105 protein-coding genes and 1 tRNA gene (1 of these 106 only partly in view) are annotated in these 107,088 nt (G+C 65.3%); 48 read left to right on the top strand and 58 right to left on the bottom strand.

Features of this window, described 5'->3' with window-relative positions; all coding sequences use genetic code 11:
* Positions 1 to 545: 545 nt before the first annotated feature.
* The 6 genes from topA (at position 546) to rpmG (ending at position 8,193) form a co-directional block, all read left to right on the top strand.
* Positions 546 to 3,137, top strand: coding sequence for a type I DNA topoisomerase (topA, locus tag AmiPiv_RS19080; RefSeq protein ID WP_340039080.1), 2,592 nt, complete (start codon positions 546 to 548; stop codon positions 3,135 to 3,137).
* 6 nt (positions 3,138 to 3,143) lie between these two features.
* Complete coding sequence (rnr, locus tag AmiPiv_RS19075) at positions 3,144 to 5,459, top strand: ribonuclease R (RefSeq protein WP_340039079.1); 2,316 nt, start codon at positions 3,144 to 3,146, stop codon at positions 5,457 to 5,459.
* Between the two features lie 2 nt (positions 5,460 to 5,461).
* Positions 5,462 to 5,899, top strand: a complete 438-nt coding sequence (locus AmiPiv_RS19070) for a DUF983 domain-containing protein (RefSeq protein ID WP_340039078.1) — start codon at positions 5,462 to 5,464, stop codon at positions 5,897 to 5,899.
* Between the two features lie 74 nt (positions 5,900 to 5,973).
* The gene (locus AmiPiv_RS19065) at positions 5,974 to 6,714 is read left to right on the top strand and encodes an NUDIX hydrolase (protein WP_340039077.1); all 741 of its coding nucleotides are present in this window, start codon (positions 5,974 to 5,976) and stop codon (positions 6,712 to 6,714) included.
* Between the two features lie 50 nt (positions 6,715 to 6,764).
* On the top strand, positions 6,765 to 7,922 hold the full coding sequence (locus tag AmiPiv_RS19060; RefSeq protein WP_340039101.1) for an MFS transporter: 1,158 nt from the start codon (positions 6,765 to 6,767) through the stop codon (positions 7,920 to 7,922).
* Positions 7,923 to 8,025: 103 nt separating this feature from the next.
* On the top strand, positions 8,026 to 8,193 hold the full coding sequence (gene rpmG, locus AmiPiv_RS19055; protein WP_019173400.1) for a 50S ribosomal protein L33: 168 nt from the start codon (positions 8,026 to 8,028) through the stop codon (positions 8,191 to 8,193).
* A 414-nt stretch (positions 8,194 to 8,607) separates the two neighbouring features.
* Here the strand turns inward: rpmG and AmiPiv_RS19050 are convergent, their stop codons facing one another.
* Together AmiPiv_RS19050 and AmiPiv_RS19045 are read right to left on the bottom strand one after the other, a co-directional pair.
* On the bottom strand, positions 8,608 to 9,981 hold the full coding sequence (locus tag AmiPiv_RS19050) for a PleD family two-component system response regulator (protein ID WP_340039066.1): 1,374 nt from the start codon (positions 9,979 to 9,981) through the stop codon (positions 8,608 to 8,610).
* A gap of 30 nt (positions 9,982 to 10,011) precedes the next feature.
* Positions 10,012 to 10,383 (bottom strand): response regulator, encoded by a 372-nt coding sequence (locus AmiPiv_RS19045; protein ID WP_108607955.1) that lies wholly within the window; start codon positions 10,381 to 10,383, stop codon positions 10,012 to 10,014.
* A gap of 211 nt (positions 10,384 to 10,594) precedes the next feature.
* Here AmiPiv_RS19045 and AmiPiv_RS19040 point away from each other — a divergent pair, with 211 nt between their 5' ends.
* Entirely contained in the window at positions 10,595 to 10,894 is a 300-nt protein-coding gene (locus AmiPiv_RS19040; RefSeq protein ID WP_340039065.1) for a DUF3572 domain-containing protein, read from the top strand.
* The gene (locus AmiPiv_RS19035) at positions 10,891 to 11,544 is read left to right on the top strand and encodes a hypothetical protein (protein ID WP_340039064.1); all 654 of its coding nucleotides are present in this window, start codon (positions 10,891 to 10,893) and stop codon (positions 11,542 to 11,544) included. The genes AmiPiv_RS19040 and AmiPiv_RS19035 overlap by 4 nt, the downstream gene beginning before the upstream one ends.
* Before the next feature lie 95 nt (positions 11,545 to 11,639).
* Here the strand turns inward: AmiPiv_RS19035 and folK are convergent, their stop codons facing one another.
* From folK to folP, 3 genes are read right to left on the bottom strand one after another with little or no spacing between them, the layout of a single operon-like run.
* Positions 11,640 to 12,170, bottom strand: a complete 531-nt coding sequence (gene folK, locus AmiPiv_RS19030) for a 2-amino-4-hydroxy-6-hydroxymethyldihydropteridine diphosphokinase (RefSeq protein WP_340039063.1) — start codon at positions 12,168 to 12,170, stop codon at positions 11,640 to 11,642.
* Positions 12,154 to 12,513, bottom strand: coding sequence for a dihydroneopterin aldolase (folB, locus tag AmiPiv_RS19025; RefSeq protein WP_340039062.1), 360 nt, complete (start codon positions 12,511 to 12,513; stop codon positions 12,154 to 12,156). Before folB ends, folK begins: the two co-directional genes overlap by 17 nt.
* Before the next feature lie 6 nt (positions 12,514 to 12,519).
* On the bottom strand, positions 12,520 to 13,368 hold the full coding sequence (folP, locus tag AmiPiv_RS19020) for a dihydropteroate synthase (protein WP_340039099.1): 849 nt from the start codon (positions 13,366 to 13,368) through the stop codon (positions 12,520 to 12,522).
* 150 nt (positions 13,369 to 13,518) lie between these two features.
* On the opposite strand from folP, the gene AmiPiv_RS19015 reads away from it, so the two are divergent.
* Positions 13,519 to 14,133: a DUF922 domain-containing Zn-dependent protease gene (locus tag AmiPiv_RS19015; RefSeq protein ID WP_340039061.1), complete on the top strand. Its 615-nt coding sequence runs from the start codon at positions 13,519 to 13,521 to the stop codon at positions 14,131 to 14,133.
* A 3-nt stretch (positions 14,134 to 14,136) separates the two neighbouring features.
* Here the strand turns inward: AmiPiv_RS19015 and AmiPiv_RS19010 are convergent, their stop codons facing one another.
* The 3 genes from AmiPiv_RS19010 to AmiPiv_RS19000 all read right to left on the bottom strand — a co-directional run bounded on the left by AmiPiv_RS19010 (position 14,137) and on the right by AmiPiv_RS19000 (position 15,934).
* Positions 14,137 to 15,165, bottom strand: coding sequence for an NAD(P)/FAD-dependent oxidoreductase (locus AmiPiv_RS19010; RefSeq protein ID WP_340039060.1), 1,029 nt, complete (start codon positions 15,163 to 15,165; stop codon positions 14,137 to 14,139).
* Between the two features lie 84 nt (positions 15,166 to 15,249).
* The gene (locus tag AmiPiv_RS19005) at positions 15,250 to 15,570 is read right to left on the bottom strand and encodes a 2Fe-2S iron-sulfur cluster-binding protein (protein WP_340039059.1); all 321 of its coding nucleotides are present in this window, start codon (positions 15,568 to 15,570) and stop codon (positions 15,250 to 15,252) included.
* 97 nt (positions 15,571 to 15,667) lie between these two features.
* Complete coding sequence (locus tag AmiPiv_RS19000; RefSeq protein ID WP_340039058.1) at positions 15,668 to 15,934, bottom strand: Hpt domain-containing protein; 267 nt, start codon at positions 15,932 to 15,934, stop codon at positions 15,668 to 15,670.
* 387 nt (positions 15,935 to 16,321) lie between these two features.
* Between AmiPiv_RS19000 and AmiPiv_RS18995 the strand changes: the two genes are divergently transcribed.
* Positions 16,322 to 22,684 carry a kinesin gene (locus tag AmiPiv_RS18995; protein ID WP_340039057.1) on the top strand — a complete coding sequence of 2,121 codons (6,363 nt, stop codon included), beginning with the start codon at positions 16,322 to 16,324 and terminating at the stop codon, positions 22,682 to 22,684.
* A 250-nt stretch (positions 22,685 to 22,934) separates the two neighbouring features.
* Here AmiPiv_RS18995 and AmiPiv_RS18990 read toward each other — a convergent pair whose 3' ends face one another.
* The 4 genes from AmiPiv_RS18990 to AmiPiv_RS18975 all read right to left on the bottom strand — a co-directional run bounded on the left by AmiPiv_RS18990 (position 22,935) and on the right by AmiPiv_RS18975 (position 27,012).
* Positions 22,935 to 23,495: an ABC-type transport auxiliary lipoprotein family protein gene (locus tag AmiPiv_RS18990; protein ID WP_340039097.1), complete on the bottom strand. Its 561-nt coding sequence runs from the start codon at positions 23,493 to 23,495 to the stop codon at positions 22,935 to 22,937.
* Between the two features lie 119 nt (positions 23,496 to 23,614).
* Positions 23,615 to 24,988, bottom strand: a complete 1,374-nt coding sequence (locus AmiPiv_RS18985) for an MlaD family protein (RefSeq protein WP_340039056.1) — start codon at positions 24,986 to 24,988, stop codon at positions 23,615 to 23,617.
* Positions 24,989 to 24,992: 4 nt separating this feature from the next.
* Positions 24,993 to 25,823 (bottom strand): ABC transporter ATP-binding protein, encoded by an 831-nt coding sequence (locus tag AmiPiv_RS18980; protein ID WP_340039055.1) that lies wholly within the window; start codon positions 25,821 to 25,823, stop codon positions 24,993 to 24,995.
* 1 nt (position 25,824) lies between these two features.
* The gene (locus AmiPiv_RS18975; RefSeq protein WP_340039054.1) at positions 25,825 to 27,012 is read right to left on the bottom strand and encodes an MlaE family ABC transporter permease; all 1,188 of its coding nucleotides are present in this window, start codon (positions 27,010 to 27,012) and stop codon (positions 25,825 to 25,827) included.
* A gap of 78 nt (positions 27,013 to 27,090) precedes the next feature.
* Between AmiPiv_RS18975 and dgcA the strand changes: the two genes are divergently transcribed.
* Positions 27,091 to 28,074: an N-acetyl-D-Glu racemase DgcA gene (gene dgcA / locus AmiPiv_RS18970; protein ID WP_340039053.1), complete on the top strand. Its 984-nt coding sequence runs from the start codon at positions 27,091 to 27,093 to the stop codon at positions 28,072 to 28,074.
* Here the strand turns inward: dgcA and AmiPiv_RS18965 are convergent.
* Positions 28,036 to 29,259, bottom strand: a complete 1,224-nt coding sequence (locus AmiPiv_RS18965; protein ID WP_340039052.1) for an MFS transporter — start codon at positions 29,257 to 29,259, stop codon at positions 28,036 to 28,038. The genes dgcA and AmiPiv_RS18965 overlap by 39 nt on opposite strands.
* A 292-nt stretch (positions 29,260 to 29,551) precedes the next feature.
* On the bottom strand, positions 29,552 to 30,370 hold the full coding sequence (locus AmiPiv_RS18960) for a UDP-2,3-diacylglucosamine diphosphatase (protein WP_340039051.1): 819 nt from the start codon (positions 30,368 to 30,370) through the stop codon (positions 29,552 to 29,554).
* Positions 30,371 to 30,488: 118 nt separating this feature from the next.
* Here AmiPiv_RS18960 and AmiPiv_RS18955 point away from each other — a divergent pair, with 118 nt between their 5' ends.
* From AmiPiv_RS18955 to AmiPiv_RS18945, 3 genes are all read left to right on the top strand, one after another.
* Positions 30,489 to 31,268, top strand: a complete 780-nt coding sequence (locus AmiPiv_RS18955) for an SDR family oxidoreductase (protein ID WP_340039050.1) — start codon at positions 30,489 to 30,491, stop codon at positions 31,266 to 31,268.
* A gap of 240 nt (positions 31,269 to 31,508) precedes the next feature.
* Positions 31,509 to 33,821 carry an NADP-dependent malic enzyme gene (locus AmiPiv_RS18950; RefSeq protein WP_340039049.1) on the top strand — a complete coding sequence of 771 codons (2,313 nt, stop codon included), beginning with the start codon at positions 31,509 to 31,511 and terminating at the stop codon, positions 33,819 to 33,821.
* Between the two features lie 132 nt (positions 33,822 to 33,953).
* Positions 33,954 to 34,949: a DUF2865 domain-containing protein gene (locus tag AmiPiv_RS18945; RefSeq protein WP_340039048.1), complete on the top strand. Its 996-nt coding sequence runs from the start codon at positions 33,954 to 33,956 to the stop codon at positions 34,947 to 34,949.
* On the opposite strand, the gene gltX is transcribed toward AmiPiv_RS18945, so the two are convergent.
* Positions 34,867 to 36,240, bottom strand: coding sequence for a glutamate--tRNA ligase (gene gltX / locus AmiPiv_RS18940; protein WP_340039047.1), 1,374 nt, complete (start codon positions 36,238 to 36,240; stop codon positions 34,867 to 34,869). The two genes, AmiPiv_RS18945 and gltX, sit on opposite strands and share 83 nt — an antisense overlap.
* A gap of 161 nt (positions 36,241 to 36,401) precedes the next feature.
* Positions 36,402 to 38,204 carry an ABC transporter ATP-binding protein gene (locus AmiPiv_RS18935; protein ID WP_340039046.1) on the bottom strand — a complete coding sequence of 601 codons (1,803 nt, stop codon included), beginning with the start codon at positions 38,202 to 38,204 and terminating at the stop codon, positions 36,402 to 36,404.
* Between the two features lie 341 nt (positions 38,205 to 38,545).
* On the opposite strand from AmiPiv_RS18935, the gene AmiPiv_RS18930 reads away from it, so the two are divergent.
* From AmiPiv_RS18930 to AmiPiv_RS18920, 3 genes are read left to right on the top strand one after another with little or no spacing between them, the layout of a single operon-like run.
* Positions 38,546 to 38,860, top strand: a complete 315-nt coding sequence (locus AmiPiv_RS18930) for an ArsR/SmtB family transcription factor (protein ID WP_340039045.1) — start codon at positions 38,546 to 38,548, stop codon at positions 38,858 to 38,860.
* On the top strand, positions 38,857 to 39,237 hold the full coding sequence (locus AmiPiv_RS18925) for an SRPBCC family protein (protein ID WP_340039044.1): 381 nt from the start codon (positions 38,857 to 38,859) through the stop codon (positions 39,235 to 39,237). Before AmiPiv_RS18930 ends, AmiPiv_RS18925 begins: the two co-directional genes overlap by 4 nt.
* 36 nt (positions 39,238 to 39,273) lie before the next feature.
* Positions 39,274 to 39,894: an ATP-dependent Clp protease proteolytic subunit gene (locus tag AmiPiv_RS18920; RefSeq protein WP_340039043.1), complete on the top strand. Its 621-nt coding sequence runs from the start codon at positions 39,274 to 39,276 to the stop codon at positions 39,892 to 39,894.
* Positions 39,895 to 39,900: 6 nt separating this feature from the next.
* Here the strand turns inward: AmiPiv_RS18920 and AmiPiv_RS18915 are convergent, their stop codons facing one another.
* The 4 genes from AmiPiv_RS18915 to AmiPiv_RS18900 form a co-directional block, all read right to left on the bottom strand.
* Positions 39,901 to 41,136, bottom strand: a complete 1,236-nt coding sequence (locus AmiPiv_RS18915) for an MFS transporter (RefSeq protein ID WP_340039042.1) — start codon at positions 41,134 to 41,136, stop codon at positions 39,901 to 39,903.
* A gap of 1 nt (position 41,137) precedes the next feature.
* The gene (locus AmiPiv_RS18910; protein ID WP_340039041.1) at positions 41,138 to 41,386 is read right to left on the bottom strand and encodes a GNAT family N-acetyltransferase; all 249 of its coding nucleotides are present in this window, start codon (positions 41,384 to 41,386) and stop codon (positions 41,138 to 41,140) included.
* A 209-nt stretch (positions 41,387 to 41,595) separates the two neighbouring features.
* Positions 41,596 to 43,275 carry an NAD+ synthase gene (locus tag AmiPiv_RS18905; RefSeq protein ID WP_340039040.1) on the bottom strand — a complete coding sequence of 560 codons (1,680 nt, stop codon included), beginning with the start codon at positions 43,273 to 43,275 and terminating at the stop codon, positions 41,596 to 41,598.
* 53 nt (positions 43,276 to 43,328) lie between these two features.
* Positions 43,329 to 44,042, bottom strand: coding sequence for a DNA-3-methyladenine glycosylase I (locus AmiPiv_RS18900; protein ID WP_340039039.1), 714 nt, complete (start codon positions 44,040 to 44,042; stop codon positions 43,329 to 43,331).
* 95 nt (positions 44,043 to 44,137) lie between these two features.
* Between AmiPiv_RS18900 and AmiPiv_RS18895 the strand changes: the two genes are divergently transcribed.
* Together AmiPiv_RS18895 and AmiPiv_RS18890 are read left to right on the top strand one after the other, a co-directional pair.
* On the top strand, positions 44,138 to 44,359 hold the full coding sequence (locus AmiPiv_RS18895) for a hypothetical protein (RefSeq protein ID WP_340039038.1): 222 nt from the start codon (positions 44,138 to 44,140) through the stop codon (positions 44,357 to 44,359).
* A complete protein-coding gene (locus AmiPiv_RS18890) occupies positions 44,356 to 44,937 on the top strand; it encodes a DedA family protein (protein WP_340039037.1) in 582 nt (193 codons plus the stop codon). The genes AmiPiv_RS18895 and AmiPiv_RS18890 overlap by 4 nt, the downstream gene beginning before the upstream one ends.
* A 3-nt stretch (positions 44,938 to 44,940) precedes the next feature.
* On the opposite strand, the gene AmiPiv_RS18885 is transcribed toward AmiPiv_RS18890, so the two are convergent.
* The 4 genes from AmiPiv_RS18885 to AmiPiv_RS18870 all read right to left on the bottom strand — a co-directional run bounded on the left by AmiPiv_RS18885 (position 44,941) and on the right by AmiPiv_RS18870 (position 47,303).
* Positions 44,941 to 45,531 carry a hemerythrin domain-containing protein gene (locus AmiPiv_RS18885; protein ID WP_340039036.1) on the bottom strand — a complete coding sequence of 197 codons (591 nt, stop codon included), beginning with the start codon at positions 45,529 to 45,531 and terminating at the stop codon, positions 44,941 to 44,943.
* 40 nt (positions 45,532 to 45,571) lie between these two features.
* Positions 45,572 to 45,931 carry a diacylglycerol kinase gene (locus AmiPiv_RS18880; protein ID WP_340039035.1) on the bottom strand — a complete coding sequence of 120 codons (360 nt, stop codon included), beginning with the start codon at positions 45,929 to 45,931 and terminating at the stop codon, positions 45,572 to 45,574.
* A gap of 49 nt (positions 45,932 to 45,980) precedes the next feature.
* Complete coding sequence (locus AmiPiv_RS18875; RefSeq protein ID WP_340039034.1) at positions 45,981 to 46,778, bottom strand: DODA-type extradiol aromatic ring-opening family dioxygenase; 798 nt, start codon at positions 46,776 to 46,778, stop codon at positions 45,981 to 45,983.
* 105 nt (positions 46,779 to 46,883) lie between these two features.
* Positions 46,884 to 47,303, bottom strand: a complete 420-nt coding sequence (locus AmiPiv_RS18870; protein WP_340039033.1) for a GFA family protein — start codon at positions 47,301 to 47,303, stop codon at positions 46,884 to 46,886.
* Between the two features lie 329 nt (positions 47,304 to 47,632).
* Here AmiPiv_RS18870 and AmiPiv_RS18865 point away from each other — a divergent pair, with 329 nt between their 5' ends.
* From AmiPiv_RS18865 to AmiPiv_RS18855, 3 genes are all read left to right on the top strand, one after another.
* Positions 47,633 to 48,697, top strand: coding sequence for a GGDEF domain-containing protein (locus AmiPiv_RS18865; protein ID WP_340039032.1), 1,065 nt, complete (start codon positions 47,633 to 47,635; stop codon positions 48,695 to 48,697).
* An 80-nt stretch (positions 48,698 to 48,777) separates the two neighbouring features.
* Entirely contained in the window at positions 48,778 to 49,158 is a 381-nt protein-coding gene (locus AmiPiv_RS18860) for an MbcA/ParS/Xre antitoxin family protein (protein ID WP_340039031.1), read from the top strand.
* Positions 49,118 to 49,888, top strand: a complete 771-nt coding sequence (locus tag AmiPiv_RS18855; protein WP_340039030.1) for an RES family NAD+ phosphorylase — start codon at positions 49,118 to 49,120, stop codon at positions 49,886 to 49,888. Before AmiPiv_RS18860 ends, AmiPiv_RS18855 begins: the two co-directional genes overlap by 41 nt.
* Before the next feature lie 51 nt (positions 49,889 to 49,939).
* On the opposite strand, the gene AmiPiv_RS18850 is transcribed toward AmiPiv_RS18855, so the two are convergent.
* The 4 genes from AmiPiv_RS18850 to rpiA form a co-directional block, all read right to left on the bottom strand.
* Positions 49,940 to 51,313 carry a class II 3-deoxy-7-phosphoheptulonate synthase gene (locus AmiPiv_RS18850; protein ID WP_340039029.1) on the bottom strand — a complete coding sequence of 458 codons (1,374 nt, stop codon included), beginning with the start codon at positions 51,311 to 51,313 and terminating at the stop codon, positions 49,940 to 49,942.
* 236 nt (positions 51,314 to 51,549) lie between these two features.
* Entirely contained in the window at positions 51,550 to 52,944 is a 1,395-nt protein-coding gene (gene gor / locus AmiPiv_RS18845) for a glutathione-disulfide reductase (protein ID WP_340039028.1), read from the bottom strand.
* A gap of 157 nt (positions 52,945 to 53,101) precedes the next feature.
* Positions 53,102 to 53,659 (bottom strand): DUF2059 domain-containing protein, encoded by a 558-nt coding sequence (locus AmiPiv_RS18840; protein ID WP_340039027.1) that lies wholly within the window; start codon positions 53,657 to 53,659, stop codon positions 53,102 to 53,104.
* A gap of 18 nt (positions 53,660 to 53,677) precedes the next feature.
* Positions 53,678 to 54,376 (bottom strand): ribose-5-phosphate isomerase RpiA, encoded by a 699-nt coding sequence (gene rpiA, locus AmiPiv_RS18835; protein WP_340039026.1) that lies wholly within the window; start codon positions 54,374 to 54,376, stop codon positions 53,678 to 53,680.
* A 145-nt stretch (positions 54,377 to 54,521) separates the two neighbouring features.
* On the opposite strand from rpiA, the gene AmiPiv_RS18830 reads away from it, so the two are divergent.
* From AmiPiv_RS18830 to AmiPiv_RS18820, 3 genes are all read left to right on the top strand, one after another.
* The gene (locus tag AmiPiv_RS18830) at positions 54,522 to 55,205 is read left to right on the top strand and encodes a phosphoglycolate phosphatase (protein WP_340039025.1); all 684 of its coding nucleotides are present in this window, start codon (positions 54,522 to 54,524) and stop codon (positions 55,203 to 55,205) included.
* 67 nt (positions 55,206 to 55,272) lie between these two features.
* Positions 55,273 to 55,347: transfer RNA gene (locus AmiPiv_RS18825), tRNA-Val, on the top strand.
* A 179-nt stretch (positions 55,348 to 55,526) separates the two neighbouring features.
* Positions 55,527 to 55,778 carry a hypothetical protein gene (locus tag AmiPiv_RS18820; RefSeq protein WP_340039024.1) on the top strand — a complete coding sequence of 84 codons (252 nt, stop codon included), beginning with the start codon at positions 55,527 to 55,529 and terminating at the stop codon, positions 55,776 to 55,778.
* 42 nt (positions 55,779 to 55,820) lie between these two features.
* On the opposite strand, the gene AmiPiv_RS18815 is transcribed toward AmiPiv_RS18820, so the two are convergent.
* Positions 55,821 to 57,686 (bottom strand): L,D-transpeptidase family protein, encoded by a 1,866-nt coding sequence (locus AmiPiv_RS18815; RefSeq protein ID WP_340039023.1) that lies wholly within the window; start codon positions 57,684 to 57,686, stop codon positions 55,821 to 55,823.
* Between the two features lie 287 nt (positions 57,687 to 57,973).
* On the opposite strand from AmiPiv_RS18815, the gene AmiPiv_RS18810 reads away from it, so the two are divergent.
* Positions 57,974 to 58,369 carry a rhodanese-like domain-containing protein gene (locus AmiPiv_RS18810; protein ID WP_340039022.1) on the top strand — a complete coding sequence of 132 codons (396 nt, stop codon included), beginning with the start codon at positions 57,974 to 57,976 and terminating at the stop codon, positions 58,367 to 58,369.
* A 6-nt stretch (positions 58,370 to 58,375) separates the two neighbouring features.
* On the opposite strand, the gene AmiPiv_RS18805 is transcribed toward AmiPiv_RS18810, so the two are convergent.
* Complete coding sequence (locus AmiPiv_RS18805; RefSeq protein WP_340039021.1) at positions 58,376 to 59,284, bottom strand: alpha/beta fold hydrolase; 909 nt, start codon at positions 59,282 to 59,284, stop codon at positions 58,376 to 58,378.
* Between the two features lie 47 nt (positions 59,285 to 59,331).
* On the opposite strand from AmiPiv_RS18805, the gene AmiPiv_RS18800 reads away from it, so the two are divergent.
* A complete protein-coding gene (locus tag AmiPiv_RS18800; protein ID WP_340039020.1) occupies positions 59,332 to 59,781 on the top strand; it encodes a MarR family winged helix-turn-helix transcriptional regulator in 450 nt (149 codons plus the stop codon).
* Here the strand turns inward: AmiPiv_RS18800 and AmiPiv_RS18795 are convergent, their stop codons facing one another.
* The 3 genes from AmiPiv_RS18795 to AmiPiv_RS18785 form a co-directional block, all read right to left on the bottom strand.
* Positions 59,782 to 60,669 (bottom strand): sulfite oxidase heme-binding subunit YedZ, encoded by an 888-nt coding sequence (locus tag AmiPiv_RS18795; protein ID WP_340039019.1) that lies wholly within the window; start codon positions 60,667 to 60,669, stop codon positions 59,782 to 59,784.
* A gap of 110 nt (positions 60,670 to 60,779) precedes the next feature.
* Positions 60,780 to 61,391 carry a pyridoxamine 5'-phosphate oxidase family protein gene (locus AmiPiv_RS18790; protein WP_340039094.1) on the bottom strand — a complete coding sequence of 204 codons (612 nt, stop codon included), beginning with the start codon at positions 61,389 to 61,391 and terminating at the stop codon, positions 60,780 to 60,782.
* Positions 61,392 to 61,456: 65 nt separating this feature from the next.
* Positions 61,457 to 61,810, bottom strand: coding sequence for a DUF971 domain-containing protein (locus tag AmiPiv_RS18785; protein WP_340039018.1), 354 nt, complete (start codon positions 61,808 to 61,810; stop codon positions 61,457 to 61,459).
* An 87-nt stretch (positions 61,811 to 61,897) separates the two neighbouring features.
* On the opposite strand from AmiPiv_RS18785, the gene AmiPiv_RS18780 reads away from it, so the two are divergent.
* From AmiPiv_RS18780 to AmiPiv_RS18730, 11 genes are all read left to right on the top strand, one after another.
* On the top strand, positions 61,898 to 62,374 hold the full coding sequence (locus tag AmiPiv_RS18780; protein ID WP_445206977.1) for a lysozyme inhibitor LprI family protein: 477 nt from the start codon (positions 61,898 to 61,900) through the stop codon (positions 62,372 to 62,374).
* 173 nt (positions 62,375 to 62,547) lie between these two features.
* Positions 62,548 to 63,558 (top strand): GTP 3',8-cyclase MoaA, encoded by a 1,011-nt coding sequence (gene moaA / locus AmiPiv_RS18775; protein WP_340039017.1) that lies wholly within the window; start codon positions 62,548 to 62,550, stop codon positions 63,556 to 63,558.
* A gap of 45 nt (positions 63,559 to 63,603) precedes the next feature.
* A complete protein-coding gene (locus AmiPiv_RS18770; protein WP_340039016.1) occupies positions 63,604 to 64,074 on the top strand; it encodes a hypothetical protein in 471 nt (156 codons plus the stop codon).
* A gap of 85 nt (positions 64,075 to 64,159) precedes the next feature.
* Positions 64,160 to 65,080: a DMT family transporter gene (locus tag AmiPiv_RS18765; RefSeq protein WP_340039015.1), complete on the top strand. Its 921-nt coding sequence runs from the start codon at positions 64,160 to 64,162 to the stop codon at positions 65,078 to 65,080.
* 5 nt (positions 65,081 to 65,085) lie between these two features.
* Positions 65,086 to 65,703, top strand: a complete 618-nt coding sequence (gene mobA / locus AmiPiv_RS18760) for a molybdenum cofactor guanylyltransferase MobA (protein ID WP_340039014.1) — start codon at positions 65,086 to 65,088, stop codon at positions 65,701 to 65,703.
* Positions 65,703 to 66,215, top strand: coding sequence for a molybdopterin-guanine dinucleotide biosynthesis protein B (gene mobB / locus AmiPiv_RS18755; RefSeq protein ID WP_340039013.1), 513 nt, complete (start codon positions 65,703 to 65,705; stop codon positions 66,213 to 66,215). Before mobA ends, mobB begins: the two co-directional genes overlap by 1 nt.
* Before the next feature lie 161 nt (positions 66,216 to 66,376).
* Positions 66,377 to 67,153, top strand: coding sequence for an ABC transporter substrate-binding protein (locus AmiPiv_RS18750; protein ID WP_340039012.1), 777 nt, complete (start codon positions 66,377 to 66,379; stop codon positions 67,151 to 67,153).
* A 130-nt stretch (positions 67,154 to 67,283) separates the two neighbouring features.
* Positions 67,284 to 67,997, top strand: a complete 714-nt coding sequence (locus tag AmiPiv_RS18745; RefSeq protein WP_340039011.1) for an ABC transporter permease — start codon at positions 67,284 to 67,286, stop codon at positions 67,995 to 67,997.
* Positions 67,994 to 68,824 (top strand): ABC transporter permease, encoded by an 831-nt coding sequence (locus AmiPiv_RS18740; protein ID WP_340039010.1) that lies wholly within the window; start codon positions 67,994 to 67,996, stop codon positions 68,822 to 68,824. The genes AmiPiv_RS18745 and AmiPiv_RS18740 overlap by 4 nt, the downstream gene beginning before the upstream one ends.
* Before the next feature lie 85 nt (positions 68,825 to 68,909).
* Positions 68,910 to 69,779, top strand: a complete 870-nt coding sequence (locus AmiPiv_RS18735) for an NAD(P)-dependent oxidoreductase (protein WP_340039009.1) — start codon at positions 68,910 to 68,912, stop codon at positions 69,777 to 69,779.
* Between the two features lie 11 nt (positions 69,780 to 69,790).
* On the top strand, positions 69,791 to 70,492 hold the full coding sequence (locus AmiPiv_RS18730; RefSeq protein WP_340039008.1) for a DNA alkylation repair protein: 702 nt from the start codon (positions 69,791 to 69,793) through the stop codon (positions 70,490 to 70,492).
* Here AmiPiv_RS18730 and AmiPiv_RS18725 read toward each other — a convergent pair whose 3' ends face one another.
* The 4 genes from AmiPiv_RS18725 to AmiPiv_RS18710 all read right to left on the bottom strand — a co-directional run bounded on the left by AmiPiv_RS18725 (position 70,493) and on the right by AmiPiv_RS18710 (position 72,980).
* Positions 70,493 to 70,984 carry an Lrp/AsnC family transcriptional regulator gene (locus AmiPiv_RS18725; RefSeq protein WP_340039007.1) on the bottom strand — a complete coding sequence of 164 codons (492 nt, stop codon included), beginning with the start codon at positions 70,982 to 70,984 and terminating at the stop codon, positions 70,493 to 70,495.
* Positions 70,985 to 71,076: 92 nt separating this feature from the next.
* Positions 71,077 to 71,715: a uracil-DNA glycosylase family protein gene (locus AmiPiv_RS18720; protein WP_340039006.1), complete on the bottom strand. Its 639-nt coding sequence runs from the start codon at positions 71,713 to 71,715 to the stop codon at positions 71,077 to 71,079.
* A complete protein-coding gene (locus AmiPiv_RS18715) occupies positions 71,712 to 72,323 on the bottom strand; it encodes a glutathione S-transferase (RefSeq protein ID WP_340039005.1) in 612 nt (203 codons plus the stop codon). The genes AmiPiv_RS18720 and AmiPiv_RS18715 overlap by 4 nt, the downstream gene beginning before the upstream one ends.
* Before the next feature lie 39 nt (positions 72,324 to 72,362).
* Positions 72,363 to 72,980 carry a thermonuclease family protein gene (locus tag AmiPiv_RS18710; RefSeq protein WP_340039004.1) on the bottom strand — a complete coding sequence of 206 codons (618 nt, stop codon included), beginning with the start codon at positions 72,978 to 72,980 and terminating at the stop codon, positions 72,363 to 72,365.
* Positions 72,981 to 73,056: 76 nt separating this feature from the next.
* Between AmiPiv_RS18710 and AmiPiv_RS18705 the strand changes: the two genes are divergently transcribed.
* Positions 73,057 to 74,574: a sensor histidine kinase gene (locus AmiPiv_RS18705; protein ID WP_340039003.1), complete on the top strand. Its 1,518-nt coding sequence runs from the start codon at positions 73,057 to 73,059 to the stop codon at positions 74,572 to 74,574.
* An 18-nt stretch (positions 74,575 to 74,592) separates the two neighbouring features.
* On the opposite strand, the gene AmiPiv_RS18700 is transcribed toward AmiPiv_RS18705, so the two are convergent.
* A complete protein-coding gene (locus AmiPiv_RS18700) occupies positions 74,593 to 75,591 on the bottom strand; it encodes a nicotinate-nucleotide--dimethylbenzimidazole phosphoribosyltransferase (RefSeq protein WP_445206978.1) in 999 nt (332 codons plus the stop codon).
* A gap of 229 nt (positions 75,592 to 75,820) precedes the next feature.
* On the opposite strand from AmiPiv_RS18700, the gene AmiPiv_RS18695 reads away from it, so the two are divergent.
* Both AmiPiv_RS18695 and AmiPiv_RS18690 read left to right on the top strand, forming a co-directional pair.
* Positions 75,821 to 76,051 carry a DUF1289 domain-containing protein gene (locus tag AmiPiv_RS18695; protein WP_340039001.1) on the top strand — a complete coding sequence of 77 codons (231 nt, stop codon included), beginning with the start codon at positions 75,821 to 75,823 and terminating at the stop codon, positions 76,049 to 76,051.
* Between the two features lie 15 nt (positions 76,052 to 76,066).
* A complete protein-coding gene (locus AmiPiv_RS18690) occupies positions 76,067 to 76,768 on the top strand; it encodes a TIGR02281 family clan AA aspartic protease (protein ID WP_340039000.1) in 702 nt (233 codons plus the stop codon).
* On the opposite strand, the gene dusA is transcribed toward AmiPiv_RS18690, so the two are convergent.
* The 3 genes from dusA to AmiPiv_RS18675 form a co-directional block, all read right to left on the bottom strand.
* A complete protein-coding gene (dusA, locus tag AmiPiv_RS18685) occupies positions 76,765 to 77,769 on the bottom strand; it encodes a tRNA dihydrouridine(20/20a) synthase DusA (RefSeq protein WP_340038999.1) in 1,005 nt (334 codons plus the stop codon). The two genes, AmiPiv_RS18690 and dusA, sit on opposite strands and share 4 nt — an antisense overlap.
* A 131-nt stretch (positions 77,770 to 77,900) precedes the next feature.
* Positions 77,901 to 78,341 (bottom strand): YbaN family protein, encoded by a 441-nt coding sequence (locus AmiPiv_RS18680; RefSeq protein WP_340038998.1) that lies wholly within the window; start codon positions 78,339 to 78,341, stop codon positions 77,901 to 77,903.
* A gap of 97 nt (positions 78,342 to 78,438) precedes the next feature.
* Positions 78,439 to 79,581 (bottom strand): alpha-hydroxy acid oxidase, encoded by a 1,143-nt coding sequence (locus tag AmiPiv_RS18675; protein WP_340038997.1) that lies wholly within the window; start codon positions 79,579 to 79,581, stop codon positions 78,439 to 78,441.
* 307 nt (positions 79,582 to 79,888) lie between these two features.
* On the opposite strand from AmiPiv_RS18675, the gene AmiPiv_RS18670 reads away from it, so the two are divergent.
* Positions 79,889 to 80,419 (top strand): dihydrofolate reductase family protein, encoded by a 531-nt coding sequence (locus tag AmiPiv_RS18670; protein ID WP_340038996.1) that lies wholly within the window; start codon positions 79,889 to 79,891, stop codon positions 80,417 to 80,419.
* A gap of 132 nt (positions 80,420 to 80,551) precedes the next feature.
* Here the strand turns inward: AmiPiv_RS18670 and AmiPiv_RS18665 are convergent, their stop codons facing one another.
* The 3 genes from AmiPiv_RS18665 to AmiPiv_RS18655 all read right to left on the bottom strand — a co-directional run bounded on the left by AmiPiv_RS18665 (position 80,552) and on the right by AmiPiv_RS18655 (position 84,426).
* Entirely contained in the window at positions 80,552 to 81,349 is a 798-nt protein-coding gene (locus AmiPiv_RS18665) for an FAD binding domain-containing protein (protein ID WP_340038995.1), read from the bottom strand.
* 113 nt (positions 81,350 to 81,462) lie between these two features.
* On the bottom strand, positions 81,463 to 83,814 hold the full coding sequence (locus tag AmiPiv_RS18660; protein ID WP_340038994.1) for a xanthine dehydrogenase family protein molybdopterin-binding subunit: 2,352 nt from the start codon (positions 83,812 to 83,814) through the stop codon (positions 81,463 to 81,465).
* 111 nt (positions 83,815 to 83,925) lie between these two features.
* Complete coding sequence (locus tag AmiPiv_RS18655) at positions 83,926 to 84,426, bottom strand: (2Fe-2S)-binding protein (protein ID WP_340038993.1); 501 nt, start codon at positions 84,424 to 84,426, stop codon at positions 83,926 to 83,928.
* Positions 84,427 to 84,664: 238 nt separating this feature from the next.
* Between AmiPiv_RS18655 and AmiPiv_RS18650 the strand changes: the two genes are divergently transcribed.
* Positions 84,665 to 85,363 carry a fumarylacetoacetate hydrolase family protein gene (locus tag AmiPiv_RS18650; protein ID WP_340038992.1) on the top strand — a complete coding sequence of 233 codons (699 nt, stop codon included), beginning with the start codon at positions 84,665 to 84,667 and terminating at the stop codon, positions 85,361 to 85,363.
* Between the two features lie 22 nt (positions 85,364 to 85,385).
* Here the strand turns inward: AmiPiv_RS18650 and AmiPiv_RS18645 are convergent, their stop codons facing one another.
* The 5 genes from AmiPiv_RS18645 to AmiPiv_RS18625 all read right to left on the bottom strand — a co-directional run bounded on the left by AmiPiv_RS18645 (position 85,386) and on the right by AmiPiv_RS18625 (position 90,142).
* On the bottom strand, positions 85,386 to 85,877 hold the full coding sequence (locus AmiPiv_RS18645; protein ID WP_340038991.1) for a MaoC family dehydratase: 492 nt from the start codon (positions 85,875 to 85,877) through the stop codon (positions 85,386 to 85,388).
* A 78-nt stretch (positions 85,878 to 85,955) separates the two neighbouring features.
* Positions 85,956 to 87,458, bottom strand: a complete 1,503-nt coding sequence (locus tag AmiPiv_RS18640; RefSeq protein ID WP_340038990.1) for an ATP-binding protein — start codon at positions 87,456 to 87,458, stop codon at positions 85,956 to 85,958.
* Positions 87,459 to 87,688: 230 nt separating this feature from the next.
* Complete coding sequence (locus AmiPiv_RS18635) at positions 87,689 to 88,120, bottom strand: phasin family protein (protein ID WP_340038989.1); 432 nt, start codon at positions 88,118 to 88,120, stop codon at positions 87,689 to 87,691.
* Between the two features lie 71 nt (positions 88,121 to 88,191).
* Positions 88,192 to 89,499: a DUF445 domain-containing protein gene (locus AmiPiv_RS18630; protein WP_340038988.1), complete on the bottom strand. Its 1,308-nt coding sequence runs from the start codon at positions 89,497 to 89,499 to the stop codon at positions 88,192 to 88,194.
* 70 nt (positions 89,500 to 89,569) lie between these two features.
* Entirely contained in the window at positions 89,570 to 90,142 is a 573-nt protein-coding gene (locus tag AmiPiv_RS18625; RefSeq protein WP_340038987.1) for a GNAT family N-acetyltransferase, read from the bottom strand.
* A 221-nt stretch (positions 90,143 to 90,363) separates the two neighbouring features.
* Here AmiPiv_RS18625 and rirA point away from each other — a divergent pair, with 221 nt between their 5' ends.
* Positions 90,364 to 90,822 (top strand): iron-responsive transcriptional regulator RirA, encoded by a 459-nt coding sequence (gene rirA / locus AmiPiv_RS18620; RefSeq protein ID WP_340038986.1) that lies wholly within the window; start codon positions 90,364 to 90,366, stop codon positions 90,820 to 90,822.
* A 2-nt stretch (positions 90,823 to 90,824) separates the two neighbouring features.
* Here rirA and AmiPiv_RS18615 read toward each other — a convergent pair whose 3' ends face one another.
* From AmiPiv_RS18615 to hemP, 5 genes are read right to left on the bottom strand one after another with little or no spacing between them, the layout of a single operon-like run.
* Positions 90,825 to 91,616 carry a heme ABC transporter ATP-binding protein gene (locus AmiPiv_RS18615; RefSeq protein WP_340038985.1) on the bottom strand — a complete coding sequence of 264 codons (792 nt, stop codon included), beginning with the start codon at positions 91,614 to 91,616 and terminating at the stop codon, positions 90,825 to 90,827.
* Between the two features lie 19 nt (positions 91,617 to 91,635).
* The gene (locus tag AmiPiv_RS18610) at positions 91,636 to 92,745 is read right to left on the bottom strand and encodes a FecCD family ABC transporter permease (RefSeq protein ID WP_340038984.1); all 1,110 of its coding nucleotides are present in this window, start codon (positions 92,743 to 92,745) and stop codon (positions 91,636 to 91,638) included.
* A gap of 10 nt (positions 92,746 to 92,755) precedes the next feature.
* Positions 92,756 to 93,652, bottom strand: coding sequence for a heme/hemin ABC transporter substrate-binding protein (locus tag AmiPiv_RS18605; protein WP_340038983.1), 897 nt, complete (start codon positions 93,650 to 93,652; stop codon positions 92,756 to 92,758).
* A 5-nt stretch (positions 93,653 to 93,657) separates the two neighbouring features.
* Positions 93,658 to 94,713 carry a hemin-degrading factor gene (locus AmiPiv_RS18600; protein WP_340038982.1) on the bottom strand — a complete coding sequence of 352 codons (1,056 nt, stop codon included), beginning with the start codon at positions 94,711 to 94,713 and terminating at the stop codon, positions 93,658 to 93,660.
* Positions 94,714 to 94,724: 11 nt separating this feature from the next.
* Positions 94,725 to 94,949 carry a hemin uptake protein HemP gene (hemP, locus tag AmiPiv_RS18595; protein WP_340038981.1) on the bottom strand — a complete coding sequence of 75 codons (225 nt, stop codon included), beginning with the start codon at positions 94,947 to 94,949 and terminating at the stop codon, positions 94,725 to 94,727.
* A gap of 203 nt (positions 94,950 to 95,152) precedes the next feature.
* On the opposite strand from hemP, the gene AmiPiv_RS18590 reads away from it, so the two are divergent.
* Genes AmiPiv_RS18590 through AmiPiv_RS18580 form a run of 3 tightly spaced genes read left to right on the top strand, consistent with a single transcriptional unit; the run spans position 95,153 to position 98,957 of the window.
* A complete protein-coding gene (locus tag AmiPiv_RS18590; protein WP_340038980.1) occupies positions 95,153 to 97,207 on the top strand; it encodes a TonB-dependent receptor domain-containing protein in 2,055 nt (684 codons plus the stop codon).
* Positions 97,208 to 97,211: 4 nt separating this feature from the next.
* Positions 97,212 to 97,658 (top strand): hypothetical protein, encoded by a 447-nt coding sequence (locus tag AmiPiv_RS18585; RefSeq protein ID WP_340038979.1) that lies wholly within the window; start codon positions 97,212 to 97,214, stop codon positions 97,656 to 97,658.
* Positions 97,659 to 97,667: 9 nt separating this feature from the next.
* Positions 97,668 to 98,957, top strand: coding sequence for an energy transducer TonB (locus AmiPiv_RS18580; RefSeq protein WP_340038978.1), 1,290 nt, complete (start codon positions 97,668 to 97,670; stop codon positions 98,955 to 98,957).
* 132 nt (positions 98,958 to 99,089) lie between these two features.
* Here the strand turns inward: AmiPiv_RS18580 and putA are convergent, their stop codons facing one another.
* Positions 99,090 to 102,695, bottom strand: coding sequence for a bifunctional proline dehydrogenase/L-glutamate gamma-semialdehyde dehydrogenase PutA (putA, locus tag AmiPiv_RS18575; protein ID WP_340038977.1), 3,606 nt, complete (start codon positions 102,693 to 102,695; stop codon positions 99,090 to 99,092).
* Positions 102,696 to 102,866: 171 nt separating this feature from the next.
* Here putA and AmiPiv_RS18570 point away from each other — a divergent pair, with 171 nt between their 5' ends.
* Positions 102,867 to 103,319 (top strand): Lrp/AsnC ligand binding domain-containing protein, encoded by a 453-nt coding sequence (locus tag AmiPiv_RS18570; RefSeq protein ID WP_340038976.1) that lies wholly within the window; start codon positions 102,867 to 102,869, stop codon positions 103,317 to 103,319.
* Here AmiPiv_RS18570 and AmiPiv_RS18565 read toward each other — a convergent pair whose 3' ends face one another.
* The 3 genes from AmiPiv_RS18565 to AmiPiv_RS18555 all read right to left on the bottom strand — a co-directional run.
* A complete protein-coding gene (locus tag AmiPiv_RS18565) occupies positions 103,320 to 104,528 on the bottom strand; it encodes a cytochrome-c peroxidase (RefSeq protein WP_340039090.1) in 1,209 nt (402 codons plus the stop codon).
* Positions 104,529 to 104,862: 334 nt separating this feature from the next.
* Complete coding sequence (locus AmiPiv_RS18560; protein ID WP_340038975.1) at positions 104,863 to 106,320, bottom strand: NAD-dependent succinate-semialdehyde dehydrogenase; 1,458 nt, start codon at positions 106,318 to 106,320, stop codon at positions 104,863 to 104,865.
* A 154-nt stretch (positions 106,321 to 106,474) separates the two neighbouring features.
* Positions 106,475 to 107,088: the 3' portion of an AEC family transporter gene (locus AmiPiv_RS18555; RefSeq protein WP_340038974.1), read on the bottom strand. It continues 337 nt past the right edge of the window; 614 of the gene's 951 nt are visible here — the last part of the coding sequence; its start codon lies beyond the right edge, outside the window; it ends in the stop codon at positions 106,475 to 106,477.

Below are 107,088 nucleotides of genomic sequence, written 5' to 3'. Positions count from 1 at the left end.
GATAGGTCCTCATCAGGATCACGACGAACGAAACCGACACCCCAAAATGCGCCGCGGCCGCGCGGCGTGAACGGCCGGCCTCGACATAACCGACAACACGTTCCCGCAGATCCATCGAATAGGGCTTGGGCATCGCAAATCACCTCCTACCGGAAGTGAATCACCAAGTTTGCCTCAATGGAATCCCTCTTGATTCAATCTGAGCGTCCGCCGCTCTAGTCCAACGTTTCGGCCCGCCGTCGGACGGGCGCGCTCTGATGCATGGCATCACTGTCCTTCGAAAGTGCCTGACGGGTGTCAGCACCCGCCACGGCATCCGCCGGCGAGAGTTGCTCAACCGGCAATGGCGGAAATATAGCAAAACGACTACAGATTGCAACATTCTCAAAAGAATAACCACAGGTTGCATTACTCGACAGACTGCCCGTTTTTGCCCCCCTCCCCTTGACCGGACGAAAAAGGGCGGCCATTTGACGTGCGAATTGAAATCTGTCCGTCACGCGCCTTGGCCGTTGTCAGGCGCTTCAGTGGAAAATCAGCCGCATATGGACGTCGTCGTCGTCGAGTCACCCAACAAGGTGAAGAGCATCAACAAATACCTGGGCCGGAACTACAAGGTTCTGGCCTCGTTCGGTCACGTCCGCGACCTGCCAGCCAAGGACGGATCGGTGAAGCCGGATGACGACTTCGCCATGTCCTGGTCGGTCGACACGGCGTCGGCCAAGCGGCTTTCCGACATCGCCAAGGCGGTCAAGGACGCCGACGGGCTCATCCTCGCAACCGACCCGGATCGCGAGGGCGAGGCGATTGCCTGGCACGTGCTCGAAGTGCTGAAGCAGAAGCGCGTGCTGAAGGACAAGTCGATCAAGCGGGTTGCCTTCAACTCGATCACCAAGCAGGCGGTGCTCGACGCCATCGCCAATCCGCGCGAGATCGACCCACCGCTGGTGGACGCCTATCTGGCGCGACGCGCGCTCGACTACCTCGTCGGCTTCACGCTGTCTCCGGTCCTCTGGCGCAAGCTGCCCGGCGCACGCTCGGCCGGCCGCGTGCAATCGGTGGCGCTGCGCTTCGTCTGCGACCGCGAAGCGGAGATCGAACGCTTCGTGCGCGAGGAATACTGGCAGATCGCCGCGATCCTGGGCACGCCGCGCAGCGAGAGCTTCGAAGCCAAGCTCGTCGCCTACGACGGCAAGAAGCTGCAGAAGCTGGACATCTCCTCGCAGGGCCAGGCCGACGAGATCAAGGCCATGCTCGAAGGCGCATCGTTCAAGGCGCTTTCGGTCGAGGCGAAGCCGACCAAGCGCAACCCAGCGCCGCCCTTCACCACCTCGACGTTGCAGCAGGCGGCATCCTCGCGCCTCGGATTCTCGGCGACCCGGACCATGCAGGTTGCCCAGCGCCTCTACGAAGGCATGGACCTCGGCGGCGAGACCACCGGCCTGATCACCTATATGCGTACCGACGGCGTGCAGATGGCGCCCGAGGCGATCGATGCCGCCCGCGACGCCATCGGCAAGATGTTCGGCGCGAAGTACGTGCCCGAGAAGCCGCGCTTCTACACCACCAAGGCCAAGAACGCGCAGGAAGCCCACGAAGCGATCCGGCCGACGGACTTCAACCGCAGCCCGGCCGAGATGCGCAAGTATCTCGATGCCGACCAGGCACGGCTCTACGAGCTGATCTGGAAGCGTGCGATCGCCAGCCAGATGCAGCCGGCCGAGATCGAGCGCACCACCGTCGAGATCGAGGCGCGCAACGGCGCCAAGCTCGCGGGCCTGCGCGCCATCGGTTCGGTCACCCGCTTCGACGGCTTCATCGCGGCCTATACCGACCAGCGCGACGAGGATTCGGAGGACGAGGAAAACCGCCGGCTGCCCGAGATCCGCGCCGACGAGACGCTGAAGCGCGAGACCATCAACGCCACCCATCATACGACCGAGCCGCCGCCCCGCTACTCCGAGGCGAGCTTCATCAAGAAGATGGAGGAGCTCGGCATCGGCCGTCCGTCGACCTATGTCGCGACGCTGAAGACGCTCGAAGACCGCGACTACGTGAAGATCGAGAACCGCAAGCTGGTGCCCCAGCCCAAGGGGCGGCTGGTGACGGCCTTCATGGAGAGCTTCTTCGAGCACTATGTCGAGTACGACTTCACCGCCTCGCTGGAGGAGAAGCTCGACGAGGTCTCGGACGGCAAGCTCGCCTGGCGCGACGTGCTGCGCGACTTCTGGAAGGACTTTTCGGGCGCCGTCGACGAGATCAAGGAACTGCGCGTCACCGACGTGCTCGACGCGCTGAACGAGGAACTGGCGCCGCTGGTCTTCCCGGAGCGCGAGGACGGCTCCAATCCGCGCATCTGCCCGAAATGCGGCACCGGCAACCTGTCGCTCAAGCTCGGCAAGTTCGGCGCCTTCGTCGGCTGCTCGAACTACCCCGAATGCGGCTACACCCGCCAGCTCGACGGCCCGAACGGCAATGGCGAGAACGGCGGCCTGGAGGACGGCACCAAGGTTCTCGGCACCGACCCCTACACCAGCGAGGAGATCACGCTGCGCAGCGGCCGGTTCGGCCCCTACATCCAGCGCGGCGACGGCAAGGACGCCAAGCGTTCGAGCCTGCCCAAGGGGTGGACGCCGGCAACCATCGACCACGAGAAGGCGCTGGCACTGCTGGCACTGCCGCGTGACGTAGGCCAGCACCCCGAAACCGGCAAGATGATCTCGGCCGGTCTCGGCCGCTACGGCCCCTTCGTGCTGCACGACGGCACCTATGCCAATCTCGAGAGCATCGAGGACGTGTTCTCGATCGGCCTGAACCGGGCCGTGACCGTGCTTGCCGAGAAGCAGTCCAAGGGCAAGGGCGCGCGCGGCGGCGGCACGCCGGCTGCGCTCAAGGACCTTGGCGCGCACCCCGGCGGCGGCGGCAACGTCACCGTCCGCGACGGACGCTACGGACCCTATGTCAATTTCGGCAAGGTCAATGCTACCTTGCCGAAGGGCAAGGACCCGGCCTCGGTGACGCTGGAGGAAGCCCTCGTCCTGATCGCCGAGAGAGAGGCGAAAGGCGGGGGAGCCAAGAAGCCGGCGCGCGGCGGGGCCAAAAAGCCGGCCAGCAGCAAAGCCAAAAAGAAGGACTGACCCACCTTGGCGCGCAAGATTTCCGGACGAAACGCCGGCTCCAGACGCGCCGCAAGCGACGAGGTCAGGGGCAAGGACGTCTATCGCCCCTCGCGCGACGAGGTTCTCCGCTACATCGCGGAGAATCCGGATAGCAGCGGCAAGCGCGACATCGCCAAGGCTTTCGCGCTCAAGAACGACGACCGCATCTGGCTGAAGAGCCTGCTGCGCGACCTGCAGGACGAAGGGCTGCTCGAGAAGAGCCGCAAGCGCCTGCACCGGGTCGGACAGCTCGCGCATGTCGCGGTGCTCGACATTTTCGGCCGTGACGAGGAAGGCGCGCTTCTGGCCCGCCCGTCGGAGCAGCCGGACGGCCCCGTCGTCCAGATCAGGCTGCCGCGCGGCGGCAACGGGCCCACCCCCGGCGTCGGCGACCGCGTGCTCGCCAAGACCTTTCCTATCGAGGACCACATCGGGACCGAGAGCGAGCCGGCCTATACGGCGCGCGTGATGAAGGTCTTCGAGAAGCGCACCGACACGGTTCTCGGCATCTTCCGCATCCTCGCCGACGGCACCTTCCGCATCGAGCCGGTCGAGCGCCGCCAGCCCGAGCTGGTGGTCGACAAGGAATTCCAGAACGGCGCCAAGCCGGGCGACCTGGTCGAGGTCGAGCCGGCCCGCGCGAGCCGCTACGGCCTGCCGCGCGCCAAGGTGCTGTCGGTGCTGGGCTCGCTGACCAACGAGAAGGCGGTCTCGATGATCGCCATCCACGCCCACGAAATTCCGCACATCTTCCCGCAGGAGGTCATCGCCGAAGCCGAGGCCATCCGGCCGGCCACGCTCGACGGCCGCGAGGACTGGCGCGAACTGCCGCTCGTCACCATCGACCCGGCCGACGCCAAGGACCATGACGACGCCGTCTATGCCGAGCCGGACACTGACGAGAAGAATGTCGGCGGCGTGGTCGTCACCGTCGCCATCGCCGATGTTGCAGCCTATGTGCGGCCGGGCACCGCACTCGACCGCGAGGCCTTGAAGCGCGGCAACTCGGTCTATTTCCCGGACCGGGTCGTGCCGATGCTGCCGGAACGGATCTCGAACGACCTGTGCTCGCTGCGCGAAGGCGTCGACCGCCCGGCACTCGCCGTCCGCATGACATTCTCGGCCGAGGGCCGCAAGATCAGGCATTCCTTCCACCGCATCATGATGCGGTCGGCAGCCCGCCTCGCCTATCCGCAGGCCCAAGCCGCCGTCGACGGCACTCCGGACGACAAGACGACGCCGATCCTGGAAACCGTCCTCAAGCCGCTCTGGGCGGCATATGACGTGCTCAAGCGCGGCCGCGACGCACGCCAGCCGCTGGAGCTCGACCTGCCCGAGCGCAAGATACTGCTGAAGCCCGACGGCACGGTGGACAGCGTCGTCGTGCCCGACCGCCTCGACGCCCACAAGCTGATCGAGGAATTCATGATCCAGGCCAACGTCTCGGCCGCCGAGACGCTGGAAAACAAGAAGCAGAAGCTCGTCTACCGCATCCACGACGGCCCCTCGCTCGCCAAGCAGGAATCGCTGCGCGAATTCCTGCAGACGATCGGGCTGTCGCTGGCGCGCGGCGCCCAGATGCGGCCGAGCCAGTTCAACGGCATCCTCGAGCGCGTCCGCGGCGAAGACAACGAGCAGCTGGTCAACGAGGTGGTGCTGCGCTCGCAGAGCCAGGCCGAGTACAACCCCGACAATATCGGCCATTTCGGCCTCAACCTGCGCCGCTACGCGCATTTCACCTCGCCGATTCGCCGCTATGCCGACCTCATCGTCCACCGCGCCCTGATCGGCTCGCTCGGCCTCGGCGCCGGCGGGCTGACGCCCTCCGAAGAAGCGCGTCTGGAAGAAATCGCCGGGCTGATTTCGCAAACCGAACGCCGCGCCATGGCGGCCGAGCGCGACACCGTCGACCGGCTGATCGCCGGCTTCCTGGCCGAGCGTGTCGACGAGACCTTCGACGCCCGCATCTCCGGCGTCGTCAAGGCGGGACTATTTGTCCAATTGCCGCAATATGGCGCGGATGGTTTCATCCCCGTGTCATCCTTGGGTGACGATTATTATCACTTCGATGAAGCTGCCCGCTCGCTGTTCGGGGAGCGCACCGGCAAGGGATATCAGCTGGCCGACCGCGTTCAGGTCAGGCTGGTCGAAATCGCCCCGCTCGCCGGCGCCATGCGCTTCGAGATGCTAACCGAACCGAAGCCCCTGCCCGGCTCGAAACGGTCGTTCCACAAGGCGAAGGGGCAACGAACGCGTGCCCGCGCCTCTCAGCCGAGGCGAGGACCGCGCGGCAGGAGATGACTATGGAAGAACAGGTATTCGGCGGCGGTCACCAGCAGGTCGACCGGCAGGCGCGCCCGCTCTGGCCTGCGATCAAGCGGGGCCTGTTGGGCAAGTGCCCCAACTGCGGCGAGGGCAAGCTGTTTGCATCCTTCATCAAGACAGTCGACCGTTGCGATGTCTGCGGCGAAGATATCTTCCACCACCGCGCCGACGACCTACCCGCCTATCTCGTCGTGGTGATCGTCGGCCACATCGTCGTCGGGGCGTTCATGGCGGTGGAGGCGACGACCTCGCTCTCCACCTGGCAGCACCTGGCAATCTGGGTGCCGCTGACCATCATTTCGGCCCTCGCCCTGCTGCGCCCCGTCAAGGGAGGGGTCGTCGGCATGCAGTGGGCGCTCTACATGCACGGTTTCGGCGGCGAGGACGACGAGATCGAGGGTCATCCCGAGGCCTGAGCCTCCCGCTGGCGCAATGCCCGCATGCGGCCAAGCGCTTCCCTCCACCCCGACATTCCGTTAGGACAGCCGCGATGGATGGCATCAGCAAAGCAGAACTCGACCGGCTAGAGGCGCGCGAGATGGCGACCGGCCCCGCTCCGCTCAGGCCGCGCGACGCGGCGACCCTCATCCTCCTCGACCGCAAGGGCAGCGATGTGCTGGTGCTGATGGGGCGCCGTCACATGAAGCACGCCTTCATGCCCGGAAAATTCGTCTTCCCAGGCGGTCGAACCGACCCGGCCGACAGCCGCATCCGCGTCGCCGACGAACTGCATCCCGCCGAGTTGGAAAAACTGCGCGCCGGCATCGGGCTTGTCAGCGTGGCCCGCGCCCGCGCTATCGCCCTGTCGGCCATCCGCGAGACCTATGAGGAAGCCGGCCTGCTGATCGGACGGCGCAACACCTTCGCTACCACCAAGCCCGACTGGCAAGGGTTCGCCGAACAGGGGGTGGAGCCCGCCCTCGCTCCCTTGCGCTTCATCGCCCGCGCGATCACGCCTCCGGGACGTGTCAGGCGCTTCGACACGCGCTTCCTTTCGGCCTGGCGTAGCGACGTGGCGGTCGAACTGCCGGAAGGCGGGCCGACCAACGAACTCGAGGAACTGGTATGGCTGCCGCTCGAGCAGGCGATGCAGGCCGACATACCCGAGATCACGCGGTCGGTGCTCGGCGATCTCAGACAGCGGCTGGAGAGCGATCCGGACCTGAGCCCCGGCGGCCAGGTGCCCTTCTACCGCATGCTCAACAAGCGCTTCCGTCGCGTCATTCTTTAGGCCGCCCAGACATGAACGAGACCATCCGGGAGACCGAGAGCGACGAGCGTGTGCATTGGCGATCGATTTCGGCCGCCATCGGCTCCATCAGCGTCGTCGGCATAGCCATCGGGCTCGGCATTCCTTTGCTCAGCGTGATTCTCGAATCACGCGGCTATTCGTCGTCGATGATCGGGCTCAACACCGCCGTCGCCGGCATCGCCTCGATCGCCGCGGCACCTGTCGCCACGCCGATCGCCATGCGCTTCGGTGTGGTCTGGACCATGCTCGCAATGATCTTTGCGGGCGCCCTCGCCTTCGTCGGCTTCTACTTCGTCGACGCATTCTGGATGTGGTTTCCGCTCAGGGCCATCCTTCACTTCGCGCTCACCGTGCTGTTCATCCTGTCGGAGTTCTGGATCAGTGCCTGCGCGCCGCCCCACCGCCGCGGCCTCGTGCTCGGCATCTACGCCACCGTTCTGTCGCTCGGCTTCGCCGCCGGCCCTTGGATCTTTTCCCAGATCGGCAGCGACGGCTTCCTGCCCTTTGGATTGGCTTTCGGACTGGTGACGCTGGCTTCGATCCCGGTGCTGCTCGCGCGTGCCGAAAGCCCCCGGATCGTGGCCGAAGGCGGCAGCGGCGGCTTCTTCCGCTACATCTGGATCGTGCCCACCGCGACGGCGGCCGTGCTCGTGTTCGGCGCGGTGGAAACCGGCGGCTTCGCGCTGTTTCCGGTCTACGGCCAGCGCATCGGCTACAGCGAGGGCGACGCGGCGATGCTGCTCACCATGATCGGCCTCGGCAACGTTATCCTGCAGATTCCGATCGGCATGATCAGCGACCGCGTGCACGATCGCCGTACGCTGCTGCTCATCTGCGCCGCGACCGGCCTGGCCGGAACCCTCGCGATGCCCTGGATCGCCGGCAACTGGCACCTCATGGCCGGCATGCTGTTCGTGTGGGGCGGCGTGGTCGCCGCCCTCTACACGGTAGGCCTGGCCCATCTGGGCGCGCAGCTGTCCGGCCGCGACCTCGCCTCCGCCAATGCCGCCTTCATCTTCTGCTACGGCCTGGGCATGATCCTCGGCCCCCAGGCGATCGGCATCTTCATGGATGCATTCGGCCCCAACGGATTCGGCTGGGCCCTGGCCGTGTTCTTCGCTGGCTACATGGCTCTCGGATTGGGCCGGATCGCCGTGAAATCGAGGCTTTCGCGCTCTGAGGCTTGACTTTCCAGGCGCGATCTTTATGTGTCGCGCTAAGTTTTCCGCGTCCGGGGTCGTTTCCCGTCATGAGGCGGTTGCAACACCAGACATCTAACGGACGAGAATCATGGCCAAGGCTGCAAACATCAAGATCAAGCTTCTGTCGACCGCCGACACCGGTTTCTTCTACGTGACGAGCAAGAACAGCCGCACGAAGACGGAGAAGCTGTCGTTCCGCAAGTACGACCCGGTCGCCAAGAAGCACGTCGAGTTCAAGGAAACGAAGATCAAGTAATTCGGGTCCAGATCCGATTGCCAAACGCCGCCCTCCGGGCGGCGTTTTCGTTTGGCACTGCAGCCAGGCGATCTCGCGCGGCCAGACGGCCGCGGCCCCTCGCCTTCGACGATCGCGAAAGTTGGATGATAAAGGGGGCCGGTCGGCTATCTGGCAGCGGTACGAGGAGGCCACTATGTGCCAGTGCCGGCCGGCCGACCCCACGGACCCAGGAGATGCGGCGGACCTGAGCATCATGGGGTATCGAGCGAACTTGCCGGCCTAGCTCCTCGTGCCGACGTCCGTTCGTGTTCTCGTTTCCACAGTCGCGCAAGATTACTTGGAAATCAACACTTTCTTAACCACGGCTGCGAATCACGCGGAACAAGGTAAACAATTGAGCTTAGCTCTATTGGCCATTCGGAGGTTGCAGCCCTACGCAGCGCTTGCAACCACTCGATTTCGGCCAGCGGTCTTGGCGTCATAGAGTGCAAGGTCGGCTCGCTTCATCAGGCCGGCGACGCTGTCGCCCTCCTGCCGTAGCGACGACACACCTACACTGACGGTGACCGGTATCGGTTTGGCTGCGCCGCTGACTGCAAACGGCGTCTGGGCAACCTCCTTGCGGATCCGCTCGGCCACGACCTCGGCGAGAGCTCCGTCCGTGTCGGGCATCACGATCACGAACTCCTCGCCGCCAAATCGGCATGCAAGGTCAATGCCCCGGACGCTTTTCCTCATCCGGCGTGCAAATTCGCGAAGCACCTCGTCGCCGCCGTCGTGGCCATAGGTGTCGTTGACCTGCTTGAAGCGGTCGAGATCGGTGATCATCACCGAGAGCGGCCGACGCCTGGCGATGGCGCGCTCGAACAGCTTCGGCAAGTGGCCGTCGAGATAGCGGCGATTGTGCAGGCCGGTCAGCCCGTCGGTGACGGCCATCTCGATGGTCTGGCTGACGCTCTGACGCAGTTCGTCATTGTAGCGCTTGCGCCGCACCTGCGTGCGCAGGCGCGCAATCAGTTCCTGCGGATCGAGGGGGCGAACGACATAGTCGTTGATGCCCAGCTCCAGTCCCCTCAGGATGCGCTCGTCCTCCTTGGTGCCCGCCAAGAGCACGATCGGCAGCGAGCGCGTACGCTCGAGCGAGCGCAGTTGCGAGCACAGCCTCAGCGGGTCGAACGCGGCGAATCCGGTGGAGACCAGCACGCACTCATAGCTGCCCTCTGCGGCCTGAAACAGGCCGGACTGCGGGTCCAGGGCAAGGTCCACTTCGGCAGCCCCATCGAGCAAGGCGCAGATGTGGGCGGCGGACGAGGTCTGCTCATCGATCAAGAGCACCCGCGGCAACGAATTCTGCAGAAGGCCGGAATGCGACAGCAGACCTTCGACGCCGATCCTGTGGGTGGACGACGCGCGCAGGCGCAACTCGTCGGTCAGCACCTTGAGGCGCACCAGGCTCCTGACCCGCGTCACCAGTTGCAGGTCATTGACCGGCTTGGTGAGGAAATCGTCCGCGCCTGCGTCCAGCCCGCGCACCCGGTCCGCTGCCTGGTCGAGCGCCGTCACCATGACGACGGGGATGTGGGCGGTGGCCGGCTCGGCCTTCAGCCGGCGGCAAACCTCGAACCCGTCCATGCCTGGCATCATGACATCGAGAAGCACGACATCGACGTTGCCGTTTTCGCAGGCGGAAATGGCGTCAGATCCGTTCGACACCGTCGAGACCTCGAAATACTCGGCAAGCAGCCGTGCCTGAAGCAGCTTTGCGTTTGCCGGGATATCGTCGACAACGAGGATGCGAGCGGTCATGCCGGTACCCTGTGACAACCGGCGAGCATGTCAGGCGTCGCCGAGATAGGATTTTATAGTCTCGATGAAACGAGGCACCGAGATCGGCTTGGAGATGTAGGCCTCGCACCCGCCCTGGCGGATGCGCTCCTCGTCGCCCTTCATGGCAAAGGCGGTGACGGCGATCACCGGGATCGTGTGGAGGTCGTCGTCCTCCTTCAGCCACTTGGTGACCTCCAGCCCCGACACTTCGGGCAACTGGATATCCATCAGGATGAGGTCGGGCCGATGCTTGCGGGCGAGGTCGAGCGCCTCCAGTCCGTTGCGCGTGCGCACGGTCTCGTAGCCGCTTGCTTCGATGAGGTCGCGGAAGAGCTTCATGTTGAGCTCGTTGTCCTCGACGATCATCACCTTCTTAGCCATCGAATTTCCGTCCGGATTGCGCGCCGCGATTCGGCAGCAATCATCCTGCGCGGCGACCGCGCACACCAAGCCCGAATCCGACATTAACTCAAGAACATTACGAAACGTAAAACGCCGCTGCCAACCCACGGCTGGTTGAACCACGCTTTGCGGGTTGCCGTGCGACCGGCTTGCCGCTACTCCGTGAGGCGTAGCAACGATCGGAGCGCACATGCTCAAGGATGACAAGCAGCGCGAAAACGCCGAAGCCCTGGCGATCCGGGCGCTCGGCTTCGTCGCATCCGATGCCGAGCTGCTGCCGCGTTTTCTGGCAATCACCGGCATAGAGCCGCACCAGATCCGCCGCGTTGCGACCGAGCCGGGCTTCATGGCGGGCGTGCTGAACTTCGTCCTTGCGCATGAACCGACGCTGCTGCGCTTTGCGGAAGAGGCGGGCATCGCACCCGGCGACGTCGCCAAGGCCCTGCGCGCCCTGCCGCTTGGAAACGACGACTACGACCGATCGACATGAGCGACGATCCCGAGACCGCACGCCAGATCGCCGAACTCGCTCGAGACAGCCGCCCGCTGCTGGTGCTGGACGTGGACGAGGTGCTGCTCGAATTCACCGCACCCTTCATGCGCTTCCTCGAGGCACAGGGGTGCGAATTGTTGCTGAGGTCGTTCAGGCTGACCGGCAACATCGTCGACCGCCGGAGCGGCGGCGAACTGGACCAGGAGGCGGTCAGGTCGTTGATCGACGGCTTCTTCCACGCCCAGCGGGATTGGCAGACAGCGACGCGCGGCGCCCGCGAGGCGGTGGCGACGCTTTCGGCGGGGGCGGAGATCGTGATGCTCACGGCCATGCCGCACCGGCATCGCGACGTCCGGCGGCTCCACCTCGACGCGCTCGGATTCCCCTACCCGCTGCTGACCACCGAGACCGCCAAAGGTCCCGCGCTCAAGCTGCTGCGGGGCGATAGCAACCGTCCCGTTGCCTTTGTCGACGACATTCCCCACAACCTGGTGTCGGTGCGCGAGGCGGTCGCCGACGCGCATCTGTTCAACCTGATGGCCTTTCGGGACATGCGCCGGCTGCTGCCGCCGCTCCCCGAGGGCATCGTCGTGACCGACGACTGGGACGAGGCGGCCGTGAAGATAGCAACGGTGCTCGGCCTCTAGGGCGACCCGGCAAGCGTCGCGCTCCGATCACTCAACGCGAAGAAAATACAACCATTTGGAGCGGCAAATTGATGTCGTCTCCAAAGCGGCGAGCCTCACGGCTCGCGGCTCAAGGCCTGCCACCAGTCGCGTCCGCTGTCGAGCTTTTCGATGCCGGAACTGTCGAGCCCGAGCGCCCATTGGGCGGCAGTCTTGCCAGCCAGCGCCAGATCCGGCGCGATCTCGGCCAGCGGCACCATCACGAAGGCCCTGTCGAGCATCCGCGGGTGCGGAATCTCCAACCCGACGTCGCTGACATTCGTGTCGCCGTGCAGGAGCACGTCGATATCGATCAGGCGTGGGCCCCAGCGCTCGACACGGACCCGCTTGAGGCGGCGCTCGACGTCGAGGCAGAGCTCGAGCAGTTCGAGCGGCGCGAGCGAGGTCGCCACTTCCGCCGTCACGTTCAGGAAGTCGGGCTGGTCGACCTTGCCCCAGGGCGGCGTCCGGTGGAGCGACGAGACGGAGACCACCCGCGTGCTGCCGCTGGCGTCGAGCATGTGCAGTGCCGTGGCCATCGTCTTCGCCGGGTCGCCGAGATTGCCTCCCAGGCTGAGAAAGGCGCGCTCCTCAACGTGGCCAGACAACGGTCACCTCTACATGGTCCAGCACGCCGCGCACCGGCGCATTGGGCTTGCGAACGGTAATTTCCGCCCGCTTGATCTGCGCGAACCTGTCGCAGAGCGCCTTGCCGACCTCCTGCGCCAGCGCCTCGATGAGGAAGCGCCGCTGACCCGTGACGATCTTCTCGATCACCTCGAAGGCGATGCCGTAGTCGACGGTGCTCTGCATGGAATCCTCATCGAGAGGACGGTCCGGATCGACGGTCAGTTCGGCGTCGACATAAAAGCGCTGGCCGAGCGTCTCCTCCTCGTCCAGCACGCCGTGCCGGGCAAAGAAGGCGCAGTTCTTCATACGGATCAGATACATCGGCGGTCAGCTTCCCCGAGGGTTGTTCGCGCGCGCCAGCATAGCATCGGCAAAGGCGAGCGCGTCGACGTTGATTGCGACATTGTGGACGCGAAATATATGCGCCCCTTTCATGCGGAGTATGACACTGGTGGCCGCGGTTCCGGCATCCCGGTCGGCGGGCTCGCGCCCGGTGACGTGGCCAACGAAACGCTTACGCGAGGTGCCTGCGAGCAGCGGGTAGCCCAGTCGCGAAAGCTCCTCGAAACGCGCCATCAGGTCGAGGTTCTCGTCGGCCTCCTTGGCGAAGCCGAAGCCCGGATCGAGCACGATCTGCGCATCGCCTACGCCCGCCTGACTGGCGATTTCCAGTGAGCGCCGCAGAAACAGGAACTGGTCGTCGATCACGTCCGCCAGCTTCTCGCGTTCGCGGCCGGTATGCATGATGACCAGCCCCGCCCCGGTTTCCGCCGCGACCCGGGCTATCCCCGGCTCGCGCTGCAGGCCCCACACGTCGTTGACGATGTGCGCACCAGCCTGGACCGCGAGCCGCGCGGTCTCTTCGCGATAGGTGTCGATCGAGATCAGGATGTCGCCCGCCGTGGCCAGTGCCGCGATTACCGGCAGGACCCTGTCCTGCTCCTCGGCCGCGGATACGGAAGCTGCGCCGGGCCGCGTCGACTCGCCGCCGACATCGATGATCGACGCCCCTTCGTCGCCCATGCGGCGCGCCTGGTCGAGGGCGCGGTCGAGGCCTTCGAAGCGGCCGCCGTCGGAAAAGCTGTCCGGCGTGACATTGAGGATGCCCATGACGAGCGCCTTGTCGCCCAACTCGACGTGGCGCCCATGCGCCAGTTGCCATCGTATGCCGGTCATGTCGTCGCCACAAAAGAAATCCAAAGCATCGACCGCGTCACGAAATATCAACGCTTCGCACGTCAATTCGCTGACGGTCACTTTTTGCGGCGCCTTGAATTCCGTTGCGCCGCCACCGCCCCTAACGCAAGGTAGGCCAAGAGGCAACTAATGAAGCATCTCCTCCTCGCCGCGATCCTTGCCGCCGGCACCGGCCTTCCGGCCCAGGCTGCCAACGTGTCGAAATCCTACAGCTACTTTACCATCACCGGCAGAACGCTCGACGAGATCGAAAGCCAGCTCATGACCCGCGGGCCCGAGGTGAAAAGCACCGGAGGACGGCACCCCGGGGCGACGCAGATGGAGTTCACCACCCGCATCGGCTACTCCGAGGTCAAGGGTGGCTGCGCCATCGTGTCGGCCCACGTCACCGTCAAGGCCAAGGTCATCCTGCCGCGATGGCGGCAGAGCGGAAAGACGGCCCAGGAGGTCAGGCTTATCTGGGACACGCTGTCGGCCGACATCAAGCGCCACGAGGAAAGCCACGTGGTGATCGCCAAGAACCACGCGCGCGAGCTCGAACAGACGCTGCGGACGATCGGCAAGCAGAAGAATTGCCAGGTCGCGGCAGCCAAGGCCAAGGCGACGAGCGAACGCATCCTCGGCCGGCACGACCGCGCCCAGGCGGAATTCGACCGCATCGAAGGCATCAACTTCGAAAGCCGGATCATGCGGCTGCTGCGCTACAGGCTGGAGCGGATCGACGCGGGCAAGCTAAAGGGCTGAAGCTCAGTCCGGAACGCCGAGCTTCTTGTGCAGGCTCGTCGACGAGGTCGTGTACTGGAAGACGATGCGTTCCTTTGGGCTGACGATGTGCTTGGCCGCCTGGGCCATGAGCGCCGCCTCGTGAAAGCCCGACAGGATCAACTTCAACTTTCCCGGATACCAGTTGACATCTCCGATCGCGAAGATCCCGGGAACCGAGGTCTCGAACTTCTCGGTATCGACCGGAACCTGGTTTTCGTGAAGGTTGAGCCCCCAGTCGGCGACGGGGCCGAGCTTCATCGTCAGCCCGAAGAACGGCAGCAGCCGAGTGCATGCGACCTCGACCTCGCCGTCCGGTCCCTTGACCTGAATGGAGCGCAAATCACCGCCGTCGCCGTTCAGTCCTGAAACCTGGCCGATGACAAGGTCGATCGCGCCCGAGTCGGCAAGCGCATGCATCTTGTTGACGCTGTCGGGCGCGGCGCGGAATTCCGGCCGGCGGTGTATCAGCGTGACCCGCCTGGCGATGGGCTGGAGGTTGAGGGTCCAATCGAGCGCCGAGTCGCCGCCGCCCACCACCACCACGTCGTGGCCGCGCAACTCCTCCATGCGCCGCACCGAATACTGGACGCTTGCGCCTTCGAAGGCCTCGATGCCGGGGATCGGCGGCCGTTTCGGCTGGAACGAGCCGCCGCCCGCGGCGACCACCACCACCTTCGCCTCGAAGACCTCGCCCTCGTCGGTTGTCAGGCGGAAACCGCCGTCCTGCAGCCGCTCCAGGGCGCTGACCATGCGGTTGAAGGTGAAGTCCGGCTTGAACGGCGCGATCTGCAGCAGCAACTTGTCGACCAATTCCTGGGCATTGATCGCGGGGTAGCCGGGAATGTCGTAGATCGGCTTTTCCGGATAGAGCTCGGCGCACTGGCCGCCGGGCCGGTCGAGAATGTCGATCAGATGGCAGCGCATGTCGAACAGGCCGAGTTCGAACACGGCAAAGAGACCGACAGGTCCCGCACCGATGATGAGAACGTCGGTCCTGGTGATTTCGCTCACGGCCACCCTCGCCTCTCGCGCACGGAACGGGAACTGTGCATGACGTTACCGTTCATGCCAACCGAAGCCGATGTCGCCTCGCCTTCAGCCCTGGCGCTCGGGCACCGTGACGACCAGCCCGTCGAGTTCGTCCCGGACCTTGATCTGGCATGACAGACGCGAATTCGGCCGCACCTCGTAGGCGAAGTCGAGCATGTCCTCTTCCATGGCCTCTGGCTCGCCGACGACCGGCATCCACGCCTCGTCGACATAGACGTGGCAGGTCGCGCAGGCGCAGGCGCCGCCGCATTCGGCCTCGATGCCGGGCACGGCATTGCGGATCGCGTTTTCCATTACGGTCGAGCCGTTCTCCGCCTCGACGTCGAAACGCGTCCCGTCATGGGCAATGTAGCTAAGCTTGGTCATGCTCGTTCCTGAGAGAAGTCACCCGGCAGATAATCACTCCACCGAGCAAGTCAACAGCCGCGCGATTTCGCCGCGTCCTGTCGATTTGCGGACACCGCTAGCGATTGATGGCGGCGATGTAATCGCGGGCTTCGTCGATCAGTCGCGAAAGGCGCCGCACCGATGCCGGATCGTCCGGCCGGGTTTCGATCTCGGCGACGCAATCGGCGATGGCGAATGCGCCCACGCCGCGTGCCGACCCCTTCAGGGCATGAGCCAGCCTGAGCTTCTCGGCAAGGTCCGCCGAGGCCAGACCGTCGCGCACCGAAAGCGCGTGGTGAACGAACAGATCGAGCACTTCGCGCTCTATGTCGCGGTCGCCCATCGACTGCCGTCCGAGGTGATCGAGGTCGATCGGACGCCCGCCTGCACTGCCCGAAGATTCGCCGCCCGGTTTCCCGAAGGCCACAGAATCCGTTTCGCGCGCTGCCATTGAACCCCTGTCCGTCCACTCGCCCATGGGTTGGTAGACTAGGGGCCGCATGTGGATAACCCGTTAACCCCGCAAAGCCAGGAATCCCACGGAAACGGGGCTCATAATCACTCCAGTGTTAACCTTATATTTAAACTTTTACGTATCCGGGCGAATGCAGGTTTTCTTTACCGGTTTGTGTCACTACGATACGGGCGGTCCATAATGAGCCTCGTACGCGGACAAAAATAGGACAAAAAGTCCAGCAATTCCGCGTCGTTAGTACAGGGTAGCGAAGGCATGGCGAAAAAGTCCACTCCGACCAAGAACATCGATATTGACGTAGCCAAGGAGCTCGAAGAGGCTTTGGACTTCGACCTGACCGGTGCCGATGAAGGCGGGTTGGACATGGCTGCCTCCATGGAAGATCTGGAAGCGCAGATCTCGCAGGCGGCGGAAGAACTCGCGCGCGAGAGCAATATGCAGAAGCCCGCGCAGCCAAAGAGCGAACCGGCTCCGGCACGTGCGGCAAGCGTCGTCGCGGAGCCGCCGACCGTGTTGCGCCCCGTCGAGACGCGCAGCAGCCAACCGCTTCAGCCGGAAGGCTTCAAGCCCGCCAACGACGAACGCCAGAAGGATTACAAGAACCTGCTGCACAGCCTCAACCGGCGTGCGTCCAGCACCGTATACTGGGCGGTCGGGTTCGTTTCGGTCGCATGGGCGGCTGGCGGCGTTGCGCTGGCCGACCGCTTCGTCACGCCCAGCATCTGGGACATCAGGTCGCTCGACGACATCCTCGCGCGTCCCAGCCTGCTCGCATTCGCGACCGCGACGGCCGTGCCGATAGCGCTGTTCTGGGCCTTTGCCTCGATGGTCCGCCGCGCCCAGGAGATGCGCCTGGCGGCGCAGTCCATGACCGAGGTCGCCTTCCGGCTCACCGAGCCGGAGAACATGGCTCAGGACCGGGTCATGATGGTCAGCCAGGCGGTTCGCCGCGAAGTCGCGGCCATGGGCGAAGGCATCGAGCGCACGCTCGCGCGCGCCGTGGAACTCGAGACCCTCGTCCATACCGAAGTCAGCCAGATCGAACGCTCCTACTCGGAGAACGCCGCGCGCATCCGTTCGCTGGTCGACGGGCTCGGCAGCGAGCGCGAGGCCGTGGTCTCGCACGCAGAGCGCGTCCGCGCCTCGATCTCCGGCGCGCACGAGACACTGCGCGACGAACTCGGATCGGCCAGCGACATCATCCGCGACAGCATCATGAATGCGTCGACGAAACTGTCGATGACCATCACCAATTCCGGCGACGCGCTGATCGACCGCCTGAACGAAGGCGGCATGGGCCTGTTCGAGGCGATCGACGGCCGCCTGGATTCGATCAGCGACCGGCTGTCGACTTCCGGCGAAGCCTTCGCCAGCCTGCTCGACACGCGCATCGCCAAGCTGACACAGAGCACCGATCACGTAACCCGGTCGCTGACCGAACTGCTCGACGACCGCACCTCGGGCATGGTTTCGCTGCTCGGCGGCGCCGCCAGGACGATCAATTCGGAGTTCGAGACCAGCCTGCACAACATCGAGCGGACGCTGGCTGAACGCGGCCAGGCGCTCATCGGCGAGTTCCAGACCCGCGCCGAGGCACTCGACACCGGCACGGCCAAGCTGAACGCCGCACTTGAAGCGCGTGCCCGCCAGATCAACGAAACGCTGGTCGAGCGCGCCCGCGAGATCGCCACGACCTTCGTCGAGGGCCGCGACTCGCTGTCGGCGATGATCGACCAGGGCAAGACCCAGATCGGCACCGACCTCGCCGACATCATCACCTCGACCTCGACCATGCTGGAATCCCGCGCCAGCGACTTCGCCGGCCGCATGGAGGCCGCCCGCATGCATGTGTCGCGCGCCTTCGACGGCGACATCCAGCGCCTTTCGGACGCCCGCGTGGGCATCGAGCAGGCAGTCGAGGATCACACCCGCAAGCTGTCGGAAGCACGCGACCGCATGGCCTCGGCCCTCAAGGACGACCTCAGCAAGTTCGCCGAGGGCCGCGCCAGCATCGAGGCCGCCGTCGGCTTCCAGGTGCAGAAGCTGGCCGAAGGCCGCAGCCTGATCTCGCGTGCGCTCGACGACGACATGCGCAAGCTCGAGCAGTCGCGCCAATCCATCGACGACACCCTCAGCAGCCAGTTCAAGCAGCTCGCCCAGGGCCGCGAACAGCTCGCCCAGGCGCTCATGGAAGACTCTGAGCGGTTGGTCCAAGCCCGTACGAACATTGACGAAATGGTCGCCGGCCATGTCGGCAAGCTGGCCGAAGGACGCAACATCCTGTCGCGCGCCCTGGATGCCGATCTCACCAAGCTGGCCGACAGCCGCAGCAGCATTGACGGACTTGTCGCCGGCCAGGTCGAGAAGATCGCGGAAGGCCGCGCCGTCCTGGCCAAGGCGCTGGAGACCGATCTCGACGGCATCAAGGCCCTGGTCGATGGTCACTCCTCGAAGCTGGTTGCCGACCGCGCCGAGCTGACGCGCAGCCTCGAAGCCGACATTTCGGGCGTCCACAACCTGATCGAGGCTCATGCCGGCCGGCTGTCGGAAGAGCGTACGCTCTTGTCCAAGACGCTGGAATCCGATCTTGCCAAGCTGGCCGAGAGCCGCGCCGGCATCGACGGCCTCGTCGCCGGCCAGGTCGAGAAGCTTGCCGAGGGCCGCGACATCCTCAAGCGCGCGCTCGAATCCGACCTCAACACGATCCGCTCGACCATGTCGGCCCAGGCCGAGCAGCTCGGCGAGAATCGCGCCATGCTGTCCCGCACGCTCGAGGCCGATCTCGAGACGGTCCGCGGCCTGGTGTCGGCGCACGCCGAAAACCTGGCTTCGGAACGCGGCGCGCTGTCCAGGGCGCTGGAGGACGACCTCGCCAAGCTGGCCGAGAGCCGCGCCGGCATCGACGGCCTCGTCGCCGGCCAGGTCGAAAAGCTGGCCGAGGGCCGCGACATCCTCAAGCGCGCGCTCGAAGCCGACCTCAACGCCATCCGCGGCTCGATGTCTGCGCAGTCGGAGAAGCTCGCCGAAGACCGTACGGCGATGGCCCGCGCGCTCGAAGCCGACCTCGACAACGTCCGGGGCCTGATGTCGGGTCACGCCGATCGGCTGGTGGCCGAACGCGGCGCCCTCTCCAGGGCGCTGGAGGACGATCTCGCCAAGCTGGCCGAGAGCCGTTCGGGCATCGACGGCCTCGTCGCCGCCCAGGTCGAGAAGCTGGCCGAGGGCCGCGACATCCTGCGCCGCGCGCTCGAAGCCGATCTCGCCAAGATCGACGGCATGATGCTCGGCCAGGTCGACAAGCTGTCGGCCGGCCGCGACACGCTCACCAAGGCGCTCGAAGCCGACCTGGCCATGCTCAACGAGAGCCGCGCCAGCATCGACGGCATCGTCACCGGCCATGTCGGCAAGCTGGCCGAGGGCCGCGACATGCTGGCGCGCGCGCTGGACCAGGATCTCGGCAAGCTCGCCGATGCGCGGCGCGAAGTCGATCTGGCGATCGCCGGACATATCGACCAGATGGCCGCCCGCCGCTCCGACATCTCCGACGCGCTCGCCGGCGACATCGAGAAGATCGAGGACGCATTCCGGCGCCAGACCGGCGTCATCGAGGAACGCACGGGCACCATGGAGCGGGCGCTTTCGCTCGGCATCGACAATGTCCGCGGCGTGCTCGAAAAGAGCGCGGTCTTCGTGGCCGGCGCGCTGCGCGACAAGGTGATGGAAGTCACTGCCGCCCTCAACGAGGAGGCTGGCAGGGCCTTCACCGATGCCGACCGGGTGATCGCCGAGCGTGCCGAGCAGACGTCGAGCGCCCTGCTCTCCCGCGCCGAGGACATCGCCCGCGCCTTCGAGGACGCGGACCGCAGGCTTGCCGCCCGCGCCGAGGAGACGTCGAGCTCGCTGCTCGCCCGTGCCGAGGAAACCGCCGACACGCTGTCGGCCAAGGCCGGCGAAATCGCCCGGACCTTCGATTCGGCGGACCGCTCGCTCATCGCACGCGCCATCGAGACGGCGGAATCGCTGTCGTCACGTGCCGGCGACATCCTGCGCAACTTCGACTCCGCCGATGAACGGCTCGCCCTGCGCATCGGCGAATCGGCCGACGCGCTGGCGGCACGCGCCGCCGAACTCGGCCGCATCTTCGACACCGCCGACGAGAAGCTTGCGGCGCGCATCGCCGAAGGCGCGGATTCGCTCGGCGACCGTGCCGGCGAACTCAGCCGCATCTTCGATGCCGCCGACGAGCGCATCGCGGCCCGTGTCGCCGACAGCTCGGCGTCGCTCGGCAGCCGCGCCGGCGAAATCGTGCGCAACTTCGAGGAGGCCGACGAAAGGCTCGCCGCCCGCGTGTCGCAGACCGCCGACGTGCTGGCGACCCGCGCAGCCGAGATCGGAAGCGCCTTCGAGAACGCCGACAGCCGGATCGCCGCGCGCGTCGAACAGTCGGCCGACGCGCTGCTCGGACGCGCTGCCGAGATCAGCCGCGCCTTCGACGAGGCCGATGGCCGCATCGCCGCACGCATCGATGTGACCTCGCAGTCCCTGCTGGGGCGGGCGACGGAAGTCGGCCAGGCCTTCGACGAAGCCGGCCAGCAGCTTGCTGCCCGCATTGCCGAAAGCACCTCGGGCATCGGCGAGCACGCGGCGCAGATCGCCAACGCCTTCACCGAGACCGAGCAGCGCGTGGTGGCACGCGCCCACCGCACGGCAGCCGAACTCGACGCCCGCGCCAAGGCGATCGAGGAAACGCTCGTCAATGTCGACGAGCGCCTCGCCCGTGGTGCGGAAGGCGTCGGCGCGCGTATCGACGAGCACCTGTCGAGCGCGCAGAACCGCCTCGCCTACGGCGCAGAATCGATGGGCGAGAAGCTCGCAGAGCAGGTCGCCCAGGCGGAGGCTCAACTGGTCGCCCGCGCCAACGTGATCGCCGAGACCTTCACGGCCGTCGGCCAGCACATCGGCCAAAGCACCAACGAAGCCGCGCGCACGATCGGCACCAACACCCGCGAGCTCAACGCCATGCTGGCCGAGCGCTCGAACGACATCGCCAAGATCCTCGACGAGACCGCCCGTCCGCTGGTCGAGCGTTTCGCCGAGGGCGGCTCGGAGCTGCAGCGGAGCATGGAGGAAGCCACCGCCCGCGCCACCGAGAAGCTGCGCATCGAGAACGCGGCCCTGGTCGACGCCATTTCCAGCCGCACCGCCGAAACGCTGTCTGCGGTTGAGGGCGCTCGCTCGACGCTGGCCGAAAACGTCGCCGATCTCATCGGCCGCATGTCGACGTCGAGCAACCAGCTCGGCGAGCTGATCGAACGCGCGGCGCAGAACCTGGCGACCGTCGACGACCGCCTGACCAGCAGCACCACGGCCTTCTCGGCGACCACCGACAAGGCGGCGCAGACCTTCGCAAGCGCTGCCCGCCTCGTCGATTCGAACACGAACCGCCTGACCGACCTGTCGTCGAGCACGCTGCGCGAGGTGGCCTCCATCGCCACCAAGTTCGATGAGCACAGCCGCCTTTTGTCGAGCGCCTCCAACCTGCTCGCCTCGGCCCAGAGCAACCTCGAACACACGCTCGAGCGGCAGTCGTCGCTGGAGGACCTGGCCGTAGGCCTGGTCAAGAAGTCGGAAGAACTCGAGCGCGTCATGCAGTCGTTCGAGCGCCTCGTCGGCCAGACGCTGGAAAGCGCCGAGGGCAAGACGATGGAATCGGCCGAGAAGATCCGCAGCACCATCGCCGACGTCGTCGAAACCGCCACCAAGCGCTTCGCCGATGCGACCGACGACATGCGCCGCACCGCGGGCTCGATCAAGACCGAGCTCGAAAGCACCCGCGCCGAGCTCAAGAAGGGCGTGCTCGACATGCCGCAGGAGGCCAAGGAATCGACCACGGCCATCCGCCGTGCGGTCTCCGAGCAGATCAACGCGCTCAAGGAGCTCTCGGCCATCGTCGCCAAGTCGGGTCGCACGGTGGATGTGTCCGACGCATCGCTGCGCACGCCGCCGCAGGCGCCGCGCCGCCCTGCCCCCCAGCCGGAACGCGGCGAGCCGCATGTCCCGCTCAGCGGCGGCACCGGCCTACGCGGCACGCTCGACATCGAGCGCCCGACGGCTCCGGCCCAGCCGGCCCAGCCGGCGCGCGAGCCGGCCAGCCGCGCCCAGCAGGGCGGATGGGTGCGCGACCTCTTGACGGGAGCATCGCGCGAGCAGGAGCCCGCCCGTCAGGCGATGCAGCCGGAGCCGCGCGCGGTGCCGGCACAACGCTCGCCGCTGCATGTGGTCGAATCGCTCAATTCGCTGTCGGTCGACATCGCCCGCGCGATCGACCACGACGCCTCGATCGAGCTGTGGAACCGCTATCGTCGCGGCGAGCGTGACGTCTTCACCCGCAGGCTCTACACGCTGAAGGGCCAGCAGACCTTCGACGAGATCCGCCGCAAGTATCAGGGCGACGCCGAATTCCGTTCGGCCGTCGACCGCTACTGCGACGATTTCGAGAAGCTGCTCAAGGACGTGTCGCGCAACGACCGCGACAACATGATGACCCAGACCTATCTGACCTCGGATACGGGCAAGGTCTACACGATGCTCGCCCACGCGGCAGGCCGCCTGAAGTAAAGCGGCTGCCGGAAGGCAGTAGGGGCACCAAGGCGAAAGGGCAGCAGGTCCGGCACCTGCTGCCCTTTTTGCTGTCTGGAATTCGTGTTTTGCAGTGCCGACTTGTCTCGCCACGCGCACTTGCTGCCCCGTCCAGTCAGCTGGCATGGATCGAGCCGCGAGCAGGCGCGGTCAGCAGCGGCTTGATGCAAGGGAGCGGAATGCGGCGCCAGGCCTACCGCTCTACCGCCCTATCCCCTTGCTGACCTGTTCAGATCAGCGATTCCGTCCATTTGACGATTTGGCCGGCGGCCTGCCCGAAGGCGGCGTCGAGGGCGGCGACATAGGCGTCGTTGCCCGCCCCCGAAACCGGGACGCTGGCCGTGAACACGCGCGAGGCGCGCACCTGGCCGTTGCGGTCATTGAGCAACCGGACGAACAGGTCGACATCGGCGCGCTCTCCGCCCCCGACCCGTATTTCGAAGCTGCGGATCTCCACGATGACCTGGTAGTCGATGGCCAGCCCTTCGCCGGGCTTGCCGATGCCTATGAAACCGCCGGCCCGCTGGAACGTCTCCGCGAGCCGCGCCTGGACGATGCGCGGCAGCCGGTCGGACCACTGCGCGCCCTTGAGGAACTGGATGGAGCCGGGTGCCGGCTTGATGACGATGCGCTCGCCGTCGAGCGCCTTCAGCGCCGACGGTTCGGCAATGAGGATCTGGCGTCGGCTCTGGCCGTCGCGGCCGTCGACGGCCGGCGCGGAAAGCTCAAAGGTGTCGAGCGGCGGCGGCGTGCTGACGAGAAGCGAGGCGCAACCCGACAGCGCCAGCATGGCCGCAGCAAGCAGCGTTGAAGTTCCACCAGCTTTCACCTGTTGTCCCCGGACACGACTCACTCGCGTAATGCGCGAACCACCCTCCAGACGTGTCATGCTGCGACGGGCCGGCGATGTCAACGACGCACCCGTCCGTCGAACTCGCGTACGGTGCCTTCGCCTCCGGTGATGATGCGTTGCGGATTGCGCTGCAGGTCGGTGATCGCCTCTTCGATGCGGGTGACCGAACGCCGGCTGTCCTGGACCAGCGCCTCGACGTCGCGCAAGCCCTGCCCGGAGAAGCGGGCGAGGCCATCGGTGATCGTGCCGAGCCGGGCATTGAGCGTGTCTGCGACCTGCTTGAAGGCCTTGAGCGTTTCGCTCGCATCGGACATGACGCCTTCGGCCTCGCCGGTGCCGAGGAGCTTGTCGACCTTGGCCAGCACGCCGTCGACCCGCGTGGAGGCCTGGTTGAGCCGCGAGGCCAGTTCCTTGGCGTCGGTGACGATCTGGTCGATGTCTTCGGCGCGGTTGCCGAACTTGTCGGTGACCTTGGCGATGTCGGCCGCCACCTTGTTGGCGTTCTCGCTGGCCTTGCGGACATTTTCGAGCGACTCGCGCACGGTGGCCGCATCGACGCCTTCGAGCGCTCCGTCGAGCTTGGTCAGCGTCTGCTGGGTTTTCTGGGCGAAGTCGTTGATCGACGCGACGGCGGTGTTCACGCCCTTGACGACGTCGTCGATCTGGTCGCTCTGCTCGCCGAGCTTGGTGGTGAAGCTGTCGACGTTGGCGACGATGTTCTTGACCTTGTCCCGGTCGACCGACTTGAGGATGCCTTCGGCGGCCTCGATGGTGCCGTCGAGCTTGCCCGAAACGCCCGCCAGTTCCTCCGAGAGCGCGCTCACGCTCGCCAGGAACTTGTCGACGCCTTCCGAATTGCGCGCCAGCGACTGCGAAAATTTCTGCGCGTTGGTGACCGTCTCGGTCAGCGGGCCGCGGACGTCGTTGGTGAACCCTTCGAGATTGGTCAGCACCGTGTCCGCGCGCTTGAAGATGTCCTGTGCGGTCTGCAGCAGATTGGTCACGGCCGACGGGTTGGCGACGATCTCGGCTGTCTTGCCTTCGGCCTCCGCCTGGTCGAGCAGGTTAGCTTCGTTGACGTCGGCGCCCTTGAGTTCGATGTTCGCCTGGCCGGTGAGGCCGGCCAGGCCGATATCGGCCTGCGTCGACTGCGTGATCGGCGTCAGCCTGTCGATCTCGGCATCGGCGATCGCCACGCGCGGATTGGTGACGTCGAGATAGACCCGCCGGACGTCGCCGACCTTGACGCCGTTGAACAGCACGAAGCTGCCGCGGCTGAGGCCGGATGCCGAACCGGGAATGCGCACGCGCAGCATCGCCGTCTCGCCGCGCTCGCCAATCGCAGCCGTCCAGTAGACGAAGGCAAAGGCGGCCAGGATCGCGACCAGCGTGAAGATGCCGACGATGACGTAGTTGGCCCGAGTCTCCATCACATCATTCCATCTCTACCCTGGCCGCAAGATCAAGCTGGCGGGCACGCTTTCCACGGAAGTACGACTTAACCCACGGCTCGTCGCTCTTCAGCATGTCGTCGATCGTTCCTTCGACGAGCACCTTCTTGTTGCCGAGCACGGCAACGCGGTCGCACACCGAAAACAGGCTGTCGAGGTCGTGGGTGACCATGTAGACGGTAAGCCCCATGGTGTCGCGCATCTTGGCGACCAGTTCGTCGAACTCGGCTGCGCCGATCGGATCAAGGCCCGAAGTCGGCTCGTCGAGGAACACGATGTCGGGGTCGAGCGCCAGCGCCCGGGCGAGCGCGGCGCGCTTGATCATGCCGCCAGACAGTTCCGACGGGTATTTGTCCGCGGCATCCGGCGGCAACCCGACCAGGTCGATCTTGAGCCTTGCGAGTTCGTCCATGAGCTTTCGCGGCAGGTCGAGATACTCTCGCATCGGAACCTGCACGTTCTCGAGCACGGTCAGCGCCGAAAACAGCGCCCCGTGCTGGAACAGGACGCCGAGCCGCATGTCGATCCTCAGCCTTTCCAGCTCGTTGGCCTTCTCGAGATCGACGCCGAACAGCCTGATCGTTCCCGACTGCTTGCGGATCAAGCCGAGGATGGTGCGCAAAAGCACCGACTTGCCCGATCCGGAGGCACCTACGAAGCCGAGGATTTCGCCCCTCCGGATATCGAGCGACAGCTTGTCTAGGACAACGTTGTCGCCGAACGCGACCGTGAGGTCGCGCACCGAAAGCAGCGCCTCTCCCTTGCTCCCGGGATCCTGGATCTCGGCGTGGATGGTTCTGGTCCTGCTACCCATGTCAGAAGTCGATCGCTGCGTAGAACATGGCGAACAGGCCATCGAGGATGATGACGACGAAGATGGCCTTCACCACCGCGGCGGTGACGTGGCGCCCGAGCGATTCGGCGCTGCCGCCGACCTTCAGACCCTCGACCGAGGCGATCGTGCCGATGATCAGCGCCATGAACGGCGCCTTGATCAGGCCGGCGAAAATGGTGCTGAGGTCGATGGCGACGCGCAGACGTTCGATGAAGGCGGCCGGAGGAATGTCCGAATAGAACCAGGCCGTGGCCATGCCGCCGCCGAGCGCTGCAAAATTGGCGAGGATCGAAAGGCATGGCAGCGCGACGACGAGCGCGACCAGGCGCGGGAAGACCAGCACGCCGATGGGGTTTAGGCCGATGACGGTGAGCGCATCCACCTCCTCGCGCATCTTCATCGAGCCGATCTCGGCGGTGATCGCGCTGCCGGAACGGCCGGCGATCATGATGGCCGTCATCAGCACGCCGAGTTCGCGCAGCACCAGCACGCCGATCAGGTCGACGACGAAGATGTCGGCGCCGAAATAGCTGAGCTGGAATGCACCCTGCTGGGCGACGATGGCACCGACGATCGTCGACATCAGCAGGACAACGGGGATGGCGCCGACGCCCATGCGGTCGACCTGATGGAAGATCGCAGCGGGATTGACCGCATGGCCCCGGCCAAGCTTCATCTGGGCGCCGCGGATGGTTGCACCCAGGATGTTCATCGCAGCGAGAAAATCGTCCCGCATCTCGTAGACGCGTCGTCCGATGGTTTCCAGGAAGCGGATGACTATGTTGGGACTTTCCGCCTCGGCCCTGGCGGCCTCGCGGCGCGCCGCCTCGCCGACCGCGCCCAGAAGGATATCAGCCGCTTCGCTGCGCCCTTCGACGCTGATGCGTACACCCTTCCTTTCGTTGGCGCTGACCAGCCTGTCGATGATCCAGGCGCCTGCGGTATCCATCTTCTCGATACCGGCGAGATCGAGCGCCAGGGCCTGGAACCCCGTGCGTGCCTCGATCTTGCGCATCTCGGCGTCGACGAAGGCCACGGTACGGGTCGTCCAGATGCCCGTGAACACGCAAGCAAGCACGCCATTGCGCTCCGCCACCGCAACCTGCGGTCGGTGCTTGCTGTCGCCGGCCGCCCCGCCGCTTGCTTCCCGTTTGCCGATGGTCAACATGGCACACTACTTAACGCGTCGGCTGCGGCATGTCGATTTACGCACCTCAGAACCGGCGTCCTTGCGGAGCAGTTTTTCATGTCTCGTGTCCTTTCGGTCGTCGCGGAGAGCTTCCCTATTGCTGGGACCTTCACCATTTCCCGCGGATCGAAGACCGAGGCCGAAGTAATCACCTGCACGATCGCCGAATCAGGCCGCGTCGGCCGCGGCGAATGCGTGCCCTACAAACGCTATGGCGAGACGATGGAGAGCGTGCTCGCGGCGATCGAACTGGCCCGGCGGGCGATCGAGGCCGGCGCCTCCTGCGCCGATCTGCTCGAGCTCATGCCGGCCGGCGCAGCCCGCAACGCGGTCGACTGCGCGTTGTGGGACCTGGAGGCGAAGTCGAGCGGCGTCCGCGCCTACGCGAAGCTCGGTCGGGCCAAGCCGAAGGCACTGGAGACGGCCTACACGCTTTCGCTCGCCGAGCCGGAGGCGATGGCAGCGCAGGCACGCGCCAATGCAGCGAGGCCGCTGCTCAAGGTCAAGATCGGCGGCGACAACGATACCGCCCGCATCCGCGCGGTTACCCAGGCCGCGCCGAACAGCCGCATCATTCTCGACGCCAACGAGGGCTGGACCGCTGCCAACATCGCCGAGAACCTCGCGCTTGCCGCCGAACTGGGCATCGCCCTGATCGAGCAGCCCCTGCCCGCCGGCGCCGATCAGATTCTGGCCCGGATTCCCCATCCGGTGCCGATCTGCGCCGACGAAAGCGTGCACGTCGCAGCCGACCTGGAGGCGCTGCGAGACCGCTACGACGCCATCAACATCAAGCTCGACAAGGCAGGCGGGCTGACCGCGGCACTCGAATTGCGCGACCGTGCCCGCACGCTCGGCTTCCAGCTGATGGTCGGCTGCATGGTGGGCACGTCGCTCGCCATGGCGCCCGCGGTGCTGCTTGCCCAGGACGCGGAATTCGTCGACCTCGACGGGCCGCTGCTGCTGGCGCGGGACCGCCAGCCCGGGCTCACCTACGAGGGCTCAGTGGTAGCTCCGCCCTCGCCCGAGCTTTGGGGCTGAACGCGACCCGATCAGCACCAGGCCGATGGCGAAGGCGGCGACGCCGGCCATGAAGAAGAAACCGTTGGCGCCGAATCGGTCGTAGAGCGGTCCGGAAATCAAGGTCACCACCGCCATCGACATGCCGTTGGTGAAATAGGCGACGCCCTGCGCGGCACCGGTCTTCTCCTCGGGCACGGATTCGGCAATCAGCTTCTGCACGCCGATCAGCACCAGGGCGGTGGACAGCGCATGCAGGCTCTGCACGGCGAAGAAGCCTGCAACGCCAAGCCCCAGCGGCCAGATAAGCGGATAGGCGAGCCAGCGCAAAATCGCCCCCACGCCGGCCAGCACCAGCACGAATGCGGTCGAGCGCCCGCCGAACAGCCGAGCGAAGAGCATGAACATGACGATCTCGGCCGCGACGCCCCAGCTCCACAGCAGTCCCACGACGGTCTCGTTGATGCCGAGCGACTTCCAGTAGATCGAGACGAAGCCGTAGAGGAAGCCGTGGCTGGCGACGATGACCCCGGTACCACCCGCCATGAGCAGGAAATAGCGGTTGAACAAACTGGGCGCCTGCTGCTGCAGGTCGGTGGCCGACAGCGGCGAGGCGCGTCTCGGTCTGCCGAGGCGCGGCGTGACGAACGACATCAGGAAACAGCCGAGCAGTCCGATGGAGATGATCGCCGGGACGGCGTCGGCTCCGGTCAAAGACAGGATGAACCCCGCCCCGAGGCTGCCGCCGAGAAAGGCGATGGAGCCCCAGATGCGCATCGCCGCATAGTCCGAGCCGTAGCGGCGCACGCCCGACAGGGCCAGCGAATCGGCGATCGGCGCGTGCGGCGTCCAGACGACGGACAGTGCCAGCGACACCGCGAGCACGACGAAATAGGTCGGCTCGAGGAAATAGCCGAGCGACAGCAGCAGCGACGAGACGGCCAGGACCAGGAACACGTTGGCGCGGTCCTTCGCCCGATCGGCCATCGCGGCAATGAGCGGCGTGGTGATGACGCGCAGGAACATCGGCGCCGACAGGATGACGGCGATCTGCTCCGGGTCGAACCCCTTGGCCTCTAGCCAGAGCGGAAAATAGGGCAGATGCACGCCCATGGGGACGAAGAGCGCGGCGAAGAGCAGCGAGATGCGCAGGTCGAAGCTGCGCGGCTTGATCTGCTGTTCGGGCGTGAGCGGCGGAAGGGTCATGGCGGGCATTCGGTCCGGGTGCAGACCCGAACCATGCAAGCCTCACCGATTTGCCCGATCCATTATCACGGGTGCCCTTCGCGCGGAAGCTCTCGGCTGGGGCGCAAGGATTGGGCCAAGCGCCCTGCGCCGTGGGCTCGACATCTCGTCGGACGGCCGTTCGCAGGCGCCGAGGCGGGCCGAGCGCCGTCGTACCGTGCGGCCGACCGGTGCCACGTCGATAGCGGCATGGCCCGGCCCCTCGCGACAGCGACGCGACGTGTGGGTTGGATTGCACATGGAAGGGGTCCGATCAGGCCGCCTTGCCGACCGCCTGATCGATCGCGACCGGCACGAAGGGTTCGTTCACCAGCCTACCCGCCATCACATGCGGCCAGCGCAGGATGACGAAGCTGCCGTCGAAATTCTCGGCCACGGCAGTGCAGTTTTCCACCCAGTCGCCGGTGTTGATGTACTGGATGCCGTCGAAATCCTCGATCGCGGGATGGTGGATGTGGCCGCAGATGACGCCCTCCACTTCCGAGCGGCGGGCTTCCTCGGTCAGGACCTGCTGGAAGGCACCGATGAAGTTCACCGCCTTCTTCACCTTCACCTTGGCCCACGAAGAGAATGACCAGTAAGGCATGCCGAAGGTGCGGCGGAAGCGCGCCACCACGCGGTTCGTCGCCATCGCCGCGTCGTAGGCGAAGTCGCCGAGATAGGCGAGCCAGCGCGCATTCTGGACGACGGCGTCGAACTGGTCGCCATGGATGACGAGGAAGCGCTTGCCGTCGGCGGCCTCGTGGATGGCGCGGTCGGCAACGACGATGCCGCCGAAATGCACGCCCTGGAAATTGCGGGCGAATTCGTCGTGGTTGCCGGCGATGTAGGTGATCTCGGTTCCCTTGCGCGCCTGGCGCAGCAGCTTCTGGACAACGTCGTTGTGAAGTTGCGGCCAGTGCCACTGCCGGCGCAGGCGCCAGCCGTCGACGATGTCGCCGACCAGGAAGATCTTCTCGGCCTCGTGATGGCGCAGGAAGTCGATGAGGAATTCGGCCTTTGCCGCCTTCGACCCCAGATGCACGTCGGAGATGAACAGCGTGCGGAAATTGCGTGTGCTCGTGCCGGACATGGCATTCGACCCGTTGCTTTTGCCGTGGCTATGCCCAGATTCATGCAACAGGCGTATGACGGTTGCGGCTCGGGCCCGGCGGTTCTAGGCTGTGCCATCACCGACAGGAGAACGCATCATGGATCTCGGCATCCGCGGGAAGAAGGCAATCGTCTGCGCCTCGAGCAAGGGGCTCGGCAAGGGCTGCGCCATGGCGCTGGCGGAGGCCGGCTGCGAGCTTTTCCTCAACGGGCGCGACGCAGGCGTCCTGAGCCGCACCGCCACCGAAATCCGCCAACGCTACGGGGTACAGTTGACCGAGATCGTCGGAGATATCTCGGAGCCAGCGGTGCAGAAGGCACTGCTCGCCGCCTGCCCCGAGCCCGACATCCTGGTCAACAACAACGGCGGTCCGCCTTATCGCGATTTCCGCGAACTCGACCGCGAGAAGATCCTCGCCGGCGTCACCAACAACATGGTCACACCCATAGAACTGATCAAAGCGGTGATCGACGGCATGGCCACGCGCGGCTTCGGCCGCATCGTCAACATCACCTCGCTGTCGGTCTACACACCAATTCCGGGGCTCGACCTGTCGTCCGGCGCGCGTGCAGGCCTGACCGCCTTCCTCGCCGGGGTGGCGCGCACCGTCGCCGACCGGAACGTCACCATCAACAACATGCTGCCTGGCAAGCTCGACACCGACCGCCTGCGTGGCCCGCACGAGCCGGGAAGCATCGAGGACCCGGCGGAAGGTGCGGCGAGGCGCGCGCGCCTCAGCGCCGGCATCCCCGCCGGCCGGCTTGGCACGCCGGAAGAATTCGGCCAGGTCTGCGCCTTCCTGTGTTCCGTCCATGCAGGCTACATGACCGGGCAGAACATACCGGTCGACGGCGGGCTCTATGTGAGCTCCTTCTAGCCTTCTCGGCGCCTTGATCGCCCTGTGGATGGGTCAGCTTGCGCGTCCTAAGGACGCGCAGCGCCCGCCCAGCCTCACAAAAGACCGAATCGGCATTTCAACCGCTGCCTACAAGTGGCTGGAATGATTGCGTTTCCGGCAATTGAAAGTGATTCAACGTCCGTTTGGCCGTTGATGCCTCGAAAATTGCGCAGGCCGTGCTAATAACGGCCTTTGAAACTAATTTTGAAGGAGCGGGACATGGCAGGGGACGAAAAGAAGAAGGAGCCGCTGTCGGATCTCGACCAGGCCGCGCTCTTCTTCCACAAGAGCCCCGTCCCGGGAAAGCTGGAAATCCAGGCCACGAAGCCGCTCGGCAACCAGCGCGACCTGGCTCTCGCCTATTCGCCCGGCGTCGCCGCTCCCTGCCTCGCCATCAAGGACGATCCCGAGACGGCCGCCGACTATACCGGCCGTGCCAACCTGGTTGCCGTGATCTCCAACGGCACCGCAGTGCTCGGCCTCGGTAACATCGGGCCGCTAGCCTCCAAGCCGGTCATGGAAGGCAAGGCGGTCCTGTTCAAGAAGTTCGCCGGCATCGACGTCTTCGACATCGAGATCGATGCCCCCGAGATCGACCAGATGGTCAGCACCATCGCCGCGCTCGAACCGACCTTCGGCGGCATCAATCTCGAGGACATCAAGGCGCCTGAGTGCTTCGAGGTCGAGGCGCAGCTCAAGGCCAGGATGGACATCCCGGTCTTCCACGACGACCAGCACGGAACCGCCATCATCGTCGCAGCCGCGGTTCTCAACGGCCTCGAACTCGCCGGCAAAAAGATCGAGGACGTCAAGATCGTGACGTCGGGCGCGGGCGCGGCGGCGCTCGCCTGCCTCAATCTCCTGGTCTCGCTCGGCGCCAAGGTCGAGAACATCTGGGTCACCGACCGCTTCGGCGTCGCCTACAGGGGGCGCGTCGACGAGATGGACCGCTGGAAGGATCCCTACGTCAAGGACACCAACGCGCGCACCCTCGCCGACGTCATCGGCGGCGCCGACGTGTTCCTCGGCCTGTCCGCGGCGGGCGTGCTCAAGCCAGAGCTTCTCACCGAAATGGCCGAGAAGCCGCTGATCCTGGCGCTCGCCAACCCGAAGCCGGAGATCATGCCGGAAGAGGCGCGTGCCGCCCGGCCGGACGCCATGATCTGCACCGGCCGTTCGGATTTCCCGAACCAGGTCAACAACGTGCTCTGCTTCCCCTACATCTTCCGCGGCGCGCTCGACTGCGGCGCACGCGCGATCAACGAAGAAATGAAGATGGCGGCGGTTCGGGCAATCGCAGCCCTTGCCCGTGAAGAGCCGTCCGACGTCGCCGCCCGCGCCTATTCCGGCGAGACACCGATCTTCGGGCCTGATTTCCTCATCCCCTCGCCCTTCGACCCGAGGCTCATCCTGCGCATAGCGCCCGCCGTGGCCAAAGCCGCCTGCGACAGCGGCGTGGCCAGCCGGCCGATCACCGACTTCGCCGCCTATGTCGACAAGCTCAACCGCTTCGTCTTCCGCTCCGGCCTGGTGATGAAGCCGATCTTCTCGAACGCCAAGCAGGCGGCGGCCAAGCGGGTCATCTACGCCGATGGCGAGGACGAACGCGTGCTGCGCGCGGCCCAGGTCGTGATCGAGGAGAACCTGGCCAAGCCGATCCTCATCGGGCGTCCGCATGTCATCGAGGTGCGGTCCAAGCGCTACGGCCTGCGCATCCGCCCGGGCATCGACTTCGAGGTCATCAATCCCGAGGACGATCCGCGCTACCGCCACTATGTCGACCACCTGATCGAACTCGGCGGCCGGCGGGGCATCACGCCCGAGGCGGCCCGCACCATGGTGCGCACCAACAACACGGTGATCGCCGCGATTGCGCTCAAGCGCGGCGACGCCGACGCCATGATCTGCGGACTGGAGGGCCGTTTCGAGCGCCACCTGCGCAACGTCCAGCTGATCGTCGGCGCGCGCGACGGCGTCAAGGACCGCGACCTCTCGGCCCTGTCGATGCTGATCACCCAGCGCGGCGTGCTGTTCTTCACCGACACCTATGTGACGATCGATCCCACCGCGGAGGAGATCGCCGAAATGACAATGCTGGCGGCCGACGAGATCCGCCGCTTCGGCATCGAGCCCAAGGCCGCGCTGGTGTCGCATTCGAATTTCGGCTCGCGCGAGTCGGCCAGCGCGCTCAAGATGCGGGAGGCCGCGGCGATCCTGAAACGCATCGCCCCGGATCTCGCCAGCGATGGCGAAATGCACGGCGATTCGGCACTTTCCGAAGCGCTACGCCAGCGCGTCTACCCGCACTCGAGCCTGAAGGGCGAAGCCAACCTTTTAGTGTTCCCGAACCTCGACGCCGCCAACATCGCGCTCACCACCGTCAAGACTATGATGGACGCGCTCCATGTCGGGCCGATCCTGCTTGGAACGGCCCAGCCGGCGCACATCCTGACGCCTTCCGTCACTTCGCGCGGCATCGTCAACATGACTGCGCTGGCCGTCGTCGAGGCCTCGCAGCGGGCCCAGGCGTAGGACGTCGGCGGCACGAAGGAACGGTTAACGGGTCGAGGCTAGCCTTTCGCCGCAGGAGCGGCTGGTGGCATGTATTGGCGATGCGGCAATAAGGGACGCCCCGGCGGCCGCGCATTGGCGGCCTTCGCCGGCATGACAATGGCCCTTCTGGCGGCCGACGCCGCGGCTGCGGCGTCGCGTCTTTGCCGACAGTTGCAGGCGGAGTTGGCACGGCTGTCGGAGCAAGGTTCGCCGGAAGCGTTGCGATACCAGGAAGCGGCGGAAATCCAACGCAGCGAGATCGACGTGGCGCGCGGCGAGGCCGCAGATTTCGGCTGCGACAGGGCGATCGCCGGCGAGATGATCGCCGAATGCGTCGGCCTGAACGCCAAGATCGACGAGATGGCCCGCAATCTGGAAGACCTGGAGAACAGGCTGGCCGGGCTTTCCGAGACGCGCGAGCGGGCCAGGCTGCTGGACGCGCTCGCCGCCAGTGGCTGCCCCCGGCAGGAACCGGAGGCTGAGGCAGGTGCGGCCGACCAGGACCTGTTCGAGGAGGTTCTGGGCGGCACGATCATCCGCGGCGGGGCAAGCCAGGACGCGACGGACGACGGCCGCTATCCCAAGCGCATCGTCATCGGCAAGGGCGAAGGATCGGGCAGCGGCGAATTCCGCACACTCTGCGTCCGAACCTGCGACGGCTATTTTTTCCCGATGTCGAGCGGCGCTGCGCTTTCCGACTTCGAGCGCGACCAGAAGAACTGCGAGGCGGCTTGTCCGGGTACTGACGTCGAGCTGTTCTACCACCACGCCGACGGCGAACCACAGGAAGACATGGTATCGGCGCGGACGGCCGAACCTTATCGCGACCTGCCGTCGGCCTACAGGTACAAGCGGGCAAACCTGCCGCGCACGCCCGGTTGCGGCTGCAACGCCAGGCAGGACAGTGGCTTCTCGATCCTCGCGGGCGAAGGCCGGCCGATCCCGCAATCGAACAAGGAGCCAGCCGACGCAGAAAAGCCGATGCCGGCGACGCCGGCAGCCAGGCCCGATCCGAACCGCAAGGTCAGGGTCGTCGGGCCAAAGTTCCTTCCCGACCCACAAGGGGCAACAGATCTGCGAGTTCCGGGCCCGACTCCAGCCCGGTGAGCGCCAGCCGCAGCGGCATGAACAGGGCCTTGCCCTTGCGGCCGGTCGCCTTTCTCACCTTGGCGGTCCAGTCCTTCCAGACATCGCCGTCCCATGGCTCCTCGGGCAGCAGATCGAACGCCTGGCCAACGAATTCGCGGTCTTCCTCGGGCAGTTCCGCCGCCTGCTGCGGCCCCTCGCGGAGGATGCGCCACCATGCGCCCGCGTCGGTGAGCCTGTCGAGATTGCCGCGCACGGCCATCCAGAACGTCTCCGCATGCTCGCCGCTGATGCCAAGCAGCATCAGCCGGTCGCGCACCTCGGCGAACGGCATGTGATGCAGCAGCGACCGGTTGAGCACGACGAGTTCGTCGGGGTCGAACTTGGCGGCGGACTTGGAGGTCGATGCCGGATCGAACTTATCGGCGAGTTCCGAAAGGTTGGTGGCTGCCGCCACGTTTTCGGAGGTGCCCACCAGCACCGCGAGCGACGCCACAGACATCGGCTCGATGCCACCGTCGCGCAGGCTCTCGATCGACAGCGCGCCGGTGCGTTTGGACAGCCCCTCGCCCGACGCGGTCGTCAGCAGGTTGTGATGCCCGAAGACCGGGGGCTCGGCGCCGAGCGCCTTGAACAGCGCGATCTGGACGCCCGTGTTGGTGACGTGGTCGTCGCCCCGAATGATGTGCGTGACGCCCATCTCGATGTCGTCCACCACCGAGGGCAGCGTGTAGAGGTAGGTGCCGTCCTCGCGCACCAGCACGGGATCCGACAGCGACGCCAGGTCGACCGTCTCCTCGCCGCGCACGAGGTCATTCCAATGGACTTCCGTCCGCTCGGTCTCGAACGGATCCGAGACGAAGTTGGGCAGCAGGAAGCGCCAATGCGGCCTGCGGCCATCCTGCTCCAGCGCGGCGCGCTCGTCCTCGGTCAGTTTCAGCGCCTCGCGCCCGTAGACGGGCGGCAGGCCGCGCGTGCGCCGCACCTTGCGGCGCAGGTCGAGTTCCTCCGCCGTCTCGTAGCAGGGATAGAGCAACCCTACGGCTTTCAGCTTCTCGACGGCCGCATCGTAGCTCGCAAAGCGGCGCGACTGGTACTCGGTCTGGTCGGGGAAGATGCCGAGCCAGTGCAGGTCGTAGAGGATCGAGTCGGCGAACTCCTGGCGGGAGCGCTCCGTGTCGGTGTCGTCGAAGCGCTGGATGAAGCGGCCACGATTCCTGAGGGCGAACAGCCAGTTGAAAAGGGCCGTGCGCGCATTGCCGATATGGATGCGGCCGGTGGGCGAAGGAGCAAAGCGAACGGTGACTGTCATGTTCGGGGCGTAGCGGATGGCTCTCACGTTGACAAGGCAGCGCCCCCGCCGCTTGCGTTCAGAGATAAAGCAAGGCCTTACCGAATGGAAGCTGACCAAAGGGGCTAAATATAACCGGCGAAACAACAAATGGGCCGCGATCGCTCGCGGCCCACGAAGTTTCAGACAAGGCCCTTGGTGAGTTCCAGTGCCTGGCGCTCGAACAGGCGACGATAGATGCCGCCGTCGAGGCGGACGAGCGCCTCGTGCCGGCCTTCTTCCACGATCTTGCCGCGGTCGAAGACGAGCAGCCGGTCGAGCGCCCTGACGGTCGACAGCCGGTGGGCGATGATCAGCGTCGTGCGCCCCACCATCAGCCGCTCCATCGCCTCCTGGATCAGCACCTCCGATTCCGAATCGAGGCTCGAGGTCGCCTCGTCCAGGATCAGGATCGGCGCATCGGCCAGGAAAGCGCGTGCGATCGCCACGCGCTGACGTTCGCCGCCCGACAGCTTGACGCCGCGTTCGCCCACCAGCGTGCCATAGCCCTTGGGCAGCCGCTGGATGAAGTCGTGCGCACTGGCAAGCTTCGCCGCGTGCTCGATTTGAGCCTGGGTCGCGCCGGGCCGGCCATAGGCGATGTTCTCGGCCAGCGAGCGATGGAACAGGATCGGCTCCTGCTGCACGATCGCGATCTGCGACCGCAGCGATGACTGCGTCGCCTTGGCGGTGTCCTGGCCGTCGATCAGGATCTGGCCGTCACCGACGTCGTAGAGACGCTGGATCAGCTTGACGAAGGTCGTCTTGCCCGAGCCCGAGTGCCCCACCAAACCGACGCGCTCGCCCGGCCGGATCTTGACCGAGAAGTCGCGGTACAGCGGCTGCGCATGCGTCCCGTAGTGGAAGGTCACATGGTTGAACTCGATGCCGCCGTCGCGGATGTGGATCGGCTTGGCCTTCGGCAGGTCGGCGACGCCGAGCGGCTGGCCCTGGATGTCGACCAATTCCTCCATGTCGTTGACCGAACGCTGAAGGTTGCGGATGTGCATGCCGACATCGCGCAAGTAGCCCTGCAGCAGGAAGAACGAGGTCAGCACGAAGGCGAGATCCCCGGCGCTCGCCTGTCCGCTCGACCAGAGATAGAGCGCAAAGCCGATGATCGCGGCGCGAAGCACCGCCAGGGTGAAGTTCTGTGCCGTTCCGTTGAACGTGCCACGCATCCAGGTGCGGGCCGTCCGGTGCCGCCACTTGCCGACCACTCTGGCGAGCCGTGCCTCCTCGCGCTCTTCGGCGCCGAATGCCTTGACCACCGAGTTGCAGCTGACGGCATCCGCCAGCGAGCCGCCGAGCCGCGTGTCCCAGCTGTTGGCGAGGCTTGCAGCCGGCGCGACGAAGCCGAGCGACATCATCACCGTCTGGCCGATGAACAGCAGCGAGCCGACGGCGATGATGAACCCCATCATCGGCCAGTGCCATCCGAGCAGGACGGTCGAGCCGACCAGCATGACCACCGACGGCAGCAATGCCACCAGCAGCGTGTCGTTGAGCAGGTCGAGCGCCCACATGCCGCGCGTGACCTTGCGCACCGTCGAACCGGCGAAGCTGTTGGCATGCCAGTCGGTGGAAAAGCGCTGAACGCGGTGGAACGCATCGGACGCGATGTCCGACATCATCTTCAATGTGAGCTCTATGATGCAGCCGAAGGCGACGTGGCGGAACACCAGCGAGCCGCCGGCCAGCGCCAGAAGCGTGAAGAACGCAGCCATCGCGGCGTTCCAGGCGACCGCATCGCTGGCCGCGCCGCTGGCGACGGCATCAATCAGACGTCCCGAATAGAGCGGGGTCAGCACGTCGGCCATGGTCGAGACCAGCACAGCGGCCGAAATGATGGCGAGCCGCACCGGCTGGCGTTGCCAGTGCCGGAAGGTGAATCCGAGAACGCTGCGGAACGCCCCGCCGCGCAGGTCGATACAAAAACGAGTCATGATGTCATTGAGGCGTCGGAACCGACGCCATCCTCGAAGAAAGAATGTCCAAAGGCGCGACGAATAATTCTTGCGGAACCAGGAAGTCGCGATACGGCAGCGTCAGGAAAGGGAGACGCCGGAGGCGGTATGCCGGGTCAATGACCCAGGATCATACCTCGGGAGGACATGTCATATGCTGGCATCAAGACCTCCCTGTTAGTGGCCGCGAAAGATTTGCTTATAACCGAGCATTTCTTCTCCGCCAACCCCCGCGCTGGACCGAAGCAGGTTGTGCCAGAAACGCGGCTTTCCCGGCAGCCGGCTTGCACATCAGATAAGTGTATGCTTATCTCAATCGCATGAACGAATCCGATGTCTTCCGTGCCCTCTCGGACCCGACGCGCCGCGCCGTCCTCGACCGGCTGCTGGCCGGCGAGAAGAACGCGACCGAGCTGCGCGAAGGGCTCGAAATCTCCCAGCCGGCCGTCTCGCAGCACATCGCGGTGCTGCGCGGCGCCGGGCTGATCAGCGAAGAACGGGCGGGCCGACACGTGAACTACAGCGTCAACCCGGACGGGCTGAAACCGCTGTTCGACTGGCTCACCCGCTACCGCGCCTTCTGGCCGGATCGCGTCGAAAGGCTGAAGGCCCTGCTCAAGGAGATGGACCAATGACGGATAGTCTCGAAGCCGACGAGAAGAGCGACGCGATCGTGGTCGAATGCGAACTCGAGGCGGAACCCGAAAAGGTCTGGCGCGCGCTGACCGTGCCGGAACTGGTGTCGGCCTGGCTCGACGTGCCTGCGGCTGGCGATGCGGCCGCGAACGGCCCGACATACCGCATCGTCGAGGCCCTGCCCTTCTCGCGCGTCCGCTACGCCTGGAACGACGCCGCGGCGAACGCGCCTGAAACCTTCGTGACCTTCGATCTCGAAGCGCAGCCGGGCGGCGGGACATGGTTCCGCCTGACCCACAGCGGCGAAATCGGCCGAAGGACAGCGGTTGCCGCGGCCAATTCGAACAGCCCGCCGGTCATGGCGCGCGCCGCCTAACTCAAGCAAATCGCAACTATGGAAAGGAACTCGCGCATGCGCGACACGATGCAGCTCGTCCCTATCGTCGTTGAGCAATCGCCCCGCGGCGAACGTTCGTTCGACATCTTTTCACGTCTACTGCGCGAACGGATCGTCTTCCTCAACGGCGAGGTCAACGACCAGTCCGCTTCGCTGATCTGCGCGCAGTTGCTGTTTCTTGAATCGGAAAACCCGAACCGGGAGATCTCGTTCTACATCAACTCGCCCGGCGGCGTGGTCACCAGCGGCTTCGCCATCTACGACACCATGCGCTTCATCCGCTGCCCGGTGTCGACGCTGTGCATGGGCACGGCCGGCTCGATGGGCTCTTTCCTTCTGGCAGCTGGCGAGCCGGGCCGGCGCATCGCCCTGCCCAATTCGAGCGTGATCCTGCACCAGCCCTCGGGCGGTTTCCGCGGCCAGGCCTCCGACATCGAACGACACGCCGAGGACATCCTCAAGCTGAAGCGCCGGATGACACGCCTCTATGCCGAGCATTGCGGCCGCAGCGAGGAGGAAGTGGCGCGCGTGCTCGACCGCGACTTCTTCTTCACCGCGGAGGAAGCACGCGACTGGGGCATCGTCGACCACGTCTACGACAGGCGCGAAATCGTCGAGGGACTTCCGGCCAAGTAGCCCGCCTCAGGTGGTGGCCGGTTGCGGCGTCGGCTGGTTTCGGGCGCGTACTCGCCTGGAAGCCCCTTGGAGCAGCAGCGACACGGCAAAGCAGTAGGCGCCCATGGCGAGAATCTGGCTTGGAAAACCGATGCCACCGTCGATCAGATAGCCGGTGAGGCCCGGCCCGATCGCCGAAGCGAAGACACCGGCCGATACGATCAGCGCCCGGATCGAACCGAGGTGCTTCAGCCCGTAGACCTCGGGCCAGACGGCGCCGAACAGCGTCGTGGACAGGCCGTTGGACACGCCCAGCAGCGCCATGAAGCCGAAGGCGCTCCACTGCGCTTCGACGCTGCCGAGAAGCAGGCAGGCAAAGCCGAGCGGCACCAGCACGACCGGCAGCAGCGCCACGCCGGAATACCTGTCGATCAATTGCCCGACCGCGAGCGTGAAGGCGCTGTTGATCACCGCCGCCACGGCGAAGGAGGATGCGAACACGCCGAGCGACCAGCCACGCGTTTCCACCAGATGGACCTGGTGGAAGAACACCGACGTGACGATGAAGGCGGGCGCCATCACCCCGAGTATGAGCAGGTGGAAGACAGGATCACGGAGCACCTCGGCGCGGGTCCAGTCGCGGGCATCGACGATGCGCGGCGACGGATCGGAGGCGCGCGGATGCCTGTCGACGGCAACGAGCGCGGCGATGGCGGGCAGCGCCACGAACAGCAGCGCGAAGGCCGCGATCAGCCAGGCCTGGCGCCAGCCGAGCGCACCGGCGACCGCGACGAAGGCGACCGGCAGCACCGCATCGCCGGCGTTGTGCCCGAGAATGATCGTGGACAGCGCCCGCCCCCGCTGCGCCGAGAACCAGCGCGCGGCGGCCGTATAGGCAGCGTGAACCATCATGCCCTGCCCGAATAGCCTAAGCAGGTAGATGCTGACGAAAAGCAGCGCGAGATGGTGCGAAAACGCCATCCCCATCGCGGCAACGACAAGCATCGGCACGACGAAGAGGCTGACCTTGCGCGCACTGTGGCGATCGACGAGCTGGCCCAGTTGCGGCAGCGTGAACGCGCTCGCCAGCGTAGCGGCCATGTAGAGCGTGCCGAAGGAGCCGTGCGACAGCCCATATTCGGCACGGATGTGGCCCGCCGACAGCGAGATGAAGGACGTCTGGCCGAAGGTTGAGAAGCCCGTCAGCAGAAGTCCGCCTGCGAGCCAGCGCGCGTTGTCGCGCACGAAGATCGGGTAAGACATGCTATCCCGCCGGCAAGCGCTTACGGGAAAGCCGCATGTACAGGCCGTCCGTGGCCGTCACGAAGCCGAACTTCTCATAGAGGCTGTGTGCGTCGGCCGTTCGCAGCGACAAACCGGTCACGCTGGCAAGCTCGGGATGGTCGAGCAGCGCCTGGATCAGCTTCTTGCCGATGCCGTGGCCGCGTCGCTCCGGCCAGACGATGACGTCGGCGACATAGGCGAAACAGGCGTAGTCGGTGTACGCGGGCAAAGCCCACCTGGTCGCCGTCGAGATAGGCGCCGACGCATAGGGAATTGGCGAAGGCGCGGCGATGGATGTCGTCGCTGCGGTCGTCGCCCCAATAGCTCGCCTTGATGACCTCGGACGTCTTGTCGAAGTCGATCCGAGACACGTCGAAGCTGATCTCGACCTCGGCCATTGGCTTCTCCGATCGACAGATTTCATTTCGATTCAGGGATTTAATCCCGATCCCTGAATCTGTTCGTGATCGGGTATCGGCGATCGCGGCCAAAATTCTTCTTGGTGATCTTCACGCCCGGCGCTGCCTGCCGCCGCTTGTACTCGGCGATGTAGAGCAGGTGCTCGACCTTGTGCACGATCTCCCGGTCATGGCCGCGCGCGACGATCTCGTCGACGCCCAACTCGTTCTCGACCAGGCATTCGAGGATGTCGTCGAGCACCGGATAGGGCGGCAGCGAATCCTGGTCGGTCTGGTTGGGCCGAAGCTCCGCCGAAGGCGCCTTGTCGATGATGTTCTGCGGAATGACGATGCCGGAGGGGCCGAGCGCGCCCGGCGGCACATGCGTGTTGCGCCAGCGCGACAAGGCATAGACCTGCATCTTGTAGAGGTCCTTGATCGGGTTGAAGCCGCCGTTCATGTCGCCGTAGAGCGTGGCATAGCCGACCGACATCTCGCTCTTGTTGCCGGTGGTCACCACCATCGAGCCGAACTTGTTGGACACCGCCATCAGGATCGTGCCGCGGGCGCGGCTCTGCAGGTTCTCCTCGGTGATGCCCTCCTTGGTGCCCTCGAACAGTTGCGTCAGGGCATGCGAGAAGCCGTCGACCGGCTCGTGGATCGGCACGATGTCGTAGCGGCAGCCGAGCGCGCGGGCGCAATCCTCGGCGTCCTTCAGCGAGTCGGCGGAGGTGTAGCGATAGGGCATCATGATCGCCCTGAGGCGTTCCTCGCCCAGCGCGTCGACGGCGAGCGCGGCGCAGATCGCCGAATCGATGCCGCCGGAAAGGCCGAGCACGACATTCTTGAAGCCGTTCTTGTTGACGTAGTCACGCAGGCCGAGCAGGCAGGCGCGGTAGTCGGCCTCCTCCCGCTCGGGGATCTTGGACATCGGGCCTTCGACACAGGCCCAGCCCTCTTCGCCGCGCTTCCACGTCGTAATCGCCACCGTTTCCTCGAACTGGCTCATCTGGAAGGCCAGCGAGTGGTCGGCGTTGATGGCAAAGGAGGCGCCGTCGAAGACGAGTTCGTCCTGGCCGCCGAGTTGGTTGGCGTAGAGCAGCGGCAGGCCGCTCTCGATCACCTGGCGGATCGCCACCTGGTGGCGCACGTCCATCTTGGCGCGGTAGTAGGGCGAGCCGTTGGGCACCAGCAGGATTTCGGCGCCGCTCTCGGCCAGCGTCTCGCAGACGCCGAGGTCGCCCCAGATGTCCTCGCAGATCGGGATGCCGAGCCGTACGCCACGGAAATTGATCGGCCCGGGCATGTCGGGGCCGGCCTGGAAGACACGCTTCTCGTCGAACTCGCCATAGTTGGGCAGGTCCACCTTGAAGCGTTCGGCGATGACCTTGCCGCCGTCGGCGACGATGATCGAATTGTGCAGGCCGCTCTTGCGCTTAAGCGGCACGCCGATGATGACGCCAGGCCCGCCATCGCCGGTCTCGGCGGCGAACTCCTCGACCGCGCGCTCGCAGGCCGCGACGAAAGCCGGCTTCAGCACCAGGTCCTCAGGCGGATAGCCGGCGATGAACAACTCGGTGAACAGCACGAGGTCTGCGCCCTGGCGTGCGGCGTCGGCGCGTGCCTCGCGCGCCTTGGCGAGGTTGCCCTTGACGTCACCCACAGTGGGGTTGAGCTGGGCGACTGCGATGCGCAGGATGTCGGGAGATCTTTTCGTCATGTCAGCGATTTAGCCTGCGTTGTGAAGTCGGGCAATGCAGTTCGATTGGGCCATCACTCGCCCATGTAGCTGAGCAGTTCCTCGGCCGGGCGGTTGACGCCGATCGACATCGACAGGATGCGCGAAATGTGCGCCCGCGGCAGCTTGGTCGCGTCCGCCCACTCGTTGATCTGCATCTGGATCCTTGCAAGGTCCTTCTTCGAAGTTGCGGCCTCGCCGATGTCGAGGCCGGCATCGCGCAAGGCGAGGATCATGTCCTGCGACAGAATGAAGGTGTCCCAGCCGAGCCAGCGCAGCAGATATTGCCCGGTGTTGCCGCCGAGCCGGCTGCCATGCTTGCCGAGATACGCGGTCAGCCCGACCTGATCGTCCGCCGGCCATTCCGCCAGGAATTTGCCGAAGCTGCCATGCTCCTTCGACACGCGCTCCACGAAGGCGGCGTTGTCACGCACCGACCTGATCTTCTGCGGGTTGCGCACGATGCGCTTGTCCGAGGCGAGCTCGTGCCAGAAGTCGTCGGGTTGGAACAAAAGCCGCTTCGGCTCGAAATGAAGGAACGCCTCTTCGAAACCCGGCCACTTCTGCTCGATGACGCGCCAGACGAATCCGGCGGCGAAGACGCGTTCCGCCATGGTGGAGAGGATGCGGTCGTCCGGGACCTTGGCAAGCGCTGCATTGTCGGGCACCGGCCCAAGCAGCGACCGAAGCACGGCTTCGCCGCCCTTGCGCTCTGCCGCCCTCGCCCTGATCTTACCAAAATCCGGCATATGCCCTCCTGTTGCCGCCGCCGTGGCAAAGCCTTGCACTATCTTCGTATAAGGAACTTGCGCTGCCAAGACAGCGGCCCATTTCGGAGCAGGACATGAACAAGACCGTCGCAGAACTGGGCGGCCGCTGGATGACCCGCAAGGCCGACGCCCTGAGCGAACTCGAGCACAAGGTGCTGCAGAGTGCAATCGACCGGAAGCCCGTCGCCCGGAACGTCAACGACAGCATCGCGAACTGCAAGGACATCAATGCGCTTGCCGAGCGGATGACACAGGTTACCGATACAGGCGCCACCGGCCGCGCCTCCGCCAGATGACCGACACGATCCACTATCTCGTCGAACGCTACGGCCTGCTGGCCGTGTTCATCGGCTGCATGGCCGAAGGCGAGAGCGTGGCCATTCTCGGCGGCTTCTTCGCCCACCAGCAGGTTTTCGCGGCATGGCAGGCGTTTGCGGCGGCTTTCCTGGGCGCCTTCTCTGGCGACACGCTGTTCTTCGTTCTTGGACGACGCTTTTCCGGTAACAAATGGGTGCGGCTGATGCGTCGGAGACCTGGCTTCAGCCACGCCTACAAGATGGTGCAGGCGCACCCGAAACTTTTCGTGCTCGGCAACCGCTACATCTACGGCATGCGGCTTGCGGGCGGCATCGCGGCGGGCCTGTCGAACATACCCGTGGCTCTCTTCCTGGGGCTCAATGCGCTGTCGGCGCTCGTCTGGGCCGGCATTTTCGTAAGCCTCGGCTACATCTTCGGCGTCGGCGCTGAGCAGATACTGGGCGAGGCGCTTAAGGCGCACCAGCGCCTGTTCATCGGGCTCGGGATCGGCCTGGTGGTCGCGACCGGCGCATGGCTGCTTGCCCGCCACGTCGCCAAGAAAGAGCCGCGAGAGTAACTGTCAGCCGATACCCAGGTCCCGCTCGCCGCGATCGAGGATCAGCGGGATGATCAGATCCTCCTCGTCGGCGAGGTGCCTGCTCAGCATGGCGATCAGCCGCGCATTCTCGTCGGCATAGGTATCTGCCGCGAAGCGCTGCCTGTCGGCATCCTCGGCGAGTGCGCCGATGAAGGCGTTTGCAGCCTCCGCATTGCGCTGCAGGGCCTCGTGGATGAGGTGATGGTCGGCATCGAGGATTTCGAACCCGCGCTTGAGACGCTTCTCCGCATCGGCAAAGACCGGGAAATAATGCTGGTCCTCGACATTATGGTGGCCGTCGAGGTTGCCGAGGAAGAAGTTGAGGCGAGGCGCGAACCAGCGGGCGAAGCCCTGCGCATCCAGCCGCGCCTCGCGGTAGTCGCCGATGCCTTCGGTCAGCATGCCGCCGAGTTCGCGGAACATGTCGTGCCGCTTGAGCCACATCGACGCCATGCCGTGGACGTTGTCGTGGCCAAGCCAGTCCTCGCGCGGGTACTTTTCGACGAGCCAGCGCAGGTCGGCCGGCAACCCACTGCGGGTTTCAAGGTAATAAGGGTGGGCCTTGTCAGCCATGTCGGTCTCCTTTGGTAACCGACATATAGGTACGCTTCCTTCAGATCGGGAGACCGAAGAAGCGCTCGGCAATCGCGAAGCCCCAGACGCCGAGAACAATGACGATCGAGATCAGCACGGCGAGCGAGCCGCAATCCTTGGCAAGCTGGATGTCGATGTTGAATTCGCGGCTGACCGCGTCGCAGGCGGCCTCGATGCCGGTGTTGAGCACTTCCACGGTGATCAGGAATAGGATGGCGCCGATGAGCAAAGCGTAGCCGCTCCAGCTTTCGGCGACGAACCAGCCGATGGGGAGTGCCGCGACCAGCAGCATGACTTCCTGCTGGAATGCCGCCTCGGTGCGGATCAGCCTGGAGAAGGCGCGCACCGAGTTCTGGAAAGCCTTGACCAGCCGCTCCATGAAAATCCCCTTGAGTTCGATCGAGGGGCATCATGTAGCGGCTCGGCGGTCAATCGAACAGATAGGAATCGTTGGCGAAGAACCCGTAGTCGACTGAATTGTGGACGCGCCGGCCCCTCGCGCCCTCGCCGGCAGCGCCATAGGCGAAGAAGATCGGCATCAGATGCTCGTCGGTCGGGTGGTTCTCCGACGGGTAAGGCGCCCTCTCCTTCCAGTGCAGCAGCGCGTCGGCGTCGCCGGCGGCGAGCTTTTCCTCGAACCACTCCGTGAAGGCGCGCACCTTGCCTGCGAGCACGGGATCCAGTTCGGCGCCGCGCCTCACGGTCGTGAAGTAGGCCCGCAGATTGTGCGTGATATGGCCCGAGCCGATCAAAAGGATGCCTTCGTCGCGCAACGGCGCCAGCGCCTTGCCGATGGCGTAGTGCCAGGCTGCATCGCGGCCGGGGTCGATCGACACCTGCACGATCGGGATGCCGGCGTCCGGAAACGCCAGCTTGAGCGGCGTCCAGGTTCCGTGATCGTAGCCGCGCTTTTCATAGGTGTGCGGATTGAGCCCGGCTGCCTCGAGCATGGCGAAAACCCTGTCCGCCAGGGCCGGCTCGCCCTTGGCCGGGTAGACCATCTTGTAGAGCTCGGGTGCGAAGCCACCGAAATCGTAGATCATGCCGGGCTTAGGGTCGGTGACGACCGCGACGCCGTCGGTCTCGAAGTGAGCCGAGACGATGACGATCGCCTTCGGCCTGGGCATCAGTTCCGACACGGTTTCGAGATAGTGTCGCGCCGGCGTGTCGGCGATCACGATGTCGGGACCGCCATGGGAAACGAAGAGTGTGGGCAGCGAAGTCATGTTCTTTCTCCTTGCCCTGGAATATACGCCTGCGCCACTTGCCGCGGCAGTGCATCGCTTTGCGACGAAGCGTTCAACATAAATGAACGAGGCTCGGATATTCGTTCAACTTGCGAGCAAATCTGTCGAGGCAGAAGATCCCTCGAACTGCTGCAGATCGTCGTCGATGTCGTAGTAGGCGCCCTTCTCGGCCACGAAGATGTGGCACATGCCCGTCAGCGACGAAGAGTCCTCGAAGGCTCCGGCCATGATGGAGACATAGGGCTTGTCGTTCGGCTTCCAGAACATTACCGAGCCGCACCGGCTGCAGAAGCCACGGCGGGCGAGATCAGATGCGGCATACCAGGTGAGGTGCTCGGCGCCCTCGATCTCGATCCTGTCGTCGGCGACATTGGTGGCGGCATAGTAATGCCCGCTCTGCTTGCGGCACTGCGTGCAGTGGCAATAGATGACGCCTCGCAGTTCGCCATGCGCCTTGAAGCGTATGGCGCCGCAGAGACAGGCCCCCTGGTGCGATTGGCTCATCGGTCTCCTCCGTTGCTCGCCAGGCTGCAAGATAGACTGCGACCCCGCAAGATGAATGCTCGAATGCGACGTCCGATACACTGCTACATCCCCGACAGGCTTCCGTTGCGTCGGAGAATACACCCTCTGGTAGAAAAATCGGATGCACGACTGCGGAAATTAAGGAAACTTTAGCCTGCCTAAATTAAGTCGGGAAACAGGCGACGGATGCAGAGGGGACCTGCAGCGTTGCAAGCATTCACACTTTACCGCTCGCGCCCCCGAACGGTCGCCCGCCAGTACGATGCTGGCGTGCCGGCTGACGGCTGGCCAATCGAAACGGGACATAGATGCAAACCGCACAAGCCCCGACAGATCGGGGCAATGAGATTGCGAGCACCGTAGTGGCGACGATGGTCCAGATGGGCGTCATCGGCCTGCCGAGGAACTACGAGATCTTCTACGAGGCATTGACGGGCTCCAATCCGGCGCTCAGCCTGGAGGTCATCGCGCTCGGCAATCGCCCGACCCAGGAACAGCTGGACGAAATCGGCCGCAAGTTCTTTGCGCAGAACCACGAACAGGGCATCGTCGAACAGGCGCGCGAAATCATCGCCCGCGAACTGGAGGGTGTCGCGACCCTGCTGCGCAGCGAGCGCAACTACATCGAGCGCTACGGCAAGGTCCTCGACGAGACGTCGAGCGGCTTGAACAGCCGCACCGCAATGTCGCAGGAGCTGCTGCAGAAGATCGTCGGCGTCATGTCGGTCGCGACCGCTTCGACCATCGATCACGGCAAGCAGGTGGCGAGTACGCTCGGCGACAAGTCCGCCGAACTCGAGACCGTCAAGTCGAAGCTCGAGGAATACAAGAAGCTCGCCGACACCGATCCCCTCACCCATGTGTGGAACCGCCGCGCCTTCGACAGGCGGATCTCGAAAATCTACAACGACAACCGCGGTGTGCTGTTCAGCGCGCTGATCCTTGCCGACATCGACCGCTTCAAGGAGATCAACGATCGCCACGGCCATCCGGCCGGCGACCAGATCCTGCGCATCATTGCCGACATCTTCCAGAGCAGCGTGCATCAGGACATCTTCGTTGCCCGCACCGGCGGCGAAGAGTTCGCCCTCATCGTCGAGGGCACGACGGAAGAAGCAACCTTCGAGATCGCCGACCGCATCAGGATGCTGGTGGCGCAAACCTCGCTGAAGGACGTCCAGCCCGGCTGCGGCCAGGTCACCATCTCGATGGGCGTCTGCATGGCGGCCGACGCCGACAGCGCCGACGACCTCTACGCCAAGGCGGACCGGGCGCTCTACCGCTCCAAGCTGATCGGCCGCAACCGCGTCACGCGCTACTCGACCATCGCCGAGCGACAAGGCAAGAACTGGCTGCTCTACAAGAAGGACTGATCGCGTATCGCGCAAACTGCGGTCAAGGGTCTTTCCATGTAAATTTCTCTGACATATATTTGCCAGAGAAAGGAGCCGCTATGCAGAGTCGCTCTCATCCGGCCACGGCGGCGGAGCCGGGCGCCGTCATTACCAAGGCAACGCTGCGCGCCGCCGATCTGCTCGGTATCACCGCCAAGGTGCTTTCCGCTGTCATCGGCGTTTCGGAAGCGACCGTTTCGCGGATGCGCAAGCAGGAATTCGTGCTCGAGGCCGGCGGCAAGCCGTTCGAACTCGCCGTCCTATTCGTCCGCATGTTCCGTGCCCTTGACGCCATAGTGGGCGGCGAAGCGCCAGTCGCCCGAGCCTGGCTGCGAAACGACAACACCGCGCTCGGCGCGGCCCCCGTGGACAGGATCATCACCATAGCCGGGCTCATCGATGTCATCGCCTATTTGGACGCCCGCCGAGCTCTCGTCTGAGGCCCGCCCGCTCGAAGGGCGCTGCTGGCGGCTGGTGGAGGCCCAGCATCGCGTCTCGACGCTGAAGCTCGTCGACAGCCTCGACGAGCAGGCGCTGCTGGAGCAGCTGATCGAGACCACCAAGCCGCATATTCCGGTGGAGTGCAGCCATCTGCACTATCTCCTGGCGACGCCCTTTCGCTACGGCTCCAACTATCCGACCGGCTCTCGTTTCCGGCGCGCCGGAAGGTCGCCCGGCGTCTACTATGCGGCCCAGCGGGTGCAGACGGCGGTAGCCGAGATGGCCTTCTATCGGCTGCTGTTCTTTTCGGAATCGCCCCATACGCCATGGCCCGGCGACGCAGCCGAGTACACGGCATTCGCGGCGTCCTTCAAAGCGGCCCGCGCGATCGACCTGACCATGCCGCCATTGTCGAGCGATGTCGAAAGCTGGACGCATCCGACCGACTATGCCGCCTGCCAGCAGCTGACCGACGACGCGCGCGGCGGAGGCATCGAGGCTATCCGCTACCGTTCCGTGCGCGATCCGGCCGGCGGGGCCAATCTGGCGCTGCTGACCTGCACCGTCTTCGCCAAGCCGGCCCCCGTCGACCGCCAGACCTGGCGCATCCGCCTCGGCCCGTCGGGCGTTCAGGCCATCTGCGAATTCCCCGAGCTCCGCATCGGCTTCGACCGTGAAAGCTTCGCGGGCGATCCCCGCCTCCGAGACATGCGCTGGGTCCGGCAATGAAAAAGGCGCCGGTCGAAACCGGCGCCTTCGAATGAACATCCGACCTGCGGATCAGGCGTTGACGGCCTGCTTCTGCTCGGTCGCGGTGCCCTTGCGCAGCAGCTCCGAAACAAGGAATGCCAGCTCGATGGCCTGGTCGGCGTTGAGGCGCGGATCGCAATGCGTGTGATAGCGGTCCTGCAGCTCCTCAGCCGTGATGGCGCGGGCGCCGCCGGTGCATTCGGTGACGTTCTTGCCGGTCATCTCGACATGGATGCCGCCCGGGTGCGAGCCCTCGGAGCGGTGGATGTCGAAGAAGCTCTGCACTTCGCTGAGGATACGGTCGAATGGACGCGTCTTGTAGCCGGCAGCCGTGATCGTGTTGCCGTGCATCGGATCGCACGACCAGACGACCTTGCGGCCTTCCTTCTCGACGGCGCGGATCAGCTTCGGCAGATGCTCGCCGACCTTGTCGTGGCCGAAGCGCGCAATCAGGGTCAGGCGGCCCGCCTCGTTCTCCGGGTTGAGGAGGTCGATCAGCTTAAGCAAGCCGTCCGGCGTCAGCGACGGGCCGCACTTGAGGCCCAGCGGGTTCTTCACGCCACGGCAGTACTCGACGTGCGCATGATCGACCTGGCGCGTACGGTCGCCGATCCAGATCATGTGGCCCGAGGTCGCGTACCAGTCGCCCGAGGTCGAGTCGATGCGGGTCAGCGCCTGCTCGTAGCCGAGCAGCAGGGCTTCGTGGCTGGTGTAGAAGTCGGTCTCGCGCAGCGCGTAGTTGGTCTCCGAGGTGATGCCGACGGCCTTCATGAAGTCCATCGTCTCGGTGATGCGATTGGCCAGCGCCTCGTAGCGCTCGCCCTGCGGGCTGTTGGAGACGAAACCGAGCATCCACTTGTGCACGTTCTCCAGGCTGGCATAGCCACCCTGAGCGAAGGCGCGCAGAAGGTTCAGCGTCGCCGCTGACTGGCGGTAGGCCATCTCCTGGCGGGCCGGATCCGGCACGCGCGACTTCTCGTCGAAGGCCGGGCCGTTGATGATGTCGCCGCGGTAGCTCGGCAGTGTCACGTCGCCCTTGGTCTCGTTGTCGGCCGATCGCGGCTTGGCGAACTGGCCGGCGATGCGGCCGACCTTCACCACTGGCTGTGCGCCGGCGAAAGTCAGCACGACCGACATCTGCAGGAAGACGCGGAAGAAGTCGCGGATGTTGTCGGCGCCATGCTCGACGAAGCTTTCGGCGCAGTCGCCGCCCTGGAGCAGGAAGGCCTCGCCATTGGCGACCGCCGCCAGCTGCTTCTTCAGCTTTCGCGCCTCACCTGCAAAAACCAAGGGTGGAAAGGTGGCGAGACGGGCTTCCGTTTCTGCGAGAGCCGCAGCGTCCGGAAAAGCCGGCACCTGCTGGATCGGCATGCTTCTCCAGGAATTCGGTGACCATTTCGTCATGTTCGCACCCAAAAGTTTCGCCAGCGGGCACCTCACCCGCGCTATGACCCGCCTATTACGGGAACGGGGCTCCTTACACGAAGAAGGGCGTGCATTCTACCCCGGATCGCCAGCGAATCGAAGTTCGCCGGCTTCCCTGCCCCAACGGTTGCCGCAACGACAGCCGGGACACCGAAATCGCCCGACGAAGCCGCCGACGGACGGCGCTTGCCGTCCGCAGTCGTACGATCGCGCGGCTAAGCGTCCAGACGAATGCCGTCTTTCACGAGGTAGCTCGGCTTGTACATCGTCACCAGTTCTTCGGCCGCGGTCGGATGGACCGCCATGGTGCGGTCGAAATCCTCCTTGGTGAGCCGCGCCTTGAGCGCAATGCCGAGCAGCTGCGCCATCTCGCCGGCGTCCGGGCCGAGGATATGGGCGCCGACGACGATCCGCGTGTCGGCGTCGACCACGAGTTTCATCAGCATCTTTTCCTGGCGCCCCGACAGCGTATGCCGCATCGGACGGAAGCTGGCCCGGTAGATTTCGAGGTTCTTGTGGCGCTTGGCCGCCTCGTCCTCCGACAGGCCGACCGTGCCGATCTCGGGCTGCGAGAACACCGCAGTCGGGATCGTGTCGTGATCCGGCGTGGTCGGATTGCCCTTGAACGCCGTCTCGATGAAGCACATAGCCTCGTGGATGGCCACCGGCGTCAGCTGCACGCGATTGGTGACGTCGCCCACGGCCCAGATGTTGTCGGCGCTGGTGCGCGAATAGGCGTCGACGACGACGGCACCCGCCTTGTCCAGCTCGACGCCGGCCGCCTCGAGGCCGAGGTTTTCGGTGTTCGGCGTGCGGCCGATGGCGAGCAGCACCTGGTCGACGGTCAGCGACCGACCGGTGTTCAACTTGACCTCGAGCCGGCCGTCGTCGCGCTTGCTGACCTCCTGCGACACGGAATGCAGCAGGATCTTGATGCCTTTCTGCTCCATCGTCTCGTGAAGCGTGCGCCTGAGATCCATGTCGAAGCGGCTGAGGATTTCCTTGCCGCGGTAGACGAGCGTGGTTTCGACGCCGAGACCGTGGAAGATGTTGGCGAACTCCACGGCGATATAGCCGCCGCCCTCGATCATGATCGCCGTGGGCAGTTCGGGAAGGTCGAAGACCTCGTTGGAATAGATGCAATGCTCGTGCCCCGGCAGTGCCGGATGCGTGCTCGGCCGGCCGCCCGTCGCGATGAGAATCTGGTCGGCCGTCACGGTCCGCCCGTCCGCCTCGATGCGGATGGTATGGCGATCGACGAGGGTCGCGCGCGAATGGATGGTTTCGCCGCCCGAATTGTCGACGTTGCGCTTGTAGATGGCCTCGAGCCGCGAGATTTCACGCTCCTTGTTGGCGACGAGCGTCTTCCAGTCGAAGCTGCTCTCGCCGACCGTCCAGCCATAGCCGGCCGCATCCTCGAAATGCTCCGGGAACTGCGAGGCGTAGACATAGAGCTTCTTCGGCACGCAGCCGCGGATGACGCATGTGCCGCCGAACCGGAACTCCTCGGCCAGCACCACGCGCTTGCCCATCGCCGCCGCGACGCGCGCCGCCCTCACCCCGCCGGAGCCGCCACCGATGACAAAGAGATCGTAGTCGTACTGAGGCATTGTGTCGTTCCTGCATTGGACCGGCCGGCGGGACGGCATCGCGCCCGCTACTTGGCCGCTGGCGGCTGGGTGGTGGCCCACAGGTAGTGGCAGGCGTCCCAAAAGAAAAGCCCGGCGGATGCCGGGCTTGTCTCAAGTGACGTATGGTCGCGCCCGCTCAGTTCTTCGGCGCTTGCGCCGGTGCCGCGCCCTCGGCCGCGGTCGGAGCCTTAGTCCCGGCCACTGCCTTGAGCTTCTCGCCTACCTGCTGGGCGAGATCGCGGGCGATACCGTTCTGCCAGATATCGGCGGCCTTGACCAATTCGCGGGTCGCGATCGGGCCGCTCTCGATCAACTTCTTGCCGGCTTCCGAATTGTAGAAGGCCGCAATGTCGGTGAGCTCCTGCTCGGTGAACGCACGGGCATAGGCGAGCGCGGATTCCTTCTCCAGATCGGCGCGGCGCGAGGCGAGCTCAAGCGTCTTCTCGTCGACGGTCTGGGTGATCAGCTCCTGCATGTCGGGATTCTGCTGGATCAGCTGCTGCTTCAGCGCCGCAGCAGCCTGCGGCAGGATCGAATCGAAAGAATCCGTCGCATGGATCGCAGAGATAGCGGCATGCGCAGCCTTGAGGTGGGAAGCAGCGATCTCCTGGGCCTGCGCCGAAAATGCCGCGGCCATGAATGCCGAAGCCGCCACCATGACGGAGAAGCGGCGAAGCCGGTTTGTCAAAATCATGATGAGTAGAACTCCTGTTTAGCGGGCCGGGTGGACGGTTCTGACACCGTCGGCACCGGCAATGACGGCAACGGTAGCCAAACCCAGAAAGAGACCATGTTCCACGACGCCGGGTATGGCGTGCAGCACATCCGAGAGCGCTCTTGTATCCGGAATACGGCCAAAAGATGCATCGATGATGAAATGTCCACCGTCCGTCACGAAGGGCGCTTCGCCCGCCATCCGCAGGGTGAGCGGACCGTTGAGGCCGAGCTTTGCAGCGGCCTTGGCGATGGCGATTTCGGTGGTCTTGAGGCCGAACCGGTTGACCTCAATGGGCAGCGGAAAGCGCCCGAGTGTGTCGACGAGCTTCGACTGATCGGCGATGACGACCATGCGCGCGGAAGCTGACGCCACGATCTTTTCGCGCAGCAGCGCACCGCCGCCGCCCTTGACAAGGGACAGCGCCGGATCGATCTCGTCCGCGCCGTCGATCGTCAGATCGAGTTCCGGCGTATCGTCGAGCGTCGACAACGGCACCGACAATTCGCGGCACAATGCTGCCGTGCGTTCGGAGGTCGGCACGCCGACCACCTTCATGCCGCCGGCGACCTTTTCCGCCAGCAGCCGAACGAACTCCTCAGCCGTGGAACCGGTGCCGATGCCAAGTCGCATCCCGCTCTCGACATAACCAAGGGCGGCACGCGCCGCCTCGATCTTCAAAGCCCTGGCATCCATGATATGTTCGCAAAGTTCCCGAGTAACGGTCTGGCTCCTAGCATTTTTGCCCGATGGGTCAAAGGCTTTATGGAGCCCGCAGCTTGCACGGAACCCACCTGGGGGCTATCGCCTGCCGCGACGACAACCGACGAAAGCCGTGCCCATGTCCAGACCGATCATCGTTTTCGACCTCGACGGAACCCTGGTCGACACGGCCCCCGACCTGCTCGACAGCCTGAACCACACGCTGGTTTCCGGCGGGCTCAGCCAGGTCGACGACCGCGCTTTCCGCCGCTTCGTCGGCATGGGCGGCAAGATCATGATCGAACGGGCCTATGCCGCGCAGCAGAAGCCCCTGGCCGGCGAAGAGCACGAGCGGATGCACGACATCTTCCTCGATCACTACACGCTGAACATTCCCGGCCGCTCGCAGCCCTATCCGGGCGTGGTGGCGGCCATGAAGCGCTTCGCCGACGCCGGCTACCTGCTGGCCGTCTGTACCAACAAGTACGAGACCCTCGCACGCAACCTGATAAGCGGTCTCGGCCTTGCCGACAGCTTCGCCGCGATCACCGGGCCCGAAACCTTCGGCATCCGAAAACCCGACCCCAGGCACCTGACCGAAACCATCGCCATGGCCGGCGGCGACACGTCGCGGGCCGTCATGGTCGGTGATTCGGTCACCGACATCGACACCGCCAAGGCAGCCGGCATTCCGGTCGTCGCGGTCGATTTCGGCTACACCGATCGCCATGTCAGCGAATTCGAACCTTCGGCGATCATCTCGCATTATGACGAGCTGACGCTTGGTCTCGCCGAAAAGCTGATCAGTGCGGGAAGTCGCTAAAGCCGCCTTGACACGACTCCTGCCGCTCCCCTATATCGCCGTCACGTTCGGCCCCAGGGCCAAGGACGGGCGATTAGCTCAGCGGGAGAGCACACCCTTCACACGGGTGGGGTCGTAGGTTCAATCCCTACATCGCCCACCATTCTCTTCGCGCAAATTTTGCCAGACAGATCAAAGCGGTGAGACGTATCGGCATGTGCTGGCGGCGCGCGGCCTTGCAGACACCTGACGCCGCGCGCATCATGCCACGGCGGCCGGCATTCGCGATTGTCGAACCCACAGCTACCCGACCGGCCGCAGGCATTCCGACGGAGGCCGCGCATGCAGGATCCAGCCCAGCCAGCCAAGCCGGCCGTCGTCATGGCTTTCAATCGCGACGAACAAGGCGGCCTCACGCCAGCCTTCCCGCCCCGGGAAATGCAGAACCAGGACGCCGCCGTGCGGTTTGCCAAGATGATCGAGGACCACCACGCCGGTGTGGTCGTTTGGGTGGGCTCGACCGGCACGCCCGCTGACGATCGCTCCCCGGAAATCGTCCTATATCGTCACGGCGACGTGCCCGGGATGGGATGACCCGGATCGGCGCGAGTGCCTGTACTGCGCTCGGGTATCGGATCAGATGCTCGGCGCCCGCGCTGCCTCGGTCTTGGCGAACGCTTCCATCACCCGCGCGTCACGGTCGTAGACATCGCTGAAATAGTCGATCCTGCCGTCGGCTTCGGGCCAGGCGGTGAAGTAGGCCACGTAGACCGGAATCTTGCGGGTGACCTTTTCGAAGGAGTGCCCCTGCTTGAGCTTCGCCGCGACATGGTCGACCGTCGTCCCCAGCACGGCAGCCGCCATCCCGCGCGGGTCTGACAGGCGGATGCAACCATGGCTGAAGGCGCGGCTGTCGCGGTCGAACAACGCCTTCTGCGGCGTGTCGTGCATGTAGATCGCGTGCTTGTTGGGGAACAGGATCTTGAGTTCGCCAAGCGCATTGGCTTCGCTTGGCGCCTGACGGACGCTGTAGGGCACCTTGCCCCCGTATTGGCTCCAGTTGATCGCCGAGGATGGAATGCGCTGGCCGCTCGAATCGGTGACCTCGTAGCCGGCACGGTCCAGATAGCCGGGATCGTTGCGCAGCCGCGGCAGCATCTCGTTGACGATGATCGACTGCGGCACGCCCCAATAGGGGTTGTAGTCGACCTGCTCGATCTCGTCCTGGAAGAAGCTCGTCTGGTTGGTGGTCTTGCCGATCACCGTCTTCATCTTGAGCTTTTCGGCGCCGCCCTCGAAGTAGCTCGCGGTAAAGGCCGGCTGGTTGATGAACACCCGCGTGCTGCCGAGATCCGAGGGCAGCCAGCGCAATTGCTCCAGCGCCACGAGCACCTTGTCGAGGCGGTCGGCCTTCGACGTTCCGGCAAGTGAGGCCACCGTGCGCGGGCCGACGACGCCATCGGCCTTGAGCCCTGCCCGCTTCTGCACCGCCTCGAACACCGGCACGAGTTCGGGCACGTAGACTTCGCTGCTCGCCAGACGAGCCAGCGTTTCGCCGAACTCGCCGCCCATCTCGTCATCGAGATCGCGCGCGATCAGTTGCAGGAGCTTCGGCAGCTCCGGGCTGGTTTCGCCCGGCTTCAGCAGCAGCTTGGGGTCGACGACGATGTCGTTTTCCTCGCTTGCCCGCAGCGCCTCGAGCTCGACGCGCAGCGCCTGATACTCCGGGTTCTGCGGATGCTTCGATTCGAGGAAGGCACGCGCGTCCTGGGATTGGCTCAGCGACTTCAGGACACCGGCCATGTCGAGCGGCTTGGGCGCGAAATCGTGGTAGCCGGAGATGCGGTTGGGATCGATGCGCCCGCCCTGCGCGTCGTGCACGTAGCGCAGCACGCGCGCCGACGTTGCCATCTCGAAGCGCATCAGTTCCTTCAGCCGGTCGGCGGTATTGCCGAGCGCATAGGCCGCGGGCGGAACCGACACCGCGTAATCGGCCGGCAGGAGCCCGTGGCTCGCCGCGTCGCTCAGCACGCGGACGGTGTCCTCGGCACGGCTGTTGGCCGTGTAGCCAGTGACCCAGATGAAGTCGGGATTGGCCGAATAGTAGTCGATCAGCGCCTTGGCGATGTCCTTTTCGGCAACGAGATCGGAATCGGCGAGGCTCGGGATGGCCTCACGGAAGGAAGTGCCCGCGAGCGACGGCTCCAGCGACACCGACTGTCCGCCGGCCGCCAGCTTCGAGAAGTCCACCCGAACCATCGGATCGGTCTTGTAGGTGTAGTATGACGGCGCGCTGATCTTGGCGATCTTGGCCGGCGCCTTCTTCGGCCCGGCGTTGGGCGGCGGCGGATACTCGCCGCGAGGCTGGCGCTGCACACGACTGCCGTTGCCGAACAGGATGTCGAACAGATTTTGGGCGGACGCATGCGGCACGCCGAGCGCAACGCTGGCCGCCAGCGCTGCGGCAAGCGGCAACGGCAATTTGAGGAATGAACTTTTCATTGGTCACCCGTCCCCGCCCGTGACTGTATCGGAATCAGCGAATTCCGCCCGAAGAATTCGTGCTGCCGCATGGCCGATGTAAGGCGCGACAATATCGCTTCGTGCAGACAGCTCATACCGGCAGCGTTAATGTTTCATAAATTTGCACATCACTGTTGCCGAACAGTTTCACACTGCCGGCAGAGTTTGCGGTGGCCGCGCGCCGATGCCACGATGACAGACAGGGCCCACGGGTGCCATTACTTGGCGTGCCAAGGTGAACGGCACAGAGGTGACGCGAGGGAAAGATGAACAAGGGCTACAGGGACCTGCTGGACGAGGCCAATGCCGTGGTCGAGGTCGTCTCGCCGGGAGAGGCAGCCACGCTGCTCGACGACGACAACACGATCTTCGTCGACCTGCGGGACCCGCGCGAGGTCGAGCGCGAAGGGCGCATCCCCGGGGCGCGCCACTGCCCGCGCGGCATGCTCGAATTCTGGATCGACCCGGAAAGCCCGTATCACAAGCCTTTCTTCGCCAGCGGCAGGAACTTCGTCTTCTTCTGCGCCGGCGGCTGGCGCTCGGCACTTGCCGCCAAGACGGCGAAGGACATGGGCCTGGAACCGGTGCGGCACATTCTGGGCGGCTTCACCGCCTGGCGCGACGCCGGACTGCCCACCGAGACGGGCGACGGGAAGAGCTGACTGGGCTCAGTGCACCAGGACCGGGGCGGCCTCGGCACCCGCAAACTCGACGGCCTCGCGAACGACCGAGGCGTCGGACAAGATCCGGCGGTGCCCGAGCCCGTTGGCCCACAGCATCCTGACGTGGTCGCCGGCGCCCGCCATGGCGCGCGCATCCGCCTCCGGCACCTCGCGGTCGTCGCGGGCATGGACGACAAGCGTCGGGACGGGCAGCCGCGCCAGCATCCTTCCGTTGTCGAACTCGCGCAGCGGCGTTCCCGTAACCCGTTCGACCCGCGCTTCCATTGCACGATAGCCTGCCGGCCCGAGGCTGACATGGCGGCCGAACTCGCGGAACAGCCGCGGCATCGAGTTCGGTGCGGCGATGAGCACGAGCCGGCTCGTTTCGAGCGGCGCAAAGCGGGCGATCGAACCGGCCGTGGCATTGACCGCAACCGCGCCGCCGAACGAATGGCCGACAATCGCGGCGAACGGCCCGAACCACTGGCCGGCCAGATGGGCCGCCTCCACGGCCCTGGCCATGTCGAGGGCACGGCCAGGCGAACCGCCATGCCCGGGCAGGTCGAGCGACACCACCTTGAAACCGGCATCCCGGTAGCCGTCGATCAATGCCCGCATGTATTCGGTACGCGAGCGCCAGCCATGGATGACGAGCACCGTGCCCGCCGAGCGTCCCTGCCGCGGGCGAAATTCGTGCAGGGCCAGGCAACCGTAGCTGGCCCGGATGTGATGATGGCGGGCTTCCGTCATGAAGTCGGCCGCTCGTTCCACGGCGCGCCTTTCCCCGTCGGTCATGGACTTCGGGCTCGGCGTGCGCCGGAAAAGTTCGAACGCCGCGCGGCCGGCGAGTCGCGGCGAGACCAGTTCCGCAGCCGCAAGAATCCGGCGGATGACCTTCAGCCCGATTGATGCCATAGTGAGCGCCCATTCGTCCGTTCAATCATGAACATATTAGTTCAATCATGAACAATAAGCAAGATTTACCTTGGGACAATCCACGGTTCCGAAACTGGGTCGCAGTGGCAAAGGCATGCCACTCGATGGAGCGTGCGCTGGGTGCGGCGCTGCAGCCGCACGACCTGAAGCCGGCCCAGCTCGACGTGCTGATGAATCTCTATCGTCATCCCGGCATGTCGCAGCACGACCTCGCCCGCAAGCTGCTGGTCGGGCGCTCGAACATCACCATGCTCCTGCCGCAGCTCGAAAAGCGCGAACTCGTGCGCCGCGAGGCCGACGGCAAGGATCGGCGCATCATGCGGCTGACCTTGACGACTGATGGCGAGGCGTTGCTGTTGCGGGCGCTGAAGTCCTATAGCGCGCTGATCGAGAAGGCGATGAGCGCCTCGACCCCCGAGCAATGCGATCTGATCGGCATGCACATGCAGCGGGTAGCCGAAGCGCTGCGGGATTAGTCAGGCCGCGGCCTTGGCCGGCGCCCTTCGTCCTCGCTGAGCTTGGGCCTTGCCGGGAGCGCGCACGTAGCCGAGCAATGCGACGGCCGCGCCGGCACAGAGGATCCACCAGGCAGGCCGGACCGAATAGGAAAACTGCAGGTTGGCCGAGAGCACGCGCTCAGGCGGCACCCCGGTCGCGGTTCCGTACCAGGCGACTTCGACCGCGGCTGTGGCAAGTGCCGCGCCGATCGCGATCGCCAGAAGGACGAACGGTGAATTGAGGCTGAAGCCGCGCCAGTGCATCAGGCGGTAGGCCATGAGCAGCAGGAAGAACCCGGCGATCAGCGTCGGCTGATAGACGTCGGCCTTGGACTGCATGAAGAAGTGCAGTGCCGCCAATATGCCGATGCCGTAGACGATTCTGTGAAGGCGGTTCCAGTTGGCGCCGAGCTTGCGGATCGCCGCGTCCGTCGACGTCGACCCCAGCGCGACCAGGCCAAGCAGGGCGACGAAGCCGATGGTCAGGTAGATTCGCAGCGCGACTTCGCTGGCGACGCGCCACAGGTCCCAGTTCTGGTCGAAGAAATACAGGGTCAGGTGGCCGAGCGCATAGCCGAGCGCCGCCACGCCGAGCATCCGACGAACCAGGATGAGCCGCGGCCACTGGCCGATGCGGCGCAGCGGGGTAACAGCCAGCGACAGGACGAGGAAGCGAATGGCCCAGTCGCCGGTGTGCAGGATCGCGGCATTGAACGGTCGCGGTCCGAGCAGGCTGCTGGTCACCGCCCCTTTCGGAAATCCGGCCACTGCATAGTAGGCGAGCAGCAGCGCCGGCACGAGCGTGACGACGAAGGTCGCCGTCTTGAGCAGCGAGAGGTTTCCGGCGCGGTCCGTCCAAGGCATCATCAACTGAATTCCCAGCTATCTTGCCGGTATACGTACAGAAAACCGGCAAAGTTACGCGCGGGCAATCACTTTATGTTGAGTCCTGGCGCAGCGAGGCGCCGAGCCCTTCCCTACCACATGGTCTTGCTGGCTCGCGCCGGCCAGTCGCGGTCATAGGCCGCGCCGTCGATCTTCTCTGCACTGGTGACGGCAAGGATTTGTCCCGGCGTCGGCAGCGACTTGGGATCCACGTGCCGCTCGGAGTTCCACAGGTCGGAGCGGACGATCGCCCGTGCGCACTGGAAATAGACCGCCTCGACCTCGATCACGATCACCGACCGCGCCGGTTTGCCCTCGACGGCGAAGGACGTGCAGAGGTCGGGGTCGACGCTGAGCTGGGCGCGGCCGTTGACGCGCAAGGTCGTGCCCGAACCCGGCACCAGGAAGAGCAACCCGACCCGCGGGTCGCGAATGATGTTCTTGAGCGAGTCGGCGCGATTGTTGCCGCGCCGGTCGGGCATCATCAGCGTCTTCGCATCGTGGATGCGGACGAAACCGGCAAGGTCGCCGCGCGGCGAGCAGTCGAGCCCCTCCGGTCCGCTGGTTGCGAGCCCGACGAAGGGCGATGCCCCGATGAAGGCGGCATATTCCGGGATGATGTGGTCAAGCTCCTTCACCAGCGAGGCTTCGCCGGGAAGGCCGTAGAGCGCCTCGAGTGCCTCGATCGTGGTGATGACCGTCATCGTCCCGCCTCGCATCTGCATTTCGTCGCGTCCTGCCTCACCAACATGACGCCGCGACGACGACGTCATCTGTCGCGCGAAAGCCCCTTCTGCGCCAACTCGTCGACATAGGCCTGCCAGCGTGCGTCCTTCTCGTGGCCGAGCGTGTGCAGATAGTTCCAGGTGAAGATGCCGGTGTCGTGGAAATCGTCGAAGGTGATGCGGACCGCGTAGTTGCCGACCGGCTCGATCTTGAGGATCGCGACGTTCCTCTTGCCCGGCACGGTCACGCGCTGCTCCGGCGAGTGACCCTGCACCTCGGCGGAAGGCGAAAGCACGCGCAGCAATTCGGCCGAAAGCTCGAATGGAGCATGATCGGGAAAGGTGACCGTCAACAGCTTGCGGTCCTTGGAGACCCTGAGTTCCTTTGGCGCTGACATATCTGCTCCCTGCTTGTCACCTCCGGTTACGCCGAAACTGCCCGCGAAGGAAGCGGCAAACAGAATGGCACGGCGCTGGAATCCTGGTTGCATCTTGCTAACCTCGATACAGCCTTGCGAGAGGCCACCAACAAGGAGCAGGACATGCGGAATTCAGGTTTAACGCTTTGGTCGATTGCCGGGTTGGCGATCTTGGCGGCGACCGCGGCCCAAGCGGCCGACAATTGCGCCAATGCAAACGATCAGGCGACGATGAACGAATGCACCGACAAGGCCTTCAGGGCGTCGGATGCCGAACTCAACATGCTCTACAAGCAGATCCAGGGCCGGCTTAAAGACGATCCGGACACGGCCAAGCTGCTCGTCGCCGCGCAAAGAGCCTGGGTTGGCTTCCGCGACGCCGAGTGCGAATTTTCGAGTTCGGGTGTCGCCCGGGGGTCCATCTACCCGATGACCGTGCTGCAATGCAGTGATGGCATGACCCAGCAACGTATCAAGGACTTTCAGATCTATCTCAAATGCGACGAAGGCGACACCCGTTGCCCGGTACCGGCCGCAAACTGATAGGCGTTCCGCCGCTGGAAATGCAATATTGTTGTCGGTGCGGGGCATCGATTGCCCCGCCAATCGGCCAAATGTTATCTGTAAGGGTCCTTCGGACTTGAATGGTAAGGTTTTTTGAACGACATGAAAGGCAGCGGTCTGGGAAACCGCCTGAGGGAGTGAGCAGAGGCAAGATGGGAATACACGACACCGGCATGATCGATCCCTTCGGTCGCTCGATTACCTATCTGCGCGTGTCGGTGACCGACCGCTGCGATTTCCGCTGCACCTATTGCATGGCGGAAGACATGACCTTCCTGCCCAAGAAGGATCTCCTGTCGCTCGAGGAACTGGATCGCCTCTGCACCGTCTTCATCGACAAGGGCGTCAAGAAGCTGCGGCTGACCGGCGGCGAGCCGCTGGTGCGCAAGAACATCATGCACCTAATCCGGCAACTGTCGCGACATCTCGACAGCGGTGCCCTGGAAGAGCTGACGCTGACCACCAACGGCTCCCAGCTCTCCCGTTTCGCCCGCGAGCTCGCCGAATGCGGCGTGCGCCGCATCAATGTCTCGCTCGACACGCTCGACCCGGACAAGTTTCACGCAGTGACCCGCTGGGGCAACCTCGCCAAGGTGATGGAAGGCATCGACGCGGCCCAGGAGGCCGGCCTGCACGTCAAGCTCAATGCGGTGGCGCTCAAGGACTTCAACGACCAGGAAATCCCCGAGATGCTGCGCTGGGCGCACGGCCGCGGCATGGACCTGACCGTCATCGAGACGATGCCGATGGGCGAGATCGACGGAGACCGCACCGACCAGTACCTGCCCCTCTCGCTCTTGAGGGCAAGCCTCGAGCGCCAGTTCACGCTGAACGACATTCCCTTCAAGACCGGCGGCCCTGCGCGCTATGTCGAGGTCGCGGAGACTGGCGGCAGGCTCGGCTTCATCACGCCGATGACGCATAATTTCTGCGAAAGCTGCAACCGCGTGCGCCTGACCTGCACCGGGACGCTGTACATGTGCCTCGGACAGGACGACGACGCCGACCTGCGGTCGCCGCTGCGCGCTTCGGAAGGCAACGAACTGGTGTCGAACGCGATCGACGAGGCCATCGGCCGCAAGCCCAAGGGCCATGACTTCGTCATCGACCGTCGTACAAAGCGGCCGGCCGTGGCCCGTCACATGAGCGTGACCGGAGGCTGAGCGGTCAACCGACGAACACGGCCAGGCTGCCCGGGAGAGGAACGGATGGTTCGCAGTCTTGGAACGTCGCTTTCGGCAGCGCTTATTGCCTGCGCCCTCGCCTCACCTGCCATCGCGAAACCGTTCACCTACACCAACGCGCGTTTCGGCACGTCGGTTACCTTCCCGGACGATGTCTTCACCGGCCAGGCCGAACCGCCTGAAAATGGCGATGGCATGACCTTCCTGGCACAGGACGGCGCCAGCCTCGCGGTCTATGGCTCGAACAACGCCCTCGAGCAGTCGCCCAAGCAACTCGCAGACTTCGTCGCGGAGGGGCACGACGTCACCTATCGCAAGGTCGGCAGCAATTGGGTTGTGCTCTCGGGCCGCGATGGCGACGAGATTTTCTACCATCGCCTCGAACTCGGGCGCGGCGGGGTGATCCACGCGTTTCTGCTCAAATACCCGGCCTCCGCCAAGAGGAAGTACGACGCCCTGGTATCGCCCCTCGCATCCAGCCTCGAAGGGCCCTGAGAGCTCGTTGGTCCATGCGTTTGCCGTTGCTGTTTTGCGTGCCGGTGCGTAAGCCTTGATCAGCAAGCAGTAATGGAAGGCCGAATTGCCTCTTTCATCCAATTTACGCGGCGCCCTGTTCATGGTGATCGCGATGGCCGCCTTCACCTTCAACGACACGCTGACCAAGCTCGCGGCGCAGTCGGCCAACATCGGCCAGATCCTGCTGGTTCGGGGCCTGTTCGCCTCCGCCCTGATCGCGGTCCTCGCCTGGCACCAGGGTGCCCTGAAGGGCGTGCGCGACTATCTGCACCCCATGGTGTTGCTCCGCCTCTTCGCCGAGATCTTCGCGACGCTCAGCTTCCTGAGTGCCCTGCCGCATTTGCCGCTGGCCAACATCTCGGCCGTCCTGCAGGCGCTGCCCCTGGCGGTGACCATGGGCGCCGCACTGTTCCTCGGCGAAGGCGTCGGCTGGCGCCGTTGGCTGGCGATCGCCGTCGGTTTCAGTGGTGTGCTGATCATCGTCAGGCCGGGCTTCGAGGGCTTCAATGTCTTTTCGCTGCTGGCGCTGGTTTCGGTCGGCTTCTGCGCCCTGCGCGACCTTGCCACCCGACAAATACCGAGCCATGTGCCGTCGCTCTTCGTCTCGACCGCGACCTCGATCGCCGTCACGCTCACCGGTGCTGCGACGCTCGTCCCGTTCGGCGGCTGGGCACCGATGTCGGGCGACGTCGTTGGCTACGTTGCCGGCGCTGCCGTGCTGCTGCTGTTCGGCTATCAGTTCGTCATCATGGCGATGCGAGAAGGCGAAGTGTCCTTCATCGCGCCGTTCCGCTACACGGCGCTCATCTGGGCAATCTCGCTGAGCATCGTGGTTTTCGGGGACATTCCGGACCTGCCGATGATCGCCGGCGCCAGCCTCATCGTCGCCTCGGGCCTCTATTCGCTCTACCGCGAACGCGTCGTCGGCAAAGGCCGGCCGGCTGCCTCAAGCACCAGCCCGGCCATGTCTCCGGACGGGATGTGACGCCGATGCGGATCGCGGGGCTCATTCTCGCAGGCGGGCAATCGACCCGCATGGGCGGCACGGACAAGACGCTGCTTGGCCTCGGCGGGCGGCCGATGATCGCGCGCGTGCTCGACCGGCTGCAGCCGCAGGCGTCGCCCATAGCCATCAACACCAACGGCGACCCGTTCGCCTTCGCCGGGTTCGGCGTTGACGTCATCGCCGACACCATAGCCGGCCATCAGGGACCGCTCGCCGGCATACTGGCCGGCATGGAATGGGCTGCGGCCGGGTCGACGTCCACGCATCTGCTGAGCGTCGCCGGCGACACGCCCTTCTTCCCTGGCGATCTCGCCGCAAGGCTTGCACATCGTGGATCGGCCGACCGCATCGCCGCCGCGGCCTCGAATGGACGCGTGCATCCGACCTTCGCGCTCTGGCCCGTTTCATTGCGACGTCCGCTTGCGGACTTCCTGGAAAGCGGCAATACGCGCAGGGTGATGACCTTCATGGAACAGGCCGGGATGGACGTGGTGGAGTTTCAATCGGAAGAGCCCGGGATCGCGCCTCTCGACCCGTTCTTCAACATCAACACGCCCGAAGACCTCGCGGAAGCCGATCGCCTGCTGGCAGGAGCCAGGTGATGGCGCACCGCGTTTTCGGGATCACCGGCTGGAAGAATTCCGGCAAGACCACGCTGACCGAGCGGCTCGTCACGGAACTGACTAGCCGCGGCTGGAAGGTCTCCACCGTCAAGCATGCGCACCACGACTTCGACATCGACAAGGCGGGCACCGACAGCTTCCGTCACCGCCAAGCGGGCGCCAGCGAAGTCGCCATCGTCTCGGGCCGCCGCTGGGCGCTGATGCACGAACTGCGCGGCGAGGACGAACCGACGCTGGATGATGTTCTTGCCCGCCTGGCGCCCTGCGACCTGGTCCTCGTCGAGGGCTACAAGCGGGAGGGCCACATGAAGATCGAGGCGCGCCGCCTCGAGGCCAAGGACCGGTCGCCGCTGTCGGTGAGCGATCCGGCGATCGTGGCCATCGCCGCCGATCATCCCGTCGACGGCGAGCAGGTCCCGGCCTTCCGCATCGACGACATCAGCGCCATCGGCGACTTCATCGAGGCTCGATCCGGCCTGAAAAAGGCGTGACGCAGCGTAATCTCCAGGCCGGCGCAGTTCACGAGAAACACCCGATTCACGATTGATTTTTAACTGAAAACAGTGGGAGTATCGCCGCCAATGCGGAGGGAAACCTCCGTTGGGCCGACCGGATGAACACGGATCGGCCGAAAGAAATGGGAGAGGAACAAATGGGAACTTCGATGCGTATCGCCTTGGCCGCCACGGCGGCAATCGCGCTCCTGGCCGGAGCTGCGCAGGCGCAGGAGAAGACGATCAAGATCGCCACCGAGGGCGCATACCCTCCCTACAACAGCCTGACCTCCGACGGTAAGCTGGTCGGCTTCGACGTCGACATCGCCAACGCCCTCTGCGACGAGATGAAGGTCAAGTGCGAGATCGTCGCCCAGGAATGGGACGGCATGATTCCCGCCCTCCAGGCCGGCAAGTTCGACGCCATCATCGCCCAGATGTCGATCACGCCCGAGCGCAAGGAGAAGATCGACTTCTCGAAGAAGTACATCAACACTCCGGCCGTGATCGCCGCCGCCAAGGACAGCGACATCAAGGGCGTGACCAAGGAAGACCTGGCAGGTAAGAAGATCGGCGTGCAGGGGTCGACCATTCACTTCAACTACGCCGAGAAGGTCTACACCGACAGTGAGATCAAGTCGTACCCCACCGCTGACGAATACAAGCTCGACATGGCCAACGGCCGCCTCGACGCCGTCAGCGACGACGCTGTGACGCTGGGCGCCTGGTTGGAAACGGCTGACGGCGCATGTTGCAAGATCGTCGGCACAATTCCGAACATGCCCGAAATCCACGGTGACGGCGCCGGCGTCGGCGTCCGCAAGGGCGATCCGCTGGCCGGCGAGTTCACGGCAGCCATCGCCGCGATCCGCGCCAACGGCAAGTACAAGGAAATCAACGACAAGTACTTTAAGTTCGACGTCTACGGCGACTGAGCCGCGACCGTTCTGAAGAATACCGGATGGCGGGACAAACCCCCGCCATCCGGCTAGAATCGATAACAACAAGCCGCCATGAAAGGCGGGCCGCCTCTGGCAAGCAGAGGCAAAAGGGGACAGCCGGCCGATGCAGAGCATCTGGGCGCTTCTAAGTTTCGGGCCGGAAGGCTGGGGTGACGATCTCGCCTATGGTGTTTTCATCACCGTTTCCCTCGCCTTGGTGACGTTGCCGCTGGGACTCCTGATCGGCTTCCTGGTGGCACTCGCCAAGCAATCGAGCGAACCGTCGATGCGGCTCGCCGGCAACATTTACACAACCATCTTCCGCGGTCTGCCAGAACTGCTGACGCTGTTTCTGGTGTTCTACGGCGCGCAGATCGGCATCCAGCAGGTCGTCCGCCTCGTCAGCCCGGACACGACCGTCGACATCAACAGCTTCATCGCCGGCATGGTGGCGCTCGGCGTCGTCTTTTCCTCCTACGCCAGCGAGGTGTTCCTGTCCGCCTTTCGGGCCATCCCGCGCGGACAGTATGAGGGCGGTTATTCCGTGGGCCTGTCGCCGCGCCAGACGATGCGGCTGGTGATCCTGCCGCAACTCGTGCGCATCGCCCTGCCCGGCCTGTCGAACCTGTGGCTGATCCTGCTCAAGGATACCGCGCTGGTCTCAGCGATCGGCCTGACCGACATCCTGCGCCAGGCGAGCATCGCCTCGCGCGTCACCAAGCAGGCCTTCCTGTTCTACAGCGTCGCCTGTCTCATCTACCTGGTCCTCGCCATCATCTCGTCATTTGGTATCCGCGCCATCGAGCGCCGGGTCGGCAAGCGGGAGGCCGCACGGTGAACGCGACAAAGGAAGCGCTCGGCAATGTCCAGCGCCCGCCAGCCCCGCCGCGCGGCTGGCCGACAGTGCGCATCCTTGGCTGGATCTTCGTCGGCCTGTGGATCGCCCTTGGACTTGGCCTGGTCGCCTATCTGATCAGCGCCTGGAATCCAGAACTCTTCAACAAGTACGCGCCGAGCTATCTGTCCGGCGTTGGCGTGACACTGAAGCTCGTCGCGATCTCCATCATACTCGGCGCGCTGCTGTCGCTGCCGATCTGCTATGCCCGCATGTCCAGCAACCGCGTGCTGAACGCTATCTCCTACGGCTATGTCTATTTCTTCCGCGGCACGCCGCTTTTGGCCCAGACCTTCCTGATCTACTACGGCATCGGCTCGTTCCGCCCGCAACTGGAGGCCATCGGCCTCTGGGGGTTCTTCCGCGAGGCCTGGTATTGCGCGATCCTCGCGTTTTCGCTGAACACGGCCGCCTATCAGGCAGAAATCCTGCGCGGCGCCATCGAAAGTGTCGGCAAGGGACAGTGGGAGGCAGCCTCCGCGCTGGGATTGTCGAAACTGCAGACGCTCTACAAGGTGATCTTGCCCCAGGCGCTGATCGTCGGGCTGCGCCCCTACGGCAACGAGATCATCCTGATGGTCAAGGGCTCGGCCATCGTCGCCATCATCACTGTGTATGACCTGATGGGCGAAACGCGCCGTGCGTACTCGCGCAGCTTCGACTTCCAGACCTACCTGTGGGCGGCATTATTGTACCTGTCCCTGGTCGAAACCCTGCGCCACGCAGTCGACTGGATCGAAAGACGCATCACGCGCCACCTGCATCGATAGGCCTGGCCCAAGCTCCGTCATCTTGACGAATCCACCTCATGGCATAGACCACCGGGTGAACGAACACGCTTGGAAAGGGTCTCGCATGGCATCGGTCGCGTTCCTGGGTCTCGGGGTCATGGGCTATCCCATGGCCGGCCATCTCAAGAACAAGGGCGGGCACGACGTGACCGTCTACAACCGCACGACCGCAAAGGCCGAGCAGTGGGCAGCCCAGCATGGCGGTAGCCACGCGCCGACGCCGGCGGAAGCCGCCGGAGGCAAGGACTTCGTCTTCGCCTGTGTCGGCAATGACGACGACCTGCGCGCCGTCACCATCGGCGAAAACGGCGCCTTCCATGCGATGAAGAAGGGCTCCGTCTTCATCGACAACACCACGGCCTCCGCCGAGGTCGCCCGCGAGCTCGCCGCCGAAGCCGAGGCGCGCGGCTTCCATTTCCTCGACGCCCCTGTTTCCGGCGGCCAGGCCGGCGCCGAAAACGGCGTTCTGACCGTCATGGTCGGCGGCGAACAGGCCGCCTTCGACCGGGCCAAGCCGGTGATCGAGGCCTTTGCCCGAATGGTCGGCCTGATGGGACCGGCGGGCGCCGGCCAGCTCACCAAGATGATCAACCAGATCTGCATTGCCGGCCTCGTGCAGGGCCTCGCCGAAGGCATCCACTTCGGCAAGAAGGCCGGGCTCGACATCGAGAAGGTGATCGATGTCATCTCCAAGGGGGCCGCAGGCTCCTGGCAGATGGAGAACCGCCACAAGACGATGAATGCGGGAAAGTACGATTTCGGCTTCGCCATCGACTGGATGCGCAAGGACCTCGGCATCTGCCTCGCCGAGGCGGACCGCAACGGCGCAAGACTGCCCGTGACCGCGCTTGTCGACCAGTTCTACAAGGACGTGCAGGCGATGGGCGGCGGCCGCTGGGACACGTCCTCGCTTCTCGCCCGGCTCGAGAAATAGCGCGAGCCCCTATGTCGCTTTCGCCCGCATCGACCACGGACGAGATCGTCGCGCATCTGCGCACGCTCGGCTCCGAAGAGGATCGCGCCGGTATCGCCCGCTTCGGGATCGCCAACGACCGGGCACTCGGCATTTCCAATGCCGTGCTCAGGCCGATCGCCAAGCTGCTCGAGCAGGATCACATGCGTGCGCGGGCGCTGTGGGCCACCGGCATCCGCGAGGCGCGCATCCTCGCGATCTCGACCGACGAGCCGGCGAGGCTGACGCGCGCCGGGGCCGATGCGCTGGCCGCCGACTTCGACAGCTGGGAGATCGTCGACCACGCAGCCCACCTGTTCTGCGAGGCGAAGCTCGCCCCCGAGATCATTCCTGACTATGCCGCCGACGAGCGCGAGTTCGTCCGCCGCGCCGCCTTCTCGACCATTGCCACCGCAGCCGTGCATCTCAAGAAGGAGCCGGACGAAACCTTCGTGGCTTGGCTCGGTCTGGTCGAGGCACATGCCGGGGACAGCAGGAATTTCGTCAAGAAGGCGGTGAACTGGGCGCTCCGGCAGGTGGGCAAGCGGTCGCTTGCGCTGCACGCCCCGGCTCTGCATATGGCGGAGACACTCGCCGCCTCGCCCGACAGGACGGCCAGATGGATCGGCAAGGACGCCGTGCGCGAACTCACCGATCCGAAGCAGGTCGAACGGCTTAAGGCCAGGAACGCCTGATCAGGCGGCCGACGCGCCGCTTTCCTTGTCGAGGATCATGTAGTCGAGCGGCAGCTCGGTCGTGTACTTGATCTGCTCCATGGCAAACGACGACGAGACGTCGCGAATCTCGATCTTGGCGATCAGCCGCTTGTAGAAGGCGTCATAGGCGGCGATATCCGGCACGACCACGCGCAGCAGGTAATCGACGTCGCCGCTCATGCGGTAGAACTCGATGACCTCGGGGAAATCCTGTATCACCTCGGAGAAGCGGCGCAGCCATTCGTGGCTGTGCGAATTGGTGCGGATCGCCACGAAGACGGTGACGCGCGCATTGATCTTCTCGGGCTCGAGCAGCGCCACGCGCCGCTTGATGACGCCCTCCTCCTCGAGTTTCTGGATGCGGCGCCAGCAGGGCGTGGTGGACAGTCCGACTTTCTTGGCGACGTCGGCAACGGCCAGCGTTGCGTCCTCCTGGAGGAGGCGAAGAATTTTCCTGTCGAGGCGGTCCATTTGTGGCTCCGTTAGAAAAGGTTCGCCATAATCCTGATATTCAGGCGATCATACAAGAAAGGAATTCTCCACGCACCCCGAGAGTGCGGTAATTATTTGCGCTCGATCTGGCCGAGGCGATGCCGGATTTCCGCCCTGAGGAAAGGCAGCAATTCCATTTCGAACCACGGATTCCGCTTAATCCAGCCGGTGTTGCGCCACGATGGATGGGGCAGCGGCAAGACATGCGGCGCGGATGATTGCGCCCAGACCGAGCGCCAGTCGGCCACCGTCTCGGTGAGCGGATGGGCCCGCGCCGTCCCCATGTGCCAGCGCTGCGCATACTGGCCGATCGCCAACACCAGCTCGACCTGCGGCATGCCGGCCATCAGCCTGCCGCGCCACGCCGGGGCGCATTCGCGTCGAGGCGGCAGGTCGCCGCCCTTGGCGTCCTGTCCCGGGAAACAGAAGCCCATCGGCACGATGGCGAATCTCGAAGGGTCGTAGAACTCCTCCGGGGTGACGCCCAGCCAGTTGCGCAGCCTGTCGCCCGAGGCATCGGTGAATGGCGCGCCACTGAGATGCACCTTGGTGCCGGGCGCCTGCCCGGCGATCAGGATGCGCGCCGTGGCCGAGGGCACGACCACCGGTCGCGGCTCGTGCGGCAACGCCTTGCCGGACGGACGTTCCACGCAGGTGCGGCAGGCCTTGATTTCGGCAACCAGCCTGCCGAGGTCCGCAGCATTCGTCACGTGGCAGCACTCGGCCGAGCGGCAAGCGCAGCATGCCAGCGGCGGACGTTGGAGAATTCCTCCGGCACCGATATGCGCGCCGGCTTCATGAAGTCGATGGCGATCAGGCCGGTGATGTCGGCGACGGAGAACTGGTCGCCGGCGGCGAATTCGCGTGCAGCGAGTTCCCTGTCGAGCAGCGCCAGGAAGTCGATGACCTTCGGCTTGTTGACCTCGCCCCATTCGGGCACCTGCGGCACTTCCCATTCCTTCATCGCCGGATGGATGTGGCGGAAGGCAAAGCCTACGGGCAGGAACAGGTTGAGTTCGATCCGCCGCTGCCACATCTCGACCAGCGCCTTGCCGAGCGCGCCGCGGCCGAACAGCGCCGGCTCGGGATGAAGCTCCTCGAAGTAGCGACAGATAGCGACCGACTCGGTGAGGATCGTTCCATCGTCAAGTTCCAGCACCGGCAACCGCTGCAGCGGGTTGCGCGTGGACACATCCGCCTGCTTGTGTTCGAACGCCGCCATGTCGACGCGCACCATCGGCACTTCGAGGCCCTTTTCTGCGAGGAACACCCGCACGCGCCGCGGATTGGGCGCCTTGCCTCCGTCGAACAGCTTCATGATGCCTCCTTGCTTCACGTGCCAAGTATAGGTTGCAAGCTACGAGAATCGAAAGATTTCCCTAAGCCAGTTGAGGATGCGGCCATAGGTGCCGGGCTCGATGTCGGTCATGTCGCCATGCGTCGCGCGCCAGTCGCGCGGCCGATCGAACTCGCCGGCCCACATGCCCCTTTCGGCCCGGCGCGCGGCAAGCTCCTCCGACTGGTAGTCGCCATAGGCGACCGCCCATCCGGCCTCGACCTGCGCCCGGTTGAGATCGACCCCGCCCGCGCTGCATTCGCCGAGCAGCCGGTCGTATTTGTCACGTTCCCAGCCGGCGCAGGCGACACGGCGCCCAGCGACCAGCTTCGACAGTGCCTCCCGGGCACGCCTGCCACAGGCATATTCCTCGCCGTCCTTCCTGCAGACCTGCGCGAACTCGGGCGCATCTATGCCGCGCAAGCGGATGCGTTCGGCGCCGAGCGTGATCGAATCGCCGTCGTTGACGATGGCCACGCCTTCGGCCTTGCGCGTTTCGAAGCGGTCGAGGCGAGCCGAAACGAGCGCCAGAAGCGCAAGGATGGCAGCTGCCAGAGCATAGTCGGCGAGCTTGCGCCAACGGCTGCGCGGCCGCCGAAATTGCCGCTGCCCAGGTCTGCCGGACCACGAACGGCTCATATGGCAAACAATCCCTTAATCATTCGGATGTAGCGTGGAGGACCAAGGAAAGCGCGCGCGAAAATCGACTTAACACATGCCGTTGCAACGCTCGGACACGGCGGACAAGATCATTGTGGACCGCAGGAAACGCCATCGCAACAGCGATGTTGCGCGTACTGTGCGCAAGACACGTGATCGCCTTTCGCAACAGCCGGGCGGCCTGGCCTTCGATCGCGAACTGCTGAAACAGCACGCCGGCTCGATCGTCGCCAACTCGGCAACGCTTCCGCTCTTGGTCGCAATCCTCGCCACCACCGCCGTCGCATTCGGCGCCGGCTCCGAGATCCTTGTCTGGGCAGTCGTGGCCATCGCCGGCTATGTCGGCCTCGCCATCCTGGCCCGCCGCGTCGACAGCTGCCCCCAGGCCGAGATTTCGCCGACGTCCGCACGCCGCAACTTCCTCGCCGGCCATTTCATCACCGGCCTGGCCTGGGCCTATCTGGCGGCCATGACCTGCCCGGCCTGCGACCTGGCGCAACTGACGATGGTCAAGGGCGTGTCACTGCTGGTCGCCATGGCCGCCACCGCAATCGTCGCCTCATCACTGCGCGGCTCGCTGGTTGGCACCTTCGCCCTGCCGGTGGCCGCCTATGCCGCTTTCGGTGTCGATCTCTCCCAGCCGCTGGGCATCATGATGGTGGCCCTGCTCGTCGCGGCCCTGCCCTTCTTCGCCTATGTGGCCCGCATCATGAACCGCTCGGCCCTGATGCTGATGTCGTTCCGCTCCGAGATGGACGCGCTCGTTGCCGAGCTGGAAACGGCCAAGTCGATGTCCGACGAGGCAAGGCGGCGGGCCGAGGACGCCAATCTCGCAAAGTCGCGGTTCCTGGCGACGATGAGTCACGAACTGCGTACGCCGCTCAACGCGATCCTTGGCTTCTCCGAGGTCATGGCAGGCGAGGTGCTCGGGCCGATCAACAGCCCGACCTACCGCGAATATGCACGCGACATCCACGATTCGGGCCAGCATCTGCTCGACCTCATCAACGAAATCCTCGACCTCTCCCGTATCGAAGCCGGGCGCTACCGGCTCAACGAGGAGCCGCTCGCCCTGCTCTCCGTCGTCGAGGATTGCTGCCACATGATGGAACTCAAGGCCCGCAACAAGGACCTGCGCATCGTCCAGGACTTCGAGACGTCGCTGCCGCGCCTGCTCGGCGACGAGCGGGCGGTCCGCCAGATCACGCTCAATCTCCTGTCGAACGCGGTAAAATTCTCGCCCACCGGCGGCGAGATCCGCGTGCGCGTCGGCTGGACGGCGGGCGGCGGGCAATACATCTCGGTCAAGGACAATGGACCCGGCATCCCGCCCGAGGAGATACCGATCGTCCTCTCGGCCTTCGGCCAGGGCTCGATCGCCATCAAGAGCGCGGAACAGGGAACCGGCCTCGGCCTGCCCATCGTCCAGGGCCTGCTTGCCCTGCACGGCGGCGAGTTCGATCTCAAGTCGAAGCTGAGGGAAGGCACCGAGGCGGTCGCCATCTTTCCCCCGGCCAGGGTGATCGACGGCCTGCCCACGTCACTGCCGCGAAACCTGGCCGCCCGTCCCTAGGGCTCCTGCCCTTTCCGGTCAGCGTACGGCCGCCGCCATGCCCGAGCTGATCTGTGCTGCCGTCTTGACCAGCCCGGCGGCAAGCCCAGCGCCCACCGCCTCGCCATGATCGATGCCGAGGCCGAGCAGCGGCCGCGCGCCGAGCTTGGCGAGCAGACGGGCGTGGCCCGGTTCCGTAGAGACATGCGAGAACATGCAGTGGTCGAGGGCTCTCGGGTCGCAGGCGAAAAGCACGGCGGCCGCAGCCGTCGTGGCAAAGCCATCGAGCAGCACCGGGATCTTCTCCATGCGCGCCGCGAGAATGGCGCCGGCGATCGCCGCGAACTCGCGTCCGCCGACGCGGCGCAGCGCCTCGAAGGGATCCCTGAGGCGGTCGCCGTGCAAGGCGAGCGCCCGGTCGACGACCGCGGCCTTGCGGGCCTGCATCGCCGCGTCGGCGCCGGAGCCCGGCCCGACCCAGTCAGCGCCTCGGCCGCCGAACAGGGCGGCCGAAAGAGCCGCAGCCACGGTGGTATTGGCGACGCCGAGATCGCCGATGCAGAAAAGGTCGGTGCCGCCGGCGATCGCCTCCATGCCGAAGGCCATGGTGGCGGCGCAGGCGCGCTCATCGAGCGCCGGCTCGACCGTGATGTCGGCCGTCGGCAGGTGCAGGGCCAGGTCGAAGACCTTGAGGCCGAGATCGCCGGCAACGCAGATCTGATTGATCGCCGCACCGCCCGCCGCGCACAATTCGACGCGCTGTGCCGTCGCCTCCATCGCGCGCGGCGACACGCCGTGCACCGCGACGCCGTGGTTGCCTGCAAAGATCGCCACCATCGGCTTCAGCACCGAAGGCGGCGCGCGGCCGCTCCAGCGCGCCAGCCAGGCCGCGATGTCCTCGATGCGGCCGAGCGAACCCTGCGGCTTGTCAGCCTTGGCAAACAGCGACCACACCTTGCCGGCCTGCGCCACGTCGCCCTCGGGCATGTGCGCGAACAGGTTGCGGAAATCGTCAAAGGGTTGGGCGCTTGTCATGATCGCTGGGCCTGCCGTTCGGAAATCGTCGCCCGCCGAATAACCCTCCCCGCACGGGAAAACAATCGCGGCATGGCGTCCGATCTGTCGCGACGTCGCGCAGACGACGCGCCACGCCGCTGCGCTGCGGGCTTGCATCATGCGGCATGCTGCACCATCTGGCTGAGGCAGCCTGCATATTGCGGCGGCAAGCGGCAGCGGGCATAAGTCGGCCCATGCACCGGAATTCACGATGACGGCCATAGAATCGCCCTGCATCCTCGTCTGCTCCATCGACATGGCCACCGGCTATTGCTTCGGCTGCGGCCGCACGCGCGACGAAATTTCCGCCTGGATCGAGATGACGCCCGAGACAAGGCGCGCGGTGATGGCGCAATTGCCCGCCCGGCTCGAAACGGTCGAGCGCAAGCCACGCCGCGAGACGCGACGGGCGCGCATGGCCCGCGAACGCGGCGCAGTCTGAGGACCTTCGAAGCACATGAGCCGACTGTTCTGGATCGTCATCGTGGTGCTCGGCGGCGGATTGCTGCTGCAGATGCTCAACGATTCCGGCGGCAAGACGCTCGGCCTGGACAACGACAGCTTCGGCAGGCTGGTCTATCTCGGAGCGCTGGCTCTTGTGATCGGCGCGGGCATCCTCGGGCGCCGCGCGCATTTTGGCGCCAGCCTGCGCAGCTTCGCGCTGTGGCTGCTGATCGTCCTGGTCCTGGTGGCAGGCTACCAGTACCGGTATGAGCTGCAGGATGTCGCGAGCCGCGTGACCGCCGGGCTCGTGCCCGGCAGCCCGCTATCGGTGATCGACGGGGACGGCCGCGCCATCGTAACCCTCGACAAGCTTCCAAACGGCCATTTCGGCGCCCGCCTCCAGGTCAACGGCGCGACCATCCAGGCCATGGTGGACACGGGCGCCACCAGCACGGTGCTTACCGCCGCTGACGCCCGGCTCGTCGGCTTCGACCCCGAGAGCCTGAACTTCACCGTGCCGGTCTCGACCGCCAATGGCGTCGCCCGCGCCGCCCGCGTGACGGTCGAGAGCATCCGGCTCGGCGCAATCGAAAGGAAGAACCTGCCGGTGCTCGTGGCCGACCGTGGGCTCGACCAGAGCCTGCTCGGCATGAATTTCATCGGTTCGCTGTCGGGCTTCGACGTCCGCGGCGACCGGATGATCCTGAGGGATTAGGCTGCTTCGCTGGCACCACCGAGATCGACGGCGGCAAAGGCCCGGTGCAGCACCTCCGGGCCGGCGCCTGCCTTGGTCGCATCCGTCGACAGGATCTGGCGATAGCGGCGCGCACCGGCATGGCCGTGGAACAGCCCGACCATGTGGCGGGTGACGTGCCCGAGGCGTCCGCCGGCGGCGATGTGGCGGGCGGCATAGTCGGCCATGGCGTCGATCAGGGCCGCGTAATCGATGTCCTCCGGCTCTGCTCCGCACAGCAGCGCGTCGACGCCGCCAAGCACACTCGGCGTGTGATAGGCAGCGCGACCGAGCATGACGCCGTCGACCTTCTCGAGATGGGCGCGGCTTTCGTCAAGCGTCTGAATACCGCCGTTTATGCCGATGAACCGGTTGGGATATTTCCGCTTGAGGCGATAGACGCGATCATAGTCCAGCGGCGGGATTTCGCGGTTTTCCTTGGGGCTCAGACCCTCGAGCCAGGCCTTGCGGGCATGCACCCAGAGCGCGTCGGTGCCCGCTGCGAAGACCTGTGCGGCAAGCGTATCGAGCGCCGGCTCGGGATCCTGATGGTCGACGCCGATGCGGCATTTCACGGTGACGGGGATCTTCACCGCCGCCTTCATCGCCGACACGCAGTCCGCGACGAGTTCGGGCGCCTTCATCAGGCAGGCGCCGAAGGTGCCCGACTGCACACGATCGGACGGGCAGCCGACATTGAGGTTGATTTCGTCATAGCCGAAGCCCTCGCCGACGCGTGCCGCCTCGGCGAGCTTGGCCGGATCGGAGCCGCCCAATTGCAGCGCAATGGGATGTTCGACGGCATCGAAGCCGAGCAGGCGCTCGCGTGGACCATGGATGACCGCATCCGCCACAACCATCTCGGTGTAGAGCAGCGCATCCCTGGTGATCTGCCGGTGAAAACTGCGGCAGCACCTGTCGGTCCAGTCCATCATGGGTGCGACGGCGACTATTCTCGCGCCGTCGGCATAAAGCTTGGTCATGGCTTCTCGAATTTGCGCGGGGCTGCAATCGCAGATTATGCCGCTCCCTATCACAACAAGGCCTCGGGGCCAAATCGGCCGGGGCGCGCCCGTTGATTGCCCCCAAAGCAAAGGCCGTCGCCAGGCCCCCGCTAGTCGTCTCCACTGCCCGCAACGACATCCGGCTTCGGCTTTGGATCCGGCCGCGTCGCCACATAAACGGCACCTGCCGCGACGAAGGCCGTCGCCGCTGCTGCGACCAGCGCATCGGGTCTGCCGAGCCAGAACAGGGCATATCCCAGCGCCATGCCGATCCAGGCCGTGACCTTGGCCTTGCGCGGAATGGCGCCTTCTTCACGCCAGTCGCGCAGCGGCGGACCGAAGCGGGGATGGTCGAGCAGCCAGGCTTCGAAACGCGGCGACGAGCGCCCGAAGCACCACGCGGCGGCGATCAGGAAGATGGTCGTCGGCATCAGCGGCAGGAACGCGCCGACGATGCCAAGCACCAGCATGAGCAGGCCCAGGGCAAGGAAACCGGCGCGCCTGGTGTTGAGGGTCGCGATGCCGGCAATGCGGCACACGTGCCGTCTCACTGGAGCCGATCCGAGCCGGGGGCACCTGCGATCGGACGCTTTGCCCCAGATTCCCGCGAGCCTGGACGGACTGCAGCGCCCGATCGCCCCTCGCCGGTCATCGCCGCGCGATGATGCGGCCGTCGACGTCCCTGATGTCGCGCAGGCCGCAGAAGGCCATGGTGGTGTCGAGCTCCTTGCGGATGATGTCGAGACAACTGGTCACTCCCGCCTCGCCACCGGCACCGAGCCCGTAGAGGAAGGCGCGTCCGATGAACACGCCCTTGGCGCCCAGCGCCACCGCCTTGATGACGTCCTGGCCCGAGCGGATGCCGCCATCCATCAGCACCTCGATGCGGTCGCCGACCGCGTCGACGATCTCGGGCAGCGCCGAGATCGACGAAACCGCGCCGTCGAGCTGGCGCCCGCCATGGTTGGAAACGATCAGCGCGTCCGCACCGCTCGCCGCTGCCTTTTCGGCATCCTCCGAATCCATGATGCCCTTGAGGATCAGCTTGCCGCCCCACTGGTCCTTGATCCACTTGACGTCGTCCCAGCTCAGCGCCGGGTCGAACTGCTCGGCCGTCCAGGACGACAGCGAGCGCAGGTCGGTCACGCCCTTGGCGTGGCCGGCGATGTTGCGGAACGTGCGCCGGCTGGTGCGCAGCATGTTGAAGCACCAGCGCGGCTTGGTCGCGAGGTTGATGATGTTGGGGACGGTCATCCGCGGCGGCGTCGACAGCCCGTTGACGATGTCCTTGTGGCGCTGGCCGAGAATCTGCAGGTCGAGCGTCAGCACCAGCGCCGAGCAGTTCGCGGCCTTGGCGCGCTGGATGAGCCGCGAGACGAAATCGCGATCCTTCATCACATAAAGCTGAAACCAGAACGGCTTCGAGGTGTTCTCGGCCACGTCCTCGATCGAGCAGATGCTCATAGTCGAGAGCGTGAACGGAACGCCCGCCTTCTCGGCGGCGCGGGCCGCGTGAATCTCGCCGTCGGCATGCTGCATTCCGGTCAGGCCCGTCGGCGCGATCGCCACCGGCATCGACACCTTCTCGCCGGCCATCGTCGTCTCGAGCGTACGGTTGCGCATGTCTACGGCGACCCGCTGGCGCAGCTTGATCGGCACGAAGTCGGTCTCGTTCTCGCGATAGGTGCTTTCCGTCCAGGAGCCGGAATCGCAATAGTCGTAGAACATGCGCGGCACGCGGCGCTTGGCGATAGCGCGAAGATCGGCGATCGAAGTTATCGGGCGCGCCATTCCGTTTTGCTCCACGTCTCGGGACTGCGATGAAACCGTGCGCGGCATGTAAGCCGCCTTGGCGATCCATGCCAAGAGCCAGTCGCCAAGATGTTTGGCCCGCTGCCGCAGACTTTGGTTCTAGGCCATGGACCCATGAAATGACTGAGAGGGGTGTTTGGGAACGGTCTGCCTTGTCCCTACAGGCTGGAAAGCGGATCTCCGTTATGGTCTCACCATCGAAGCGACGGCCAGATTGTGACCAGCTTCGTTTCTGCGTAGCATCACTCAAGCCTTTTTGAGGAACTTGGCGAGGAGATCCTGCAGCATGGCGAAGCTCGTGTTCGCTTTGAACCAGTCCCTGGATGGGTTTGTCGACCACACGGAATTTGCTCCCGATCGCGCGCTCTTTCGCCATTTCATCGACGACGTGCGCGGCCTGGCCGGCAGCGTGTATGGTCGGCGCATGTACGAGGTGATGCGGTATTGGGACGAAGACCATTCCGAATGGGACGAGGACGAACGCGAGTACGCTGCGGCGTGGCGGAGCCAACCGAAATGGGTCGTGTCGCGCTCGCTGAAGTCCGTCGGCCCGAATGCCACTCTTGTCGCGGATGACATCGAGGCGGCGATACGCGGGTTGAAGGCTCGACTGGATGGGGAGATTGAAGTTTCCGGACCCGAGCTGGCGCGAAGTCTGACCGACCTTGGTCTCGTTGACGAGTATCGACTGTACCTCCACCCCGTCGTGCTTGGTCGCGGCAAGCCGTTCTTCGCCGGCCCGCGGCGGCCGCTGCACCTCGTGGCGAGCGATCGAATTGGCGGGGACGTGATCAGGTTGACATACGTTCCGGCATAGTCGCGCGGCCAGTCCGGCGGGACTCCAAGAGTGGCAATTTCGACGATGCATCGAATGGCCACTGCGGTCCCGCGCTATCGGAAAGTCAAAGGGGCCCTGAGGCCCCTTCGCTGATCCCAGTTCGGGGATCGGTCAGGCGTTTGCCGCGGCCACCGCGCGCCTGGCCATCACGACCACGAGATTGGCGCGATATTCGGCCGAGGCGTGGATGTCGCTCATCAGGTTCTTGGCCGGCACGGTGACGCCTTCGAGCGCCGTTGCCTCGAACTTCTTGGCAAGTGCGGCCTCGATCTCCTTGGAACGGAACACGCCGTCGTCGCCCGCCCCGGTCACGGCGACGCGCACGCCGTCCTTGCCCTTGGCCGCGAATACGCCGGTCATGGCGTAGCGCGAGGCCGGGTTGGGGAACTTCGCATAGCCCGCCTTGGCAGGCGCGGTGAAGGTGACGGCGGTGATCACCTCGTCATCCTTGAGCGCGGTCTCGAACAGGCCCTTGAAGAACTTGTCGGCCGGCAATTCCCGCTTGTTGGTGACGATGGTCGCTCCGAGCGCCAGCATCGCCGAGGGATAGTCCGCCGCCGGATCGTTGTTGGCGATCGATCCGCCGATGGTGCCACGGTGCCGCACGGCCGGGTCGCCGATATGGCTCGCCAGACCCGCCAGCGCCGGGCAGACCTTCTTGAGCTTCTCGTCGTTGGCGACCTCGGCATGGGTGGTCGTTGCGCCGATGGTGACGGTCTTACCCGAGACCTTGATGCCCTTGAGCTCGGCGATGTGGGTGAGGTCGACGACATCGGAAGGTGCCGCGAGCCGCGTCTTCATGGCCGGTATGAGCGTCATACCGCCGGCGAGGAACTTGCCGTCGCCGGCTTTCACCTTCTTGACGGCATCTGCGACCGAGGTGGCGCGATGGTAATTGACGGAATACATCGATCTTTCTCCCTTCGGGGAAAGAGCGAACAGGGAATGGCGAACAGCGATTGGTTCCGCATCCGCCTTCGTTTCTTCCCTATTCGCTACTCCCTATTCCCTATTCGCTTTTCTCAGTGCTTCGTGCCGGCGCGCAACGCTGCCCACACCCTGCCCGGCGTCGCCGGCATGTTCAGGTTGTCGTGCCCGAGCGCGTCGGTGATGGCGTTGATGACGGCAGGCGGCGAGCCGATGGCGCCGGCCTCGCCGCAACCCTTGATGCCGAGCGGATTGCCCGGGCACGGCGTGTTGGTGGTCGAGACCTGGAACGACGGCAGATCGTCGGCGCGCGGCATGGTGTAGTCCATGTAGCTTGCCGTCAGCAGTTGCCCGCCGGCGTCGTAGACGGCACCTTCGAGCAACGCCTGTCCGACGCCCTGGGCGATGCCGCCATGGACCTGGCCCTCGACGATCATCGGGTTGATGATGTTGCCGAAGTCGTCGGCCGCCACGAACTGCACGATGTCGGTGCTGCCCGTTTCCGGATCGACCTCGACCTCGCAGATGTAGCAGCCCGCCGGGAAGGTGAAGTTGGAGGGGTCGTAGAATGCCGTCTCCTTCAGCCCCGGTTCCATGCCCGCCGGCAGGTTGTGCGCCGTGTAGGCGGCGAGCGCCATCTGGAACCACGGCACGCTCTTGTCGGTGCCGGCCACCTTCAACGCGCCGTTCTCGATGACGATGTCGCCCTCGTCGGCCTCGAGCAGGTGGGCTGCGATCTTCTTGGCCTTGGCCTCGACCTTGTCGAGCGCCTTGACGATCGCCGACATGCCGACCGCGCCAGAGCGCGAGCCGTATGTGCCCATGCCCATCTGCACCTTGTCGGTGTCGCCATGGACGATGGAGACACTGTCGAGAGGCACGCCGAAGCGCTGGTTGACCAGCTGGGCAAAGGTCGTCTCGTGGCCTTGGCCGTGGCTGTGCGAGCCGGTCAGCACCTCGATGGTGCCTACGGCATTGACCCGCACCTCGGCAGACTCCCACAGGCCGACACCCGCTCCAAGGCTGCCCACCGCGGCAGACGGCGCGATGCCGCAGGCCTCGATATAGCAGCTCATGCCGATGCCGCGCAGCTTGCCCTTCTTGGCGGCTGCCGCCTTGCGCTTGGCAAAGCCGGCATAGTCGGCCTGCTTCATCGCCGCATCCAGCGAGGCGGCATAGTCGCCCGCGTCATAGTTCATGATGACGGGCGTCTGGTGCGGGAACTGGGTGATGAAGTTGGTGCGCCTGAGGTCTGCTGGCGAAACACTAAGCTCGCGCGCGGCGATCTCCATCGTCCGCTCCAACAGGTAGGTTGCCTCCGGACGGCCTGCCCCGCGATAGGCATCGACGGGCGCTGTGTTGGTGTAGACGGTCCTGACATTGGCGTGGATCGCCGGGATATCGTACTGGCCCGACAGCAGCGTTGCGTAGAGATAGGTCGGCACGCAGGACGAGAACAGCGACATGTAGGCGCCGAGATTGGCGATGGTGTCGACCTTGAGCCCGATGATCCGGTTGTTCTTGTCGAAGGCCATCTCGACTTCCGAGACATGGTCGCGGCCATGCGCGTCGGTGAGGAAGCTCTCGGTGCGGTCGGCCACCCACTTGACCGGCACGCCGGCACGCTTGGACGCCCACAGGCAGACGATCTCCTCGGGATAGATGTAGATCTTCGAGCCGAAGCCGCCGCCGACGTCAGGGGCGATGACGCGCAGCTTGTTCTCGGGCGCCACGTTGTAGAACGCGCTCATCACCAGGCGGGCCACATGCGGGTTCTGCGAAGTGGTCCAGCAAGTGTAGTGGTCCTCGGCCTTGTCATAGTGGCCGAGTGCCGCGCGCGGCTCCATCGCATTGGGCACAAGTCTGTTGTTATGGATGGTGACCTTGGTCACATGGGCGGCGTTCTTGATCGCCGCATCCACCGCCTTGCCGTCGCCGATCTCCCAGTCGAAGATCAGGTTGCCTTCGGCTTCGGGATGCAGCTGCGGCGCGCCCTTCTTCAGCGCCTCGGCCGCGTCGATGACCGCCTTGCGCTCCTTGTAGGTGATTTCGACCGCCTCGGCGGCATCACGCGCCTGGCCCTTGGTCTCGGCCACTACGATGGCGACGGCGTCACCGACATAACGAACGCGGTCGACCGCGAGCGGCGACCAGGCGCCCATCTTCATCGGCGAGCCGTCCTTCGAGTGGATCATCCAGCCGCAGATCAGGTTGCCGATACCGTCCGCCTTGAGTTGCCTGCCGGTCAGGACCGCGATGACACCGGGCATGCCCTCGGCCGCCTTGATGTCGATCTTCTTGATGTCGGCATGCGCGTGCGGGCTGCGCACGAATGCCGCATGTTTCATGCCGGGTACCACCATGTCGTCGACATAGCGGCCGCCGCCGGTGATGAACCTCTTGTCTTCCTTGCGCGTCACGCGCGCGCCGATGCCTTCCATTCCCATTTCAGTTCCTCCCGAACCGTCAAAGCGAATAGTGAGTAGTGAGTAGCGAGGGAGACCGCGTCTGCTTTCAGGAGAATTCCCTACTCGCTATTCGCTACTCCCCATTCGCTCCTACGCCGCCTTCTTCGCCTTGCCCTTGGATGCCTTGGCCATCGTCTTCGATGCCGCGAGGATCGCCTTGACGATGTTGTGGTAGCCCGTGCAGCGGCAGATGTTGCCTTCGAGTTCCGCGCGCACCGTCGCTTCGTCCAAGCCTTCGGGATGGCGGCGGATCATGTCGGTCGCCGTCATGATCATGCCCGGCGTGCAGAAGCCGCACTGCAGGCCGTGATGCTCCTTGAATGCCGCCTGGACGGGATGAAGGTCGGCGCCGTTGGCGAGGCCTTCGATGGTGGTCACGGTCGAGCCGGAGGCCTGCGCCGCGAGCATGGAGCAGGACTTCACTGCCCTGCCGTCGACATGGACGATGCAGGCGCCGCATTGCGATGTGTCGCAGCCCACATGCGTGCCCGTCAGGCCCAGATGCTCACGCAGGAAATGAACAAGAAGCGTACGGTCCTCCACCGTGCCGCTGACCTTTCGGCCATTCACGACCAAAGTAACCTCTGACATGAAACCTCCCACTGTTGCCGCGACCGGCCAGGCAGAACCCCGCACCCGTCAGGTGAGCAAATCCTATCCCTGCAAATTGCGGCTGCAAGCGACTTTTTGGATGCCAGACACGCATTGCGTGCAGTCCAGCGCAAATGGGTTCGCCGGCACGCGCGATCATTGGAATGTGCCGGGCTTGCGGGTGACAGCGGCCGCCCGATCGTGCGAGAACGCCGCAACGGTTCCAAGGAGTGACATCGTGTCGGACTTCGTTTTCGCCCCGCCCGCGCCCGCTTCGATCGCCGTCTCCGGATCGTCGGATCGCTTTCCGGTGCGGCGCATCTTCTGCGTCGGCCGCAACTATGCCGCCCACGCCCGCGAGATGGGCCAGGATCCCGACCGCGAACCACCCTTCTTCTTCGGCAAGCCTGCTGATGCCGTCGTAGACAGCGGTTCGACCATCCCCTACCCGCCGCTGACCGCGAACCTGCACCATGAGATCGAACTCGTGGTGGCCATCGGCAAAGCCGGCTTCCGTATCCCTGTCGCGGATGCGCTCGACCATGTCTGGGGTTATGGCGTGGGCATCGACTTCACCCGTCGCGACCTGCAGGACAGCGCCAAGAAGATGGGCCGTCCCTGGGCCTGGTCGAAGGGCTTCGACCGGTCCGCGCCCTGCGGCCCGCTGGTCCCCGTTGCCGCGAGCGGCCATCCGAAGCGCGGCCGCGTCTGGCTGGCCGTCAATGGCGAGACCAGGCAAGAAGGCGATCTCACCGAACTGATCTGGACGATCCCCGAGGTGATCGCGATCTGCAGCGAGGCGATGGAGCTCAAGGCCGGCGACCTGATCTACACCGGCACCCCGGCCGGCGTCGGCGCCGTCAATGCCGGCGACACCATCACCGGCGGCGTCGAGGGCATCGGCGAGATCGAGATCGTGATCGGCGCGCCGCGCTGAGAAGCTAACGAAGCGCGGCGGCTCAGGCCGTCGCCTTGCCGCGCCGCTCGTAGAGCATGACCAAGGTCTCCGCGACGAGCGCCGGCTTGTCCTCGCCTTCGATCTCGATGGTGTTTTCGGCCTTCAGCAGATACTGGCCCGGCCCCTTGTCTTCCATCGACATCAGCGTCGTGCGCAAGCGAACGCGAGACCCGACCTTGACCGGCGCGATGAAGCGCACCCTGTCGAGGCCGTAGTTGAAGGCGGCAAGCGTATTCTCGGGCACCACACCGATCTCCTGCACCAGGGCGCCGACCAGCGACAAGGTCAGGAAACCGTGAGCGACCGTAGTGCGGAACGGGCTGCGCCGCCGCGCCCGCTCGGGATCGACATGGATCCACTGGCGGTCGCCCGTGCAATCGGCAAAGGCGTCTATGCGGCTCTGGTCGACGAGCGACCAATCGGAAACGCCCAGTTCCTGCCCGATCTTCGCCCGCAGGTCCTCATAGGTCTCGATCCGCTTCGCCAGGCTCATTTCCCCCACCTCCGACAGCCTGGCGCAATCTGGGGACCATGAAGCCTTCGCTTGTCAACCTCCGCTGCGGCTCAACGCCTACTCGGCCGCCTGGCGCTCCGTGAGGTCATCGGTCCGTTCCGGATCGCCGGGCGCTGTCTCGCAGCCGAGATCGGGGAACGCGACGGATCGCTTGCCATGGAAGTCGGTGCGCACCACCACCAGGCCCTGCTCTTCGAAATAGGTGAGCAGGCGCCGCGCCCGGCGCGCCGAGTGGCTGCCATAGGCCTGCGCGATCGCAGCGTCGGAAGGGCATGGCGCTCGTTTGACCGCCGCCTGCGCGACGATCAGGAACACCGCCTGGAGATCCTCCGGCAGCGAGGCGGAAAGCACCAGCGCCTGCTGCCAGCTGTCGCTCGAGGCGGTCTCCTCGTCGATGCCCGACCGCGCCACCGCATAGCGGCGGCGGAAGATCGAGAGCGGCGGCGGCTCGCCCTGCATGCGCTTGATGCGGCACCTGACGAGAAAGTCCTGGTAGAGCACCGCATCGGTGCGGAAGGCCGCATCCGGGTCCTCGACCATCTCGCGCACGATGGTATCGATCAGCGCCTCGCGCTCGGCCTCGTCGAACAGCGGAAAAATCGGTTCGGCGACAGGTGCCGACGCTTCGGCCTTCACCTGGGTAAGCTGGGCGATGATGTCGGCGGTGGGCGTGGGCGGAGCCTGACGGCGAGCCGGCTGACGCGCTTCCAGCGGCGCCGGCGCGAAGATCAGTTCGCGCGTATCGTCGTTGGCATCGGGCAACGGCATCAGCTTGGGGCTGACGGAACGCGCGGACGTTTCCACCGGGCCGATTGCGACAGGCAGCGGGCGGCGCGACATCGCCGGTCCAAGCGCCACGAAGTTGCCGCGCGCAAGATCGCGGAACATCTCCGCCTGGCGCCGCTCCATACCGAGCAGGTCGGCGGCGCGCGCCATGTCGATGTCAAGGAAGGTGCGGCCCATCAGGAAGTTGGACGCCTCCGCGGCGACGTTCTTGGCGAGCTTGGCGAGGCGCTGCGTGGCAATCACACCGGCAAGGCCGCGCTTGCGGCCGCGACACATCAGGTTGGTCATGGCGCCGAGCGAAATCTTGCGTGCCTCGTCCGACACCTCGCCCGCGACCGCGGGGGCGAAGAGCTGCGCCTCGTCGACGACGACGAGCACCGGGTACCAGAATTCGCGGTCGGCATCGAACATGCCGTTGAGGAAGGCGGCGGCGCCGCGCATCTGCTGCTCGACGTCCAGCCCCTCCAGGTTGAGCACGACGGAGACGCGGTGCTGGCGGATGCGGCCGGCGATGCGAGTGAGCTCGGCTTCCGTGCGCTGGGCGTCGACCACGACATGGCCGAAGCGATCGGCCAGCGTGACGAAGTCACCCTCCGGGTCGACGACGCATTGCTGGACCCAGGGCGCGCTCTGCTCGAGCAGGCGGCGAAGCAGGTGCGACTTGCCGGAGCCCGAATTGCCCTGAACGAGCAAGCGGGTGGCCAGAAGCTCCTCGAGATCAAGCTGAGCCTTCGTCCCGCCGGACGCCGCCCCCATCTCGATACCTACTTTCATCCTCTTCCTCGGCCAAATGCCGGCGCCGCTTCCGGCAGCGGGAACTGGCTGCCGGACCTTCACGCACAGGTTCCAGGTGCTGCAACGTCTCAGCGAGTCCCAGTGACTGGCGAGGCTGCAAATGTGACGGGCTTTCCTTAGCACCCGGCGGCCGGCAATGCGCGGCCCGTGTGGCGAAACCCACAGGAGAGCTGAAACTGATGCCCAGCCAGAAGGTTAGCCCAGGCGGGCTACTTCTTCTTTTCGATGCTGTCGCGGATTTCCTCGATCGACTCGTGGATGCGGTTGCGCAGGATATCGACCGATTCCTCGCCCGATTTGCGCACGATCGCCGCCACTTCGCCGGCATTCTTGACCGCGGCCTCGAAGGAGCGCTTGGCGAAATCGGACTGTTTGGCGAGCATTTCCTGCGGATTGCCGGGAACCCGCAGGCCCTGCGCCGCGTCGGTGATCTCGCGCAAGGCGTCCTGCAGCATCTCGCGCTGCTTCGACATCAGCGACGACGCTCCCGAGGCGGTTGCCTTGACCGACCGCTCCAGCGCCTCGAAATTCTTGCGATGATGGCTGACGATGGCCTCGACATCGACTTCGGGCATCTTCAGGTCGCGCCCGAATTTCGCAAACATGTCCATGAAGGATTCCGGTTCCGGCTTCTTCGCCATGGCTTGCTCCCGTCTGCTCCGGGCCTCCCCCGGAGGTGGCAGAAGCCAGCATAGACCAGCAAGACGCCCGGTCAATTCGCCAGCAACAGCAACTCCGCAGAATAGAGCGCCAGCCCGGCAAGTCCGCCGATCAACATGCCGTTGAAGCGGATGTATTGCAGGTCGCGCCCGACATTGATCTCGATGATGCTGGTCATCTGGCCGAGGTCCCAGCCCTTGACCTGTTCGGCGATGAAGCCGGAAACGCCGCTCTTCTGGCTCTCGACGAAGGACGCGAGGGCAACGACGCAGCCCTCGTTCATGTCGGCCCTGATCTGCTGGTCGCGCGCGAGGTTCTGGCCGATCTCGACGAACAGGCTGGTCAGGTGCCTGCGTGTCATCGAGCGCTCCGCCACCGCGTCCTGTTCGATGAAGCGACGCATGCTCTCCCACACGTCCCTGGCAAGGTCGCGCAATTCGGGGCGCGCCAGGAAGTTGCGCTTGAACTGCTCCGCCCGCCGGGCATAGTCCGGCGATTGGCGCAGCCGCTCGACGAAGCCGTGAACGAAGCCGTCGAACTCGCCGCGCAGCGGATGATCCGGGTCGGCGCGCACCTCCTCGAGCAAGGTCGCGGCCGAGGCGACGATGCGCTTCAGCAGGTAGGCGTCGGCTCGGAACAGGTTGAAGACGGACGGCAGCTCGTCGCGGATCTTCTCGCGCATCGCGGCGAGCGCCTGCTCGTCTTTCAGGAAGTTGCCGATGATCTTGGTGAATTCGTCGAGCAGGCGCTGGTGCCGGCGGTCGTCGGTAAAGGCGGACAACAGCTCCGCCGCGAGCGGCGCCAGGTCGACCTTTCCGACGCGCTCCAGCATCCGCTTGGTGGCAAAGTCGCGCAGGCCCGTGTCCTCGACGGCCTGCAGCATTTTCGGCACCAGGCGGCCGACGAAGCGGGCGAGCCCTTCGGCCTTGGCGCGATCCGACAGCCAGTCGGCCACCAGCGCCGCAAAGTCGACCTCCTTCAGCTTTTGCCGGACAGGCTCCGGGGCGAGGAAGTTGGTTTCGATGAAGCGGCCGAGATTGTCGGCGATGCGGTGCTGATTGGAGGGGATGATCGCGGTATGCGGGATGGGCAGGCCAAGCGGCCGCTTGAACAGCGCGACGACCGCGTACCAGTCGGCGAGCCCGCCGATGGTCGCCGCTTCGGCGAAGGCGGCGACGAAGCCGAGCCACGGCCAGCGCCCCTGGAACGACTTGGCCACCGCGAAGACGATGACGCATAGCACCAGTGCCGCGGTGGCGAGCAGTTTCGTCCGCCGCAACGCCGCGAGCCTTTCGGCGTCGATGACCCTGGTGGAGGCAATCACGCCGGAGGGCGCAACCTGGCTTTGCGGTGCGGTCATCAAATGCCTTCCCTGTTGGTCACAGGGACAATATCGGCACGCCCGCCGGACGCTTCAATTCGGAAATGCGTCAGGCCGCGATCGCCTTGCCGGGGCCGCGCCTGCCGAAATCGGCCGGCAGGCGCATTTCGAGGTCGAACTCCGGCGTGCCTTCGGCATCCAGTTCGATGACGCCGTGGGCCTCGCCATGCTCGAAGCTGAGCTTGGCGTTGAAGCGGCGCGCGAGCGCCCTCATGGCAACGTTGTTCGAATGGGTCGTGACCTGCAGCCGGCTGTAGGCGAGCCCCCTCGCCTGAGCGACGAGTCGCCGGAAGAGCCGCCCGCCGATTCCGCGGTGCTGCAGTTGGCGCTCGACGCTGAACGCGATCTCGGCTGTCGGCTCGCTTTCCTCGGGCCGTTCGTGCAGTTCGGCAGCACCCAGGACCTTGTCGCCCTCGACATAGCCGACCACGGTCACGCCCTCGCGAAAGCAGCGCTCGGCGTAGGCGCGCAGGAAATCGTCGTCCGTCAGCCCGTTGAAGCGGTCGCGGCGGCTCTCATCGTCCAGCCTCAGGAGATGTTCGGCAAATCGGGTCAGATCGGAAGGCCGGAGCTGGCGGATCGTGCCGACCAGGGGGCGCTGAGCAAGTTTGATCTGTTCCATGTCGCAGTCCTCATGGGTTCCTCCCCAGAGTCTTCGACTCCCGACGTGCGCAATATTGTGCAGTGCAAAATGAAATTCAAGCGCCCAGCCCGGCCATGAACGCAAGGCTGGCTTGCGCCGGAAGCGTGACGGAAGGGAAATTGTTGACAGCGCTTGTCTGGAATTATTCTAAGGTGTAGGCCATATAAGAAACCTGTCCGCGCCAGCGCGAGGAATCACCGATGCGACTCACACGCCAGACCAACTACGCCATGCGTATCCTCATGTATTGCGCGGCCAATGAAGGACGGCTGAGCCGCGTTCCGGAGATTGCCGCCGCCTACACGGTGTCGGAGCTGTTCTTGTTCAAGATCCTGCAGCCACTCGTCGAGGCCGGATTGGTCGAGACCGTGCGCGGCCGCAACGGCGGCGTGCGTCTGGGCAAACCCGCCGACAAGATCTCGCTGTTCGACGTCGTGCGCGTAACCGAAGAGAATTTCGCCATGGCCGAGTGCTTCGAGGCCGACGCCGAGTGCCCGCTGATGGACAGCTGCGGCCTCAACTCGGCGCTGCGCGAGGCCCTGAACGCCTTCTTCGAGGTATTGGGCCGCTACACGATCGCCGATCTCGTCGCCGCCCGTCCGAACATGCGCGACGTGCTGGGGATCAACTTCCCCGCGCCCCAGTCGCTGGCAAGCTGAGTTCAGGCCGCCGCCGACTGCGGCAGCACGAACGGCACGCGAGATGGCGGCAGGGCGCCGACGCGCAGGCGGCAGTCGAACACCCTTTCGATCAGTTCGTCACTGAGCACCTCGTAGGGCGAGCCCCTCGCCGCCAGGCGGCCGCGATGCATGACGCCGATCGTGTCGGCGTACATCGCGGTCAGGTTGAGGTCGTGCAGTATGGCCACGACCGCACCGCCGCGCCGCGCGAAGTCGCGGGCGATCTCCATGATGATCAGCTGGTGTTTGATGTCGAGGCTGGACACCGGCTCGTCGAGGAAGAGGTAGCGCGGCTGCCCGTCGAGCACCGGCGCCCAAACCTGGCAGAGGACGCGCGCCAACTGCACGCGCTGCTGTTCGCCGCCCGAAAGCTCCTGATAGAACCGTCCCGAAAATCCCTGCAGGTCGACGCGCGCCAGCGCCCGCTCCGGCAGCCTGTCGTCTTCGCCAGCCAATGCGCCTGAACGACCGCCGGTGACGCCGAGCTTGACGATCTCGCGTACCGTGAAGGGAAACGAAAGTGCTGTCGACTGTGGCAGCACCGCGCGCATGGCGGCAGCCTGCCACGGCTTGAGGGATGCGATATCCCGGCCGTTGAGCGAGACGCTGCCGGAATATGGCAGCTCGCCGGTCAGCGCCTTCAGCAAGGTCGACTTGCCGGAGCCGTTGGGGCCGACGATCGCGGCCAGTTCGCCGGGACGAACGGAGAAATCGACGTCGGCGACGATCCGCCTGGAGCCGATGTTCACGCAAACCTGACGTGCTTCGAGCATGTTCCTGTCCCTTCCGGCGTCAGAGGTCGACCACGCCGCGCTTGCGCAGCAGGATCCAGAGGAAGAACGGACCGCCCACCGCGGCCGTGATGATGCCGATCGGCAGTTCGGCTGGTGCCACAATGGTGCGGCTCACCGCATCGGCAAGCAGCAGCAGGCAGGCGCCGAGAAGCGCCGAGGCCGGCAGCAGGTAGCGATTGTCAGGACCGATGGCGAGTCTGAGCAGATGCGGCACGACGATGCCGACGAAACCGATGCCGCCGCTGACGGCCACCGCAGCGCCGATGGCCGCCGACACCGCGACGATGGCGACATATTTCAGGCGCTGCACCGGCACGCCGAGATGGGCGGCGGTTGCCTCGCCGAGCGCCATGGCATTGAGCCCTCTGGCGAGGAACGGCGTCGCGGCGAGCGCTGCGACGATGATCGGGCCGGCCGCGGCGATCTTGACCCAGGTCGCACCTGCGAGCGAGCCGAGCTGCCAGAAGGTCAGATCACGCAGCTGCCGGTCGTCGGCCATGTAGACCAGGATGCCGGTCAGCGCTATCGCCATGGCGCCCAGGGCGATGCCGGCGAGCAGCATGGTGGCGATCGAGGTTCGCCCTTGCCGCGTCGCGACGTTGTAGAGGATGATCGTCGTCACCAACCCGCCGAAGAAAGCCGCCAGCGGCAGCGCATAGCTGCCGAACACGGCGGTGAACGGCGCAAGCAGCGTCGAGCCGAGCACGATCACCGAGACGGCGCCCAGGCCCGATCCGGCGGACACGCCGACCAGCCCCGGATCGGCAAGCGGGTTGCGGAACAGACCCTGCATCACCGCGCCCGAAACGGCGAGCGCCGCCCCGATGAGGATGCCGAGGATCACGCGCGGCAGGCGGATGTCGTAGACGATGATGGCATCGCGTGCCGAAAGCGGCTCGTTGCCAGGCGTGGCGCCGAACAACCATTCGCGGAGCAGCCCGATCGCCGAGGCGTCCGAAGCGCCCCATGTCAGGCTGAGCAATGCGGTGACTGCCAGCACCGCCGACAGGACTGCGATGACAAGAATTGCCAGGCCGGAACGGTCGCCGCTCGCGCGACGGCCTTCCCCGCTTGCGCCGGCGAGGCCGGCGATCGTTTCATCCGTCACTGCGCCGATCCTATTGCTTCACGGCGTCGCCGTAGAGTGCCGCGGCGAGGTCCTTGACGGCGTTTGCCGTGCGCGGACCGAAACCCAGCAGGTAGGCGCCATCCATGCGGATGACCTGCCTCGCCTGGCCAGCCGGGGTGGAGGCTATCGCCGGGTGGCCGTAGAGCTCGCTGTCGTCGATGGCGAGTTCGCCTTCGCGGTCCATCATCAGGATGACGTCGGGTCTGGCGGTGATCGCCGCCTCGTCCGTCAGCTGCTTGTAGCCGGTAAAGCCCTCGACCGCGTTGACCCCGCCGGCCAAGGCAATGATGCCGTCGGCGGCGGTACCGCTGCCGGAAGCCATGATCTTGCCGCCCTGCATGCCGAGGATGAACAGCACCCGCTTTCGCTGGCCCTCGGGGATATCGGCCGTCAGCGTCTCGGCGGCACTGAGCTGCTCACTGACCTCCTTGGCCAGCGTTTCCGCCTTCGCCTCGGCATCGAGCGCCTTGCCGACGATCCGGATCTTGGCGACGATGCCCTCGTGGCTGAAGCCTTCGGGCACGGTGATCAATGGAATGCTCGCCTTCTTGAGCACATCCACCGCTTCCTTGGGGCCGCTCCCCTCGAGCGCGAGGATGCCCGAAGGATTGACCGACAGCACGCCCTCCGGCGACAGCGCCCGCATGTAGCCGACGTCAGGCAGCTTGAGGGCCGCCTCGGGAAAGACGCTCGTCGAGTCGCGCGCGACCAGCGCCTTCTCCTCGCCCAGCGCGTAGACGATCTCGGTGATCGAGCCGCCGACGGCCGCGATGCGCGAGCGGTCGGGCAACACGCCTTCCGCCGCCTGGCCTGAGCCCACGGCCGAAATCAAGGCGAGCCCGAGCGCGGCCGGGCGAAGCAGCCCCTTGGTGACCGACATCTTCATCCTCCTCACGCCGCGTTCTGCCGTGCAGCGGCCGGCAGCGTCTCGACCAGGCCGCGCCACTCCTGGCGTTCGCCCTGCCCCTCCTTCCGCTTGCCGAAGAACTGGATGATCATGTCGCCACTGGCGTCATAGGCCTCGACCGAGGTCACATGGCCATCCTTGTTGGGCTTGCGCACGGCCCAGAGTTCCTGGACGTGGTCGGAGCGCAGATGGAGGTGGAAGGTCTCGTCCATGACGTTGATCCACGGCCCCATCGGCTTGACGTTCTTCACCGGACCCGAGTGGATCTGGATGCAGCCGCGGTTGCCGACGAAGCACATAACCGGCAGCTCCGTCTCGGCGGCCTGGTGGAACATCGTCTGCAGCGCGCCGCCGTCCAGCATCCAGGCATAGTCGCGGCCGACCATGCGCATCGCCTCCTGTCGGCCGAGCTTCAGCGACTTGAGCATGCCGAAGAACTGGTGCGTGTCGGTCATGCTGCTCCAGCGCTGGCGCAGCTCGTCGACGCTTGCCGAGCCGTCGTCGGCAGGCTTGTCGAGCGCTGCCGGCACCGTCACCAGCGTCGGCTCCTGATCGGCGCTGGCCAGCGCCTCGACCAGCTTCTGGTAGGCATAGAGGTTGGACGCAGGGCGCAGATGCACCTTGTGCACGGCATTGCCCGCGGCATCGAAGAACTGCAGGCTGCGGCGGATGTCGTCGCCGTCGCGCTTCTCCACGGCAAACCCGTGCGCCCAGGCGCTCGGGAATATGCGCAGGTCGATGTGCTCGCCAAGCACCATTGCGCTCTGCTTGCCCTGAACGACCTTGTCGTAGACGCCGATCTTCTCGTGCACGGCGCTTTCGTTGCGGGTCAGCGCCATCACCTCGCCGACGGCTTCGAGGCCGGCGAGCAGGTCGTTGACGCGCGGCTCGATGCGAACAACGCCTTCGCCGCAATGGGCGGCAACCAGTTCCGCCTCGGAGATCCCCAATTGCCCGGCGAGGTCGCGCTCGCGCATCTTGGGGTTGTCGGCTCGCGCCCGCCTGATTTCATGCGGGGCGGGTTTCACGCGCTGGTCCATTTTCGAAGCACCTACTTGTTGAGAATGAGCTTGCCCTGACGGGTGATCTTGAGGCGGTAGAGCGCACCGCCGTGGTTGATGCCGATCTCGTAGTCGCCGAGGAACAGCGACTCGCTGGTCAGGGTCCTGACGGCCAGGGATTCGGCAATCTGGCGTGCACCGATCTGCCCTTCGGGGCGCCGATATGCGTGCCTGTACTGGCCCGAACGGAAGTGGTTCGGATTGTGCGAATTCATCTCATTGCACTCCTTGGTCCACCCACCCAGCCGGACCATTCCGGCGGGCTGAAATGTTCAAATCAGATTGTTGACTCGAACTTTCATGTTTACTAGTCAGTGCAATACCGGAGTGAATGAGTCAAGATTTAAGACGAACCGGGCAGACGAAAAAGTGCGAGCAAGCAGCGGGCAAGCCAGCAAGGGACATTTGGAGTTGGGACATGGGGCTGGTTGCTCGGAACAAGGCTGCTCTGCTGGGCGGAGCGGCGATGATGGTGCTGGTTGGACTGCAGGCCGCGAAAGCCCAGGAAGTGCAGACGAATGAACAGGACAAGAAGGGCCGGGTGACGCTGCTGCAGCGCCTGATCCTGGGCGCGGGCGCCGAAAAAGTGGCCATCGACACGCCGCAAGCGGTGTCCGTCATGGAGCAGGAGGACATAGACCAGAAGCAGGCCGAAACGGTCGGCGAGCTGGTCAAGACGATCCCGGGCGTCAACGTGTCGGGCTCCGACCGCGCGCTTGGCCAGACCTTCAACATCCGCGGTGTCGGCGGCCCCGAGAGCGGCGGCGAGGAAGGCCGCATCATCGTCAACGTCGACGGCGCGACCAAATTCTACGAGCAGTACCGCATGGGCGGCCTGTTCACCGACACCGAGCTGTTCAAGCGCGTCGAAGTGCTGCGCGGACCGGCGTCATCCACTCTCTACGGATCGGGCGCACTGGGCGGCGTCATCAACTTCACCACCAAGGACGCGGCCGACTTCCTCGCCGACGGCCAGAAGGGCGCGCTGCGGCTCAAGTCCGCCTTCGATTCGAACTCTGAAGGCACGCTTGGTTCGGCGATCCTGGCGACACGCCTCGGCGACAATTTCGAACTGCTGGCCGCCGGCAACTATCGCTACGCCAACGCCTACACCTCCGGCAACGGCACCGAAATCCCCGGCTCCGAGATTGGCGCCCCGTCGGGCCTGCTGAAAGGCACCTATCGCTTCGGCGACAACGACGAGCAGGCCCTGCGCGCCTCCTACATGCAGTGGCAGACCGACGAGGACGACCAGTACTACAACCAGACCGGCATCGACGTGCCGCCCGGCTTCGGCACGGTCGACCGCAAGATCACCGACAAGACGGCCATCATCTCCTACGAGAACCCGGCATCGGACAATCCCTGGCTCGACCTCAAGGTGCAGGCGTCCTTCTCCGATACGGTCAACGACCAGTCGGATGCCACCATCCCCTCGCTCAACCGCACCTTCGGCTACGAAACCTACCAGTTCAGCGTCCAGAACACCTTCGACTACGAAGGCGACAACTTCGTCAATCATCTCACCGTCGGCTCGCAGAGCAACTTCCAGGAGCGGACGACGCTCAAGAGCAAGTCCGGCACCCACCCGCAAGGCACCCGGACGGCGACCGGCGCCTTCGTGCAGAACGAATTCATCTGGGACGAGCGCCTGACGCTCATCGCCGGCGCGCGTCTCGACTGGCAAAGGCTCGAGCCGACCGACATCGCCGCGGCCAGCGCCAAGGACCACACGGCCTTCTCCCCGAAAATCGCGGCGCACTACAAGTTCAACGACACCTTTGCCGTGTTCGGATCGGTCGCCCATACCGAGCGCGTGCCGACCATCGACGAGGTCTTCGATTCGGCGCAGATCGGACGCCCCGACCTCAAGAAGGAACTGTCGAACAACTACGAGGCGGGCGTAGCGGTTTCGATCTACGACGTGGCCCAGCCCGGCGATACGGTCCAGCTCAAGACCACCGGCTTCTACAACGACATCACCGACCTGATCACCGACAACGGCAACGGCGCCAATCCGCGCTACACCAACATCGGCGAGGCACGCATTTACGGCGCCGAGGTCGAGCTGGCCTACGATTCGGACTACGTCTTCGGCAACGCGGCCTATTCCTACGTGATCGGCGAGGACCTGCTGAAGGACATGCCGCTGAACACCGTTGCGCCGCATGAATTCGCCTTCACCCTGGGCGGCCGCGTACCCGATCGCGACCTGTCCTTCGGCTGGACGAGCCGTTTCGTCGCGGCCCAGGATCGCGTCAGCGAACTGCCCAACATGCGCCGGCCCACCCCTTCCTTCGCCACCCACGACATGTTCGTGACCTGGAAGCCGCAGGACGGCGCTTGGAAGGGTTTCGAGACCAACTTCCGCGTCGACAACATCTTCAACGAACAGTACCGCGAGTTCCTCTCTGGCACGGCCGGCAAGGGCCGCACCTTCAAGCTCACCCTCGTCAAGCAGCTGGACTGGTGATGCGATGAGGGAGAACACCGGGACGTTTCGCATTCTGGCAGCGGCAGTGACTGCCCTGCTTGGGGCCGTGAGTTCCGCCGGGGCGCAAGGCGCCCCGGCAACGCCGGAACTGCTGCTCGAGCTCAATGCCGTCACCCCATCCGACAAGGGCTGCCGCCTCACCTTCGTGGTCAGCAACAGGCTGGGAGCCGAGCTTTCCCGGGCGGCGTTCGAGATTGCCCTGTTCAACCAAGCAGGCGTGGTCGACCGCCTGACCGTTCTCGACTTCGAGCAACTACCTGCAGGCAAGACCAAGGTGACACGGTTCGACCTGCCCGGCACCGACTGCGGCAAGCTGAGCCGCGCTCTGGTCAACCAGGCCACCGAGTGCGCAGGCCCTGGCGTGGAGCCGTCGGCCTGCCTGAAGTCGCTGCGCACCGAATCCAAATCCGACATCGCATTCGGTATCTGAGGGGCTGCCGTGGGACTCGAACCGGCCTTCGCCAAAAGCACCGTCGCCTGGCCGTTGGCAGGCATCGGGGCGTGGCCGATCGAGCCCGACGATCCGGCCTTCGCGATTCCTCAGGGCGCCCTCAGGATCTGCGCCCGCGACACGGCGCACAGGACTTACCTTGCCGACGCCAGCCCGCTGCTGACGGTACCGGCGAGCGAGCCGCTCGCTCCGAACTCGGCTCCGGCCAAGGCCCGCAGCCGGAAGTGGCTCACGGCAGTACTCGCCTCCGTCGCGCTGCACTCGGCGGTAGCCATGTTCGTCATGACCCGCGATGACAGCGACCAGATCCTGATCGAGGGAAGCGCCAACACCGGCATCACCCTGTTCGGCAATGCCGCCGAGGATCAGTCCACCGCAGGCGATCCGTCCGAAATCGACTCAAGGACGGTCACCAACGTGACCATGGTCACCATGCTTGACGCCAGGCCGGTCGAGACGACCGAAGCCCAGGCTGTGCCGGATCTCTCGCCAGTGGAGCCGGTCGAAACTGCGGCCCAGGAAACGCCGGATGAAATCATCGAGCCGGTCACCGACCAGCCGCTACAGCCGGCGACGACGGATCCACTTCCGGAAATCCTCGCCACAGACAGGATCGAACCTGTCGAGGACGACAACATCATCCAGAAGCCTGCCGAGATGGCGAGGGTCGAGCCTGTAGAAATAGAGGCCGCGGCCACGCCGGCCCCGGTTCCTGAAAAGATCGTCGCCGAGACCGAACCGGAACCCGTCAAGCCTGAGGCGAAGCCGGAGCCGGTGAAGAAGGCCGCGCCGAAGCCGGCCAGGAAGCCGGAAACCAAGGCCGAGCAGCCGAAGAAGCTGGCAAAGGCGCCCGCGAGGAAAGAGAAGCCCGGCAAGGCCGGATCGGCGGGCAACGGCCAGGTGGACGCCCGCAAGGGCGATGCCGACGGCGCGGCAAACGGCACCAAGGCCACCACGGGCAGGAACGGCGGCAGCGCGTCGGCCGGCAACGCGTTGGTCTCGAACTACCCCGGCAAGGTCGCGGCCAAGTTGCGCCGCGCCCTGCGTGGCATCTCGCGCGCCGCCAGGGCCAAGGCCCGCAGCGACGTGCAGGTGAGCTTCACCGTCGGCGCGTCGGGCGGTGTCGACGGCATCCGCATCGTCCAGAGTTCCGGCTCGGCCGAACTCGACGCCGCGGCCCTGGAAGTCGTCCGGCGCGCCGCCCCCTTCCCGCCGATCCCTGCCGAGGCGGGCCGGCCCAGCTGGCAGTTCACCCTGCCACTCGGCATCGGCCGCTGACCATCGGAGAACTTCCGTAATGCGCGCAGGTACGCGCGCTCGGGCAAGCCCTCGGCGATCGAAGTCAGCTGGCGCGACCCGCTGGCGCCTTCAAATTCGACGGGGCAGGCCTGAGCCTGCCCCTTTTCTTCGTCAGACCGACGCCAGCAGGCTGGCGTTGCCGCCGGCGGCCGTTGTGTCGACGCAGACTGCCCGCTCATGGGCATAGGCCGCCGGGTAGATCACCTCGCTGATCAGCGGAACGATCGGTCCCTTGCGCTCGGCCAGCACCTTGCGGATGGTCTTCATGCCTTCCAGCGTGCCCGAATAGGCAACGGCATCGACCGCCAGCGCACGTGCCTCGACCGGATCGGCGCGGGCGTCGAGCGCGGCGATCGGCAGGCCCTTGCCGAGCAGCGCCTGCAGTGCCGCCGGCGCACCGGGAGCCACCGCCAGCACCGAGCAGCCGGCTGCGAGCGCCTGAATCGCCTGGGCAAGCTGCGTATCGGCGTCAGGTCCAAGCACCAGCACGCGACCGCGCGGATTGAGCGACAGCGTGTTGGCCTCGCCCGTCGGTCCGGGCAGGTCCACCTGGCCGAAGTCGATCCCGGCAGCGGCGGCGATGGCGGCTGCACCTTTGCCGCGCAGGTGCTTGCGCAGGATGGCGATGCGGTCGCCGCGCGTTGCCCACTCGCCGGCATCGACGAGATTGTCGACCAACTCGGTCGCCGTCACCTTGCGTCCGTCCGCGGTGACCTGGCCGCTCTCGGCCGACTTGCGGAAGCGGCGCAGATAGTGCGGGCCGCCGGCCTTGGGGCCGGTGCCCGACAGGCCCTCGCCGCCGAAGGGCTGCGAGCCGACCACCGCGCCGATCTGGTTGCGGTTCACATAGATGTTGCCGGCATGGATGCTGTCGACGATGTGCTGGACGCGGCCCTCGATGCGGGTGTGCAGGCCGAAAGTCAGGCCGTAGCCCTTGCGGTTGATGGCCGAAACCACCTCGTCGATCTGGTCGGATTCAAACGTCGCGACATGGAGAACGGGGCCGAAGATCTCGCGCTCCATCTCCTCGATGCCCTTGACCTTGAAGACATGCGGGGCGACGAAACGGCCGTCGGCGGGCGCGTCGAGCTTGGCGATCAGCTTGCCGCTCGCCTCCATCCTGGCGCAGTAGTCGCGAATGCCGCTCTGCGCTTCCTCGTCGATGACGGGGCCGACGTCGGTCGACAGCAGCCACGGATCGCCGACGGTGAGCGCATCCATGGCGCCCTTCAGCATCTCGACCATCTTTTTCTCGACGTCCTTCTGGACGTAGAGTACGCGCAGCGCCGAGCAGCGCTGGCCGGCACTCTGGAACGACGAGGCCAGCACGTCGCGGATCGCCTGCTCGGGCAGCGCAGTGGAATCGACGATCATGGCGTTCAGGCCGCCGGTCTCGGCGATGAGCATGGCGTCGGGCGCAGCGGTCTCGGCAAGCTGCCGCTCGATCAGCTTGGCGACTTCGGTCGAACCGGTGAAGCAGACGCCGGCAATGCGCGGGTCGGCCGTCAGCGGCGCGCCGACAGTCGGGCCATCACCGGGCAGCAACTGGATCACGTCCTCGGGCACGCCGGCCTCGCGCATCATCTCGACCGCGCGCGCGGCGATCAGCGGCGTCTGCTCGGCGGGCTTGGCGATGACGGTGTTGCCAGTGACGAGTGCCGCCGCGATCTGACCGGTGAAGATCGCCAGCGGGAAGTTCCACGGCGAGATGCAGACGATGGCGCCGCGCGCTTCGGTGCCGGCCTCGGCCTTCTCGGCCTCGGCAGCGTAGTAGCGCAGAAAGTCGACCGCCTCGCGCACTTCAGCGACGCCGTCGGACAACGACTTGCCGGCTTCGCGCGTGGCAAGCGCGAAGAACTCGGCCGCATTGGCCTCGTAGAGATCGGCGGTGCGGCGCAGGATCGCGGCGCGCTCGGCGACGGGCTTCTTGGCCCAGGCCGGCTGCGCCTCGACGGCGATGCGGACGGCGGTGTCGACCTGCTTGGCGGCAGCCTCGGTGACGGTGCCGACGATGTCGGACGGCTTGGCCGGGTTGATCACCTTGCGCGACGCGCCGTAGCCGGCAGCACGCGTGATCGGCTTGGCCGTCCAGCGGTCAGGCCCCTTGAAGCCGGACTTGGCATGGTCGATCGTCGCAAGCGTGGTGGTGTCGGTGATGTCCCAGCCCCTGGCGTTCTGGCGGCCGGCGCCGAAGATGGCGGCAGGCGTGGGGATCGACGGGTTGGAGGCCGAACCTTGCGTTTCGACCGTCTCCAGCGGATCGCGGGCGATGTCCTCGGGCGCCACGTCCTCGTCGGTTAGCTGATGGACGAAGGACGAGTTGGCGCCGTTCTCGAGCAGGCGACGAACCAGGTAGGCGAGCAGGTCGGAGTGGGCGCCGACGGGCGCGTAGATGCGGCAGCGCGTGCCCTCGGCTTTGCGCACCGTCTCGTGCAGCGCTTCGCCCATGCCGTGCAGGCGCTGGAACTCGAAGGAGGTGCGGTCGGTGGCCATAGACAGGATGGCAGCGACCGTGTGCGCGTTGTGGGTGGCAAACTGCGGGTAGATGCGATCGGTCATCGACAGCAGCTTGCGGGCGCAGGCCATGTAGGAGACGTCGGTATTGGCCTTGCGCGTGAACACCGGATAGCCGGGCAGGCCCAGCGTCTGGGCGCGCTTGATCTCGGTGTCCCAATAGGCGCCCTTGACCAGGCGCACCATGATCTTGCGGTCGAGCTTGTTGGCCAGCGCATAGAGCCAGTCGATGGCGAAGGCCGTGCGCGGGCCATAGGCCTGCACGACGACGCCGAAACCGTACCAGTCGGCCAGATCGGGGTGGGCAAGCACGCGCTCGATGACGTCGAGCGACAGGTCGAGGCGGTCGGCCTCCTCGGCGTCGATGTTGAGACCCATGCGGGCGCGCTTGGCGGCGAGGCACAGCGACAGCAGCCGCTCGGCCATCACGGGCAGCATGTCGTCGCGGTGCGAGACCTCGTAGCGCGGGTGCAGCGCCGACAGCTTGACCGAAATGCCGTGGTTGTAGCGGATGTCGGGGCCGTTGCTGCCGTTGTCGAGCGACGAGATCGCCTCGGCATAGGCGCGGTGGTAGCGCAGGGCGTCGGCCTCGGTGCGGGCGGCCTCGCCCAGCATGTCGAAGGAGTAGAGATAGCCCTTCTGGATCATCGAGCGGCCGCGCTTGACGGCTTCGGTGATGGTGCGGCCGAGCACGAACTGCTCGCCCATTTCGCGCATGGCAGCGGCGACTGCGGTGCGGATCACCGGCTCGCCGAGACGGCGCACCATGGCGCGCAGGGTGCGCTCGATCGAGCCCTCGCCCTCGTCCAGCACGCGGCCGGTCAGCATCAGCGCCCAGGTCGAGGCGTTGACGAAGATCGAGCTCGAGCCGCCCGAGTGGGCCGACCAGTCATGCGGCGCGATCTTGTCGGCGATGAGGTCGTCCATGGTCTCGGTGTCGGGCACGCGCAGCAGCGCCTCGGCCAGGCACATCAGCGCCACACCTTCCTTGGTCGACAGGCCATAGGCGGAGAGGAAGACCTCCATCAGCCGCGGATCGGTCGAACCGCGCACGGCGCGCACGAGGTCGGCGGCGCGGGCCGAGACCGCCTTGCGGTCATCAGTGGAAAGATTGGCGAGAGCCGCCAGCCGCTTGACGGCTGCTGCTTCGTCCGGGAGGTAGTTGGCGCGGATTTCCTGGCGGATGGCGTCGAGCGCTTGCATGGCGATCCTGTGGAGCGGTTGGCATGACGGCGCGGCGGCAAAAGGTGCCGCAGAACCCTTTGCCGGAAGCTAGCATAACGCCAGTTCGGCAGCCGGTCCAAAGAAGTCGACGCAGTAGGCCAAATGATCTACGATTGAAGCAATCAGGCCACGCTATGGGCTAGAAATGAGATGTCGGAAGACCAACTGGACCGCATTGACCGCAATATCATGTTCGCCCTGTCGCGCGACGGACGGCTGTCCATGGCCGAGCTTGCCACGAAAGTCGGCCTTTCCAAGACCCCGGTGCAGGCGCGGGTCAAGCGGCTGGAGAAGGATGGCTACATCAGGGGCTACCAGGCGATCATCGACAGCGAACGCATGGGCGAAGGCCATGTCGCTTTCGTACAGGTCAAGCTGTCGGATACGCGTTCGGCCGCGCTCGACGATTTCAACCGCGCGGTTCATGCCGTGCGCGAGATCGAGCAGTGCCACATGATGGCGGCCAGCTTCGACTATCTGCTGAAGGTGCGCACCAGGGACATCGCCGCCTACCGCCGCGTGCTCGGCGAGCGCATCTCCGCCCTGCCCCATGTCGCCCAGACATCGACCTTCGTGGCGATGGAGACGGTCAAGGACCGCTGACTACTCCGACAGCGTTTTCAGAAACGCCACCAGGGCCGCCCGCTCCTGATCGGACAAGGTCAACGGATGAATCTCCGTCTCGCCTTCGACCGCCTTCGGCGCCGTGGCGTAGTGGCTCACCACCTGCTCCAGCGTCGCGAACTGCCCGGCATGCATGTAGGGCGGACGGTCGCCAACGCCTCGAAGCGACGGCGTCTTGTAGGCACGCACCAGTTCCGGCGAGCCTTTCTGCATGAAGCGCAGCTCGCCGCAGGCCTCCTCCCCGCCGTCGCGGAATTTTCCCAGGCAATTGAACGGATCGGCGAGCACCTCGTCCAGCACGGCGATGCGGCCGCGATCCTCGGGCAGGCCCGCGACCGGCGGCACGCCGGTATTGTGGAATTCATCGTCGGTAAAGCGCGGGCCTATGTGACAGGTCGAGCATCTGGCCTTGCCGATGAACAGCCTGAGCCCCTGCCGTTCCTGATCAGAAAGATCGTTCTCCGGTGCGGGCATGCGACCTTTGGCAAGGGCGTCTGCGAAGCGGTCGAAACGGGTTTGGTGATGCGCGAGCGAGCGCTCGAAGGCAGCAATCGCCTTGCCGATGTCGGCAAACACCCGGTCGACGCCCTCGCGTTGCTCGACGGTCATCGCCGCCCAGGCCGCCTGCTCGGCCGCCGTTCCGAACGGCCCGGCGCTTGCCGGCAGGCCGGAAAGATCAGGCAGCGGGCGGAAGATCCGTTCATAGCGCTCGCCGAAACGGCGCTTGATATAGTGGGCATAGGCCAGTCGGGTGCCCGCCTGCTCCTTGGGGTTCTCGAGCGGCACCAGTGCCTGCGCCCAGAGGCTGTCGCGGCGCCCGTCCCAGAACAGGAACGGGTCGCGCGCCACGCCGGCCAGCGGCATGGTCCGCCTGTTGGTCTCGCCGATACCCACACCCCGCGGCAGGTCGTCCTGAAACTGCCGGTCGATCTTGTGGCAGGTGCCGCAGGCGACGTTGCCGTCGCGGCTCATGCCGGTATCGAAGAACAGTGTCGCGCCAAGTGCGGCGGCGCCGGGATCGTCGGCGAAGCGATTGGTCGGGTCGGCCGGCAATGGCGGCAACGCCGACAGCGACATCGATGCGATGACGCGCATTTCCGCATCGGTGAAATCAGGTTCGCTGCTGCCGGCCAGCATCACCACCAGCGAAGCAGCCAAAGCGAGATGTCTGATCGCAGCCGCCTTCATTCTCCTGCAGCCGCCTCGCTCGCCGACGAAGCCGCCCCGAAGATCCTTCGCCATGCAGCAGAAGCCAATTCTGCCCTCCTCGCCCCCTGCCGACAACGTTTTCAGCCGATCCGGCATTCCCGAGTGCATCGACTATAGCCGATGGCAGCAAGATCTACCGCAAAGCGGATGATCTCTATCTCGACCACAGCGCCACATTCGCAGTGCCGGCCTTTCTTCCAATTAAAACATTATCTTGCATTCATTTCCGGATTCTCCTTGTCAAAACCCGAAAATGAAAACGCGCGATCTCGTCCGAGACCGCGCGCCGATTTCGCAGCAGTTGGCTGAGTTCCTAGAAGCCCAGCCCGCCGATGCAGACATATTTGGTGTCGAGATAGTCCTCGATGCCCTGGTGCCCGCCTTCGCGGCCGAGACCCGACTCCTTGACACCGCCGAACGGCGCTTCCGGCGTGGTGATCAGCCCTTCATTGACGCCGACCATGCCGTATTTCAGCCCTTCCATGACACGGAAGGCGCGGCCGAGATCGCCGGTGTAGAAATAGCTGGCGAGGCCGAATTCGGTGTCGTTGGCGAGCGCGATCGCCTCTTCTTCCGTCTCAAACTTGAAGACGGGCGCCACCGGGCCGAAGATCTCTTCCTTCATGAACATCATCTCGGGCGTGGCGCCGGAAATGACGGTCGGCTCGAAGAACGAGCCGCCGAGCGCGTGGCGCTTGCCACCGGCGACCACCTTGCCGCCCTTGGCAGTGGCGTCGGCGATGAATTCCTCGACCTTCTCGACAGCCTTGTCGTCGATCAGCGGCCCCTGCTGCACGCCGGTGTCCAGGCCGGAACCGACCTTGAGCTTGTTCGACGCCTCGGCCAGCTTGGCCACGAACTTGTCGTAGATACCCGCCTGGGCGAAGAAGCGGTTGGTGCAGACGCAAGTCTGGCCGGAATTGCGGAACTTCGCGGTGATGGCACCTTCGACGGCCCGGTCGATATCGGCGTCGTCGAAGACCAGGAACGGCGCGTTGCCGCCGAGTTCCATCGACACCTTCTTCACGGTCGAGGCCGACTTGGCGATCAGCATCTTGCCGACCTCGGTCGAGCCGGTGAAGGTGATCTTCTTGACCAGCGGATTGGCGCAGATCTCGTCGCCGATCTCGCCGGCCGAGCCGGTCAGCACGTTGACCACGCCCTTGGGGAAGCCGACTTCCTCGCACAAGGCGCCCCAGGCAAGACCCGAATAAGGCGTCTGCGACGCCGGCTTGACCACGGCGGTGCAGCCGGCGGCAAGCGCCGGCCCGAGCTTGCGCGACAGCATCGAAGACGGGAAGTTCCATGGGGTGATGGCGGCAATGACGCCCACCGGCTCCTTGGTGACGAGCACGCGGCGGTCGGCCCAGGGTGACGGCACGACGTCGCCATAGGTGCGGCGCGCCTCCTCGGCGAACCACAGGACATAGGCGGCCGAAGATCCGATCTCGCCCTTGGCTTCGGTCAGCGACTTGCCCTGCTCGATGGTCAGCAGTTCGGCCAGCGCGTCCTGATTGTCCATGATCGCGTCATGCAGCTTGCGCAGCAGCTTCGAGCGCTCGAGCGCCGAAGTCTTGCGGAACGTCTTGAACGCCTCGTTGGCCGCCTCGATGGCACGGCGGGTCTCGGCGGCCCCCGATTTCGGCACGGTACCGATCTTCAATCCCGTTGCCGGGTTGATGACGTCGATGGTCTTGCCGGAATCGGCCTGGACCCACTCACCGTTGATGAGATTGGCCTGCCGCATGAACTGACTGGCTTTCTGGAGCATGGTTTGCCTCCCTGTCTGCCTGTCGATGCAGGCTTGTCGTCGCTGGAAACGCCGGGCGGACGGGCTCGCGCCGCCGCGCTACGGTCGCCAAATTAGTATCTTGCCGCGGCGTCCGCGATCAACCGCATTATGGCATAGATACGTTGGTCCAGCCTCATCCGAATACGGCAGTTGCGACCGTCAGCCAGAAGGCGGTCGTCACCGCCGCACAGGCCGTGGCGATGGTCATCTGGTTCGAGGCCAGTGCCTGGCCGGTGCCAAACTGGGTGGCAATGAGGTAGGAATTGACCCCGGACGGCAGGGCGGCGGCGGCAACAGCGACCTTGGCCGTCAGCGGCGGCAGGCCGAGCATCCACGCGAAGCCCAGGGCCACCGCGGGCATCACGAACAGCTTCAGCCCCGAAAGGACCAGAGCCGGCCGGATATTGCCCGAAATCCCGAACTTCCTCAGCCCGAGACCCATGGCAAACAGCGCCACTGGGCCGGCGATGTTGGCAAGCGCGTCGACGAAACGGTTGGCGAGCGACGGCAGCGGCAGGCCGGTGGAGCGCCAAGCAAGGCCAGCGAGGATGCCGATGATGAGCGGATTCTGGAAGATCTTGCGCAGGAAGTCGCCAATGATCCTGAGCGGATGCACGGGCTCGCTGCTGCGCGGCCCGAACAGCTGGAACAGGATGATCGAGGCCATCAACATCGTCGGCAGATGCACCGAAACGATCAGCGACAGTATCTCGAAGCCTTCCTGACCGAAGACCCCGAGCATGAACG

It is taken from the genome of Aminobacter sp. Piv2-1 (assembly GCF_037625995.1).
GTDB lineage: Bacteria > Pseudomonadota > Alphaproteobacteria > Rhizobiales > Rhizobiaceae > Aminobacter.
Note: the sequence above shows the minus strand (reverse complement) of the source record. Positions and strands in the feature narration are given on the sequence as shown.

Coding starts and splice junctions, on each gene's coding strand:
- topA (WP_340039080.1), top strand. CDS start 546: ATGGACGTCGTCGTCGTCGAGTCACCCAACAAGGTGAAGAGCATCAAC.
- AmiPiv_RS19070 (WP_340039078.1), top strand. CDS start 5,462: ATGGAAGAACAGGTATTCGGCGGCGGTCACCAGCAGGTCGACCGGCAG.
- AmiPiv_RS19065 (WP_340039077.1), top strand. CDS start 5,974: ATGGATGGCATCAGCAAAGCAGAACTCGACCGGCTAGAGGCGCGCGAG.
- rpmG (WP_019173400.1), top strand. CDS start 8,026: ATGGCCAAGGCTGCAAACATCAAGATCAAGCTTCTGTCGACCGCCGAC.
- AmiPiv_RS19050 (WP_340039066.1), bottom strand. CDS start 9,981: ATGACCGCTCGCATCCTCGTTGTCGACGATATCCCGGCAAACGCAAAG.
- AmiPiv_RS19045 (WP_108607955.1), bottom strand. CDS start 10,383: ATGGCTAAGAAGGTGATGATCGTCGAGGACAACGAGCTCAACATGAAG.
- AmiPiv_RS19040 (WP_340039065.1), top strand. CDS start 10,595: ATGCTCAAGGATGACAAGCAGCGCGAAAACGCCGAAGCCCTGGCGATC.
- AmiPiv_RS19035 (WP_340039064.1), top strand. CDS start 10,891: ATGAGCGACGATCCCGAGACCGCACGCCAGATCGCCGAACTCGCTCGA.
- folB (WP_340039062.1), bottom strand. CDS start 12,513: ATGTATCTGATCCGTATGAAGAACTGCGCCTTCTTTGCCCGGCACGGC.
- folP (WP_340039099.1), bottom strand. CDS start 13,368: ATGACCGGCATACGATGGCAACTGGCGCATGGGCGCCACGTCGAGTTG.
- AmiPiv_RS19015 (WP_340039061.1), top strand. CDS start 13,519: ATGAAGCATCTCCTCCTCGCCGCGATCCTTGCCGCCGGCACCGGCCTT.
- AmiPiv_RS19005 (WP_340039059.1), bottom strand. CDS start 15,570: ATGACCAAGCTTAGCTACATTGCCCATGACGGGACGCGTTTCGACGTC.
- AmiPiv_RS19000 (WP_340039058.1), bottom strand. CDS start 15,934: ATGGGCGACCGCGACATAGAGCGCGAAGTGCTCGATCTGTTCGTTCAC.
- AmiPiv_RS18995 (WP_340039057.1), top strand. CDS start 16,322: ATGGCGAAAAAGTCCACTCCGACCAAGAACATCGATATTGACGTAGCC.
- AmiPiv_RS18990 (WP_340039097.1), bottom strand. CDS start 23,495: ATGCTGGCGCTGTCGGGTTGCGCCTCGCTTCTCGTCAGCACGCCGCCG.
- AmiPiv_RS18985 (WP_340039056.1), bottom strand. CDS start 24,988: ATGGAGACTCGGGCCAACTACGTCATCGTCGGCATCTTCACGCTGGTC.
- AmiPiv_RS18980 (WP_340039055.1), bottom strand. CDS start 25,823: ATGGGTAGCAGGACCAGAACCATCCACGCCGAGATCCAGGATCCCGGG.
- AmiPiv_RS18975 (WP_340039054.1), bottom strand. CDS start 27,012: ATGTTGACCATCGGCAAACGGGAAGCAAGCGGCGGGGCGGCCGGCGAC.
- dgcA (WP_340039053.1), top strand. CDS start 27,091: ATGTCTCGTGTCCTTTCGGTCGTCGCGGAGAGCTTCCCTATTGCTGGG.
- AmiPiv_RS18965 (WP_340039052.1), bottom strand. CDS start 29,259: ATGACCCTTCCGCCGCTCACGCCCGAACAGCAGATCAAGCCGCGCAGC.
- AmiPiv_RS18960 (WP_340039051.1), bottom strand. CDS start 30,370: ATGTCCGGCACGAGCACACGCAATTTCCGCACGCTGTTCATCTCCGAC.
- AmiPiv_RS18955 (WP_340039050.1), top strand. CDS start 30,489: ATGGATCTCGGCATCCGCGGGAAGAAGGCAATCGTCTGCGCCTCGAGC.
- AmiPiv_RS18950 (WP_340039049.1), top strand. CDS start 31,509: ATGGCAGGGGACGAAAAGAAGAAGGAGCCGCTGTCGGATCTCGACCAG.
- AmiPiv_RS18945 (WP_340039048.1), top strand. CDS start 33,954: ATGACAATGGCCCTTCTGGCGGCCGACGCCGCGGCTGCGGCGTCGCGT.
- gltX (WP_340039047.1), bottom strand. CDS start 36,240: ATGACAGTCACCGTTCGCTTTGCTCCTTCGCCCACCGGCCGCATCCAT.
- AmiPiv_RS18935 (WP_340039046.1), bottom strand. CDS start 38,204: ATGACTCGTTTTTGTATCGACCTGCGCGGCGGGGCGTTCCGCAGCGTT.
- AmiPiv_RS18930 (WP_340039045.1), top strand. CDS start 38,546: ATGAACGAATCCGATGTCTTCCGTGCCCTCTCGGACCCGACGCGCCGC.
- AmiPiv_RS18925 (WP_340039044.1), top strand. CDS start 38,857: ATGACGGATAGTCTCGAAGCCGACGAGAAGAGCGACGCGATCGTGGTC.
- AmiPiv_RS18920 (WP_340039043.1), top strand. CDS start 39,274: ATGCGCGACACGATGCAGCTCGTCCCTATCGTCGTTGAGCAATCGCCC.
- AmiPiv_RS18915 (WP_340039042.1), bottom strand. CDS start 41,136: ATGTCTTACCCGATCTTCGTGCGCGACAACGCGCGCTGGCTCGCAGGC.
- AmiPiv_RS18905 (WP_340039040.1), bottom strand. CDS start 43,275: ATGACGAAAAGATCTCCCGACATCCTGCGCATCGCAGTCGCCCAGCTC.
- AmiPiv_RS18900 (WP_340039039.1), bottom strand. CDS start 44,042: ATGCCGGATTTTGGTAAGATCAGGGCGAGGGCGGCAGAGCGCAAGGGC.
- AmiPiv_RS18895 (WP_340039038.1), top strand. CDS start 44,138: ATGAACAAGACCGTCGCAGAACTGGGCGGCCGCTGGATGACCCGCAAG.
- AmiPiv_RS18890 (WP_340039037.1), top strand. CDS start 44,356: ATGACCGACACGATCCACTATCTCGTCGAACGCTACGGCCTGCTGGCC.
- AmiPiv_RS18885 (WP_340039036.1), bottom strand. CDS start 45,531: ATGGCTGACAAGGCCCACCCTTATTACCTTGAAACCCGCAGTGGGTTG.
- AmiPiv_RS18880 (WP_340039035.1), bottom strand. CDS start 45,931: ATGGAGCGGCTGGTCAAGGCTTTCCAGAACTCGGTGCGCGCCTTCTCC.
- AmiPiv_RS18875 (WP_340039034.1), bottom strand. CDS start 46,778: ATGACTTCGCTGCCCACACTCTTCGTTTCCCATGGCGGTCCCGACATC.
- AmiPiv_RS18870 (WP_340039033.1), bottom strand. CDS start 47,303: ATGAGCCAATCGCACCAGGGGGCCTGTCTCTGCGGCGCCATACGCTTC.
- AmiPiv_RS18865 (WP_340039032.1), top strand. CDS start 47,633: ATGCAAACCGCACAAGCCCCGACAGATCGGGGCAATGAGATTGCGAGC.
- AmiPiv_RS18860 (WP_340039031.1), top strand. CDS start 48,778: ATGCAGAGTCGCTCTCATCCGGCCACGGCGGCGGAGCCGGGCGCCGTC.
- AmiPiv_RS18855 (WP_340039030.1), top strand. CDS start 49,118: ATGTCATCGCCTATTTGGACGCCCGCCGAGCTCTCGTCTGAGGCCCGC.
- AmiPiv_RS18850 (WP_340039029.1), bottom strand. CDS start 51,313: ATGACGAAATGGTCACCGAATTCCTGGAGAAGCATGCCGATCCAGCAG.
- gor (WP_340039028.1), bottom strand. CDS start 52,944: ATGCCTCAGTACGACTACGATCTCTTTGTCATCGGTGGCGGCTCCGGC.
- AmiPiv_RS18840 (WP_340039027.1), bottom strand. CDS start 53,659: ATGATTTTGACAAACCGGCTTCGCCGCTTCTCCGTCATGGTGGCGGCT.
- rpiA (WP_340039026.1), bottom strand. CDS start 54,376: ATGGATGCCAGGGCTTTGAAGATCGAGGCGGCGCGTGCCGCCCTTGGT.
- AmiPiv_RS18830 (WP_340039025.1), top strand. CDS start 54,522: ATGTCCAGACCGATCATCGTTTTCGACCTCGACGGAACCCTGGTCGAC.
- AmiPiv_RS18820 (WP_340039024.1), top strand. CDS start 55,527: ATGCAGGATCCAGCCCAGCCAGCCAAGCCGGCCGTCGTCATGGCTTTC.
- AmiPiv_RS18815 (WP_340039023.1), bottom strand. CDS start 57,686: ATGAAAAGTTCATTCCTCAAATTGCCGTTGCCGCTTGCCGCAGCGCTG.
- AmiPiv_RS18810 (WP_340039022.1), top strand. CDS start 57,974: ATGAACAAGGGCTACAGGGACCTGCTGGACGAGGCCAATGCCGTGGTC.
- AmiPiv_RS18805 (WP_340039021.1), bottom strand. CDS start 59,284: ATGGCATCAATCGGGCTGAAGGTCATCCGCCGGATTCTTGCGGCTGCG.
- AmiPiv_RS18800 (WP_340039020.1), top strand. CDS start 59,332: ATGAACAATAAGCAAGATTTACCTTGGGACAATCCACGGTTCCGAAAC.
- AmiPiv_RS18795 (WP_340039019.1), bottom strand. CDS start 60,669: ATGATGCCTTGGACGGACCGCGCCGGAAACCTCTCGCTGCTCAAGACG.
- AmiPiv_RS18790 (WP_340039094.1), bottom strand. CDS start 61,391: ATGACGGTCATCACCACGATCGAGGCACTCGAGGCGCTCTACGGCCTT.
- AmiPiv_RS18785 (WP_340039018.1), bottom strand. CDS start 61,810: ATGTCAGCGCCAAAGGAACTCAGGGTCTCCAAGGACCGCAAGCTGTTG.
- moaA (WP_340039017.1), top strand. CDS start 62,548: ATGGGAATACACGACACCGGCATGATCGATCCCTTCGGTCGCTCGATT.
- AmiPiv_RS18770 (WP_340039016.1), top strand. CDS start 63,604: ATGGTTCGCAGTCTTGGAACGTCGCTTTCGGCAGCGCTTATTGCCTGC.
- mobA (WP_340039014.1), top strand. CDS start 65,086: ATGCGGATCGCGGGGCTCATTCTCGCAGGCGGGCAATCGACCCGCATG.
- mobB (WP_340039013.1), top strand. CDS start 65,703: ATGGCGCACCGCGTTTTCGGGATCACCGGCTGGAAGAATTCCGGCAAG.
- AmiPiv_RS18750 (WP_340039012.1), top strand. CDS start 66,377: ATGGGAACTTCGATGCGTATCGCCTTGGCCGCCACGGCGGCAATCGCG.
- AmiPiv_RS18745 (WP_340039011.1), top strand. CDS start 67,284: ATGCAGAGCATCTGGGCGCTTCTAAGTTTCGGGCCGGAAGGCTGGGGT.
- AmiPiv_RS18735 (WP_340039009.1), top strand. CDS start 68,910: ATGGCATCGGTCGCGTTCCTGGGTCTCGGGGTCATGGGCTATCCCATG.
- AmiPiv_RS18730 (WP_340039008.1), top strand. CDS start 69,791: ATGTCGCTTTCGCCCGCATCGACCACGGACGAGATCGTCGCGCATCTG.
- AmiPiv_RS18725 (WP_340039007.1), bottom strand. CDS start 70,984: ATGGACCGCCTCGACAGGAAAATTCTTCGCCTCCTCCAGGAGGACGCA.
- AmiPiv_RS18715 (WP_340039005.1), bottom strand. CDS start 72,323: ATGAAGCTGTTCGACGGAGGCAAGGCGCCCAATCCGCGGCGCGTGCGG.
- AmiPiv_RS18710 (WP_340039004.1), bottom strand. CDS start 72,980: ATGAGCCGTTCGTGGTCCGGCAGACCTGGGCAGCGGCAATTTCGGCGG.
- AmiPiv_RS18705 (WP_340039003.1), top strand. CDS start 73,057: ATGCCGTTGCAACGCTCGGACACGGCGGACAAGATCATTGTGGACCGC.
- AmiPiv_RS18695 (WP_340039001.1), top strand. CDS start 75,821: ATGACGGCCATAGAATCGCCCTGCATCCTCGTCTGCTCCATCGACATG.
- AmiPiv_RS18690 (WP_340039000.1), top strand. CDS start 76,067: ATGAGCCGACTGTTCTGGATCGTCATCGTGGTGCTCGGCGGCGGATTG.
- dusA (WP_340038999.1), bottom strand. CDS start 77,769: ATGACCAAGCTTTATGCCGACGGCGCGAGAATAGTCGCCGTCGCACCC.
- AmiPiv_RS18675 (WP_340038997.1), bottom strand. CDS start 79,581: ATGGCGCGCCCGATAACTTCGATCGCCGATCTTCGCGCTATCGCCAAG.
- AmiPiv_RS18670 (WP_340038996.1), top strand. CDS start 79,889: ATGGCGAAGCTCGTGTTCGCTTTGAACCAGTCCCTGGATGGGTTTGTC.
- AmiPiv_RS18665 (WP_340038995.1), bottom strand. CDS start 81,349: ATGTATTCCGTCAATTACCATCGCGCCACCTCGGTCGCAGATGCCGTC.
- AmiPiv_RS18660 (WP_340038994.1), bottom strand. CDS start 83,814: ATGGGAATGGAAGGCATCGGCGCGCGCGTGACGCGCAAGGAAGACAAG.
- AmiPiv_RS18655 (WP_340038993.1), bottom strand. CDS start 84,426: ATGTCAGAGGTTACTTTGGTCGTGAATGGCCGAAAGGTCAGCGGCACG.
- AmiPiv_RS18645 (WP_340038991.1), bottom strand. CDS start 85,877: ATGAGCCTGGCGAAGCGGATCGAGACCTATGAGGACCTGCGGGCGAAG.
- AmiPiv_RS18640 (WP_340038990.1), bottom strand. CDS start 87,458: ATGAAAGTAGGTATCGAGATGGGGGCGGCGTCCGGCGGGACGAAGGCT.
- AmiPiv_RS18635 (WP_340038989.1), bottom strand. CDS start 88,120: ATGGCGAAGAAGCCGGAACCGGAATCCTTCATGGACATGTTTGCGAAA.
- AmiPiv_RS18630 (WP_340038988.1), bottom strand. CDS start 89,499: ATGACCGCACCGCAAAGCCAGGTTGCGCCCTCCGGCGTGATTGCCTCC.
- AmiPiv_RS18625 (WP_340038987.1), bottom strand. CDS start 90,142: ATGGAACAGATCAAACTTGCTCAGCGCCCCCTGGTCGGCACGATCCGC.
- rirA (WP_340038986.1), top strand. CDS start 90,364: ATGCGACTCACACGCCAGACCAACTACGCCATGCGTATCCTCATGTAT.
- AmiPiv_RS18615 (WP_340038985.1), bottom strand. CDS start 91,616: ATGCTCGAAGCACGTCAGGTTTGCGTGAACATCGGCTCCAGGCGGATC.
- AmiPiv_RS18605 (WP_340038983.1), bottom strand. CDS start 93,652: ATGAAGATGTCGGTCACCAAGGGGCTGCTTCGCCCGGCCGCGCTCGGG.
- AmiPiv_RS18600 (WP_340038982.1), bottom strand. CDS start 94,713: ATGGACCAGCGCGTGAAACCCGCCCCGCATGAAATCAGGCGGGCGCGA.
- hemP (WP_340038981.1), bottom strand. CDS start 94,949: ATGAATTCGCACAATCCGAACCACTTCCGTTCGGGCCAGTACAGGCAC.
- AmiPiv_RS18590 (WP_340038980.1), top strand. CDS start 95,153: ATGGGGCTGGTTGCTCGGAACAAGGCTGCTCTGCTGGGCGGAGCGGCG.
- AmiPiv_RS18585 (WP_340038979.1), top strand. CDS start 97,212: ATGAGGGAGAACACCGGGACGTTTCGCATTCTGGCAGCGGCAGTGACT.
- putA (WP_340038977.1), bottom strand. CDS start 102,695: ATGCAAGCGCTCGACGCCATCCGCCAGGAAATCCGCGCCAACTACCTC.
- AmiPiv_RS18570 (WP_340038976.1), top strand. CDS start 102,867: ATGTCGGAAGACCAACTGGACCGCATTGACCGCAATATCATGTTCGCC.
- AmiPiv_RS18565 (WP_340039090.1), bottom strand. CDS start 104,528: ATGAAGGCGGCTGCGATCAGACATCTCGCTTTGGCTGCTTCGCTGGTG.
- AmiPiv_RS18560 (WP_340038975.1), bottom strand. CDS start 106,320: ATGCTCCAGAAAGCCAGTCAGTTCATGCGGCAGGCCAATCTCATCAAC.